Below are 112,466 nucleotides of genomic sequence, written 5' to 3' on the forward strand. Positions count from 1 at the left end.
CCACTCCGGATTAGCCTGCGGGATAACATCCTGCACGCGAATAATCGCTTCCACGATATCGTCAATGTAGGTGAAGTCGCGCTTCATCTTGCCGTAGTTATAGACATCAATACTCTTGCCTTCCAGCATGGCTTTCGTAAATTTGAACAGCGCCATATCCGGACGGCCCCACGGGCCGTAGACGGTGAAGAATCTCAGTCCGGTGGTTGGAATGCCATAAAGATGTGAGTAGGTATGCGCCATCAGTTCATTCGCTTTTTTGGTGGCGGCATACAGCGAAACCGGATGATCAACCGAATCCTCCGTAGAGAACGGCATTTTACGGTTCAGGCCATAGACCGAACTGGATGAGGCATAGAGTAAATGCTCAACATTATTGTGTCTGCAGCCTTCAAGAATGTTCAGATAACCGATCAGGTTAGCGTCAGCATAAGCGAACGGGTTTTCCAGGGAGTAGCGAACTCCTGCCTGCGCGGCAAGATGAATGACCCGTGCAAATTTTTCTTCCGCAAAAAGCCGGGCAATAGCTTCCCTGTCTGCCAAATCTATTTTGTGAAAAATGAAATTCGGGGCTTCTAATTTTTTCAGACGGGATACTTTTAAATTCACATCATAATAATCATTAATATTATCGATCCCAACGACCTGATGCCCATCGTTCAGCAGCCGTTTACTTACATGAAACCCAATAAAACCTGCCGCACCGGTAACCAAATATTTCATACCGTCAACTCCTAATAAAAACTCAATTATTGCCTATAATATCCTTCACCATCCAACATAACCACCCAGAATAGCAAAGCAATTTTACAAATACACTAAACACAGCTTCATCAAAGCCAATCAATATAGCTCAATCGTATAAACATAATATAAATTTGGCTGAAAAAATATACAGCCAAATTATAAAATATTAATCGTTACCAAACAGATCTCGGGTATAAACTTTTCCTTCTACATCTGCCAGTTCCTCATCCATTCGGTTCGAGACAATCACGTCTGCTTCCTGCTTGAAAGCATCGAGGTCACGAACCACGCGGGAATTAAAGAACTCATCTTCCTGCATAACCGGTTCGTAGATAATGACCGGAATACCTTTGGCTTTGATACGCTTCATGATGCCCTGAATTGAGGAAGCGCGGAAGTTATCGGAGCCACTCTTCATGATCAGGCGATAGATACCAACGACTTTAGGCTTGCGCGCCAGGATAGAGTCAGCGACAAAATCTTTACGTGTGCGGTTAGCATCGACGATGGCACCGATGATGTTATTCGGCACAGATTCGTAGTTTGCCAGCAGCTGCTTGGTATCTTTCGGCAGGCAGTAGCCGCCATAGCCAAAGGATGGATTGTTATAGTGATTACCGATTCGCGGATCGAGACACACGCCTTCGATGATCTGTTTACTGTTCAGACCCTGGCTTTCAGCATAGCTGTCCAGTTCATTAAAGTAGGCTACGCGCAGCGCCAGGTAGGTATTGGCGAATAACTTAATCGCCTCAGCTTCGGTAGAGTCAGTAAACAGCGTCGGGATATCCTGCTTAATCGCACCTTCTTTCAGCAGATTAGCAAAACGCTCCGCGCGTTCTGAACGTTCGCCAATGACGATACGAGACGGGTGCAGGTTGTCGTAAAGCGCGCGGCCTTCACGCAGAAACTCAGGAGAGAAAATGACGTTATCAATGCCCAGGCGCTCTTTAATATCACGCGTAAAGCCAACGGGAATGGTGGATTTAATAATCATTACCGCGTCTGGATTAATCTCGGTGACATCACGAATAACGGCTTCAACGGTCGAAGTATTGAAGTAGTTCGTTTTCGGATCGTAGTCAGTGGGCGTAGCGATAATGACATAATCTGCATCACGATAGGCATCATGCTTGTCAGTTGTCGCGCGAAAATTCAACGGTTTTTCCGCCAGATATTCCTGGATCTCCTTATCGACAATCGGAGAAATCTTTTGGTTAATCATATCAACTTTGGATTGAATGATATCCAGCGCTACCACTTCGTGGTTTTGCGCAATCAGGATGCCATTCGATAAACCAACATAACCGGTACCGGAAATAGTAATTTTCATTCGATCACACTTTAATCAGTTAACTGGACGGCGGCGGATGGCCGCAAATTAAGCAAAACTGTTGATGTTTCTACTCTCAGGAACAATGTAAGTCAAGCAAGACACCAAAGGTCTCTGAAATACTGTATAGGCCTATAAAGGGCCTATACAGTAAATGAAGCTATATTTTATGCTTATTTATATACTTCAGCTGTCTTTAAGGTATGAGCCTGCAAATCCTTATCAGATAAAGAGAGCGTACAGTCTGCAATCTCCGGCCACTGAATATTAATCTCCGGATCGTTCCAGATAATGCTCCGCTCAGACTGCGGCGCATAATAGTTCGTGGCCTTGTACACAAACTGCACCGTTTCGCTCAACGCCATGAAGCCATGGGCAAACCCTTCCGGAATCCACAGCTGACGCTTGTTTTCCGCGCTCAGTACCGCCCCCACCCATTTACCAAACGTTGGCGATGAACGGCGGATATCGACCGCCACATCAAACACCTCGCCTTCAATGCAGCGAACCAGTTTGCCCTGGGCATGCGGGTCAAGCTGATAGTGCAATCCGCGCAGCACGCCTTTCTGCGACTGAGAGTGGTTATCCTGAACAAACTCCACTTTCCGCCCTACTGCTTCATCAAATACTTTACTGCTGAAGCTCTCAAAGAAAAAACCGCGCGCATCGCCGAAAACACGAGGCTCAAAAATCAGCACTTCAGGGATATCTGTCTTAATAATATTCATAATATTTCTGCCCGTTTACTTGCCCAGAACTTCTGTTACCACGCGCGCCACGCCCTGGCGCCAGTCCGGCAGCGTCACGCCAAATACACGCTGGAATTTCTCATTCGACAGCCGTGAGTTCAGCGGACGTTTTGCCGGCGTTGGGTAGGCCGTGGTGGGGATACCGCTTACTGCTTTGATTGCCAGCTCTGCGCCGTGCGACCGCGCCACCTCAAAAACAAATTCCGCGTACTCCGCCCAGCTGGTTTCCCCGCTGGCCACCAGATGATAGGTCCCGGCTACAGCACGGTTGCGCTGTTCTTCACGAATGGCGATTGCCGTACAGTCCGCCAGCAGCTCTGCGCCGGTTGGCGCACCGTGCTGATCGTTAATAATCGACAGCGCCTCTTTCTCACCTGCCAGACGCAGCATCGTTTTAGCGAAGTTTGCCCCGCGGGTGGCATATACCCAACTGGTACGGAAAATAAGATGGCGCGGATTCGCCTGCTCCAGCGCGATTTCCCCGGCTCGTTTGGTTTCGCCGTACACGTTCAGCGGCCCGGTCGCCTCATCTTCCAGACGATAGTGGCTTCCCTGACCGTCAAACACATAGTCCGTTGAGTAGTGCACCATCAGCGCCCCCAGCTTCGCTGACTCTTCTGCCAGCACCGCCACGCCCCGATCGTTCAGCAGATCGGAAAGCTCGCGCTCGCTTTCCGCTTTGTCCACCGCAGTATGGGCAGCCGCGTTCACCACTACATCCGGTTTTACCGTACGGACCGTCTGCGCGATCCCTTCCAGGTTGGTAAGATCACCGCACAGCGTTTTATCAAAAAAGTCCACGGCAACCACTTCGCCCAGCGTGGACAACGCACGCTGCAGCTCCCAGCCCACCTGGCCATTTTTGCCAATCAGTAAAATTTTCATACGTTAATATCCCAATGATGACCGGCAGCCATTAATGCTCATTCAGCAGACGTTTCAGGTAAGCACCATACTCGGTTTTCTTCAACCGTTCGGCCTGTACCGCCACCCCTTCCACGCTCAGCCACTGCTTGCGATAAGCAATTTCTTCCAGGCAGGCTACTTTCATCCCCTGACGCTTCTCGATGGTATGGATAAACTGAGAGGCCTCAATCAGGCTGTCGTGGGTTCCCGTATCCAGCCAGGCAAAACCACGGCCCAGCAGTTCAACCTGCAGGTCACCCCGATCCAGATACATCTGGTTCAGCGTGGTAATCTCAAGCTCCCCGCGCGCGGAGGGTTTAACTTCCTTCGCCATTGCCACCACATCGGTGTCATAAAAATAGAGTCCGGTCACCGCCCAGTCAGATTTCGGCTTCAGCGGCTTCTCTTCAATCGACAGCGCTTTAAAGTTCTCATCAAACTCCACCACACCGAAACGTTCCGGATCGAGAACCTGGTAGCCGAATACCGTAGCTCCGGATGTTTTGCTGGCCGCCGCATCCAGTTTCCGGCCAAAGCTCTGACCAAAATAGATGTTATCGCCCAGGACTAATGCACAGGCATCATTACCGATAAACTTCTCGCCGATGATAAAGGCCTGCGCCAGACCGTCCGGCGACGGCTGAATCGCATAGCTGAAATTCACCCCAAACTGAGAACCGTCACCCAGCAGACGCTGAAATGCGGGCATATCCTCCGGCGTGGTGATAATCAGGATATCCTTGATTCCCGCCAGCATCAGAACAGAAACCGGGTAGTAAATCATCGGTTTGTCATAAATGGGCAGTAGCTGCTTGGAAACACCCTGGGTGATCGGATATAAACGCGTGCCGGAGCCGCCGGCCAGTACAATACCTTTCATGCTTCTTTCCTTTTTAGTTGTTCAGGCCAAGACGTTCACCGGCATAGGAGCCATCCAGCACGCGCTGCCACCAAGTCGTGTTGTTCAGGTACCAGTGGACCGTTTTTTCAATTCCGCTTTCAAATGTCTCTTCGGGCACCCAGCCCAGATCGCGCTGAATTTTCGCCGCATCAATGGCATAACGCAGATCATGACCCGGACGGTCTTTCACAAACGTAATCAGATCGGCAAACTGGCTGATATTGCCCGGCTTGTGTTCAACCACTTTATCGAGAATGGCGCAAATGGTGCGCACGACATCAATATTTTTACGCTCGTTATGACCGCCGATGTTGTACGTTTCACCACTGCGGCCTTCCGTCGCCACTTTGTATAGCGCCCGGGCGTGATCTTCCACGTACAGCCAGTCGCGGATCTGTTCTCCATTGCCGTAGACCGGCAGCGGTTTGCCGGCGAGGGCATTGAGGATGGTCAGCGGAATAAGTTTTTCCGGGAAGTGATACGGGCCGTAGTTGTTGGAGCAGTTGGTCACCACCACCGGCAGGCCATAGGTGCGGTTCCAGGCGCGGACAAGATGGTCGCTGCCGGCCTTGGAGGCAGAGTACGGGCTGCTTGGCGCGTACGGAGTCTCTTCGGTGAACAGATCATCGGTACCGTGCAGGTCGCCGTAGACTTCATCGGTCGAAATATGGTGGAAGCGGAAAGCCTGCTTCTGGGCCGTATCGAGAGCTGACCAGTACTGGCGGGCAGCTTCCAGCAGGGTGAAAGTTCCAATCAGGTTGGTCTGAATAAAAGCAGCAGGCCCATCGATAGAGCGGTCCACGTGACTCTCTGCGGCCAGGTGCATCACAATATCCGGACGGAAATCGCTGAACTGCTCTGCCACAGATTTGGCATCAGTGATATCTGTCTGAGAAAACGAGTAGCGTTCATTACCAGCAACCGGCGCCAGGGACTCAAGATTACCGGCGTAGGTGAGACAATCTATTACGCGTACTTCGTCGGAGGTGTTTTCAATGATATGACGAACGACTGCAGAACCAATAAAACCTGCACCGCCAGTGACAAGGATCTTCATATTTAACTTACCTTTTATTACCAGAACCTAAAAAAATTCGAAATATATCCATCAGGATATCAATATCATATTAAATGATTTCCTTTAGAAAAATATTTGCAAATTACGTTTTTAAAAAATTAGGATAAGTGAGTACTAATTACAGGAGAGAAATTCTATTTGTGGAAAATTTATGCCCGGGTTAATACCCCGGGCAAATGACACTACAAACTTTACTCCATCCACTCAGTGTGGAACACACCTTCTTTATCGGTACGCTTATAGGTATGCGCACCAAAATAGTCACGCTGCGCCTGAATCAGATTAGCAGGCAAGACTGCAGAACGATAGCTATCGTAGTATGCGATGGCTGCAGAGAACGTCGGAACCGGAATACCATTCTGCACTGCATATGCAACTACATCGCGCAACGCTTGCTGATAATCATCGGCGATCTGCTTGAAGTAAGGCGCCAGCAGCAGGTTGGCAATGCCAGCATTCTGCTCATAGGCATCAGTAATCTTTTGCAGGAACTGAGCACGAATGATACAGCCGGCGCGGAAGATTTTCGCGATCTCACCGTAGTTCAGATCCCAGTGGTATTCATCAGAAGCCGCGCGCAGCTGGGAGAAGCCTTGAGCGTAAGAGACGATTTTGCCCAGATACAGAGCGCGGCGAACTTTCTCGACGAACTCCGCTTTATCGCCTGCACTCTTCGCCTGCGGTCCGGTTAGAACTTTCGAAGCTGCCACACGCTGATCTTTCAGAGAAGAGATATAGCGAGCGAATACAGATTCAGTGATAAGTGACAGCGGTTCACCGAGGTCAAGAGAGCTCTGGCTGGTCCATTTACCGGTACCTTTGTTTGCCGCCTCATCGAGGATCACGTCGACCAGGTATTTGCCCTCTTCATCTTTTTTGGTGAAGATGTCTTTAGTGATGTCAATGAGATAGCTGCTAAGCTCACCTTCATTCCATTCGGTAAAGGTTTGGGCCAGCTCTTCATTAGAAAGCGCGAGACCGCCTTTCAGTAAGGCGTAGGCTTCTGCAATAAGCTGCATATCGCCGTATTCAATACCATTGTGAACCATTTTGACATAATGACCAGCGCCATCGGCGCCGATATACGTTACGCACGGCTCACCGTCTTCAGCGACAGCAGCAATCTGCTTAAGAATTGGAGCGACCAGTTCATAAGCTTCCTTCTGACCGCCAGGCATGATTGAGGGGCCTTTAAGCGCGCCTTCTTCACCGCCGGACACGCCGGTTCCGATGAAGTTAAAACCTTCAGCAGAAAGCTCACGATTACGACGAATCGTATCCTGGAAGAAGGTATTACCACCATCGATGATGATGTCACCCTTGTCCAGGTAAGGCTTCAGAGAGTCGATGGCATTATCAGTGCCTGCGCCCGCCTTCACCATTAACAGGATACGGCGTGGAGTTTCGAGCGACTCAACAAACTCTTGCACTGTATAATGTGGGACCAGCTTCTTGCCGGGATTCTCGGCAATCACTTCTTCGGTCTTTTCACGGGAGCGGTTGAAAACGGAGACGGTATAACCGCGGCTTTCGATGTTGAGCGCAAGGTTACGCCCCATCACTGCCATACCGACAACCCCGATCTGTTGCTTGGACATTACATACTCCTGTCAGGTGTGGTCACTGCGACCTTTCGCAGTTGATTGTTACAGATATGCTAACGTAAACTAGCTTATACTTATAGTTTTATATTTTAAATACAGGGACACCTTTCAAAATTAAATATAATGTTACATATTATTTTTGGAGTGTAGCAAGAAACCACTAAAATAACAATTTTGCACTCAACATCTAAAGGTTAACATGAAGCGACGTACTTTATTTAAATATTTAGGAATTGCGACATTAAGCGGTTTTATTAATCAAAATGAAGCTATTGCAAATATAAGAAAAAAAAACCCTGAAAATTTAAATGCAATACCTATCCTTAGTCTAATAAAAAATTTAAATCTTTCTAAAAATGAAGAATTAAATATTTACATTGGAGGAAAGGGAACGGATTCTTTTATAAAAGAAAATCAAATAATATATTACACTAGCAGTTTCAGTACAGATAACATTCAACCATTAAAAATAAACAGCAATAACATTAAAAATGTCCACATATCAGTTGAAGCCAAGGAAATTTCAATTGCAATTGCTAATAGTAAAAATGAAGTACTTTATCTATCTAGGTGTCTGGAATTAGAGAACATCACTCCAGAAGCAAATAAAGAATTAAAAACTTGTGACTCCTTAGGTGATTTAAGAAACACCACACCTATTTATAATAATCAAAAAATAAAAGTTAGAGCGCATTCGCCACATCTTGACAGTGGTGGCGGAGTTTTCTTTTTTGATAAATTCGATACTCAGAGTTTGGATAATGATGGAACTATAGTCGTCACTGCCTCAGGAGATAGATGGAAGAGAGTCATCGATAATTCCATTCCTCAACTGGAAGCTACATGGTTTGGAGCTTCTATAGACTTGAATTTAGACTCATCCAATGCACTTCAGAAAACTATAAATGAAGCAGAAAGATTAGTCAAAAATAAGAAAGCTAAACGAGTTTCTATAAAACTCCCTGCTAAAATAAATACGGCAAGTCCCATATACCTAAATCCTTCTTATGCCTTTCTGGAACCAAGTGCGGGAATAACAGAATGGCAAATAGATAGCTCATCTGAATTATTCGATAACAAATACGCCATATACATATCCGGAAACGTCAACAATAGAGGTAGCGAGGGAGATATCCCTTATGTTAACACCACAGTTTACATATTATCACACATATATATACATGAAAAAAATAATTCTAATAATATAAATTGTATCAAGCATTATGCAACACTAAACCATGATAAAGGAGTCTCAGAAACAGTTTCTCAGCTAGGTATACTAAAATGTCGCTTTACAGGTTTTAATGATATTTACAGTAATGGTGATAATGGTTGGGGCATTTGTTTTTGGGAATGCGGTTTCGACAGTTACAAACGTGCCGTTGTATTATATTCAGGAATTAATAATTCAGAGCGAATTAGTTTTCGAGAATGTGTATTCCAAAATGGCAAATTAGCATTCGACATTGATGGATGGACAGGCGGTTTGCTGATAGATAATTGCTCATTGAATTATAACTCTAGCGGTGAAATAAGAAATAAAGGTGGCCATATTATCGTTAGAGGTGGACACATAGAAAACAAAAAAAGAACAAGACCTGTTTGCATAAATAGTGACACTCCAAACTCAATTGGAAAGGCAAAATTCCAAGACGTTACCTTTGTTAATTTTGGAATAGATGGCAATGAAATATATTTATTTACATCTACTCGAAAACATAACTTAATACTTGAAGACAATAGATTTAGCTGGGCTGAAAATGAAGTTAAAGGCCTGGTTGCGACTAGAAACGCTAAAATAACGAACTCTACCGGTTGCATATTCGTAAGGAATTGGCATATGAGCGGAATTGAAGGAAGAGCACCTTTTGTATCCGAGGGTTTAATACAAACACCTTTACCAAAATTTCTAACAACAAAGACCACAGGAAAAATAAAAATAGAAAAAAACATTCAAAGTGACGATTTAACCATTAAACTTTTAGCACAAAATAAAAAAGCAAAACAATGTAAAATCCATACTTACTGCCCAATCACAAACTCATTTCAACATAGATTTTTAACATGGATGATTATATTTGAAAAAATAAAGATAAAGAACCCCATCCTTATCTCTGTTTATGGTTTATATGAAAATGGTGAAATATCGAACAGACTTGGTGAAACCATTGCATTCGCCGGCGACACTAATCAATTAAGCCCTATGAACTATGAAAATTATATCAACGAAAATTTCCAAAGCATTATGTTTGAATTTGATATGTCAAATGCAATGGAAGGAGATCTGCTATCTATATCTAATCTAGGTGCAATCCTGTACAATTAAGTTAAGAAAAAGCATCATGTTTGATGATATCTTCATGATGCTATTTTATTAAAACTTAAGCGACTAAAAGCAATTAGTATATTCACTTACTTAAATCTTTTTGTAAGAAAATATTTAACGCCATCACACTGACTTTTGACCCAGTACTTTATATAATGATTTTTTTGTTTTGAAGCCAGAGTAATTAAAAGTTGGTGAATATTATTTGTAATAAACTCTCGACATTTCATCAAAAATGGGACGTGCTTCATACCAAAAAGATAATACATATTTCTCATCCTATAATAACGGCGTAGTGCAGAGTGAACAGGTAATTTCCACACTAGAAATTTTATATTATTATCACCAATTGTATGTTTCATACATACATTAGTATCAGCATAAATTTCATAACCATGCCCTAATGCTCTTAAGCACCATTCCGTATCTACATAATCTATAAAAAAATCTTCATTCATTGTACCAATATCATCTAATACTGATACTGATGTGAACATGCCTGATGATATTATAAAGGATAATAATAATGGGCCTGAACCGTATTTAGGTGTTATTCTTTCACGAACCCCAAATTTATTTAATTTAATTTGCGGATACATAAAACCAAAACGGCTGTCTTCAAATATCGGCCCAATTGCTGCGATTTTTTTATCACGGCTTAACTTGGAATAGGAAGAATATAAGCCTGTTACAAAATCTGTCCCTATCGTACTATCTTGATCGAAGAAAATGAAATATTCTGCTTTCATCTCTTTTCCATGAACAATTCCTATATTTTGGGCTTTGGCAATACCAACGTTCTCCTCTAGTTTGAGATAGGTTACATTAGGACTGGAAAAAAAATATTTTGAGATATCAGTAGAACTTCCATTATCAATTATCCAAGTATGAGCAACTTGTTGATTTAATGTTGAAGAAAGTAACAGAACATTATCCTTATCAGGATTAAAAGTAATAATTATTGCATGAATAACAGGCATTGTAACACCACTGTTCAATAGGATAAGAAAACACCGACAATACTAGAATAAAATTGTCTTGCAGCGTAAAGCATCACTAAGAGATAACCAAACCAACGAGGTTTGAAGCAATCAATTACAGCTGGAAATAATAATGGAACCGTAATAAAACCAATTAGCGTATAAAATCTATTTGATATTTCCGAATTAAAGGAAAGAATAAGACCAATAAAAAGCTGGAAGGATAATATCTTAAGTAGAATTATGTTTAGCTTTACCGTTAAATCGCCTTTCCACAGAAGAAGTAGTAAGAAGCAAAAGGAGATTACTCCTCCAACGTTCATTATAATTAAATTGTTTTCTCTATACACCCCCTGAGATTGCAGGTCAATGTATGTTGTTCCTTTTCCCTCAAGGAATGAGGGTAAGTATACCAGAAGAGACTGAATGTCACCAAGGCCGGTATTTGATACAATATATATAACAAGCCCCAAAATAGGCAATATTGCATAAAATCTCTTATTTATACCCTCACCTGAAAAAAAATAAAATAATATTGAAACAATAGCTGAATAATGAAAAAAAGTAGCCAAAGCTATCTTTGATATGAATCCGATTTTATTACGATTAAGTATATCTTCAAGAGACCATAAAATTAAAACACATGCTAACCCAATTCTTATCTGGGTCATATCATGCAGAAAATAGTAAGTTGAAATGTATAGAAAAAGAGTAACTAGGGGGTATCGCGATAACCTATAGAACAATATAAGTTTAAAAGAAATTGAAAGAGTTGCATAAAATAAAAAAAATGAAGTTATATTATTACCAAAAATGAAGTTATTAATGTATAGGATTAACCAAAAACCAGGTTCTTTATCCATAAAGTCAATCGATGACCAACCGATAAAATATCGGACAAAATCAGCATACATATGGGAATCTGGATCAATTCCGATGGGCCTTAGCCCAGAACAAAGAATTAAAACGATCCCAAAAAACATAAAAAATATAATATGCATGATGTTTTTATGATTATTTGCACTCATTTTACCTATGCCCATTTTTTATTTTTCTAAGGAGTGTGATTAGTACATAACCAATTTTAAAGCCGATATTTTTATGCTTTTTCATATCAATCAATACAAATATTCGTTTTAGAAATGGCATTTTTTTGTAGTTAGAATGGAGCTCAATGTCAAAAAAATCGTTAGAAATTCTAGAGCTTTCTTTTAAAATCTGCGGCGAAAAACTATTACTCCAGAATACATAGCATAAACTTAACTGATCTCTTTTGGACCAGTTATTCAACTGCTCCCACCATGACTCCATTACTTTTCTAATAATCTCATCATTATGCTTTCTAAGTAAAATGTTATTCTCATACAAACCATTTTTTTCGGGATAACTCTGTTTATGGTAGAATGCCATTTGGCTTCTTATTATTTCCTCTCTGTCTTTTTTTTGTAAAATACATATATCCGCCTCATCATAAATACAATTCCTGTCTAAATGTTTTGGTAAGCACATTAAAAAATCTGATGTACAGTACTTCTCAAAAAAGGGGAGGATGTTATTTTTTAAAATAATATTTCCATCTATATAAAGGCTGAACTCATATTCTTTCAGAAATAGATGAGGTAAAACTTTAACCTTTCGATTGAGCATATGATCGGAAATAATTTCATCACTAATTAATCTTATATTCCATTTATGTGATGTAAGATTAGGATTATTAGTGAAGCATATAAGATCTACATTCTCATCTTGATCAATCTCAGGGTCAAGCAGGTAATCATAGTTGCCAAAAATACCGGTGTATACAGCAAATTTTTTCTTCATATTATAACTTCCGTTTAGTAATGCCTAATTTACCACGAATGCCGTCATAAACAGCCAAGAGTATTAATGACAATCTATCTGTTTTTTTCAATGCAATAGCTTTTATCGATAGTTTTAAAAGCAAAACAAACATGTTAAAAAAATATAAGGGCTTATTATTAACTCTATAAAAATATTCAAAAAAGGATCTATTACGAAATGTATAATAAATTCTAAAGCTTTCCCCTTCTTCTAACACAGGGGATGATAATTTTTTTTTGTGATTTTCTGCCTTACTTCCCCAAGACTGATCAATGTCTAGAATCTTACTATCTGGTACTATGAAAATATTCCCACCACCTGAAGTAATACGATATGAAAACTCAATATCGTCAATATAAAGAAACATATCCTCAAGCGGAAGCCCTATCTTATCAAGTAAACACCTAGGGATTAATAGTCCCCCATATGGTGCTATCGGTGTTTTAATTCTCGTAGATTCTATAATCTTTACACTCTGTATTCTTTGGCGACTAAAAAAATCATAATGCATGAAGCTATTGGATGTTCCTAATAAAACATCATCATTCTGTTCTTTTGTGAAACGAACATAATATTCCCGGTCCTCCCTTAATGCAAGTAAAGCAGAATTCATTCGCTCTTCGGGAGACAACTCTTCATTCCAATATTGTAATAGTGATAAATAAGAATTTTTCTCCATTAAATTATCATCATCTAAAAGCAGAAAATGATTAAATTCAGTACACGCTTTAGCTCTCTGCAATCCAATAGAGTAACCACCTGCAGAACCTAAATTATGATCATTTCTTATAAGCTGGATATAGTCATTATTGTTTAGTGCAAAATCATATAATTTTAATCTATTTTTCTCAGGCGAACCATTATCAACTACAAATATCGTTTGAACACCATTTTCAATGCAAGCATTAGCAACTTTTTCAATTAAACTAAATCTATTACCATAAGTTACTATAATAGCACAAACATTCATTTTAATTACCTTACACTTTTATTTTTCGCAGTCGATTGACTATCAATATTAATAAAAAAAGCTCGCTCATCACAGAAACAATTGAAGCCCCAATGTCATTGAATAATATTGAAAAAATAATCATCGATACAATACTTACTAACCCAGTTATTAACACATATTTTGAAAAATCCTTTTTATAATTTAGCGCCACAAGCCCTAATATTCCATAATAATAATTCAGGCCACCAAAGAAGATAACCAATGACATAATTCTTATATTTATGGCCACTTGGTTAAATTCTGCGCCGACGAAAATTTTGGCTCCAAAGTCGGAAAAAATAAATACCCCTAAAGCCATGCAGCCATAAGAAATAAGAACTAGCCATTTATATTTTCTTGAGAATTTATCATAAGAAAATTTATCCTCATGGAAAGATTTAACTAAATGAGGATATAGTGCATCCCCAATTACGTTTTGTAAGGTCTGTAAACTACGAATTATTTTTTCAGCTACAGAATAATATCCAGTAATTTGAGATGTAGTAAAAATACCTAATATCAAAACTGCGGAATTCTTATATAACGAGGAAAATACTCGTGACGTAAAAATATGCCAACCGTCTTTAAAATAAATCTTTATAGTTTCCATTTTTACTAATTTTAAAGAAACTTTAAAACTAAAATGTACTACGAGCATTGCAATAAAACCAGAAAGCAACATCGAAATAGAAGTTAAGGCCGGAATATAAATATAATCATTCTGAGCATTGATTACTGTAAATATCGATATCGTAAATATTAACTTTATACCAACGTTAATAAATGTTATATATCTCATTCTTTCCATTCCTTGGAAGAACCAGACAGGGAATAAAGATTGTCCAAAAACACCAAGATAAGTTAAGGCAAATATAATTTTATGTTCTTTAAATTGTGGAACTAATTCAACTAAGCCAAGTAACACTATCAAGCATAATACACACAAGGATAGTTTAATATAAATGACACAACTGTAAATCTCACTTAGCTTATTGTTATCATATCTATTTATAGATACTTGCCGGGTAGCACTGAGATTAAAACCAAAATCAGTAATTATTTGTAAATATGTGCATACCGCAGTAGCAAAAGCCAATAATCCAACATTTTCAATTCCGATGACTCTTACAAGATACGGAACAGTTAAAAGTGGAAGAACATAATTTGCTATTTGTAAAAGAAAGAGAAAAATAAAATTCGATAAAATTATTCTTTTTTCTCCATCAGTAGTGATCTTTTTAATAAATCGCCGCACGTCAAGACACCTTGTTGTTGATAGCATTTAGATAGTAAGTTTTTTTTTCTTCGTCAGAATATTTTTTTGTGTCAAACGATTTTTCTTTACAACTTAAATAATATTCGTCTAAATCTTTAATTTTACGTGCAGGGACACCCGCATAAACGGCATTTGCTTCTAAATTTTTAGTAATAACTGAATTAGCCCCTACAACCACATTATTTTCAATAACAACTCCAGGGAGGATCAAACATCCAAACCCAAGATAGACATTATCACCAATCGTAATTTTATTTATAATATCCCAGTCTGGATGTTTATCCCTAAAAACCCATAGTCCACCATCATGTGTTTCAAAATGTACTTTAGTTGCTGAAACATGATTACCTATACTCACAAGATAAGGTTCTGAGCTAAAGGAAACATCAATTAACCTACAGTCATTCCCAACAGAAACTCCTATTTTCCTTGCCCATTTCACTTGGTCATTTTTACGTAAATATCTTATGTAAATTTTCTCAATAATTTTTTTTAGTAACATAATATCGAGCCTATTCATAAGTGGAAAGTATGCAACCTAATACATACTTTCCGAATAACAAAATTTAGTTTACAATTTTGTGATTATTTTCTATAAAGCACTATTCCAATCAGAAAGACAATCAAGAACTATCACCTCGTCTTTAGTGTCATTAATAATATGACACACCACAGCAGTTCCAATAAACCCGTCAGCACCAGTGACAATAATTTTCATGTTGTCCTTTAATCTATCTTAATGTTTTCACAAATGAAATGTCCAAATCGCTTATATAACTAATTAACAATATTAATTAAAATCCCAATACCTTTTATGCATACTAAGTTTTCTAACCAACTTAGCAGGTAACTTTTGATACTGTTGACCTAATTTATAGCCGACTATTTTCATAAAATTATTTATAAATGCCAAAGGCACCCATAAAGGCGCATTTTTAAGTAAAAATTGCAACTCTGACATAATGAATTTTTTTCCTTCACCCTCTGCACCTCCGAAATCACGTCTAATCCATGGCTCATTTCTATGAAATACACCAATATCAAAATATCTTTTGAACTCTTCAACAGGTGTATAGTTATGGGAATGTTGCACCATCGCACTTGATACATATGCAACCTTATAACCAGATTGAATTGCCTTTGCGGTATAGTACATATCTTCACATAATATTGTATTCGAGGGAAAACCATCTAGCTTACTAAAAACAGATAACCTATAGGCAGAAAATGAATTCGACATAAAAACTGTTTTCAAACCCATTTTAGGTATATTTTCCAATCCGCATACATAATTTTTTTCTGGGTAATTAAAATATCGTGCATGTGTTGCTAAAGGATTAGCATTTGAATGTGGCAGTTGTCGACCATATGCGCATGCAACCTGTTCATCTTCAAAAACCTCAATTATTTTTTCAATAAAACCAGACTGAGGTATCGAATCTTGGGTTAGAAAAATCACAATATCATATTCGTTAATAAAATTATTTACTGCTAAATTCCTTGTTCCACCATGATTAAAATTACTACTAGGAATCGTAACCACATCAAATAAAGCTTTATTTGCTATTTCAGCTGTATTATCTTTGCTACTTGAGTCGATAACATGAACAAAGATATCATCAGGTGCATATTTTTTAATATTATCTACAACTGACTGCCAAATTTCCCCACCATTATAAGTTGGTATTGCGACATAGTATCTCATATAAAACTCATTATTTAAAATAACATTTAATAGGCGCCATCTTTTTTTAGTACTACACCAACCGTCTTAAACAGAATAGCGATATCATTCCACATAGACCAATTTTTAACATACCAAGCATCAAGATAGACCCGAGTTTCATAATCGACATCGCTACGACCACTAACCTGCCATAATCCAGTCATGCCTGGCTTACTTAAAAGGTAATAATCGACCTCTTCATTATATCTTTCTAACTCTGCTGTAATGATTGGACGCGGCCCCACTAAACTCATTTCACCTTTCAGCACATTAAACAATTGAGGTAACTCATCCAAACTGGTTCGGCGAAGAAATGCACCAATTTTAGTAATTCGAGGGTCTTTTTTTAATTTAAATGTTGCATTCCACTCTACTCTGGCAGAGGGATCGTTCTCTAATAATTCTGCAAGTACTTCTTTTGAATTAATAACCATAGAACGGAACTTAAGGCATTTAAATGATTGCCCTCCTTTACCAATACGTTCATGCCCATAAATAGCTGGGCCGCCATCTTTTTTTACTTTTTGGCTTATATATAACAAAAGTGGTGATAATAAAATGATTATAGCTATAGACCCTACAATATCAAATAACCGCTTTAAAATACGCGATGACCACTTTGCCAGATTTTGCTGTACCCGAAAAATCATTACTTCATGACTAAATATAAATGACATATCTGTACTATCTAGAGGCATTCCACGTAATGTAGGTATAACAGAAATATAACGGTAGCCTTTGATCATAAAATTTCTCAGCCAAGTATTACGCATTTCACTCTGATTAGATTCTACCGCAACAATGAACTGCGTTTTTTTGTCTTTAGTCGCTAACCACCGTATATCATCAGGTAAGACATCTATATTTTCAATGCTCTTACCTGCAGATATACCACCTTCGCTAGCAATAAAGCCGACGATTTTTAACCCCAAGTTACGCTCACTGCTTATAGCTTTATAGGCTTCATAAGCATTTTCTCCACTTCCAATAATCCAAGTATCACGGTGCCAATAGCCGAAAGCGTTTAAAATACGCTTTGTTACCATACGAGATATCGGTACAAGAATCAGGATAAGAAGCCAAGTGAGTCCCCATAAATACCGCGAAAATGACCAATCAGTAAAAGCAATAACGGCAATTTCGATAATTGCAAAAATAACCAATGTTCTAAGTATTTCTTTTAATTCAAACCAAAAAGTTTTTCTATAAAAATAATGACGTAAACGCATTGAATACCAGCCTACGCAGCAAAAAGCTAATAACCAATGCAGAGCCACCCAGCCATTTATTTGAGCGAGAGATAAAATTTTATGATTCTGTTCAAGAGAAATCGATAATAACCCCATAGCTAGATATATAGATATAATAAAGCTAATAAAGTCGGATATAGCAAGTGTAACACTGACTATGAAACTTCTGCCGAGAAGTGTCATTCTAACCTCTCAATATTTATTATTTATTGTATATTATTTAATAGTTAACAGCTAACTTATGGATGATTTAATTCTAATATAGAGTAAGGAACGGAATATAAGAGCTCCGCCCCTTACTCATTTAATTATTTCTCTTTGTAGGAATAACCATAGTGTGTATAACCGTAACCATAATAGCTACTCGCTTTTTTCACTATCCCATTTAATATACAACCTTTAACTTGCACACCACTTTGTTCAAAACGTTTAAAACTAACCTCAAGCTCTTTAACTGTATTTTGCTCAAAACGAGCGACAAGCAGCGTTGTACCTACATAATGTCCAATAATTGCAGCATCCGTCACAGCTAAGATAGGTGGCGTATCAAGAATAACTATATCATAATTTTGACTGGCCCACGTCATTAACTCATTAAATCGTCTGTGCATTAATAATTCGGCTGGATTAGGGGGAGCTATACCTCGAGAGATATAATCAAATCCTGCAGCAGGCACAGTTTGAATTGCCCTAGAAATATCTATCTTTCCCGAGAGAATATCGGATAAACCATTTTCATTACTACGCTCAAATAATTTATGTGTATATCCTTTACGCATATCGGTATCAATAAATAAGACCCTACTCCCCGTCTGAGAAATTATAGCTGCGAGATTGGTACTGACAAAAGTTTTACCCGCATTAGGACTAGCACCGGAGATCATTAATACATTATTCCGCGCTTCAATCATAGCGAAGTGCAGACTAGTACGTAGCCCGCGAATCGCCTCAATAGCTAAATCGGCCGGATTTTCCAAAGCAAGGAAACTTTGGTATTCTGGCACATTTTTTTTGCGTAAGCCCGGTGCCTTGCTAGCTTTTTTGGCAAAGGTCTCGGACACTGGAATACTTGCATAGACATTAATGCCTATCTCTTCCAGTTGCTCAGGGTTTTCAATACCACGTCGCAAAAATACACGCAGTAAAACTAGGCCTACTGAGACTATTCCACCTAAAACAATCCCAACTAATATTATTATTATTTTTTTGGGTTTAACAGGTTTAGGTTGGGATATTGCATTATCGATAATTCTTACATTGCCTATAGCACTAGACTTAGCAATATTAAGCTCTTGTTGACGATTCAAAAGTTGCATATACACCGCCTGTCCTGAATCAACATCACGGCTTAACTGCAATATATCTTGCTGCGTTTTTGGCATTCCTGAAACACGTTGATTTAGCTTTGCCTTCTCCTCCTGCAAAGTCTTACGCTTCTCCATTAGTGCCTTGTAGGTAGGGTGCTCTTTCGTGTATAACTGCGAAATCTCCGATTCTCTAAATGTCAGCTCATTTAACTGATTATCAACATTGACTATCTGTTCCAGAACTGACTTTGCCTCTAAAGACAAATCGACTGAGTCTTTTTGTCTACGATACTGGTTAAGCTTATCTTCAGCAATGTCTAAATCATTACGCACTTTTGGTAATTGCTCGTTAAGGAACTCCAGACTCTTAGCGTCTTGTGCTGCCTGCCTAGCGACATTTTGTGCAAGATAATTGTTACTGATACTATTCAGAATATTCTCTAGTAAAATTGGGTCTGGACCAGTTAATGATAAGCTTAACATCCCCGTATCTTTACCTTGATCGGCAACTGAAAGTACCTCTTGTAAATCTGTAATTGCTTTCAACTTACTTACATAAGATATGCCAAATACTGAACCTGATTCCGCCTCGATATTATCAACTTTAAGAGAGATACCATTAGAGTCAAGCAAAACACCGACCTCACCTATCATCTCTATATCATTAAAAACAACGCTGTAGTGATTTTTATCCTTTACAGTTAGCTTCAACTTGGGAATATCCGAATCACTGTCTGATGGCAAATAAAGTCTACTTACAGTCAATTTACCCGGCTTATCACCTGTTAAACGTGCCCACCCTTTGCCCAATAATGGAAAATGGCTTTGCTCTATTCTTGCCTGCAGATTGAGATCATCAACTGTTTTCCCTAAGATCATGCGAGACTGTAATAGAGCTATTTCTGGTGCAGACTGGGGTTGGCTATCAGGTAACATCTGGCTTAAGCTATTTAAAATTGCATTTCCTTGTTTTTGCTCAACCTGTAAAAGCGCATCGGCCTGATAAATAGGGGTTGCAAATAATGCATAAAGAAGAGCAATTAGCGTAAAAAGAGATGTAACGGATATAATTAGCTTTCTATGATCAATAAGTTCTCCGACTAACCGACCTAAATCTATTTCATCCGTCTCTTTCTCGACAGTTCTGTTTTTAACTGATGACATGCAATGATTCCTGATAATTATGCGCCCAACTTCTCGACCCAACGTAATCCAGCCTGCTCTATCAACTGATATACTGAAGCAAATGCTTCATCACTTTTTCGATAAGGATCAGGGATTTCTTTGTGATTTAACCATTGACCGAATAACATAGTTTTCCCTCTAACTTCAGGAGCGATCCGTCCGATTTGTTCAAGATGAGATTTCTCCATAACTAAGATCAGATCATATTGCCTTCCAAGCGAAGAGGTAAATTGCCGACCTTTATGCCCTGATAATGAAATCCCGTGTTTTTCTGCAATTCGAATAGCGCTATCATCCGCACTATGTTCAACTAATGCACTGGTACCCGCTGAATCAATTTTCTTATTAGGTAATGCTCGCCGCAAAAAACGTTCGCCAAGTGGTGAACGACAAATGTTTCCCGTACAAACAACAAGAATAGAATCAAACATTATTGCATATCCTTGATAAATTTTACGGTTTCAGTCATATCGTGCACTCCACTAATAGTCGGAACTAACTGCGAAATGACACGGTTCCAACGGACCAGAGGTGCAGTAGTTACATAGACAATATCATAGGGTTGTAACTGAAATTCTGTTCCTAACACCATTGCGGATGCATCTTGAGCGTTCAATTGATAGATATTAGCAATCTTACCCTGTTTATCTCCCTGCAATTGGCGAATCACAAACACACCTGTAGCATCGCTGAAGGCTTGTGACATCCCTTCCGCATTGCCTAGTGCTTCAGCCAACGTCATACCACTGCGATCCATCTTCATGGTACTCTGTTTACCCACTTCCCCCATGACAAATACTTTCAGATCGTCATTACGTGGCACAAATAAAATATCGCCAGGATAAAGCATATAGTTCTGAGTTAGATCACCTTTCTGCATCAACGCATATAAAGAGATTTTAGTATCTTTACCATTATGCGTAAGCACCACATTACGCCAATCTGCATCGGCTTCTAACCCACCAGCTGCATTTATGGCATCCATAACGGTTAGCGGTATATTCGTAATTGGTTGCTGGCCTGACTTAGCAACTTCACCAGTGACATAAGCTTTCTGCGATCGAAACGCAGCAATACTAACATCAACTTGCGGACTTTCAATATAGGTAGTGAGACGATTCGCAATCTCTTGTCTCACTTGCGTTAGCGTTTTACCCGCGACCTGAACTTTACCAATATACGGATAGAAAATTGTCCCATCTGAGTTTACCCAGTTACCTGTATCACTCGCGCTACGATATTGACCAGCAGGTGTTGTTAACTCAGGGTGATCCCAAACAGTAACCATCAACACGTCGCCAACACCAATGCGATACTCATAGCTTTTTAGCAGGCTATCTAATTGTGGATTCGAACGGGCAATGACCGGCTCGGGACGGAGTTTATCTATCAGGCCGGGCGTCATGGGATAAACATTGACCAGCTTATCCAAATCATAATCACTATCAGGTAGTTCAACTACATTCTTACGAAGGCTATTCAGACCCTGGCCCGGCAGGATTGTACAGCCCGATAAAAACCCTATCGCTAATGCCAATGCAGAAAATCTAACAATTTTTTTCTTCATAATGTCACATCATCAGTAAACTAAAAGTGGCTCATTCCCAAACTACCGCGCGTTTCTATCTCTTCACAGACAGCTGAAGCCAGCACTAACGTATAGTCATCCGGCTTCCTGAATTCGCTATAGCCAGGCTATAAATTAAATGGTATTTCAATCCCGGCACTGGCACCGACGTCGTCGCTATCACTGTTATCAGCATCGGTGTACCAGAGGGAAGTATTCAAACGCACTGATTTATACACATCCCCGCTCCAGCCCAACTGAACTCCTTTCAGAGTATCCGATTGCGGGAAGGCTTTATTAATCGACTGACTTCTTGGATTGACCTTGGCATAGGCCAGGCGAGCGCTCCAACGTTGATTATCTTCTGTCACCAATTCAACCTTACCGGCATACAATTGACCATCTCCCCCCATTGCGTCACCCAGCGGATAACCCTGCTGGTAATACCCGTCGGTATAAATATGGTGGTTATAGCTGTAGTTCAGGCGGTCCATGTTGGATCGGGTGTCATGTGCTTCCACATACCAGTTGACGGCATCTTTCCCCCAACCGTGGTGCCCCTCAACTCCTCCCAGGAACATATTTGCAGAGGGAAGATATCCGGCCTCGTCTTCACCAATAAGTTGACCATAGAAACTAATCGGCCAACCAAGCGTAGGCTCTAGCTTAAATTTAAAATCAAAACCGGCTAGCTGGTTACCCGGTTCATTCGCTGTACCGGTGTTATCTTTACCCGTAAAACCATCCCAGAAGCTGCTAAACGACTCCGGTCTCCCCTCCCCGCCCCACTGCATAATGCGCGATGCGCCCAGTTCAAGGGACTGGAAAGGAGCAAACGTCAGACGCCCGCCGATAATTTTGGTATGCGGTACGGCGGTATATTGATTCATCTGGCTAGCGGAAATCTGATACTGCCATGGGCCAATCCAGCGCAGCCACCAGGTTTCCGGTGCGGCCTGTTCAGCACGCTGCATTAAAACGCCGGTCATTGGCCGCATCGCATCACCGCGGATCAGGCTGCCTTCATAACCCGGCCCCCACCACTGCGGCATCTGACCAAATGAGAGCCACTGGTTCCAGAACTTAACCGCACCATAGGCGCCGTTAGCATTAAAACGTGAACCGTTGCTGATGCGCTCGTCACCTTCAACGTTACCCTGCAGGTGCACATCCCACCATTCGCCGCTGTTATTAAAGGCTAATGATAAAGAGCTATCCGCAGGCTGGTTCTGACCAAAGCCCTGCGGCGTTCCGGGCTTATCCGTTGAGGTATAGCCGCTCACCCGAAAATCCGCTTTTAAAGAGTCGAGGCGCTGGTTGATTCGCGCCAGAACAACCTGTTCGGAAGAGTAAGAGGGTTTTGCCTTCTTAAGGGCCCGGTTAATCTCTTCCTGGCTCAGCGGCCAGGTCGACAGGCTGAGATGAATAACGCCTCGATCGGAGAGCCACGCCAGATCGTTGCGCAGTTCGTTGTCATTCATCACTAACCCGGAGGCATAGGCAAGTGAGCTGGCAGAAGTAAGCAGCCCTAATGCGAGTGCGATTCGCGCAATTTTTATCATTGTACAAGATCCATTTAAAGCCCCGTTTTCGCAAGCTGGCGCGACAAGGGGAACACTGATAGATGCAGCGCCCTCTGACGCCAACCTTTGCTATGTTTGGTCTACAGGTATTGGCCCGAGAAAACGAAAGCATGCCGATCGGAACGCCGTGCTAAAGCTCGTTTTCTACTCGCAGGCTACCTGCAGTACACAATGTATGCGAAATTGTTATTGAAGGCTATTCCATCGCACCTCATACCCGCAGTTTATCTGCCCGCCTCAAGACGAATACGTCCTGATTTGATGACAACTCGCTAGTATATACAGGTTGCGAGGAGAATCACCTGCATGGAGTCCACTTTAGGAATTTCTGTCGCATAAAATGAGATGTGATATAGAGAAAAGGCCTGGTCGCAGGTACGCTACCGCCCTTGGCTTAACAGCTACCAATGCACTGTACTTCTTTCCCTGTAAATTCGATCGTAGATTCCGATAAATCGGCGATTAATCCATCAAAGCAAACAATTTCGCGGCCATAAGTTTACGAGATTCTACCCTCAATTGGGAGCGTAATCTCACATTATCAGTTACGTTGCCAGCGCCACGAACCAATTGCCGATAACGCTATTGTTTTCTGCTCTTCACGTAAAAATGGAACCAGTACAAAGCAACTGAATAATCTCAACTTTATGATTTTATTGCTTTTTTCACCACAAAAAGTGTGTTGACTTAGCTTCAAGTTAATTATAGTTAGTCAACTACAAAAATTGATAGTAAAAAGAAGTATGCCACGCTGTTGTTATCATTAATAAATTCGATATTTAGCCAGAAAACTTATTTAGGAAACATCCTGGCTGATTATCATTGCGCTAATTATTGCGCAGAATGACCCATCACAAATTTATTTCATGGATATGAAATATCGCCGCTACTGACACTTTCATCATAAATTTCATATTGCATACAATGTGAACACGACATGATTCTTTCTGAATCCTTCATCTTTTCCACGTTTGTCTGAATCAGTAAAATCGCTTATGCAGATCGGCTCGGGTAAAAGGTTTTTCCAGTGGGCCAATCTTCACCGCAATCTCGTTCAGCAAAGATTGGGTTGGCGCCTTCGCCCCCGTATTCAGCAGAAGCGCCGGGATAATCACCATGCTCGCCAGACTGCCAAAGGATAACCGCGCTGTATGAGTGGCGCGAACGCGTGACTGTAGCAGCAGAAAAATTGCGCTGCCTGCGGCTCCCAGCAGTAAGCCGGCAATGACTTCAGAAGTTGAATGTGCGTGGACCATCAGTCGGGAGTAGCCAACCAGTCCGGCCAGAGCATAACCCACTATGACAGCAGTAAAACGAAGAGCTGGTGTAGCACGCGCGCACAGCAGCCATAAGAGGATTGGCCAGAAAGCTGAAGATAATGCGGTGTGCCCGCTAAAGCCAGTGAAGTCCAGCTCGCGAATCCCAATACCCCAACCCATAAATGCCAGTTTTGATGCGCAGACAATTGCGCCGGTTATGCCAAACAGCAGCGCCCAGTGCCAGGCCAGCTGCTTTGAATCTTTTCGCAGAAAAAGCACGATAAACAATACTGCCGCACTGGGTAACAGTACGGTGCTATCGCCAAAAAAAGTGACAACCTGCCAGTTCATTTATCTTTCATCCTTTGACGATCTCTCCAGTTCGCAACGCCTTTCCCGCGACATTTGTGTGGGCATATGCAATCGTTAAGTTCACATTAATATGCACACGCTACCGTTGTTTAATGCGCAAACATGATCTCAGTCAAGTTTTATTTTCATGTTACACCTTGACTAAGGGCTGCTTACTTAAGAAAAATCTTAGTAAGTAATTATCAGCAAAGAGTAAATTTTGCTTGTCTGACCATTTCATCATGCTACGTCTTATTCGACTACCAGAAGTCTCCGAACATTTGCTGCGTTCAAAAGCGATACACTATAACAATAAAATCAGCTAACTCATTGTATTTATAGGGCTATTAACCAGTTCTACGCGCAGTATCTGATATTGTGAATTTGACGTTGTGAACGGCCTCGAATCCTCTTTTCGTCATCAGATAATTCGAACCGTTCACTCTCACGCGCTAATAAGCACTGACGCGAAAACTACGCCAGCAGCTTCTTAATACTCTCGCGGAATTTTGCCCCTTCTTTATGGTTACGCAGCCCGTAGCTTACAAAAGCCTGCATATAGCCCATTTTTTTACCGCAGTCATAGCTGTCGCCAGTCATTAACATCGCATCGACCGACTGTTTTTTCGCCAGCTCGGCGATGGCATCCGTTAACTGGATACGTCCCCAGGCGCCCGGCTCGGTACGCTCCAGTTCAGCCCATACATCGGCAGAGAGGACATAGCGCCCTACCGCCATCAGGTCGGAATCCAGGGTTTGCGGTTCATCAGGTTTTTCGATGAACTCCACGATACGGGCAACCTGCCCCGCCGATTCAAGAGCGTCCTTAGTCTGGATAACGGAATACTCGGAGAGATCGCCTTCCATCCGTTTGGCCAGTACCTGGCTACGACCCGTTTCATTGAAACGCGCCACCATCGCGGCAAGGTTATAGCGCAGAGGGTCGGCGCTGGCGTCGTCCAGAATGATATCCGGGAGCACCACCACAAACGGGTTATCGCCAATCAGCGGGCGCGCGCACAAAATGGAGTGACCTAAGCCCAGCTGCTGTCCCTGACGCACGTTCATGATCGTTACGCCAGGAGGACAGATAGCCTGCACCTCCGCCAGAAGCTGACGTTTTACGCGTTGTTCAAGCAATGCTTCCAGTTCGTAGGAGGTGTCGAAATGGTTTTCTACGGCATTCTTGGATGAATGCGTCACCAGCACGATTTCCTTGATACCCGCAGCTACAATTTCATCAACAATGTACTGCACCATTGGCTTGTCGACGATCGGCAACATCTCTTTCGGAATGGCCTTGGTGGCGGGCAACATATGCATCCCTAATCCTGCTACCGGTATAACTGCTTTCAAACTCACCATTTTCATATCCACCCGTATGGTTATAAACCTTTTGATCCTGTCAGTTTGTATGTATCACTGGCATTTATCAGTGATGATACACGCTTGATACCTGCCATTCTGTCCGTCAAATTCTGAAATTACACGCTGAATTTAAGAATACACGCAAAGTCTACATACCAATAGACAGTTTTAAGAAAATTCTTATACGCATACTTTCTAAAGAATTTCCATTTAATTACAATGAGTTACTCACCAGCAGCACCTTATTTTATTCATAAGGTAGCGTAATGACGCTCATCGCTTCTCCATCATTTTTCTTTTAATACCTTGTAATCTTTCATCATGAATTGACACAGAACAAGTGACTGCAAAAAAATAAAAATCCAGCCCAAATAATCAATTATATTGATAATAAAATTATTTAACGTACAAAAGCGCCTGAATTGCAGCCAATTACCCGTCACGCTTGACTTCACGGTCAGCAATGATATTGCTGAAAAAAACGACGGGCAGCCCGCTGACTTAAACCCTCTTCGCTGCTGTTTTTACCGCTCGCCATCACATATAACGCTCATTACATCGTCCTGCAAAAATTGATCTACGGCAAGCCACGACATTAAGTAGTATAAAAATCCAAATTCAAGAAAATCGTTGATATATACATCAAATCTATTGATTGACTCTTGCGTTATCTAAGTAACGTATCCGCCTTCTGCTGCAGAGCAGCATGGTCCTTCACCGCTCGGGTGACATCTGTCTTAACAATCGAGCGTACCGCCTCCGCCCGTATCGCTGAAATTTCGCGCGTTAATTAATAAGTACCATCCCATAAGCGCATTGTGGAAAGGTTATATCCTGCACAACTGACTCTTTTATTTGCTGGTTTATTGGGAAGCGGGTTCGGGGCTGAGCTAATTAACAGCAGAAAATATTGCATTTTATCTATAGCTTATCCATGATCGATTCATGGCACTCTTAGGTTGTAAAGGTTTTAACTGAATATGGAATGGATTGCCGACCCCTCGATTTGGGCCGGGCTCATTACGCTTGTCGTTATTGAGCTGGTACTCGGTATTGATAATCTGGTTTTTATTGCCATTCTCGCGGAAAAACTTCCCCCCGCGCAGCGAGACCGGGCCCGCGTCACCGGTCTGCTACTCGCAATGGTGATGCGCCTGCTGCTGCTGGCTTCGATCTCCTGGCTGGTCACGCTAACCAAACCGCTCATGACCTGGCACGATCTGAGCTTTAGCGCCCGCGATCTGATTATGCTGTTTGGCGGATTATTCCTCCTCTTCAAAGCCACCGTTGAACTTAACGAACGGCTGGAAGGGAAAGATAGCGATAACCCGACCCAGCGCAAAGGCGCCAGGTTCTGGGGGGTGGTAGCGCAAATCGTGGTGCTTGATGCCATCTTCTCTCTCGACTCGGTGATAACCGCGGTCGGCATGGTTGACCACCTGGCGGTCATGATGGCTGCGGTGATTATTGCCATTAGCCTGATGCTGATGGCCAGTAAAGCCCTCACCCGCTTTGTTAACAGCCATCCGACCATCGTTATTCTCTGTCTGAGCTTCCTGCTGATGATCGGCTTTAGCCTGATTGCCGAAGGCTTTGGTTTCCCTATTCCTAAAGGCTACCTGTACGCGGCTATCGGCTTCTCGGTCATGATTGAATCCTTCAACCAGCTGGCGATTTTTAACCGCCATCGCTTTCTCTCGGCCAACCTGACCCTACGCCAGCGAACCACCGAAGCGGTGATGAATCTGTTGAGCGGGCGCAAAGACAGTAGCGAACTGGATAGCGAGACCGCCTCGCTGGTTGCCGATCGCGACGATAACCCACTCTTCAATCCGCAAGAGCGGCGGATGATTGAGCGGGTACTGAATCTCAATCAGCGTACCGTCAGCAGCATCATGACCTCGCGTCATGACATTGAACATATTGATCTCAGCGCGCCGGAAGAGGAGATTCGCGCCTTACTCGACAAAAATCAGCATACCCGCCTCGTGGTTACCGGCGGCGATGATGACGAGGATATGCTTGGCGTCGTGCACGTGATCGATCTTCTGCAGCAATCATTACGTCATGAACCGCTCAATCTGCAGGTTCTGATTCGTCAGCCGCTGGTGTTCCCGGAAACGCTGCCGCTGCTTCCTGCGCTGGAGCAGTTCCGCAGAGCCAGAACCCACTTCGCCTTTGTGGTCGATGAATTTGGCTCCGTAGAGGGGATTGTGACGCTCAGCGACGTCATGGAGACCATCGCCGGAAATCTGCCTAATGAAGCAGAAGAGATCGATGCCCGTCACGATATTCACAAAAACGGCGACGGGAGCTGGACGGTCAACGGGCATATGCCGCTGGAAGACCTGGTCCAGTCCGTTCCTCTGCCGCTGGATGAGAAACGTGAATACCATACGGTTGCCGGTCTGCTGATGGAGTACCTGCAGCATGTGCCGCAGGAAGGTGAAGAAGTGAAACTTGACGGCTACGTGCTGCGCACGCTGCAGGTGGACAGCCATCGGGTACAAAAAGTACTGATAGTGCCGCCGGCGCAGTATGAAGATGAACTGGACTATGAAGTGTGATGCTCTCTTCGATGAAGCATCAAAAGCCGGACGCAGGCGGGTTAATCGATTTTTAAGGGTCTGCTAATCTTTCTGCCGGGTAGTGGCTATCGCCTTACCCGGCCGACAAAACCTAAATTCTCAACACATCCCTCGTTAGCCGTAGGCCCGCGCAGGCGAAGCGCCGCCGGCAATTCCAGAGGAATGCGCATTGCCGGCAATCTTAGCACGATGCGCTTCTTCTGCTTTTCCTGGCTAACTTATAGTTTGTCGAGCAGCTTCTTCACATCCTTGCCGTCCTGGGTGTTTTTATTGCGTTCAGCCCATTCGCTAAGCCGTTTCCTGGCTTCATCCTGCAGCTGCTTGCGGAGTATCTGGTCAACCTGCAGGCTGTAGCTCAGCGTCTGCCAGTTACCATAAATTCGCAAAGGGATCGCCGTCTGCTTGAGCCTGTCGATGAGCTTACTTTCGCCCTTCCAGCCGCCCAGTACCCGGACGTTGAAGAGCATATCACAATCTTCTTTCAGCAGGTTGAGCTCACCCTGACCGGTCAGCGCCATCATGTCAGATTGGCCCTGCATATGCGTCAAGGTGACCAGCCCATTATTCAGCGCAAACTCGGTGCTGACAGAATCCAGTCGGGTCGCATTGTCGTAATTTTCCTGCGCCTGAACGTTAGTGCTGCGCTCGACGGCCTGCTGTACCAGCTGCTGGAAGTTGAGCCCTTCAGTGCGCGTATCAGTGAGCTGCGTTACCGCCTGCCCCTGCCAGCTGCGGCGGAACTCGTCGGCATCAATCTTGCCGCCGGAGAACTCGCCGGTCAGCGAGAGCTTGCCGGTGAGGTTTATCGAATAATTAAACGCTTTCAGAATCGAGCCGATCTCGACGTTGTCGAGTTGCGGCTGGAAAGAGGCATGCGGCGTTGCGCCCCGCGCGTCGAGCGAGCCGGGGAGCGAGAGTCGTCCACCGTCCAGGCTCCCCTGCATCTGATGAATCGTCAGCAGCCCCTGCTGGTTGCTGATTTCACTTTTCACCTGGGTAAAGTGCATTCCCCGCCACTGCAGCTGGTCAGCCGTCAGGTTCAGCCGGGCGTTAAAACCGCGCAGGGCGTTGTAATCCTGCTGAATATCGTTATCCGCAATAACCGGGCGTAGCTGTCTGTTCTGGCTTTGCCCCTGCTGGTTAACGCTATTATCGCCAGAGGCGGAGGCATGAGAAAGCAGGCTATCGAGGTTGAGCGTGCCCGCCTGAAGGTTCAGCGTCCAGTCAGGTTGGTCGCCCAGCACAACGCTGCCGTTGCCGGCAATGGTGCTGCCGTTAGCCGTTAAGTTCAGCCCATCGAAGCTGAGCTTTTTCGCATCCTCGACCCAACTGGCCTGCATGCTGGCCTGGCCGCTAATCCCTTCGGGGGGAAGCTCCGCGCCGCGAAGCTGCCAGTTCAGTTGTGAAATATCCGCCTTCAGAGAATGAGGATAATCACCGCCCTGCACCTGGGCGGAGAAGGAAAGCGCCAGATCGCGCTGATCGCGGTTCACCCGGCCAGAGAAATCGACCGTGGCGCGATGGCTGCTGTCCTGCTCCATCTGCAAACGGATATCGCGCACCGTAACCTGCTCGCCATCTTCATGCTGAAAAAAGAGCACGCTATCGGCAATCTGTAGCTTCTGGACATCATACGACCAGCCGCGATCCTCCGGCACCTGAGGCAGCGTGTTGTCGTGCGGGACGACCGGAGCCCCCTTGCTACGCACGGCTTCGGTTTTGGAGGTCAGCTGGATCACCGCGCCCTTTAACATCACCTGCTTGACCTGCAGCTGATGGGAGATCAGCGGCAGCAGCCCGACGTCAAGGCGCATATTATCCGCGCGAATAACGGGTTCTTCAGCACCCGGCGCGGTCAGGGTCATGCGGCCTGAGAGAATGCTGAGCTGCGGCCAGACGTGCCAGCGCAGCGGCCCATTGAGCTCGAGCTGATAGCCGCTACGATCCGCCACCTCTTTAACCATATAGGCGCGAAAATCGTTGGGGTTGACCAGCAATACCAGCGCGGTAAGACCGGCGACAACTACCGCCAGTAAGATCATCAGCGTGGTCAGAATTCGTCTCATGGCATCCTCAGCAAACCGCTAAAATTATCAATCCTTGTCGATTCGACTCGCTACCGCGCCCTGCTGGTCGCGATATTTCGCATCTTCGCGGCGATTATAAGGCCGCATCGCCGGCCCGGATAACGGCTCAAAACTTAACGCGCCGATCAGCATCCCCGGACGCAGCGCCAGCGGCAGCTTACCCGAATTATAGAATTCCAGTACGATGCAGCCGGACCAGCCCGGATCGATGCGGTGCGCGGTGACGTGCACCATCAGGCCCAGACGCGCCAGCGAAGAGCGGCCATCCAGCCAGCCGACGAGATCCGGCGGCAGGGTGACCGATTCAAAGGTCACCGCCAGCGCCAGCTCGCCCGGATGCAGGAAGAACGCTTCACCATCCGGCAGAACAATCTCTTCGCTCATCACGCGATCCAGCGCCGCGCTGACTTCCGCTTTAGGCCCGCTCAGGTCAATAAAGCCCGCCGTGTGCCCGCGGAAAGTCCGAAACTTATTTCCCAGCCGAACATCGACCGTCGCGCCGTTAATGCGCTCAACGGGCGGGCGCGGATTAATGGCCAGACGCCCCTCATCCAACCAGGCTTCTATATCTCGGTCGCACAGACGCATGAACGTTCTCCTTTAAGGCATTGCGCCCCTACGCCTTCCGGGGATAAGGGCAAATTGGCTTCTCTTTGCACGTTACACAATTCGTTCGTGTTATTCAAAGAACTGACTGATTTTGGCCTTCAATATATCGATGGCGATACGGTTCTTACCGCCGCGAGGCACGATAATATCGGCATACTGTTTGGAAGGGTCGATAAACTGCAGGAACATCGGGCGCACCGTTTTCTGGTACTGCGCCATTACCGAATCCATCGAACGCCCACGCTCGTTAACGTCTCGCTTGATGCGCCGCATCAGGCAGATATCCAGCGGGGTGTCGACAAAAATGGAGAAGCTGAGTTCGTTGCGCAGGCGGGCGTCGGTCAGCAGCAGAATCCCTTCGAGAATGATGACTTTCTTCGGTTCAATATGAATGGTTTCCGGCATACGGGTATGCTCAACGTAGCTATACACCGGCAACTCTATCGGCTGGCCGCTTCTCAGCATCTGCAAATGCTGAAACAGCAGACTATGATCCATGGAGCTTGGGTGGTCATAGTTGGTTTTTACACGCTCTTCCATCGACAGATGACCTTGATCCTTGTAATAGCTGTCTTCCGGAATAACGCCGATATGTTCATCGCCGACCTGTTCACGTAATTCACGATATAGCGTACTGGCGATAAGGCTTTTGCCCGAAGCCGATGCGCCGGCGATGCCTATAATGACGCACTGATGAGACGTATCAGTCATAAATTTTTGCGACCTGATTAACCTGGGAATGTAGGAAGGGTGGCGGTTGACCGCCAAACGCCGCAATTATAGGGATTTCAGCGCGTCGATACCAGTGCTAAGCGCCTCCCGGGTCTATTCCTCCTCCGGCGACCAGCCTTGCGTATACCAGATATGCAGTAAAGCGTAGGAGCGCCAGGGGTGCCAGCGGCTGGCATAGCGCGCAATCCGCGCCGGCGTCATGCCGGGAAAACGCTGTTTAATCAGATAATCATCCGCCAGGAAGATATCCGGCGCCTGCCAGCCGCGCAGCGCGAAATAGTTCGCCGTCCAGCGGCCTATCCCGGGCAGCGTCTGCAGCTGCTTTATTCCGGCGTCGATATTCTCCGGCGCGAAGAGGGGGAGATCGCCGCGGATAGCCGCCTGCGCCAGGTGGATCAGCGCCTCCGCGCGCCGCAGGGGCATGCCCAGCGCCTTTAGCGCCAGCGGATCGGCCTGCGCCAGCCGCTGCGCGCTCGGGAAGAGATAAAAGCCCGGCGCGTCGGTCAACGGTTCCCCGAAGGCGGCCACCACTTTCCCGGTGAGCTTTGCCGCCATGGCCACGCTCACCAGCTGGCCGAGCACCGCACGTACCGCTTGTTCAAACGCATCCAGGGAGCCCGGCAGACGAAGCCCCGGCCTTGGCAGCGCAAGGCTTCCCAGCGTCAGGGCAATCTGCTGCGGGTCGCAGGACAAATCAAATAAACGCGCAACCCGCGCCAGGCACGCCTCCGCGACCGGCTGCAGCCCGGCGGAAAGCGTCACCCGCATGCCCTGCGCGGCGTCATCCGGCGTCACCGTGATGAGTCCAGCGTGGCCATTCAGGGCGAAGCTGCGGCAATAGCTGTCGCCGACAAAAGTTTCAATTCCCTGCACCGTACGCGCGCCAAGAAAATGAAACATCCATTGCCAGTCGTAGAGGGAATGCCAGGGTAGCAGCGTCATCATTTCTCCTTTTTTAGCGCTTCAATCATAGCGGCTCCGCGCCGCCTGCGCCTTGCTTTTAAATTCCAGTTGTCGCAGTGCCGTCAATCCGCTAAAGTCGCCCCCCTTCTTCACCGGCATGGGGATTTTGCAGGCTATGTTTATTGGTTTTGACTACGGTACCGCTAACTGTTCAGTGGCGGTGATGCGCGACAATACGCCGCAGCTGCTGACGCTGGAAAACGGCAGTTCACTACTGCCATCAATGCTTTGCGCGCCGACCCGCGAAGCGGTCAGCGAGTGGCTCTATCGCCACCACGACGTCCCGCCCAACGGTGATGAAAACCAGGCGCTGCTGCGTCGCGCGATAAGCTTCAACCGCGATGAAGATATCGACGTACTCGGCAACAGCGTGCAGTTTGGTCTCGCTTCGCTGCATCAGTACGTTGAAGATCCGCAAGAAGTCTACTTTGTAAAGTCGCCGAAATCGTTTCTCGGCGCCAGCGGGCTTAAGCCGCAGCAGGTAGCGCTGTTTGAAGACTTAGTATGCGCCATGATGCTGCATATCAAACTCCAGGCGCAAACGCAGCTGCCGGAAACCATCGATCAGGCGGTTATCGGCCGCCCGATTAACTTCCAGGGACTGGGCGGCGATGATGCCAACGCCCAGGCGCAGGGCATTCTCGAACGTGCGGCAAAGCGCGCGGGCTTTCGCGACGTCGTGTTTCAGTTTGAGCCGGTCGCCGCCGGTCTGGATTTCGAAGCGACGCTGAGCGAAGAAAAACGCGTGCTGGTCGTTGATATCGGCGGCGGTACCACCGACTGTTCGCTGCTGTTGATGGGGCCACAGTGGCGAGAAAAAGCCGATCGCCAGCAAAGCCTCCTCGGCCACAGCGGCTGCCGCGTCGGCGGTAACGACCTGGATATCGCCCTGGCCTTTAAATGCCTGATGCCGCTGCTGGGGATGGGCGGCGATACCGAAAAAGGCATCGCGCTGCCGATTCTGCCGTGGTGGAATGCGGTGGCAATTAACGACGTGCCGGCGCAGACCGACTTTTACAGCGCCGCCAACGGTCGCCTGCTTAACGATTTGCTACGCAGCGCCCGAGACAGCGAAAAAGTCGCGCTGCTGCTGAAGGTCTGGCGTCAGCGTCTGAGCTATCGCCTGGTGCGCAGCGCGGAAGAGAGCAAAATCGCCCTTTCCGCGCAGCCGAGCGTCACCGCGGGGCTACCGTTTATTAGCGACGAGCTGGCGACAGCCATCAGCCAGCAGGGTCTGGAAGCTGCGCTGGATCAGCCGCTGGCCCGGATCATGGAGCAGGTTCAGCTGGCGCTGGATAACAGTAATGAAAAACCGGACGTGATTTACCTGACCGGCGGCAGCGCTCGCTCGCCGTTGATTAAAAAAGCGCTGGCGGCGCACCTGCCGGGTATTCCGGTTGCCGGAGGCGATGATTTTGGCTCGGTTACCGCCGGGCTGGCCCGCTGGGCGCAGGTGATGTTTCGTTAAACATCCGCTGCGTTCCCGCACCACAGAACGCAGTGAATTTGTAGCCCGGCGCAGCGCAGCGCGAGCCGGGCTAAATCTTCCCGATTGCCCCCTGTTGTCACCCTTCACGCCGCGAAACGTAATCCCGCCGCTTTTCGCCGGTATAAATCTGCCGGGGACGATAAATATTCAGCGGCGCTTCGTGCATTTCGTTCCAGTGCGCCACCCAGCCAAGCGTTCTGCCTACGGCGGTAATCGCCACAAACATCGATGAAGGCAGCCCCATCGCTTTAAGGATCACCGCGGTGTAGAAATCCACGCTCGGCGACAGGCCATTTTCAACAAAGTAGGGGTCGGTCAGCGCTACCTCTTCAAGGGCCATCGCCACCTGTAGCGGCATATCGGACATCCCCAGTTCCTTCAGCACCCGGTGACAGGTTTCGCGCAAAATAGCGGCGCGCGGATCAAGATGACGGTAGCGAGAGTTACCGAATCCCAGACGACGAAACGCCTGCGGATCGCGTTTCGCTTTGCTCAGGAACGCCGGAATTTGGTCGACGGTGTTGATCTCCTCCAGCATCCGCATACTGGCTTCGTTCGCCCCGCCGTGGGCCGGTCCCCATAAAGAAGCGAGCCCGGCGGCAATGCAGGCAAAAAGATTCGCCCCGGAGGAGCCCGCCGCCCGGACGGTGGTCGTCGATGCGCACTGGCCGTGGTCGGCGTGCAGCACCAGGATCTGGTTCATCGCCTGCTCAATCACCGGATTCAGCTGATACGGCTCCGCGGGGATAGCAAACAGCATATGCAGGAAATTCCCCGCGTAGGAAAGATCGTTGCGCGGATACTGCGCCGGTTGCTCAATAGAAAACTTATAGCTCATCGCCGCCAGCGTCGGCATTTTCGACAGCAGGCGGGTGGCGGCCAGCGCGCGGTGCTCGGGATTTTCAACGTCCAGCACATCGTGATAGAACGCCGCCAGCGTGCCCACCAGAGCGCACATTAAGGCCATCGGATGCGAGTCGCGCCGAAAGCTGCTGCACATGCGGCCAATCTGCTCGTGTACCAGGCTATGGCGGGTAATCGTGTTTTTGAACGCCTGATAGCTGGCTTCATCAGGCGCATCGCCCCGCAGCAGAATCCAGGCTACCTCAAGGAAGTCGCACTGGCGAGCCAGCTGATCGACCGGATAGCCGCGGTGCAGCAAAACGCTGTTTTCGGTATCAATCCAGGAAATGGCCGACGTACAGCCAGCGGTGTTAGCAAAACCGGGGTCGAAACTGCATATACCTGCGGACGCCAGCGGACGAATATCCATGCCGGGATAGCCCTGCGTCCCTGAGACCGTACTCAACGGAATGGACTGTTGTTCATCCAAAGACAGCGTTAGCGATTTCGTCGTCATCCTGTCAGGTCTCCTTGCACAACGAGTGAATGATTTACCTGGTCATTTCTCCAGGCGGAATAACCAACATAACCACAGTCGTCCGCGGATTCTTTGATGTAAATAACCAAAACATTGATAAAGGACCGCTATTACGGGTGGGGAAGAAACAGAAAATCGCCCTTTCAACCGCATAAAATACGCTTACCCCGAAATTACCCTCATCTAAATTCTACTATCACCCCTTAGAATACTGATTTTATTTCATCGCAGGTCAATATATAACCATTTTATTTTTTTACCCGCATAAATCCGCTACTCGCACGCGGTGCCATGGACTGCCGGTGTCAGTTTTTTATCACACGCTCGTCGGCGGTCTTTTATGAGGGTCTGTGCGACCGGTCATCCCATCAGCCGCGGTGGATTCATCGCCAAATGCGCCTCACTCGCCGCAGATATTGTCCGTTATCGTTATTTCAGCGTAAATTAAACTTGAATATAACCCGCTGCTTTTATATGCGCTGATTAAATAATCTAATGCCAATTTTATATAGCTGTCGCGTCAATTTATGGCATAACATCATAAACTCGTATGCTGCGCCTGAACTTTCAGGTTGCTTATTATGCACCTCCCCCCTACGTTAACGTTGATTGAGAATCTTCTTACAGCAGGTCTGGCCAGTTACCCGGCGTGCAGATAACGCTGGAATAATATCTTCGGCACCAGCAGAATGCTGCGTTGCCCGGCCCTGGACGTTTATTTCCCGAATGCGGAGGGGTACCTGTGCCTGCGGCAGCGTTCCTCTGCGTTTATACCGTCTGATTGATTAATCCATGCCACAAGGGGGCGTGATTGAATCGTTTGTGCGCTTTTTATGATCTTATTCGCAGGAGCCGCAGCGCGCATTTCTGGGCATGGTGCGGCGTCATTATCGCTCTGCAGATAGGGGCGCCAGCCCGCGCGGAGGTCCGCCAGCTGGGTATTGATATTCCGGTCTACTGGTACGCCGACGCCAGCGACACGCTGACCCTCAACGCCTTTCTTTCACTCCCTGAAGAGGTGCTAAAAACGGCGCCGCTTATCCCGTCGTTCGGCTACTCGACAAAGGCCTACTGGCTACGTACTTCGCTCCCGGCGGCCTTATTTGCTGGCGAACAGCGCTGGCTGCAGCTCGGTCCGTCGTTTGTCGATCGTTTGACCGTGTTTTATCGCCCCTACGGCAGCGATAGTCCATGGCGACAGAAAGAGTTTGGCGACCATGCGTCTGCCCGGGATAACGATCTCGACTACCGTGAAAGCGTACTGATTTTGCCGCCCCCGCCGACGGCGGCTGGCTACGAGATGGTATTCCGTCTCCAGAGCAGCAGCACCCTGATTCTGCTGGCGACGCTCTCCTCGCCGCAGGAGTTCGTGCGTTCGGCCACGCTTGATACCGCTTTCTGGAGCTTCTATTTTGGCCTGGCGGTAATTGCCAGCGGCATCGCCCTGTGGCTTGCCATCGCGCTGCGTCGGCGCCTGCTGTGGGGGATCTGCCTGTTCTCGCTAAACTATCCGCTCGTCGCGGCCCTGCATGGCTACCCGGAGTGGTTATTTGGCAGCGCCCTGCTGCCGGTTCAGGATTATATGATCAGCTGCCTGTCGCTGGTGAGCTACGCCACCGCGCTGTGGCTGCATAGCGAAGTTTTCGATCTCAAGAAAAATATGCCGCGGCTGCATCAACTGCTGCTGGCGGCGATCGGTTTAAACATCGTTCTGCAAATCAGTATTCCGCTGGGCTTTTACGGCCTGGCGATGCAGATAGAGGCCGGGATATTTTTTATCGCCGCCCCTATTCTGTTGATCACGTCATGGATGCTGTGGCGGCGCAAAGCGATTGATATCAATACGCTGCTACTGGGGCTGCTGCCGCCGATATACGTCGTCTCCGCCGGGCTGGCGCTGCTCTCTATCCACGGCGTCATTCCGTTTCATAATGGGGTCTATTCCACCTGGCAGTACGCGCTGATTATTCATATCGTCACCGTCCTGATCATCGCCGTACTGCGGGTGCGGGCGGAAAACCGGACTCTGGTGCGCAAGCAGCAGCTGGCGCGAGAGCTACAGATTGAACGCGAGGCCAGCTTCCACCAGCGCCAGTTTATGGGAATGGTGGCGCATGAGTTCAGAACGCCGCTGGCGATCCTCCAGGCCGCGCTGGAAAACCTGCGCCTGTGCCCCGCAACGGTGACGCAGAGCTCGCGCCTCGACCGCATGCAGCGGGCGACAACCCGTCTGGTACAGCTTACCGATAATTGCCTGGCCGACGCCCGGCTCTCCTCGAGGGACCTGCACGCCGACAGGCAGGATGCAGCGCTGCTGCCGGTGATCTATATGGCCGCGACGGTCGTGGATCTTTCGCTTAACCATTATCTGGATGTCACCCTTGAGGGGCAAACTGTGGGTCCGGACTCCCCTTCACCGGTGCTGTTTATTGATAGCGGGCTACTGTGTATCGCCATCGCCAACCTGCTCGACAACTCGGTGAAATATGCCGCCTCCGGGGAGATAAGCATCGAGATTTATCCGCAGGAAAAACACGTGGAATTACGCATTGGCGATCGCGGTCCCGGCATTCCGCCTGAACAGGTCGAGCATATTTTCGAGCGCTATCGGCGCGGCGAAACGGATACCGCAACGCCGGCCGGGACCGGGCTTGGCCTGTATGTCGCCCGACAAATCATCCAGGCTCACGGCGGGGACCTGTGGCTGGCAGAGAACACGTCGGCCGGATGCAAATTTGCGCTCACGCTCCCGGCTAACGGACAGCAGAAGGACACATCATGACATTACGCGTCGCAATCATCGAAGATAGCGCTGATTTACTCGACGAGCTGCTGGCTTTTCTGCGCCATCGCGGCTTCGATGCCTGGGGCGTGCGCAGCGCCGAAGCCTTCTGGCGGCAGCTGCATCGCGATCCGGTTGATATTGTGCTTATCGATATTGGCTTGCCGGGTGAGGACGGCTTTAGCGTGCTGGACTATTTGCACGAAATTGGCCAGTTCGGCCTGGTGGTGGTGACCGCCAGAGGGCATGAGCAGGATCGGCTCCAGGCCTTAAACGCCGGCGCCGATCTCTACCTCATCAAGCCGGTCAACTTTTCCGACCTCGCGGAGAGTATTCAGGCGCTTGGCTCCCGGCTTCGCCAGCAAAAACCGACGGAACGCGTCAACCCGCCGCCATCAGCAGAGCGGCCAGCGCCGTCTCACTGGGTGCTCCAGAACGAGCACCTTGTGGCGCCGTCTGGGCTGGCCCTGCCGCTCACGCAGCAAGAGTACCGGCTGCTGGAAGTGTTAATGCGTAACCGCAATGAGGTCTGCAGCAAGGTTGACCTGCACACCTCTCTGTTTACCGATGAAGGCGAACCGGAACTGCACCGAATCGACGTCGTGATCAGCCGCCTGCGCCACAAGGCCCGCCTTCACGGTATCACCCTGCCGATTCGCGCGATTTTTGGCAAAGGGCTAGCGTTTCTCTCCTGACCTTTCCCCGGCCGGCAGCAGCAGCGCTGCCGGTCAGTATTCCGCCATCCGCGCGGCGTCATTGCGAAGTTGTTTTCAGTTTTGCTCCTCTTGTTAATTTTTTTCAGTTTTTGAGAGGAATGAGAGAAATGAGACTGACAGCACATTAAGAATTTTCTTACATTGACATGGTGTCGTGAGCACACCGGCCCAAAGCGTCCCTGAGCGAACCGACTATTGCTGATCCAGCGATAGCTGAATTCAGGACGCTTGCCGCGCGCTTTTCGGCCGCGTATCGCGAACACGGTTTAAAGAAGAGTATAAAAATATTCCCGTGCCGGCGAGGTACATTTTTAACACCTAAAATTAAGTTAAAGGATATCTATCATGGCCATGCAAACATGGTTAGCCTTATTGCTGTGCATATTTTGCCTTTGCGTGTCTGTTTACAGCCTTGTTTCCTATATCAGAGACAGGAGAAAACAAAAATTTCCGTTTTCAGCTAAGAATTCTTCGCGCAGAAAATAACTAAAGCCCCGCGAATAATAACCAAATCTGTCCAGCAGCAGCCACCGCATACGCCCGGAGGATTGATCACAACATGGCGTTATGTTGATTTATCAGGGAAATAACGCCATGAAAAAAATAAACATCGCTATCAACACCAGGAATACTTTTCTCCGAGAATCGTTGGTTGCCATAGTCAATGAGCTCATCAGCCGCAGCGGTAATCTTAAAGCCGCTTTTTCTTATAAGCATAATGATTTTTTAGATAAGGATATCATCATCGCTGAAGTTCTTCCCGGCGAGATCTACCTGTGCAATACCAGTATAAAGAATCGTAAAAAAAACAGTTCGGTGATTATATTGCACAGCTATGACAAACTTCCGGAAAAGGAGCTGATCGTCAACTGCCTTAAGGGCGTTATCTTTGTCTCAATCAAAGCCGTTAATATCGATAAGATGTTTGAAATTATTGCCCACGAGCTGAAAAGAAGTGAACTGCTTCCTCTGACGCAGAGGATCGACTCGCCGCTAATTTGCACAAACTGCCCGCATAAGATGTTGTCCAAATCGCAGGTAGCCGTCGCCACCGGCATTATTCATGGCTTTGATATCGGTAAAATTTCTGCTCTCAACAAAGTCACCCCCAAAACCATCACCTGGCACAAAAGCAAAATTATGGAAAAATACAGCCTTAATAACAATTATGACTTTTTCCAGTTTATTAACTTATTAAAAGAGCGCTGGTAAACGCGCGCACGCGCCATCGACGCTCGCATTATGTACCGTAAAATTAAGAATTTGCTGGCTTGCGAAGAACGAGATTCCGAAAAAGATCGGTAAAATGAAAAACATCTACTCAGGCGTTACGGGCAGCGGGTAACATGACCCGGTTCCCTGGTATGAAAATACCGGAGCGTATTTTTATACAATAAAAAATGCCTCTACCAGGGAATCTGTTACTTCGTCACATTGCCCCTGGCGTGCCTGTCAGGGGCCTCTTTTTCTGCGCAAAAAGCGACCCCGTCAGAGAGGCCGCCCGACGATCAGGCTTGCGCCTGCTGAGGCGCGACTTCGGCCTCAGGTACCTCATTCTGCGACAGACCTTCATTTTTTGACAGCATCGCCGTCGCAATCCCGTTACCCAGCACGTTAATCGCTGAACGCCCCATATCGAGGAAATGGTCAATCCCCATCAGCAGCAAAATACCCGCCACCGGAATATTGAAGCTCGGGATGGTCGCCGCCAGCACCACCAGCGCCGAACGCGGTACCCCGGCAATCCCTTTCGAAGCCAGCATCAGCGTCAGCATCATTACGGTAATCTCGCTAAAGCTCAGCTGAATATTGTAAGCCTGGGCGATAAACATGGCGGCAAAAGAGCAGTACACCATTGAACCGACCAGATTAAAGGAGTAGCCAATTGGCAGCACAAACGACGCGATATTACGCGAGCAGCCAAATTCCACCAGACGCTCCAGGGTCTTCGGATAGGCCGCCTCGGAGCTGCTGGTCGTGAACGCCACCAGCACCGGATCTTTGAGCATGTTCAGCAGGCGAAAAACCTCTTTTTTGAGCACCATATACCCCACCGCCAGCAGCACCGCGCTGGTCAGCAGAATCGCGACATAGTATCCGCCGATAAACGAGGCGTAATTAAGCAGGATCCCCAGCCCCTGCGAGGCGATAACCGAAGAGATCGCGGCGAAAATCGCCAGCGGCGCGACGTACATCACGTACCCGGTCACCTTCAGCATAATATGGGAAACCACGTTCAGCGCCGCCACCAGCGGGGCGTTGAATTTCTCCCCCAGCGATGCCCCGGCAATACCGAAGAACATCGAGAACACCACGATTTGCAGAATCTCGTTGTTGGACATCGCCTCGGTAATGCTGGTGGGGATGGTATGGGTCAGAAAGCCTTTCAGGCTCATCCCGCTCACCGCCAGCCCGGTATCCACGGACTCTTTCGGGATCGCCAGGTTCAAACCGGCGCCGGGATGCTCGAGGGTAACAATCACCAGCCCGACCAGAATGGAGAGAATGGACGAGGTAATAAACCATACCATGGCTTTACCGCCGACCCGCCCAATGGTCGCCGTTTCGCCCAGCCGCATAATGCCCACCGTCAGGGTACTGAACACCAACGGCGCAATGACCATCTTAATCAGGCGCAGAAACACGTCGGTAAGTAGCGTAATGTTTTCCGACCATGCGGTAATGGTCGTTTGCCCGGCGTAAGCGTGGATGGCCGCGCCGGAGAGGATCCCCAACAGCATGAAGATGACGATGAACAGCGTGAGTTTGTTTGCACTTGCCACAAAAATTAACCCCTGTTTTATTTAACGTGTTGTTTTTTAATGTATATATGTTTTATTTATTGGAATACATTAAACATTCACCACATAAATTGAATAAAAGCAGGCGGGGTTACAACTCTTTTTTAGTTTTTATAGTAAAAGTTAATGTGCTCGTTGATGTGCATCAAACCGTGTCGCGCCGCCGGTAAGATGAAAAAGGCGCCGGCGTCAGAGGACAACCGGCGCAAAGAGGCATTAGTGTTTTACGGTATCCTCCAGGAAGAAACGTCCCAGCGGATTCTGATAAAAACCGTCGATATTTTTGCGGCTGACGTTGCGGTACGGGCTGTAATACAGATCGACCCAGTTCACGTCGGCCTTGGCCATTTTTTGCAGGTCGATATACATCTGCTCGCGCTTTTTACTGTCCATTTCAACGCGCGCGGCGGCCACCAGCGCTTTAACCTGGTCGTTATGATAGCGGGTCATATAGTTCATATTGGCATCGTGACCCAGCACGAAGGTAGTTTTCTGATCGGGGTCGAGAATATCGTTGGTCCAGTACATCACCGATATATCGTACTCCCCGGCCACCAGCATATCCCAGCTCTGGCTCGGGTCGACTTTTTGCAAATTCACCGTCACCCCGGCTTTTGCCAGCTGCTGTTGTAGCAAAATGGCAATTTGCTCATCGACTTCATCCCCGGCATTGACCACATAGTTCAGCTTCAGGTCGGCAGCGCCCGCCGCTTTCAGCATCGCTTTGGCCTTTTGCGGATCGTATGGCCGGCGAAGATTATCCTGATAGTGGTAAAGCGCTCCGGCGGGAATATAGGAATTGGCCACCTGACCGTAGCCAAAGGTCACGGTTTTCACAATCGCGTCTTTATCAATCGCGAAGTCCAGCGCCTGACGGACTTCCACCTTGCCCAGCGCGCCGTGAGAATGATTGATCAGCAGATGGTCCTCGCGAGTAGAAGGATCCAGCTCCACCTTCAGATTGGCATCCTTTTGTAACGATGCAATGCGCGAGAAAGGCACGGTCAGCGCGGCGTCAAGTTCACCGGCCTGCACTTTCAGCATGCGGGTATTGTCGTCCGGAATGGTTAACCACTCCACGCCATCCAGGCTGACGTTTTTCGCCTGCCAGAAGTTCGGGTTCTTCACCAGCACGATCTTTTCTCCGCGCAGCCACTCTTTCACGCTAAACGCGCCGGAGCCCACGGGCTTTTCGGCAAACGCCTCTTCGCCTTCCGCCTTCATCGCCTGCTGGGAAATCACCGAAGCGTTCGGCAGCGCCAGCTGCGATAAGAACGGCGCTGAAGGCGATTTCAGCGTCACCACCAGCGTGCGCGGGTCCGTGGCTTCCGCTTTGGCAATAATGCTATAGGAATCCCGCCACAGCGAGCCTTCATCATCGCGGATACGGATCAGGCTAAACGCCGCATCGCTGGCGGTCAGCGGCGTACCGTCCGAGAACCGGGTTTCGCGAATTTTGAAGGTATAGACTTTGCCATCCGGGGAAATCGTCCAGCTCTCGGCCACGCCCGGCTCCAGCTTCGTCCCGCTTTTATCCACCCGCACCAGCGGGTCAAAGACGTTGGAAAAGACCCAGTTATCCGCATTTTGCGCCGATTTTATCGGGTCAAACGTGGTGCTGTCCTCCCGGCGGCCAATGGTCAATACGCCGGCCGCCTGAGCTATTTCACTCACCACGCTGAGCGCCAGAAAAACGCTCGCCGCCAGTAACTTAATCTGCCTGTGCTTCATCAAAAGATCCCCCAGTTAACGGAAAAACGGTCTCATCGCCCGCGAGGTTGAGCACGCAGGCATAAGCGCGATCGGCAATCTGCCGGGTTGGTGGTGGTGCGCCGGTGCGGCACTGCACCTGCGCATAAGGGCAGCGCGGATGAAATGCACAGCCTTGTGGAACGGCTACGGGACTGGGCGGCTCGCCCCCCAGCAAATTTTTCGGCAGCGGTTTATCCGGGTCGATTTCCGGGATCGCCGAGACCAGCGCGGCGGTATAGGGATGCAGCGGTCGAGTGAAGACCGCTTCTGCCGGCCCCTCTTCCACAATTCTCCCGAGATACATCACCGCAACGCGATCGCAGAGCCGCCGCACAATCGCCAGATCGTGGGCGATAAACAGAATCGCCAGCCCCATCTTTTCCCGCAGATCCATCAGCAGATTGACGATCTGTCCCTGAATAGAGACGTCCAGCGCCGCGACGCACTCATCGGCCACGATCAGCCGCGGCTCCATGGCCAGCGCTCTGGCAATACCGACGCGCTGGCACTGGCCGCCGCTTAGCTGAGACGGTTTCGCGCTGGCCTGCTGCGGACGCAGGCCGACCAGGGTGAGCAGTTCCGCAACCCGCAGCGCTTCCTGCCCGCGCGGGACTTTCTGATGCACGCGCAGCACCTCGGAGATGCTTTCTCCTACGGTCTGCCGGGGATTCAACGAGGCATAGGGATCCTGGAAAATCATCGCGCTTTGCTGGCGCAGACGGGCAATATCGCTGGTTAAGCCATGGGTAATGCGCTGTCCGGCGAACCGCACCTCGCCATCGGCAACCCGTTCAAGCTGTAACAGCGCTCGGCCAAGCGTGCTCTTACCGCTGCCGGATTCGCCGACAAGGCCCAGCGTCTCGCCAGGAAAGATCTGCATCGTGACCCGGTTTACCGCGTGTACGACCCGCTTCGGCCGCCAAAAGCCGCCGGAAACCGGGAAGGTGACGCAAAGATTATCGGCCTCAAGCAGCGGCCAGCGAGCGTTAACCATTATCCCTCCTGCCGTGCTGGCAAAATGTGATGGCAGGCCACCGCGTGGCTATGGCAATCCTGCCCGTAACGCAGCAATGGCTGGCTCTGACACGCCTCATCGGCGCGGCGGCAGCGCGGGTGAAAGCGACACCCTGATGGGAAGTGGTCGGCGCTGGGCGGCTGGCCGTCGATGATCGTCAACCTCCCCTGCCCGCCTTCGCTGGCCGGCTGACAATCAATGAGCCCGCGGGTATAGGGATGCAGGGGCCCGCCAAGCACTTCGCGTTTGCCGCCCACTTCACACAGCCTGCCGCCGTACATCACCGCAATCCGGTCGCAGGTTTGCGCCACCACCCCGAGATCGTGGGTGATCATAATGACCGCCAGCCCCAGCTCGGCGCGCAGATCGCTGAGCAGGCGCAGAATCTGCATCTGCACGGTGACATCCAGCGCGGTGGTCGGTTCGTCGGCAATCAGCAGCCGCGGTTCCGGCGCGAGGGCAACGGCGATCATCGCCCGCTGGCGCATGCCGCCGGAAAATTCGTGCGGATAGCTATTGAGCCGATTCTGCGGGTCCGGGATACCGACCTGGCGCAGCAAGGCCAGCGCATCCTCCCGCGCCTGACGGCGGTTTGCCGCAAAGTGAAGGCGGCGACTTTCTGCAATCTGTTCTCCAATGGTCATCACCGGATTGAGATGGCTGGTCGGGTTCTGGAAAATCATACCGATTTCCCGGCCGCGCACCGCCGACATTTGCCCTTCGCTGAGGGACAAGATATCCCGGCCGTCCAGCAGAACCTCACCGCCGGTAATCCGCAGTCCGGCCCCCGGCAGCAGGCGCATCAGCGCCCGGCAGGTCACGGTTTTTCCCGACCCGCTTTCGCCAACCAGCCCAAGCATCTCCCCGGCTTCAAGCGTTAACGAGACGTTATCCACCAGCGCGACATCCTCGCCGCGCATGACCGTCAGCTGATTTACCTTCAGCAAGCTCATACGCGTTCCCCTAGCTTATCGCCCAGCCCATCGGCCAGCAGGCTGAAGCCCATCGCCAGCAGCACGATGGCAAGCCCCGGAAAGGTGGTTATCCACCATGCGGTAGTGATAAAGCTCTGCCCTTCGGCCACCATAATCCCCCATTCGGCGGTAGGAGGCTGCACGCCGAGCCCGAGATAGCTCACCGAGGCCCCGTTCAGCAGCACCAGAACGCAGTCGGACATCGAAAAAATGATGGCTCCGGTTAGCGCATTGGGCAGCAGATGGCGGAACAAAATCCGCAGATGGCCGTAGCCCAGACTGCGGGCCGCCAGAATAAAATCGCGCTGTTTCAGCGTCAGTACCTGAGCGCGTACCAGCCGGGCGTAGGAGACCCAGCCCACCATCGCCATCGCCATATAAAAGCTGCTCAGCCCCGGCCCGAGGATGGCGATAATCGCCAGCATCAGCACCAGAAACGGAAAGGCCAGCACGATATCAATAACCCGCATCACCAGCGCATCGGCCACGCCGCCGATATAGCCCGCCAGCGCCCCCAGGGTGGTGCCGAGCATAAAGGGGAACAGGACCCCCAGCAGGCAGATTTGCAGATCGACCCGCGCCCCCCACAGCACGCGGGAAAAAACGTCGCGGCCAAAGTTGTCGGTACCGAAGAGATGCGCGCCGCCCGGCGGCAGCAGGCTGGAAGAGGCGTCCTGGGCAATCGGATCGAACGGCGCTATCCACGGCGCCAGACAGGCGACCAGTAGCCATAGTCCGACTATCGCCAGCCCGGCGAAGAGCGCCTGCTGACGCGGGATCGCCCGCTGACGCAGGCGGGAAAAGGTCGCTATCGCCTTCATAGTTTTATCCTTGGGTCGAGGGCCACGGTCAGGATATCCGCCAGCAGGCTGACCGCCACGGTGGCAAGGGCAAAGACCATCACCACGCCCTGCACCACCATGTAGTCGCGGCTAAAAATCGCCTTAACCAGCAGCTGTCCGAGGCCGGGGATGGCAAACACGCTTTCAATCACCACCGTACTGCCTATAAGCCAGCCAATATTCACCGCCAGCAGATTGATGGTCGGCACCAGCGAGTTCGGCAGCACGTGCCGCCAGAAGATACGTCTTTCCTGCTGCCCGCGCGCCCGGGCCGCCACCACATAGTCGCTATTCATCTCCATCAGCAGGCTGGCGCGCAGGTTGCGAATCAATACCGCCGACAGCGCCAGCGCCACGGTCAGGCACGGCAGAACCATATGGTGCAGCTGGTCTAAAAAATCGCTGCCGTAGCCGGAGACCGGAAACCAGCCAAGCACGATACTGAACAGCAGAATCAGCATGATGCCGAGCCAGAATGCCGGGAATCCGAGCCCGGCGGTCGTAAACAGACGAATCAACCGATCGGCGAGACGCCCGCGCTGGCGTGCGGCTATCGCCGCCAGCGGCACCGTCAACGCTACCGCCAGCAGAACGCTGCCGAGCACCAGCCACAGCGTCGGTTCCAGCCGCGAGGCAATCAGCTTCAGGGTATCCACCCGGTATACAATCGACTTCCCCAGCTCGCCCTGCAGCAGGTTGCGCAGAAAATAGCCGTACTGAACCCACAGCGGTTCATCAAGGGCAAACTGCGCGCGAATGCGGGCCAGCGCCGCCGGCGTGCTGCGCACCCCCAGCAGAATACGCGCCGGATCGCCGGGGATCGCGCGCACCATCATGAAGGTGATCAGGCTGATACCCAGCAGAACCGGCAGCAGCTGTAGCGGGCGAAAAAGCAGAAAGCGGTAACGATGCATTAACAGCCTCCCGCGTCGCGCTGGCGCGCCAGAAAATCGAGCAGCACCGGGTAGTAAGCCTGCGGCTCTTCGTAAAACGGCATATGGCTGCTGTTGGCAAAAATGGCTATTTCAGCGTTCGCCAGCCCCTGCTTCATTTTCAGGGCGCAGGCGGGCGTCAGTTCATCGTGCTGGCCGCTGGTGATCAAACAGGGCACACGGATTGACGCCAGCTCAGCGCTGCGGTTCCAGTTTTTTAAATTACCGGTATAGAGGAATTCGTTCGGCCCCTGCATGGTGATATACGGGCCCATATTCCAGTCCCCAAGCGAGCGGATAACCGGCTCTGGCCAGACGTCAAGGCGGCACACGTGACGGTAATTCAGCAGCGTAATCGCCGCCTGATAGGCCGGATGGTCTAGCCAGCCGAGCGCTTCGTAGCGCTGCATCATCGCGACGGTTTCTGGCCCCAGCGCCCCGCGCAGACGGTTCAGCTCCTGCACCAGATGCGGCATATCGGCGACGGTGTTTTCCAGAATCAGCGAGCGAATTGCGCCAGGATGGTGCAATGCCACTTCAATCGCCAGCCATCCGCCCCACGAGTGACCAAGCAGATGCACCTGACCAAGGCCCAAAGTCCGGCGGACGGTCTCCACTTCACGCACATAGCGCGCCATCGTCCACAGGCTGGCGTCATCCGGCCGGTCGGACTTTCCGGTCCCCAACTGGTCAAAGGCGATCACCCGATAGCCGTGCTGTTTCAGACAAGCGTGGGCTTCACGCAGATAGTCGCAGGGCAGCCCCGGTCCGCCGTTGAGGCAGAGAATGGTCTCATCGCCGTCGCCAAACTGATAGGCCACGACGTTATAGCCTTCCACCGCAATGTTATGGCACCGGTCGGGCGCTATTTCGCTCCACATGGTCTATTCCTCATCGTCGATGGTAAGAGGGTTGGGGTCTGTCTTAACGCTAACGGCAACCCCGGACGCTGAACAGTTAGCAAAAATACTAGTTTTGCGCCGCGCCGAAACGGCACCGGAATTGCATATCTTTGGGCCAGCTACTGACGGATTTGCACAAATCGTGCCCGTCGCAGGTCTCGTTTTAGGTGAAGGGGGTTATATGCGACTGGAGTTTGACCACCCCGGCAGCGCGCGGGCGGCCAGCCTGGATGACGCATTCAGCGGGCTTTTTCAGCACACCCGGAGGTTGGGATTTGAGGCGGTGATTTACGATTACACGCCGGTTCCGCGTTCTCTGGAAGGAGAACTGATTACGCCCTCGCTGCTGAAAACGTTCAACGTGCCGGAAGATATGCGCCAGCTATGGTGCGAGCGCGGATATTACCAGGTGGATCCGGTACAGCACTGCGCGCTCGAGAGCTGCGCGCCTTTTGTCTGGTCCTATCAACGGCCGGACAGCAGCATGCTGCGCGGGAGGCTGGACAATCATCCCACCGCGGTCACCGACTATATGCGCGAACACAATATGCCCTGCGGCGCGACGGTTCCCCTGCATCTCCCCAACGGAGGGTTCGTGACCCTCACCGGCATCCATACCGGCCAGCGTCAGGAGCGGGAAATCAGCGCCACCCTGGCGCAGCTGATGCTGCTTGCCTGGCAGTTTCAGGAGTCCGCCTTCCCGCTGTTCGACAGCACTATGCTCACCTGCCGTCACGTCAAGCTGAGCAACCGCGAGCGCGAATGCCTGGCGTGGTCCGCCGAGGGGCTTACCGCCAAAGAGATCGCCCGCAAGCTGCACCGCTCGGTGGCGACGGTGACGCTGCATCTCAATACCGCGGCCAAAAAGCTGGGCGCCAGCAACCGCGTGCAGGCGGTGGTCCGCGCCCTGCACTACCGTCTGCTCGACAGCTAAGAACTAGCATTTTTGCTAGTGTTCAGCCGCGGTTGCCAGCCTTTACCCTGAAAGCCGGTCCACTTAGCAGGGTAAAGATGATTCATGTATACCATCCGCGAAGGTTACGCCCCGTTTCGGCACTATCAAACCTGGTTTCGCGTTTGCGGCGATATCGATAGCGGACTCACGCCGCTGGTCGTCGCCCACGGCGGGCCGGGGTGCACGCATGATTACGTCGATGCGTTCCGCGATATCGCCCTCAGCGGGCGAGCGGTGATCCACTACGATCAGTTAGGCAACGGGCGTTCAACCCATTTACCGCAGCAGCCCGCCGACTTCTGGCAACCGGCGCTGTTTCTTGACGAACTGGCTAACCTGCTGCTGCATCTCAATATTGCCGATAATTACGCCCTGCTCGGCCAATCTTGGGGAGGTATGCTCGGCGCGGAGCACGCCGTGACGCAGCCAAAGGGGTTAAAGGCGCTGATTATCGCCAACTCCCCGGCATCGATGGCGCTATGGCTGCAGGGTGCGGCAAAGCTGCGGGCGCAGCTGCCCGCCGACGTTCAGCAGACGTTGCTGGACCATGAGGCGGCAGGAACGCTGGACAGCGCGGAATATAAGGCGGCAAGCGCAGTATTTTATCAACGCCACGTCTGTCGGCTCGATCCCTGGCCGGCGGAAGTGCGGCGCACCTTCGATGCCATGGATGCCGACCCGACGGTTTATCACGCCATGAATGGCCCCACCGAATTCCACGTTATCGGCAGCATGAAAGCGTGGACGATTATCGACCGCCTCGCGCGCATTACGGTTCCGGTTCTGCTGATTTCCGGGCGCTACGATGAAGCCACGCCGGAAGTGGTACAACCCTTTATGGACCATATCTCCGGCGCCGAGTGGGTCATTTTCGAAGCTTCGAGCCATATGCCGCACGTCGAAGAGCGCGAGCTGTGCATGAAGACGGTAAACGACTTTTTAGGCCGAGCGATATCATAAAAGCCGCTTACAGCGCCAGTCCGCCTCCGCCGCTGAAGGGCCGCTCGCCGGCGATTTTCATCACTTCAGCCCCTAAAGTGACAAACGGCGCCCGACGGCTGGCATAAATCAGGCCGCCCGATGTCGGCCGCACCGCTTTGACCATATCGGTCAGCGGATCGATGATTTCCGCGACGACATCGTCGGCGCTGACCCACTCGCCGGGATGTTTTAGCAGCACCAGGATGCCGGTCGCCGGCGCGGTGACAATCTCCCCGGCGGCAAACGGCAGCATCACCGTTTCCTGCTGCGGAACCTCGGGCCTGGCGCCGGCCAGCACGCCGCGGTACTGCAGGTAACGGTAAATACGTTCGGCGTCGTCGCAGGCGGTGGCGTGATTCACCTCCTGCTGGCCGCGCAGCTCGACGGTCACCGCCATGCAGCCGGGCTGCTGCTGGCGCCACGACGGATTCCTCGCGCAAAGACGCTGCCACGGCAGGCCGCAGGCTTCATCAAACGAGTTGCCCCCGCTCTCCTGCGACAGCAGCACGGCGCCAATACCGAGGAAAGCCGCCAGAACTTTCGCCTCGCGTTGCCAGGCCGGGTCGGCGTAAAGGTGCAAAATCGCCTGGTCATCGCAGTGCAGATCGAGCACCAGATCGGCATCGCAGGCGAGGCTCAGCAGATGGTGGCGCAGGGCCTGCGCCTCGCTCACGGCGGGAAGCGCCGCCAGCGCCTCCCGCATCGCCGCGCGCACCCGCTGCAGATACTCGGGTCGCGTACCGGGCAAATCCGCCGGTAAACCGGCCTGCGCCAGCGCCGCCAGATCGGGAAAATCGCGGTTAAAATTGCGCCCGCTCGCCAGATCGAAACGGCCAATACCGCTGCTGAGCAGCACCTGGGCCAGCCCCGGCGGGTTGGCTACCGGCACAAGAATGATTTCGCCGCGCAGTTCGCCGCGCCGTTCCGCCTGGCTAAGTAATCTTTTAAGATAGTGCAGAACCAGCATGCCCGGGATTTCATCGGCGTGCAGCCCCGCCTGCAGATAGACCTTCTCTCCCGTGCCGGGCGCGCCGAAATGAAAATGGCTTAATTGCCGCTGCCCACCGAGTGCATGTTCAGGTAATGTATAGTGTTTAATTTTCATTGGACGTCCTGGTTGTGGAAAAGAAAGCCCGGCTTGACCGTATCGATCATAAGATCCTTGAAATTCTGCGCCGGGATGGCCGCATTTCTTATCAGAAGCTCTCGGAGCAGGTAAACCTCACCGCCCGTCCGTGCCTGGAACGGGTGCGCGGCCTCGAGCGCGACGGCATTATTCGCGGCTACAGCGCCATTGTAGAACTGCCCGATCCGGAGCACGCGTTTGTGGTACAGGCGCAAATCGCGCTGGCCGACCACGGGCGCTCGCAGCCGATGTTTGAACAGGAGATGCGCCAGACGCCCGAAGTGCTGGACTGCTGGCTGGTCAGCGGCAGCTTCGACTTTCTGGTACGCATCGGCTGCCGCAGCATGGCGCACTACTGCCAGCTGGCGGATAGCTGGCTGACCAGTAAAAAGTTTCACGTCGATAAAATCGTCACCCTGACCGAACTGCAGGCCATTAAGCGCTCCTGACTAGCCGCGCCGGATAAACGCCAGCCAGCGCCGCTCGGCGCGGGAAAAGGCGAAAATCAGCATAAAGGTGCAGAGCAGATACAGCGCCGCGGCCATCAGAAACGGAATAAACGGCGAATAGGTCATGGCGTAGAACGCGCGGGCCACGCCGGTAATATCCAGCAGGGTGACGGTGCTGGCCAGCGACGTGGCGTGCAGTAAAAAGACCATTTCATTATTCAGCGCCGGGATCCCGCGTCTGAGCGTCGCGGGCAGCACCAGACGACGAATAATCTGCCATTTCCCCATCCCGTAGGCCTCCCCGGCGACCCACTCCTGGCGCGGAAAGGTCACCATCATCCCCGCCAGCAGCTCCGCGACGTACGCGGCAGTGTTGAGGACCAGCGCCAGCGTGGCGCAGAAGGTCGCATCGCGGAACAGCAGCCAGAACGGCTGGTCGTTCATCCAGCCCGTCTGCACGATATCGAACTGCGACAGGCCGTAGTAAATCAGCATCAGCTGGAGATAGAGCGGCGTGCTGCGGAAAAAATACGTAAAACCACGGATGGGCAGCGCCAGCGCGCGCGGTCCATACACCTGCCCCACCGCCATCGCTATCGCCAGCGCCATCCCGGGAACGATGGAGAGCAAAAACAGCTCCGCCGTGACCGCCAGCCCGCTGGCGGCGCCGTTACCGTCGCTCCACAAAAAGCTCGGGATCGCATCGAGAAAGGTTTGCAGATTCATAAGGCCGTCCCCGCCGTGGAAGAGCGCAGCGCGTAACGCTTCGCCAGGCGGCTGAACAGCCAGCTGGAGAGCGCGGTAATCACCATGTAAATCAGCGAGACCAGAAAATAGAAGAGGAACGGCTTTTGCGTGGCGCGCCCGGCCTGTTCGGCCAGCCATACCATATCCTCAAGACCCAGGATCGACACCAGCGCCGATGCTTTCATCAGCCCCAGCCAGTTGTTGTTGATGCCCGGGATCGCGAAGCTCAGCATCTGCGGCAGCATCACCCGGCGGAACACCGTCCACGGCCGCATCCCGTAGGCCTGCGCGGCTTCGGTTTGCCCGCGATCGACGGTCAGAAAGGCGCCGCGAAAGGTCTCGGTGTAATAGGCGCCGAAAACAAAGCCGATCGCCAGCACGCCGGAGATAAAGGTATTGAAGCGCACCGGCCCGAGCCCCACCAGACCCAGCAGCAGGTTCACCAGCATCTCGCCGCCGAAAAACAGCAGCAGCATAATCACCAGCTCCGGGATACCGCGTACCAGCGTAGTGTAAGCGGTGGAAAACAGGCGCAGCCACGGCGGGCCAAAGAGCTTAATCAGCGAGTTAATCAGCCCCAGCAGCAGAGCGACCAGTAATGAAGAGAGCATCACGCACAGCGAAAGCGCCGCGCCGCGTAACAACAGGGGTAAATAGTCTGCGACCATATTCAGCCTTCCGCGGAGGTCGTAAAGGGGCGCAGGCCATCGCCCGCGCCCGCATCTTCACGACTTATTTGCCATAAATATCAAAGCTAAAGTATTTTTTCTGGATCGCGTCGTAGGTGCCGTCGGCGCGGATTGCCTTTATGGCGCCGTTCAGCGCATCGCGCAGCGCCGGGTTGTCTTTATTCACCGCAATCCCCACGTCGGAGGAGATGCCGCCGTCCTGGATAACCGGACCGGCAAAGGCGAATTTCTGCCCGCGCGGAGTATCAATAAAGCCGGTCGCCGCCTGGATATTATCCTGCAACGCGGCGTCGATGCGCCCGGAGAGCAGGTCGAGGTAGACGTTATCCTGGTTAGCGTAACCGACAATTTTCACGCCATGATTGGCCCAGTTGGCCTTCGCAAACGCTTCATGGGTGGAGCCGGTCTGGACGCCGACGGTTTTGCCTTTCAGGCTGGCGACGTCAGGCAGCAGCGGGCTGCCTTTGCGCGCCACCAGCTGCGCCGCGCTGCGGTAGTAGCGGTCGGTGAAATCCACTTCCTTTTTACGCTCATCGGTAATATTGAGCGAAGCGATAATGGCATCGAACTTATGCGCGTTGAGGGCGGCAATCATGCTTTCGAACGGCTGCTTCACGAAAACGCATTTGGCTTTTAGCTGGGTGCACAGCGCATTGGCGATATCAATATCAAAGCCGGTAATTTCACCGCTGGGCGCCAGCACGTCAAACGGCGGATAGCCGCCATCGACGCCAAAGCTGATGGTGTCAAACTGCTGGGCGGCCAGCGGCGCGCTGAGCGCCATGCAGGCCAGTAGTGCGGCAAGGCGTATTTTCATTTCGATCTCCCCGGTGTTGGCGCGGTGATTAAAAACGCAGTGAGAGGCAGGTCAGGCCGCCATCCATTTTCTTAAATTCGCTGGTGTCGAGCTGCACGATAGGCATTCCCAGCTTGCTGATTTCGCCCAGGGTATAGGGGTAGCCCTGCGGCGTAATTAAGGTATCGTTGATCCACAGCGTATTTCCGGCGTAGGCCTCCTCTTCCGGGATCACGATGCTGTTGAAGCCGCTAAACGCCGGATGGTTAACGTAGCCTTCCGTCAGCAGCAGCGTATTGCGGCCCACATAGTTGACGATCGATTTCAGATGCAGACCGGCGCTCACTTCAATCGCCGCGACCTGATAGCCGTGCGGCTCAACGGCGGCGGCAAACTCGCGGATCCCCTGCTCATCGGTGCGCGCCGTCAGGCCGATAAAAAACTGCTTATCCACTAACAGCACGTCGCCGCCGTCCATATGCCCGCGCTCGCTCATCCGCGCCAGCGGACGGAACCCCGCCAGCACCGGCGCAATGGTATCGACCTCGCCCTGACGGCTCGGCGCGCCCGGATGGGTGATCACCGCCAGTTCCGGCATCACCACCGCGGTATCTTCAACAAAGTGCGCATCAGGATAATCCGCCGCCGCGGGCAGTACGGTGACCTTCAGGCCAAGCTGCAGCAGGGTTTCTACATAGGCGAGAAACTGGCGGGTGGTGGTGGCGATATCCGGCGCGCCCAGCCGGGCGGTAGTTTGTCCTGCGCCGCAGGTGGCGGCCGGAAGACGGGCGATAGCTTGGGTAAAATGCATAAAGAACCCTCTGGTAGTGGTCGCATTGCTTAAGGCAAAATCGTGAGTGAATTTGATTATCAAACAGATGCCGCCGCCAATCAGGCTGAATCACTTTCCGGGGCCGCTTATTCACGCTGTATATCAGTTCAGATTCGACGTATTCCGCTGTGACCCTTAAGAAACAGCGGATGACGGGCAATAACTAACCGGATTCATCGCCCGGCTAAGCAAAATCATTAAGCGAATTTTACGCCTAACTATTCACCGTAACCGGCTCTGCGAAAAGCGTTTTTTACAGACATATCTGGACAGTCTTTTCATAATTCCTCCATTTTTAAGCAGCGTTCGCTGGCTAAACTAGTATCATTCCGTGAAACGTTTCAGGATGAGATAGCAAATTAATGAAAGGTAGCAATAAAAGCCGTTGGGCTGCGGTGCTGGTGGTCGCGATCGTCGCGGGCGCCGCGTACTGGTTCTGGCAGGGTCGCGAAGCGGCAAACAGCGGCGCGCCGACGGCATCAGGCGCGCGTCAGCAGGGCCCCGGAGGCGGACGCCCCGGTCGTTTTGGCGCCGCCCTCGCGCCGGTACAGGCGGCCACCGCCACCAGCGAAGCGGTACCCCGCTACCTTTCCGGCCTCGGCACCGTGACGGCGGCGAATACCGTCACCGTCCGCAGCCGCGTCGACGGCCAGCTGCTGGCCATCCACTTTACCGAAGGCCAGCAGGTCAAAGCGGGCGATCTGCTCGCGGAAATCGACCCCAGCCAGTTTAAAGTCGCCCTCGCCCAGGCCGAAGGCCAGCTGGCCAAAGATCGTGCGACCCTCGCCAACGCCCGTCGCGATCTGGCGCGCTACCAGCAGCTGGTCAAAACCAATCTGGTTTCCCGGCAGGAACTGGACACCCAGCAGTCGCTGGTCAGCGAAACCCAGGGTACGATCAAAGCGGACGAAGCCGCCGTCGCCAGCGCCCAGCTGCAGCTGGACTGGAGCCGCATCACCGCGCCAATCGACGGCCGGGTCGGCTTAAAACAGGTGGATATCGGCAACCAGATCGCCAGCGGCGACACCACCGGGATTGTGGTGCTGACGCAAACCCACCCGATCGACGTGGTCTTTACGCTGCCGGAAAACCAAATCGCCACGGTGGTACAGGCGCAGAAGGCGGGGAAAAAGCTGGCTGTCGAAGCCTGGGACCGCACCAATAAACAGAAAATCAGCGAAGGCTCACTGCTGAGCCTCGATAACCAGATTGACGCCACCACCGGCACCATCAAGCTGAAAGCGCGCTTTACTAACCTGGACGATGCCCTGTTCCCGAATCAGTTCGTCAACGCCCGTATGCTGGTCGATACCGAGCAGAACGCGGTGGTGATCCCAACCGCCGCGCTGCAAATGGGTAACGAAGGCCATTTCGTCTGGGTACTGAACGATGAGAACAAGGTCAGCAAGCATACCGTCACGCCGGGTATTCAGGACAGCCTGAAAGTGGTGATCAACGCCGGGCTTTCCGCCGGCGATCGCGTCGTAACCGACGGTATCGACCGTCTGACCGAAGGCGCAAAAGTTGAGGTCGTCGAAGCCCACGATGCGGCAACCGCCGCCGAGCCGGAAAAAGCCACCAGCCGCGAGTACGGTAAAAAAGGAGCGCGCTCCTGATGCAAGTGTTACCGCCGAGCAGCACGGGTGGCCCTTCCCGTCTGTTTATCATGCGCCCGGTCGCCACGACGCTGTTAATGGTGGCCATTATGCTGGCCGGGATTATCGGCTATCGTTTCCTGCCGGTTTCGGCGCTGCCGGAAGTGGACTACCCGACGATTCAGGTGGTAACCCTCTATCCCGGCGCCAGCCCGGACGTGATGACCTCGTCGGTGACCGCCCCGCTGGAGCGCCAGTTTGGCCAGATGTCCGGCCTCAAGCAGATGTCTTCCCAGAGCTCCGGCGGCGCGTCGGTGGTCACGCTCCAGTTCCAGCTCACGCTGCCGCTGGACGTCGCGGAACAGGAAGTACAGGCAGCCATCAACGCTGCCACCAACCTGCTGCCTTCTGACCTGCCTAACCCTCCGGTCTACAGCAAAGTTAACCCCGCCGATCCGCCGATTATGACCCTTGCGGTCACCTCTTCCGCCGTGCCGATGACCCAGGTCGAGGATATGGTGGAGACCCGCGTGGCGCAGAAAATCTCCCAGGTTTCCGGCGTCGGGCTGGTCACCCTCGCGGGCGGCCAGCGCCCGGCGGTACGCGTCAAGCTCAACGCCCAGGCCATCGCCGCCCTCGGGCTGACCAGCGAAACGGTGCGCACCGCGATAACCAGCGCCAACGTCAACTCGGCGAAGGGTAGCCTCGACGGCCCATCGCGGGCGGTGACCCTCTCCGCCAACGATCAGATGCAGTCGGCGGAAGATTACCGCCGGCTGATTATCGCTTATCAGAACGGCGCGCCGATTCGCCTTGGCGACGTCGCCACCGTGGAACAGGGCGCGGAAAACAGCTGGCTTGGGGCATGGGCGAACAATCAGCGGGCGATCGTCATGAACGTTCAGCGCCAGCCGGGGGCCAACATTATCTCGACCGCCGACAGCATCCGCCAGATGCTGCCGCAGCTCACCGAAAGCCTGCCGAAATCGGTTAAAGTTCAGGTGCTTTCCGACCGCACCACCAATATCCGCGCCTCGGTCAGCGACACCCAGTTCGAGCTGATGCTGGCCATCGCCCTGGTGGTGATGATTATCTACGTCTTTCTGCGCAACGTCCCGGCGACGATTATTCCCGGCATCGCCGTACCGCTATCGCTGGTCGGCACCTTTGCGGTGATGGTGTTTCTCGATTTTTCGATTAACAACCTGACGCTGATGGCCCTGACCATCGCCACCGGCTTTGTGGTCGATGACGCCATCGTGGTGATTGAAAACATCTCGCGCTATATCGAGAAAGGCGAAAAGCCGCTGGCCGCCGCCCTGAAAGGGGCCGGAGAGATTGGCTTTACCATTATCTCGCTGACCTTCTCGCTGATTGCGGTGCTGATCCCGCTGCTGTTTATGGGCGATATCGTGGGCCGTCTGTTCCGCGAGTTCGCCATTACCCTGGCGGTGGCGATCCTGATTTCCGCGGTGGTGTCACTGACCCTGACGCCGATGATGTGCGCCCGCATGCTGAGCCACGAGTCGCTGCGCAAGCAGAACCGCTTCTCGCGCGCCAGCGAGCGTTTCTTTGAGCGGGTGATCGCCGTCTATGGCCGCTGGCTGAGCCGGGTGCTGAATCATCCGTGGCTGACCCTGAGCGTGGCCCTCGGTACCCTGGTGCTGTCGATTATGCTGTGGGTGTTTATTCCGAAGGGCTTTTTCCCGATTCAGGACAACGGCATTATTCAGGGTACGCTGCAGGCGCCGCAGTCGGCGTCGTTCGCCAACATGGCCGAGCGCCAGCAGCAGGTGTCGGCGGCGATACTCAACGATCCGGCGGTGGAAAGCCTGACCTCCTACGTCGGCGTCGACGGTAACAACCCGGCGCTCAACAGCGCCCGCCTGCAAATCAACCTTAAGCCGCTGGACGAGCGCGACGATCGCGTGCAGACGGTGATCGGCCGCCTGCAGAACGCGGTGAGCGGCATTCCCGGCATTGAGCTTTACCTCCAGCCGACGCAGGATCTGACCATTGACACCACCGTCAGCCGCACCCAGTACCAGTTCACCCTGCAGGCCAACTCGCTGGACGCGCTCAGCAACTGGGTCCCGCAGCTGCTGGCCCGGCTGCAGGCGCTGCCGCAGCTCTCCGACGTCAGCAGCGACTGGCAGGATAAGGGCCTGGCGGCGTATATCAACGTTGATCGCGATAGCGCCAGCCGTCTCGGCATCAGCATGGCGGACGTGGATAACGCGCTGTATAACGCCTTCGGTCAGCGCTTAATCTCCACCATTTATACCCAGGCGAATCAGTACCGCGTGGTGCTGGAGCATGATACCCAGGCCACGCCGGGGCTGGCGGCGCTGGATAATATTCGTCTGACCAGCAGCGACGGCGGGATTGTGCCGCTGAAATCCATCGCCAGCGTCGAGGAGCGCTTTGCCCCGCTATCCATAAACCATCTCGATCAGTTCCCGGTTACCACCATCTCGTTTAACGTGCCGGACAACTATTCGCTGGGCGATGCGGTTGAAGCGATTCTTGGCGCCGAACAGGCGCTGGCGTTCCCGAGCGATATCCGTACCCAGTTCCAGGGCAGCTCGCTGGCCTTCCAGTCGGCGCTTGGCAGCACCGTCTGGCTGGTGGTTGCTGCGGTGGTGGCGATGTATATCGTCCTCGGGGTACTGTATGAAAGCTTTATTCATCCGATAACGATTCTCTCCACCCTGCCGACGGCGGGCGTCGGAGCGCTGCTGGCGCTATGGCTGGCGGGGAGCGAACTGGACGTTATCGCGATTATCGGCATCATTCTGCTGATCGGCATCGTCAAGAAAAACGCCATCATGATGATCGACTTCGCGCTGGCCGCCGAACGCGAGCAGGGCATGCCGCCGCGCGAGGCGATCTACCAGGCCTGCCTGCTGCGCTTCCGCCCGATCCTGATGACCACCCTCGCCGCCCTGCTGGGCGCGCTGCCGCTGATGCTCAGTACCGGCGTCGGCGCGGAGCTGCGGCGTCCGCTGGGGATTGGCATGGTCGGCGGTCTGATGCTCAGCCAGGTGCTGACGCTGTTCACGACTCCGGTTATCTATCTGCTGTTCGACCGGCTGTCGCTGTATATGAAGAGCCGGTTCCCGCGGCGTGAGGAGGAGGCGTAGGTGAAGTTTTTCGCCCTCTTCATTTACCGTCCGGTGGCGACGATTCTGATTTCGCTCGCCATTACCCTGTGCGGCATCCTCGGTTTCCGCCTGCTGCCGGTGGCGCCGCTGCCGCAGGTGGATTTCCCGGTCATCATGATCAGCGCCTCGCTGCCCGGCGCGTCGCCGGAGACCATGGCCTCTTCGGTGGCGACGCCGCTGGAGCGCTCTTTGGGGCGGATTGCCGGGGTCAATGAGATGACCTCCTCCAGCTCGCTCGGCAGTACGCGCATCATTCTTGAGTTCAACTTTGACCGCGATATCAACGGCGCGGCCCGCGACGTGCAGGCGGCGATTAACGCCGCGCAAAGCCTGCTGCCGAGCGGCATGCCGAGCCGTCCGACCTACCGCAAAGCCAACCCGTCAGACGCGCCGATCATGATCCTCACCCTCACCTCGGATACCTGGTCCCAGGGTGAACTGTACGACTTCGCCTCTACCCAGCTGGCGCAGACCATTGCCCAGATTGACGGCGTCGGCGACGTGGACGTCGGCGGCAGTTCGCTGCCCGCGGTGCGCGTCGACCTCAACCCGCAGGCGCTGTTTAACCAGGGCGTATCGCTGGACGCGGTGCGCACCGCCATCAGCAACGCCAACGTACGTAAACCGCAGGGGGCGCTGGAAGATGCCACCCACCGCTGGCAGGTGGCGACCAACGACGAGCTGAAGACCGCCGCCGAATACCAGCCGCTGATTGTGCACTATAACAACGGCGCGGCGGTGCGCCTCGGCGACGTCGCCAACGTCACCGATTCGGTGCAGGACGTGCGCAATGCCGGGATGACTAACGCCAAACCGGCGATTTTGCTGATGATCCGCAAGCTGCCGGAAGCCAATATCATCGAGACGGTGGACAGCATTCGCGCCCGCCTGCCGGAGCTGCAGCGCACCATCCCGGCCTCTGTCGATCTGCAAATCGCCCAGGACCGCTCGCCGACCATCCGCGCCTCGCTGGAGGAAGTGGAGCAAACGCTGGTCATCTCGGTGGCGCTGGTGATCCTCGTGGTCTTCCTCTTCCTCCGCTCGGGGCGCGCGACGCTGATCCCGGCGGTGGCGGTTCCGGTTTCGCTGATCGGCACCTTTGCCGCCATGTACCTGTGCGGCTTCAGCCTTAACAACCTGTCGCTGATGGCGCTGACTATCGCTACCGGCTTCGTGGTCGATGACGCCATCGTGGTGCTGGAAAATATTTCCCGCCATCTGGAAGCCGGCATGAAGCCGCTGCAGGCGGCGCTGCAGGGGAGCCGGGAAGTCGGTTTTACCGTGCTGTCGATGAGCCTGTCGCTGGTGGCAGTGTTCCTGCCGCTGCTGCTGATGGGCGGCCTGCCGGGAAGGCTGCTGCGCGAATTCGCCGTTACCCTGTCGGTGGCGATTGGCATTTCGCTGGCGGTCTCTCTGACCCTGACGCCGATGATGTGCGGCTGGCTGCTGAAAAGCGGCAAGCCCCACGAGCCGACGCGCAAGCGCGGGGTTGGCCGCCTGCTGGTGGCGATTCAGGGCGGATACGGCAAATCGCTGAAGTGGGTGCTGAAGCACAGCCGCTTAACCGGCCTGGTGCTGCTTGGCACCATCGCGCTGAGCGTCTGGCTCTATATCTCAATTCCCAAAACCTTCTTCCCGGAGCAGGACACCGGGGTGCTGATGGGCGGTATCCAGGCGGACCAGAGCATCTCGTTCCAGGCGATGCGCGGCAAGCTGGAGGACTTTATGAAGATCATTCGTGAAGATCCGGCGGTGGACAACGTCACCGGTTTTACCGGCGGCTCGCGGGTCAACAGCGGAATGATGTTTATCACCCTCAAGTCGCGCGATGAGCGCCATGAAACGGCGCAGCAGATTATCGATCGGCTGCGGAAGAAGCTGGCCAAAGAGCCGGGGGCCAACCTGTTCCTGATGGCGGTACAGGATATCCGCGTCGGCGGCCGTCAGGCCAACGCCAGCTACCAGTATACGCTGCTGTCGGACGACCTTGCGGCGCTGCGGGAATGGGAGCCGAAAATCCGCAAAACGCTGGCGGCGCTGCCGGAGCTGGCGGACGTCAACTCCGACAGCCAGAATAACGGCGCGGAGATGGATCTGATCTACGATCGCGATACCATGTCGCGGCTCGGCATCAGCGTGCAGGACGCCAACAATCTGCTGAACAACGCCTTCGGTCAGCGGCAGATCTCAACCATCTACCAGCCGCTGAACCAGTATAAAGTGGTGATGCAGGTCGACCCGGTCTACACCCAGGACGTCAGCGCCCTCGATAAGATGTTTGTGATCAACAGCGAAGACAAGCCGATTCCGCTCTCCTATTTCGCCAAATGGCAGCCGGCTAACGCGCCGCTGTCGGTGAACCACCAGGGGCTGTCGGCGGCGTCGACCATCTCCTTTAACCTGCCTACCGGCAAGTCGTTGTCGGAAGCCAGCGACGCCATCAACCGGGCGATGACCCAGATTGGCGTGCCGTCCAGCGTCCGCGGGTCGTTCGCCGGGACCGCGCAGGTGTTCCAGGAGACCATGAACTCGCAGGTGATCCTGATTCTGGCGGCCATCGCCACGGTCTACATCGTGCTGGGGATCCTCTATGAGAGCTACGTTCATCCGCTGACCATTCTGTCGACCATTCCGTCCGCCGGCGTCGGCGCGCTGCTGGCGCTGGAGCTTTTCGATGCCCCGTTCAGCCTAATCGCGCTTATCGGGATTATGCTATTAATTGGCATCGTGAAGAAAAACGCCATCATGATGGTCGATTTCGCCCTTGAGGCGCAGCGCAACGGCAACCTGCCGCCGGAAGAGGCGATCTTCCAGGCCTGTCTGCTGCGCTTCCGGCCGATAATGATGACCACCCTGGCGGCGCTGTTCGGCGCGCTGCCGCTGGTTATCTCCGGCGGCGATGGCTCCGAGCTGCGCCAGCCGCTGGGGATTACCATTGTCGGCGGCCTGGTGATGAGTCAGCTGTTGACCCTGTACACCACGCCGGTGGTCTATCTGTTCTTCGACCGTCTGCGGCTGCGTTTTTCGCGAAAAGTCCCTCAACCGGTAAGCGAATAACATGACAGATCTTCCCTCCAGCGTGCGCTGGCAGCTGTGGATAGTGGCCTTCGGCTTTTTTATGCAGGCGCTGGATACCACTATCGTTAACACCGCCCTCCCCTCCATGGCGCAGAGCCTCGGGGAGAGCCCGCTGCATATGCATATGGTTATTGTCTCCTATGTGCTGACGGTGGCGGTGATGCTGCCCGCCAGCGGCTGGCTGGCGGATCGGGTCGGGGTGCGGAATATCTTTTTTAGCGCCATCGTGCTGTTTACCGCCGGCTCCCTGTTCTGCGCGCAGGCCGCCACGCTCGATCAGCTGATACTCGCCCGCGTGCTGCAGGGCGTCGGCGGCGCGATGATGGTGCCGGTTGGCCGCCTGACGGTGATGAAAATCGTCCCGCGCAGTCAATATATGGCGGCGATGACCTTCGTCACCCTGCCCGGCCAGGTGGGTCCGCTGCTCGGCCCGGCGCTCGGCGGGATGCTGGTGGAGTACGCCTCCTGGCACTGGATCTTCCTGATCAACATTCCGGTCGGCATCGTCGGCGCCATCGCCACGCTGTGCCTGATGCCCAACTACACCCTGCAAACCCGGCGCTTTGATATCTTCGGCTTTATTCTGCTGGCCGCCGGCATGGCGACGCTGACCCTGGCGCTCGACGGTAAAAAAGGGCTCGGGCTCTCCCCCCTGTGGCTGACGGCGCTGGTGGCCATCGGCGCGGCGTCAATGCTGTGCTATCTGTGGCACGCGCGCGGCAACCGCAACGCGCTGTTTAGCCTGAAGCTGTTTACCAACCGCACCTTTTCTCTCGGCCTTGGCGGCAGCTTCGCCGGGCGTATCGGCAGCGGCATGCTGCCGTTTATGACGCCGGTGTTTTTACAGATCGGCCTCGGCTTTACGCCGTTCCACGCCGGGCTGATGATGATCCCGATGGTGCTCGGCAGCATGGGGATGAAGCGCATTGTGGTCCAGGTGGTCAACCGCTTCGGCTATCGCCGGGTACTGGTGACCTCGACGATTGGCCTCGCGCTGGTCAGCCTGCTGTTTATGGCCGTTGCGCTCGCCGGCTGGTACTGGCTGCTGCCGGTGGTGCTGTTCCTGCAGGGGATGATTAACTCCAGCCGCTTTTCTTCAATGAATACGCTGACCCTGAAAGACCTGCCCGACGATCTGGCCAGCAGCGGCAACAGCTTGCTGTCGATGGTCATGCAGCTGTCGATGAGTATCGGCGTCACTATCGCCGGGATGCTGCTCGGTCTCTACGGCCAGCAGCATATCAGCGCCGATGCGGCGATCGCTCATCAGGTCTTTCTCTATACCTACTTAAGCATGGCGGTGATTATCGCGCTGCCGGCGCTGCTTTTTTCCCGCGTACCGGATGACACCACGACCAATACCGTGATTCGTCGCCGTAAAAGGAGTGAGTCTTGAAGTTCTGGCGTCCCGGCATTACCGGCAAGCTGTTTATCGCGATCCTCGCCACCTGCATCGTGCTGCTGATCAGTATGCACTGGGCGGTGCGTATCAGCTTTGAACGCGGCTTTATTGACTATATCAAGCGCGGCAACGAACAGCGCCTGACCATGCTCGGCGATGCCCTGAGCGAGCAGTATGCCCAGCACGGCAGCTGGACGTTCCTGCGCAACAACGACCGCTTTATTTTCCAGCTGCTGAAAACCTTTGAGCGCGACAACGATGATCGCTCGCCGCCGGGCCGCGGTATGGGCCACGGTCCGATGGATGAGCCGCACGGTGGCCCCGGCCCGGAAGAGATGCCGCCGGACGCCGCGCCGGACCGGCCGCTCGACGGTCCACGCGGCGATCGTGGCGACCGCGGTCCCGGCCCCGATATGCCTCCGCACGGTTGGCGCACCATGTTCTGGGTGGTCGATCAAAAAGGACGCGTACTGGTGGGCCCGCGCGAACGCGTGCCGAAGGACGGTACCCGGCGCAGTATTATGGTCGACGGCGTTGAGGTTGGCGCGGTCATTGCCTCGCCGGTTGAACGCCTGACGCGCAACACCGATATCAACTTTGACCGCCAGCAGAAACGTACCAGCTGGCTGATTGTCGCCCTCGCCACGCTGCTGGCGGCGCTGGCCACCTTCCCGCTGGCGCGCGGCCTGCTCGCGCCGGTTAAACGCCTGGTTGAGGGGACGCACCGTCTGGCGGCCGGCGATTTCTCCACCCGCGTCGCCGCCACCAGCAGCGATGAGCTGGGGCGTCTGGCCAAAGATTTTAACCAGCTGGCCAGCACTCTGGAACGCAACCAGCAGATGCGCCGGGACCTGATGGCCGATATTTCCCACGAGCTGCGCACGCCGCTGGCGGTGCTGCGCGGCGAGCTGGAGGCGATTCAGGATGGGATCCGCAAATTTACCCCGGACTCCATCGCCTCCCTGCAGGCGGAAGTCGCCACTCTCACCAAACTGGTCGATGACTTACACCAGCTGTCGATGTCCGATGAAGGCGCCCTCTCCTACCAGAAAACCTCGGTGGATATCATCAATCTGCTGGAGGTCGCCGCCGGCGCGTTTCGCGAGCGCTTCGCCAGCCGCGGGCTGTCGATCGGCGTTTCGCTGCCGGAAAGCGCGACGATTTTCGGCGACCGGGATCGCCTGATGCAGCTGTTTAATAACCTGCTGGAAAACAGCCTGCGCTATACCGATAGCGGCGGCGGCCTGCAGATTAGCGCCAGCCAGAGCGGGGATATGCTGGTTCTCGATTTTGCCGATAGCGCCCCCGGCGTCACCGATGAACAGCTGGAGCGGTTGGTTGAGCGTTTTTATCGTACTGAGGGGTCGCGCAATCGTGCCAGCGGCGGCTCTGGTTTAGGGCTGGCGATTTGCCTTAACATTGTCGCGGCCCACGGTGGCACTTTGCGTGCCGGCCATTCGCCTTTGGGCGGGGTTAGCATTAAAGTAGAACTACCTCTGGAACGTAATTTATCGAGAGACGTATGACTGAATTACCTGTTGATGAAAACACGCCACGCATTCTTATCGTGGAAGATGAGCCCAAGCTGGGTCAGCTGCTGATCGATTATCTTCAGGCGGCGGGCTATGCGCCGACGCTGATTAATCACGGCGATCGGGTTCTCCCGTACGTTCGCCAGACGCCGCCGCATCTGATCCTGCTGGATCTGATGCTGCCCGGCACCGACGGTCTGACCCTGTGTCGGGAAATCCGCCGTTTCTCTGAGGTACCGGTGGTGATGGTCACCGCCAAAATCGAGGAGATCGACCGCCTGCTGGGGTTAGAAATCGGCGCCGATGACTATATCTGTAAGCCCTACAGCCCGCGCGAGGTGGTGGCCCGCGTGAAGACCATTCTTCGCCGCTGCAAACCGCAGCGCGATCTGCAGGCGCTGGATGCGGAAAGCCCGCTGATTGTCGACGAAGGTCGTTTTCAGGCTTCCTGGCGCGACAAGCTGCTGGACCTCACGCCCGCCGAGTTCCGCCTGCTGAAAACCCTCTCCCAGGAACCGGGTAAAGTCTTCTCGCGCGAACAGCTGCTGAATCATCTATACGATGATTACCGCGTGGTGACCGACCGAACGATCGATAGCCATATCAAAAACCTGCGGCGTAAGCTGGAGTCGCTGGACGCCGAGCAGTCGTTTATCCGCGCCGTTTACGGCGTAGGGTACCGCTGGGAAGCCGACGCCTGCCGGCTGGCATAATTAGCCCCTGCCCGACTTTTCCCCGGCTCGCGCTGCGCTTAGCCGGGCTACTGGCTCACCGCCGTCTGCGGGCCGGGTCGCCCGGGCAGGCGCGTCAAGCGCCGCCTCCGGGGAAAAAGCAGCGGCTGAAACCGGCAGATAGCGGCCGCTTGATGCCTACCCGGAACTGATTTGCCGTCCGCTTATCGCCAAAGATACCCGACTGATATTTACTCCCCTCCCCCACGGCGCTACAATGCCCGCCCTTAATGTGGGGGCACTCCCCAACTCGCCGTACCGGGTGCGGCGAATCTGACCTGTCATCAGAACGAGAAAATCATGTTTAAACCGGAACTCCTTTCCCCGGCGGGAACGCTGAAAAATATGCGTTACGCTTTCGCTTATGGCGCAGATGCCGTTTACGCGGGCCAACCGCGCTACTCCCTGCGCGTGCGTAATAACGAATTCAATCACGAAAATCTGCAGCTCGGCATCAACGAAGCCCACGCGCTGGGTAAAAAATTCTATGTGGTGGTCAACATTGCCCCGCATAACGCCAAGCTAAAAACGTTTATTCGCGATCTGAAGCCGGTGGTGGAAATGGGGCCGGACGCGCTGATCATGTCCGACCCGGGGTTGATCATGCTGGTGCGCGAAAATTTCCCGCATATGGATATTCACCTGTCGGTACAGGCCAACGCCGTCAACTGGGCGACGGTCAAGTTCTGGCAGCAAATGGGACTCACCCGCGTTATTCTCTCCCGCGAGCTGTCGCTGGATGAAATCGCCGAAATTCGCAGCCAGGTGCCGGAAATGGAGATCGAAATTTTCGTCCACGGCGCGCTGTGCATGGCCTACTCCGGCCGCTGCCTGCTCTCTGGCTATATCAACAAACGCGACCCAAACCAGGGGACCTGTACCAACGCCTGCCGCTGGGAGTATAACGTGCAGGAAGGTAAAGAAGACGACGTCGGTAATATCGTGCATAAGCACGAACCGATCCCGGTGCAGAACGTCGAGCCGACGCTGGGCATCGGCGCGCCGACTGACCAGGTGTTTATGATTGAAGAGGCCAAACGTCCGGGCGAATACATGACCGCGTTTGAAGACGAACACGGCACCTACATCATGAACTCGAAAGATCTGCGCGCGATTGCCCACGTTGAGCGCCTGACCCAGATGGGCGTCCACTCGCTGAAAATCGAAGGCCGCACCAAATCACATTACTATTGCGCCCGTACCGCTCAGGTCTACCGCAAGGCCATTGACGATGCTGCCGCTGGCAAACCGTTCGACACCTCCCTGCTGGATACCCTGGAAAACCTCGCGCACCGTGGCTATACCGAAGGCTTCCTGCGTCGCCACACGCACGATGACTACCAGAACTACGAGCACGGCTACTCCGTTTCCGAACGCCAGCAGTTTGTCGGCGAATTTACCGGCGAGCGCAACGGCCAGCTGGCGGCGGTGGCGGTGAAAAACAAATTTTCCGTCGGCGACAGCCTTGAGCTAATGACCCCGCAGGGCAACGTTAACTTTACCCTCGAGCATATGGAAAACGGCAAAGGCGAACGCATGCCGGTGGCGCCGGGCGATGGCCACACAGTATGGTTGCCTGTTCCGGAAGATATGGCGCTGCAGTATGCGCTGCTGATGCGTAATTTTACTGGTCAGACGACCCGAAACCCGCACAGTAACTAGTTAATTTGGGTTATTTTTTCACGATGTAAAGATATTAGAAACGGATCACATACCGGTTCGTTCAAAGCAGATATCATCCATTTCGCTGAAAAACATAACCCATAAATGCTAGCTGTACCAGGAACCACCTCCTTAGCCTGCGTAATCTCCCTTACGCGGGCTTATTTTTTTATCACTCTCCCGGCCTTCCCTTTCCGCATGCGGTACACTTTATGCATCATTGAGCAACAAAGGTCCCCTGATAATGTCCACGTTTCCAGCCAGCTTACTGATTCTGAATGGTAAAGGCGCCAATGAACCGTCCCTGCGAGAGGCGGTTAAACTGTTACGCGACGAAGGTATCGATATTCACGTCCGCGTCACCTGGGAAAAGGGCGATGCCGTTCGGTTTATCGATGAAGCCCTGACGCTGAATGTCGAAACGGTGATTGCCGGCGGCGGCGATGGCACCATCAATGAGGTGGCGACGGCGCTGGTGGAGCGCGAAGGCAATCTGGCGCTGGGGATTTTACCGCTGGGCACGGCGAACGACTTCGCCACCAGCGTAGGCATCCCCCAGGATCTGGCTAGCGCCCTGAAGCTGGCCATCGTTGGCCGCGATGTGGCGATAGATGTTGCACGGGTTAACGATAAGACCGGTTTTATTAATATGGCCACCGGCGGTTTCGGCACCCGAATCACGACCGAAACCCCGGAGAAGCTCAAGGCCGCGCTGGGCGGCGTCTCTTATTTAATCCACGGCCTGATGCGCATGGATACGCTTAAGCCGGACCGCTGCGAAATCCGCGGCGAGAACTTTCACTGGCATGGCGACGCGCTGGTCATCGGCATCGGCAACGGGCGCCAGGCCGGCGGCGGCCAGCAGCTGTGCCCGGAAGCGTTAATCAACGACGGCCTGCTGCATCTGCGCATTTTCACCGGCGAAGAGCTAATCCCCGCATTGTTCAGCACCCTGGCCAATCCGGAAACCTCGCCGAATATTATCGACGGCGTCTCATCGTGGTTCGAGATCACCGCACCCCACGAGATGACGTTTAATCTCGATGGTGAACCGCTAACCGGCAAAACCTTCCGTATGGAGCTGTTACCGGCCGCGCTTCGCTGCCGACTGCCGCCGGACTGCCCGCTGCTACGTTAATCAGGTTTCGCAAAGCAAAGACGGCGCCCGGCTGGTATACAGCAGCCGGGTACGTTCGTTGAGCCGCTGGATGTTAAGGTAAAACGGCACCTGCGGCTGGAGGAAAAACGCTGGCAGGATACGCTTTACATGCTCTTCCTGCTCGGTCTCGCCGATGCTGGCTGAGACGGTTTCCGAACGCAGGAAGTAGTGCTGGCCGTCGCGGGTAAAGCTAAACCAGATGTTCTGATTAATGGTAAACGCAGCGCCCTGCGGCGGCGTAATTTCCCCCCGGACCATCGCCAGCCCGCGGCTGCTATCAAATACGTAGCGTAAGGAAATATCGCCCTGGTAGCCTGCGTTAATTAGCCGCATCTCGCCGCTGCACTGGAAATGATTGCGCTGCCAGTATTGCCAGGATTTTATCATTATTCCGCTAAGCACCCCGATAAATACGATAGCGATTAACCATTTAATTTCACGCGGGCGCATTGGCTACCTCCTTAATGTAATATTTGGTGAGGCATTGATTATCACGCCATTGACTAAATGGCTGACGGCAGCGAATCACCGACACCCGCGCTTGCCCGGGATAAAGCGTCAAATAAATCCACGAGTATTCTTCACATTCAAATTTGCTGCGCTTGATAAAATTGACATGACGAACGTGATCAACCACATCATTATTGGCAAAGAAATGACATTGTTGCGAAAGTTTAGCAATTATGGGCGAATAAGTTTGCAAATAAGAGTCGAATTCTGTTTGCCACGCAACAAAACCGCCGACCAGACAGCTCAGCAGCGCCGCAAGCCCCCATAACAGAGAGCATCGCGGCCTTAACCGCTTTTTTTCAGGCACACTCGCAGCCGCGACCTCCTCGTGCACGGGCCCATCTACGGGCACCTGTGGCTCCGGTGCCTTCTCCATCTCGCACGGCTGAGACTCCGTCACCGATATTGTCGCATCCAGCCTGACGCCAACCCTCGGCAGCGTAATAATAATATCGCCCTCCATGCCCAGCTCTTTAAATGCCCGGCGCAGCAGAGAAATATTCTGGTAGAAACCGTTGCTGGTTACCTGGGAGCCATGCTTTATCCACACTTCCTCGAAAAAGGTTTCGCGGGCAACGGTTTTGCCATCCTGCTGAATAAGCAGCAATAAACAACGGCTGGCCGGCATATTTAATGAAACCGTTTTCGTCTCGTCAGCAATGAGTATTAGAGCACCACGTTGAGGAATAAATGTAATTATTCCATTAATCGTATATGTTTTTTCCATCCTGTTCCCTGAGAATAGTAATCAAGTGGATAAGCGACATGGGTACCCTACTCTAAATACGGTAATCCTTTATGACGCAGCTGATAACTTAAGATTATTCGCAGGCGAGTTTACTCTATTACTCAGCGGATCTGGAGGCGTAATGCGCAGTTTTTCCTTGCAATTAACAAGGTTTAAATGAATTTACAGCATGGAATATTTTGAGATTTGAAGCAAATCTGGTTATTTATTTCAAAGTGAATAATAAACACAAGTTATGATTCCATATATTTTCATTCATACAACAGATACTTTCATTTTAGATCTAAACACCACTTTTACATTAATAGACGATATTTATAACTATTAATACATATCATTTCAAAGTTTTATCCAAAAACAGGGCGCATTGCCCGCGAGACAATGCGCCATATCGCTTAGTATGCCGCCACCTCGCGCGCCATTTCGCGCGTATATTGCCGGCTGGCGTTTACCAGCATCTGCGTATAGGCCGTTTGCGCCTCGCCGTTGACCAGCGCATCGACCGTCAGGGTTTCAAGGATTTTCCCGTACTGCATTACCGCCACCTTCTGGCATAAATGGGCAATGACGCCCAAATCGTGGGTCACCATCAGGTAAGTGAGTTTAGCCTCCTGCTGCAATTCTGCCAGCAGGTTGAGGATCTCGGCCTGCACCGACACATCCAGCGCCGACGTCGGCTCATCCAGCAGCAGCACCTGCGGCTCAAGGATCAGCGCTCTGGCAATCGCCACGCGCTGCCGCTGGCCACCGGAAAGCTGATGCGGATAGCGTTCGCGAAACGCACGATTGAGGCCCACTTTGTCCAGCAGCGCATGAATCCGCCGGTCGCGATCGTGAATGCGATGAATCTGCAGCGGCTCTTCAAGGATATCGCCAATGGTGTGACGGGGATGCAGCGATCCGTACGGGTCCTGAAATACCATCTGCACCTGACGGCAGCGCTCGCGGCTAATCTCATGCCCTAAGCGCTGCCCGTCTATGGTTAACTCCCCCTGCCAGTGGGTAAACAGCCCCGCCAGGCACTTCAGCACCGTGGTTTTGCCGGAGCCGGACTCCCCCACCAGACCGTAGATCTCGCCGGGCTTAACGTGGAAATTAACGTCGTACAGCACCTGGTTACGCTTCTCCCCTTCGCCAAACGCGAGGTTGAGACGTTGAACTTCAATCATCATCCACTCCTTATTCCGTTAACCAGCTGGCCTGGCGCTGCAGCACCGGCAGTATCGGGCGACGATGCTGCATATCCGGCAGCGAGTTAATCAGCCCCTGAGTATAGGGATGGCGGGCGTTATCGAGATCGCAGGCGGCAATAGACTCCACCACCCGTCCGGCGTACATCACCAGCACGCGGTCGCAAAAGCTGCGCACCAGGTTGATGTCGTGGCTAATAAAAATCAGCCCCAGCCCGCGCGACTGAACCAGATCATCCAGCAGGCCCAGTACCTGCAGGCGCACCGACACGTCCAGCGCGGAGGTCGGCTCATCGGCAATCACCAGCTCCGGGTCGGTAATCAGCATCATGGCAATCATGATGCGCTGCCCCTGTCCGCCGGATATCTCATGCGGATAAAGCTGATAAACGCGCTCCGGCTGGCGAATACGCACCACCTCCAGCATCTCCAGCGCCTTTGCCTTCGCCTCATCTTTGCGTCCCGGATGATGGGTCAGCCAGGCCTCGGCGATTTGCTTACCGACGCAGACCACCGGATTAAGCGAATATTTCGGGTCCTGCATAATCATGGAGATACGTTTGCCGCGCACGCCGCGCATCTGCACTTCAGTAAGATGCAGCAGATCGAGGTTGGCAAACTGCATCCGGCTGGCGCTGACGCGGGCCTTTTTCGGATGCAGCTGCAGCAGGGCGCGCCCAACGGTGGATTTACCTGAACCGGACTCGCCGACAATGGCCAGCTTTTCGCGCCCCAGCTGGAAGGAGACGCCGCGCACGGCATGGGTCACCGCGCTGCCGTTAACAAAGTCGACGCACAGATCGCGCACATCGAGCAGCGGAGCATTATTCGCTGCGGGGATCGAGGATGTCACGTAGGCCATCTCCTAAGAAGTTAAACGCTAAGCTGTTGATCAGAATCGCCAGCCCCGGAATCGTAACCACCCACCAGCACTCCATCATGTAAGTGCGCCCGCTGGAGATCATCGCCCCCCACTCCGGCTCCGGCGGCTGCGCGCCGAGCCCGAGAAAGCCCAGACCGGCCGCGGTCAGAATGATCCCGGCCATATTCATGGTGATACGGATAATGACCGAGGGCAGACACAGCGGCACGATATGGCGCCAGAGGACGCGGGCCGATGATGCGCCCTGCAGACGTACGGCGGAGATAAAATCGGCCTGGCGCAGAGAGAGCGTTTCGGCGCGCGCCAGGCGGGCTATCGGCGGCCAGGCGGTGAGCGTGATGGCGATAACCACGTGCTCCAGCCCCGGACCTAAGGCGGCGACAAACGCCAGCGCCAGGACCAGACTCGGGAAGGAGATGAAAATATCGGTGACGCGCATCAGCACCATATCGACCTTACCGCCAAAATAGCCGGCGCTGACGCCGAGCAGCAGCCCGAGCGGACCGACGGTCACCGAGACCAGCAGCACGATATAGAGCGTGATGCGCGAGCCGTACACCAGGCGGCTAAAGATATCCCGGCCAAACTCATCGGTGCCGAACCAGTGCTGCGCGTTCGGCGCGACCAGCGCGCTGTTGAGGTCCTGCACCAGCGGGTTATACGGCGCAATCAGCGGCGCGAAAATCGCCACCACCAGCAGCAGAAAGATAATTCCGCCGCCGATGGCCGTTAGCGGGTTGCTCGCCATTTTGCCGATAAACCCGACGGCCCGCGCCGCCGCGCGTTGCAACCGCTGACGGCCTTCGCCCGTGCCGCCCGAAAGCGGCGAATCCAGAGAAACGGTCATGATTTTGTCCTCGGGTCAAAGAATTGATACAGCATGTCGGAGAGCAGGTTGAGCATCACGAAGATCGCCCCCACCAGCAGCACGCAGCCCATTACCGCATTCATATCGCCCAGCAGCAGGCTACCGGTGAGGTAGGAGCCGAAACCCGGCCACGAGAAGACGGTTTCAATCAGCACCGCGCCTTCCAGCAGCGCGCCGTAGGCCAGCGCCACCACCGTCAGCAGCTGTACGAGGATATTGCGAAACGCATGGTTCCAGATGACCTGTCGCTCGGTCAGCCCCTTCACCCGCGCGGTAATAATGAACTCCTGCGACAGCTGGGCCAGCATAAAGCTGCGGGTCATGCGGCTGATGTAGGCCAGCGAGTGAAAGCCGAGCAGCGAGGCGGGCAGAATCAGGTGATTAATAGCGTTCCAGAAGACCTGACCGTTGCCCGCCAGCAGCGCATCAACGGTCATCAGCCCCGTGCGGCGCGGCACCATACCGTCCAGGCCAAGGTCCACCCGTCCGGCGCCGCCCACCCAGCCGAGCCAGGCGTAGAAGACTAAAAGCCCCATCATCCCGACCCAGAAAATCGGCGTCGAGTAGCCCGCCAGGCTGATAATGCGCACGACATAATCGGAGACGCTATTGCGCCGCGCCGCCGCCAGCACGCCCAGCGGAATACCGAGGCCCGCGCCGACGAGAATCGCCATCGTCGCCAGCTCCATGGTGGCCGGGAAGACGCGGATAATGTCGTCCACCACCGGTTTCCCGGTCAGCAGCGCGTTGCCCAGATCGCCGTGCAGCAGGTTGACGAAATAGATGCCAAACTGGGTGGTCAGCGATTTATCAAACCCCAGCTGATGGTAAACCTGCTGGTAGGTACTCTGGTCAGCGTCCGGGCCAACAATCGCCAGCACCGGGTCGATGGGCATGACGCGGCCAATAGTGAAGGTCAACAGCAGCAGGCCGAACAGCGTAATCACCACCTGCAGCAGTCGTTTTGATAAGCGCCGGCCGCGTGAGCCGGGCGCAAGGATTGCGATACTCATCCTTTCTCTCCTTCGCGGACTTTATCGACGTCACGCAGAAAAGTGGTGGCAGAGGGGTGCGGCTGATACTGCCGTACCTCATTGCGCACCACCACGGAATCGACCATCTGCGAAAGCGGAATGAGGGCCGGGACCAGCTGGTCGTAGCGCGTCTGGATGGCCTGGTAGTCGGCCACCTGTTTTTGCACATCGCGTTCCAGCAGGGCGCGGTCAATCATCGCGTTGAGCTGCGGGTCGTAAAAGCCGGTGCGCCAGCCCTGGAAGTTGGTCAGGCGCGCCTCATCGCTGTTATCCGGGTTATAGACCAGCGCGCGCAGGCTGGAGTGCGGGTGCGGCTCCATTCCGCTGCCGCCGCGTCCTACCAGCAGGTCAAATTTACGCTCGCGCATCGCGCCGTAGATCTGGTTACCGGTGCCGGTGATAATTTTGGCGTTAATCCCCGCCTGCATCAGCGTCGACTGCACGGCGATAGCAATGTTCAGGAACGGCTGATCCGAGAGGACCCGCAGCGTGGTATCAAAGCCGTTGGGATAGCCTGCTTCCGCCAGCAGCTTTTTCGCCCGCGCCACGTCCAGCTTATAGCCCGGGTCGGGCAGCGTTGACGGCATGCCCGCCTTAATCGGCCGCTGGTGCAGCACCCCGTAGCCCGGCATCAGCGCTTTATTGATGCCATGGTAGTCAATCAGATAGCGCACTGCTTCGCGCACTTTCGGATGGGCGAAGTGCGCCTCTTTCATGCTCATCGCCACGTAGTACATGGTGCCGCGCTGCACCGCGTCGACGGTCAACTGGGGGTCGCTGCGCAGGGCGTTGATGTCGGAAACCGCCATATTGTTGGCAATATCGAGGTCGCCTTTTTCGATCATCAGGCGCAGGGTTTGCGACTCCTGGAAATGGCGCAGCACCACGCGGCTCATTTTCGCCTCACCGCGCCAGTAGTCAGGATTGCGCTTCATGCGCAGCACATCTTTCGCCTGCCAGGTTTCCAGCGTGAACGGCCCGGAACCGGCTTCATGGGTGGTCAGCCAGCGGTTACCCCAGTCGTTATCCTGCTGATGGCTTTGCACCGTTTTGCTGTCGAGCACTCCGAGGTTGCCCAGCGCCGCCAGCGAGTAGATCACCAGCTGCGGGTCGTTATCTTTAGGCAACACGATCTGCACCGTGAAGCTGTCCGGCGCGCTGACCTGGCCGTCGATGTTTTTCTGACTGAAGCCGTAGGATTTCCATACCGAGGCCTGCGCCAGGTTGAGGTGCAGGATGCGCCGCATCGACCACACCACGTCGGCGGCGGTCAGCGGATTGCCGGAGTGAAATTTCACGTCGTCGCGCAGATGAAAGGTCAGGGTTTTGCCGTCGGGGCTGATATCCCAGGATTTCGCCAGCGCGGGCTTAACGTTGGTGAGCTGCTCAGGGTCAAGCTCCACCAGCGAGTCGTAGAGGTTGACCACGATCCCCACCACTTCATTACCGGTCATCGCCGCCGGGTCCAGGGTGAGCAGGTTATTCATATTCATACCGATGATGAGCTGGTCGGGCGGCGTTTTCGCCATCGCCGCCCCGCTCCCCATCGACACGGCGAGCGCGAGCAAGCACGCTGCCAGTCGGGAGGTTTTTTTCATATCTCTGTTTGCCTGTACTGTAGGGTACATGTTGCCGGATGACGGCATTTTCGCCTTATCCGGTCTACCGGGCCGCAGACCCGATAAGCGCAGCGCCATCGGGCATTTATTTTTTTGAATCAGTCGTGGCTAACGGTATTGGCTCCGATATACGCAAAATTAATGTCTTCGCCGAGGCCCGGACGTTGTGACAGATGCACAAAGCCCTGGTCATCCATCGGGTCAACAATGCTATTGAGATAAGCCGCCGGTTCATCGTAGTCGAGGAACGGATGCAGCAGGCCGCGCTCGTACCAGCGGCAGTTGCGGATCGCCCCGACCACCGCCAGGCTTGCCGCGCCGTTGCCGTGGACTTCGCAATCCATGCCGAAAGATTCCGCCAGCGCCGCGACCTTCATGGTCGGGGTAATACCGCCCACGCCGTTAGCGCCGGCGCGCAGAATGTCGCAGGCTCCGGCTTTCACCCATTCGGCACGCATGCGGTGCTTGCCGCCGAAGCTCTCCGGCCCGACGATGGGGATCGACAGGTTTTCCGCCAGCCACGCGTAGGAGGACATCGAATCCTCCTCCATCGGCTCTTCAAACCAGGCGAAGTTGAGTTTTTCCAGCTCTTTGCCGATCCACAGCGCCTCGGCGCGGCTGTACCAGTGATAGCCGTCAATCATCAGGTCAATATCCGGCCCCACCGCTTCGCGTACCGCCGCGCAGGCTTTAATATCCATTTTGGGATTGGGTGCAAAAGAGATTGGCGGCATCCAGGTGTGCAGCTTGATGGCCTTGTAGCCGCGGGCGACCAGCTTTTCGGCAAAGGCGGCATACTCTTCCGGGGTCGACAGACCGCCCGGCAGATCGTCGCCGCACATCGTGCTGCCGTAGGCCGGGACGGTGTCGCGATAGCCGCCGAGCAGCTTGTAAACCGGCATCTTGAGGCTGCGGCCTATCAGGTCCCACAGCGCCTGTTCAACAAACGACAGCGCGCGCTCGGTCAGCTGGTGAGCGCTGCCGCGCTGCCAGTGGTTAAGATCCTGCCAGATACGCTCGCGGTTAAACGGGTCCTGCCCCACCAGCACCTTGCGGAAAAAGGTATTCACCACGAACGGGCGCACCACTTCCGGAGGCGCAAACGAAAAGCCCTGCGCGCCATCATCGGCGGTGATGGTCAGCATCGCCATTTTGGCCATGCTTTCAGCCCCCGGATGGGAGTGCCCGGCGCTGTCGGAAACCCGACGGGTGGGATACTGGAAAACGGTGACATTTACAGATTCAATTTTCATGCTCGGTCCTTATCACGGCCAAATCCGATCTATAGAGTTAAATCGGTAAAGTGGTTTTACATTATTGAAAATGCGTTTCAATATCTAATCTAAGCACAATTACGCAGCAGTGCCTCGGACAAACACCGCTAAGCAAGGCAATAAATTTGGGCATTGGCACAACAAGGCGTGACTGTTTTCACAAAAGATAAGCGAAATGTGAGGCGGATCGGCATGGTGAAAAAGGGGGCGTGAGCGCAGAAAAGAGAGTAACCGACCGTGTACATCCCGGGATTTTCTGCGCTCACGAAAGGGTGAGTTATTCGACCGCCTCTGGCTCGGCGGTGAGGGTTTCCAGCAGTTCAGGCAGCGCCCGATAGCGCCCAGCGGCGCCCTGAAAACGCGCGTGCTGGCTATCTTCGGCAATCACTATCGTGGCAATCCCCGCCGCCCGGGCGGCGCTAAAGCCGTTGAAGCTGTCTTCAATCACCAGGCACCGGCTGGCGTCGAGATTCAGCTTATCCAACGTCGTCAGATACACCGCCGGATGCGGTTTGCCCTGCGCTTCATCATCCGCGCTGCAAATCACATCAAAATAGTGCCAGAGCGAGAGCTTGTTCAGCACGGCGGCGATAACCTGCCGGGACGAGGAGGTGGCGAGGGCAATTTTATAACCGGTATGGCGAAAATAGCGTAACGCCTCATGCACGCCGCGCATCGGCTCGCCTTCGGCGGCGATCAGGCCGGTAATACGCTGCAATATCGCGGCCTCAAGCCGCTGCGGGGCAAGCTCAAGCTGGCAATAGCGGCACCAGGTGCGGGCAATATCGTCGAGGCGTTTGCCTTTGGTCAGGGTTTCGCACTCCTCGACGCTCGCCGTTGCCCCCCACTGCGCGAGGGCGTCGATTTGCGCCTGCCGCCACAGGGCTTCGGAATCAATAATTACGCCATCCATGTCAAAAATCACTGCCTGAATACTCATCATCCACCTCATTAAGGCCGGCATGCCTGGCATGCCGGCCGCATCACCTTAAGAGAACTCCACCTGCTCGCTGGCCGGCGCTTCCTTGTGGGAAAAACCCGGCTGCTCCACGCGGATAAACGCACAGAGGAAAAAAGCCGCCACGTACAGCGCGGTATAGGCGATCACCACCCCGATGGTGCTGAAGAACGGTAGCAAAATCACCGCAATGGCCGGCGCGAGAAAGTTCGACATCCCCGCCGACAGGTTATATACCGAAATGGCCGCGCCTTTGTGCTTCGGCTCCAGCGCCGGGAAAACCGCCGCCAGCGGTACGAACGCGGCGACAAAGATCCCCAGGGCGATAGCCGGAAGCAGCGCCATCGCGAAGTTATGTCCGAAGTGCTGCGGAATGTAATAAAACGCCAGGCTGGAGAGCGCCATGCCGATGCAGCCGAACCAGCGCACCACCTTCATCCAGCCCAGTTTTTCGCCCAGAATGCCCCACAGCACGTTCGAAAAAATGGTGGTGAAGAAGAAGACCGCCCACACCTGCAGCCATTCCGAGGTGGTAAAGCCCAGCTCATCGACGAACATCATCGGCATAATTACCGCAAAGCCGAACAGCGACAGGGTGTTGATAATTCTCACCATGCTCGACAGCAGAATATTGCGGTTGGTATAGAGCAGCGTCGCCGCGCGGCCCAGTTCGGCAAACTTCTCGCGGGTGGTCAGGTTCTGCATATGGTGCGGCGTTTTAATATGGCGCAGGGAAGCCAGCGCAATGATGCCGCCGGTGACGCAGAAAGCCAGCGCCAGCCACAAGGTCCCCAGCTCGCCGATATGCGGGATGGTAAAGCTCGGAATATAGCTGCCGAACACGCCGATGCCGATCGAGTAAACCGCCCAGAACCAGCCGATCGCCGAGCTGGCGTTATCGCTTTTCACGTTGTGGATAATGGCGACGATAAACGAGTAAAGGAACAGCGGATACGCGAAGCCGCGGATGCCGTAGAAAACCAGGATCAGGGCATAGTTCGCGTGACCGAGGCCGAAAACGAGGAACAGCACGTGGAACACGCACCACAGCACGAAGCCAATCATCATGGTCTTCAGCGGCGTGATGATTTCCGCCACCACGCCGGAGATCCACGCCGACAGCGCGGCGGCCAGGCCGTAGAGGGTAAAGGCGAACGATGCCTGCGCCGGGGAGAACCCGAGCTCTTTGATGTAGTGCGACAGGAATGCCAGTTCAAAACCGTCGCCGGTCATGAATACGGCAATGGCGATGTATCCCCAGAGCAGGTTCAGGGGTAAACCGAGCCACTGTTTATTATTGATGGACATAATGACCTCGTTTTTAGGGTACAGGAGGCCGCTCCGGTCAGTTCACCGGAGCGGTTATGGTGATAAAAATTAATGCTGCCGATAGTTCAGATCGTTTAAATACAGGGCCTTAAACTGCGCATAGCGCCGCATCAGGGTTTGATGGCGTACCGGGTCCGCGCGCCAGGTCTGCCAGATCTCCGGTTTTTCACAGACTTTGGTGATCGGTTTGCCCGCCGCCAGGCAGGCCAGCCGCGCCGCGCCCAGCGCGCCGCCGGTCTCACCGCCTTTGTGGGTCACCACCGGCATATCGAGGATATCGGCCAACAGCTGCGCCCAGAACGGGCTGCGGGCGCCGCCGCCAACCAGCGAACATTGTTCGATCTGCGTACCGCTCTCTTTCAGTACCTGCAGACCGTCGCTGATGCCGAAGCTCACCCCTTCCAGCACCGCGTAGCCGAGCTGGGCGCGCAGGCTGGAGTGGGTCATGCCCCAGAACATGCCGCGCGCGTCAGGATCGTTGTGCGGCGTACGTTCGCCGGAGAGATAGGGTAAGAAGAACGGCGCGTGGGACTTCTCCTCTTCGCTAAGTTCGGCAATCTCCTCCAGCAGCGCCACTTCCGTGGTGCCGGTCAGGCGGCAGAACCACTGCAAACAGCTGGCGGCGCTGAGCATCACGCTCATCTGATGCCACAGATTCGGCAGCACGTGACAAAACGCATGGACCGCCGACTGCGGAGCCGGACGATAGGCGTCGGTCACCACAAACAGCACCCCGGAGGTACCAAGCGAAATGAACGCATCCCCGGGCGAAACCGCGCCGACGCCTATGGCGCTGACCGCGTTATCGCCGCCGCCTCCGGCTACCGCTACCGAGGCGTTCAGCCCCCAGCGTTCGGCCACCTGCGGGTCAAGGGTAGAGGAGACCTCGCAGCCTTCAACCAGGGTCGGCATCTGGCTGCGCGCCAGGCCGCATTTATCCAGCAGAGCGTCGGACCAGTCGCGCTTCGCCACGTCCAGCCACAGCGTCCCGGCGGCGTCGGACATATCGGAGACTTTTTTACCGGTCATCCGGTAGCGCAGATAATCCTTCGGCAGCAGCACCGTGGCGGTGCGCTGAAAGTTTTCCGGCTCATGGCGACGCACCCACAGCAGCTTCGGCGCGGTAAAGCCGGGCATCGCCAGGTTTCCCGCCACCTGATGCAGCTCCGGCGCCATCTCTTCCAGCTCCGCGCACTCCGCGGCGCAGCGGGTGTCGTTCCACAGGATTGCCGGGCGAATCACCTCCCCGTCGGCATCCAGCAGAACCGCGCCGTGCATCTGCCCGGAAAGGCCAATGGCCTTAATGGCCGGCCAGTGCTGGGCGCATTTTTCCCGCAGCGTGGTCATCAGATACTCCGTCGCCTCCCACCATGACTGCGGCGACTGTTCTGACCAGTGCGGATGGGGCCGCTGAATGCTCAGCGGCGCGCTATGGCTGGCGATAACCTCATTGTTCTCATCAATGACCAGCGCTTTGACTTCCGATGTGCCGAGATCGATACCCAGATACATAGCCACCTCTTAGTTAATCAGCGTATAAACGGCCGCCACTTTTTCGCGCATCAGCGCGAGGAAATCGGCGTTTTCGGCCAGTTCGCCAAACAGCGCTTTATCGCGGGCGTACAGGGCCAGCGGATCGTTGGCTTCAAACATCTGATGTACCCCCTCGGCGTCGAGGATGCCGTCCTGGTACTCATACGGCAGGGTGCCCTTGTGCCACTGCTCCATAAAGACGAAGAACAGCGCGGGCAGCATGGCGGTGGCTTGCGGGCGAACGCCGCGCTGGTAGCACTCCTGCAGGGTTGGGGCGATCATCGCCGGAATTTTCGAGAAGCCATCGGCGGCGACGCGCTGGTTGGTGTCCTGGATATATGGGTTGGTAAAGCGTTTGAGCACCACGTCGCGATAGGCCGGCAGGTCAATGCCGTTATCGCCGAGGCATGGGATCACATCTTCCGTAACGTAGCGGTCGGCAATGGCGTAGATGAAATCTGTTAGCGTGCTTTCATGAATGTACTGCTGGCCAATTAACGTTCCCGCCCACGCAATGCAGCTGTGCGACGAGTTCAGAATGCGAATTTTCGCCTCTTCGTAAGGAATCACCGACGCCACCATCTCAACCCCGACCGCTTCCAGGTTCGGGCGTTCATCGCGGAAGTTGTTTTCCACCACCCACTGGATAAAGGTCTCGCCCATCACCGGCGCTTTATCGTCAATGCCGGTCTGCGCTTTGATGCGCGCGGGCAGGTCCGCCGCCGGGCGCGGGGTGATGCGGTCGACCATGGTGTTCGGACAGGTGGTGTTGGCGGCCATCCAGTCAATCACCGCCTGCTTGCCGGTTAGCTGCAGGAACTCAACCATACCGTCGTGGAAGCGTTCGCCGTTATGGCGCACGTTATCGCAGTTCAGCAGAGTCAGCGGCCCGGCGTTGTCCGCCATACGCTTTTCCAGAATCCGCGCGATAGTGCCGTAAATCGTTTTGCACTCCCCTGCCAGATCGGCCTGCAAATCAGGGTTGCTGGTTTCCAGCTTATGGCGGGTATTCAGGTAGTAGCCACCTTCCGTCACGGTGAAGGCGATGACTTTGGTCTGCGGGTTTGCCCCTTCGTTAATCAGCGGCTGCAGCCCGGCCTGCCACGGCAGCAGTTTCTGAATGGAGGTGATCTCTTCATATTCACGTTCCCCTTCCGGGCTGACGGTTTCCAGCACGTAGCGCCCGCCCTGCGCCGCCAGCGCCTGAACCACCTGTTCGGCGTCGTTGCGGATATTCCCCGCCGCGATGTGCCAGCGTTTATCTCCGGAAGCGATCAGACGATGCAGATACCACGCCTGATGCGCGCGATGAAAAGAACCCAGACCAATGTGAAGCCATGTGAATTGATTGTTCATGTTCCGCTCTCCTTGAGTTGATGGCCTCACTGTAAATGATCAATTGACCAAAATAAGAGCCACGGATCACAAAAGAACAATTACCCAATAAAATTACAAATGACCATAAGAGAGCAAAAGCTTGCCAGTTTTCCCGACCACGGCGAGAATGCGGGTATTCGCCGGGCGAAATTATCGCCGCGGCCCGACACTTAGGGCAGGAAAGCATGAGCAAAGAAGATGATATCCGGCTGGATCAAAAGGTCCGCGCCGCGTGGATGTACTACATCGCCGGGCAGAATCAGAGCGAGATCGCCAGCCAGCTTGGCACGTCGCGGCCGGTGGTACAGCGGCTGATCGCCGCCGCGAAAGAAGAAGGGATTGTGTCGATTAGCCTGCACCACCCGGTAGCGAACTGCCTCGACTATGCGCAGCTGCTGCAGGAGAAGTACCGGCTTATCGAGTGCAATATCGTCCCCACCTTTAACGAAGAAAGCACCCTGGATAGCGTCTCCTTCGGCTGCTATCAGCTGATGGCCCGCTATCTGCAGGATGATAAAGAGAAAATCATCGGCCTGGGTTCCGGCCTGACCCTGAAAAAAGCGCTGCAGCGCATCGACTTCGACAGTCTGAACACCCGCTGCGTCGCCCTGATCAGCGCCATGGACGCCGACGGTCAATGTAACTATTACGATGACGTCCCGCTGCTGCTGACCAGCAAAATTAAGGCCAAGTACTATCAGTGGCCCGCGCCGCGCTACGCGCAGACCCAGGACGAGTACGACATGTGGTGTACCAGCCGGCTGTTTCGCAGCGTTTCCGCCGTCGCCCGCCGGGCGGACGTTATTTTTGTCGGCATTGGGCCATTAGGTACCCAAAGCCCCATCTTCAAAGATGGCTTTATCAATCAGGCGCAGATGGATGAGCTGACCGCACGCGGCGGCATCGGCGAGATCATGGGACGCTTTATCGATGCCGAAGGTGGCGTGGTGGAGAGCGAAATCAACAGAATGATCACCAGCTACGATATCCGCCAGAACCAGTGCCCGCGCATCGCGGTGGCGTGCGGCGAGTACAAACGCCCGGCGATTCTGGCGGCGCTTAAAGGCGGCTGGATCAACGGCCTGGTGACCGACGAGCACACCGCCCGCTGGCTGCTGACGCGCTAACGGCGGCAGCCGGATCAGCGGCTGCTCATCAACAGCGGCGGGATTTCAATCCGCTGCTGCCCGGCCTCGCCGGCGTCAATAATCGTGAACACCGCTTCCAGCATCGCCGGCACGTCCTGCTGCACCATGTCGATATCGTGCCCCAGCAGATAGACGAACGGGTCCCAGTCGAAGCAGCCCATCGGCGGCTGCTCGCTGCCGGTAAGTCCCGCCTGCGACAGCCAACGCACCACCCCTTCCAGCGATATTGTCGAGTTGACAAATAGCCCCGGCAAAGGGGTCTTCGCGGTAGCAAACCGCTCCTGCAGGCAGGCCTCAACTTTGCCTTTTGAATAGCCGGGCGCCAGGATATTTTCCTGCGGCACGACCAGCCCCTGCTCCCGATGCGCATCGTGGAAGCCGCGTAAACGCTCGCGGGTGTTATGGTCGCTGCTGCGCCCGCCGATAAAGGTCAGCGGCGCCAGCGCTCCCCGGCGGCGAGCGCTGTTGGCGAGGATTTTGTGGGTCAGCGCCTTCGCGCCGCCGTAGTTATCCGATATCACCGACGGGGCGACAGAGCCCGGCAGGTCGAGATTGACCGTGGGCACGCCTGCCTGCTGGCACAGGGCGGTAATTTTGTCCGGATTGGTTGCCCCGGTGGCCACCACCCAGTCAACCTGCCAGGAGAGCATCGCTTTTACCGCTTCGATCTCCAGCTCCGGCCTCCGGCGCGTACAGGTGATAATCGGCAGCAGGCCGCGCTCGCGGGCCATCTCCTCAAAGCGCTCCGCCACCGAACCGAAATAGCGGTTATCGTATTTGGGGATAATCATACCGATGACGCGCGATTTTTTGCTGCGCAGCATGCTGGCCTGGCGGTTAATCGCATAGCCCTGCTCCTCGGCAATCCGCGTCACCTTTTCGGCAAGCTTCGCGCTGATGCGGCGCTTTTTCCAGTTGCCGTTGAGGATAGCGCTCACCGCGCTCGCCGAAACGCCGGACAGTTCCGCCAGGTCGTAAATCGTGATTTTCTTCATTTTCCCAACTTGCGTCACAAAATCATTTCGCTGTTAATTTCCCCACTTGCTCAATCGATGAAGCTAGCGCAACATGAGCTTCATCGATTGAGCTTCCATTTTACTTCCCGAAGTATTAACGCATTCAGCGTGAATACGCCAGCGAACATCAAAAAAATGACGCTCATATTCAATACCTTAACAAGTTTTCGTCTCCAGCGTCGAACGCGATGCCCTCGCGTTCGATAGTTCCAACCAGACTCTGTAAAGGATTATAAAATGAACCACTCTGTCTCCTCTATGAATACTTCCCTTAGCGGTAAAGTCGCCGCCATTACCGGCGCGGCGTCCGGTATCGGCCTCGAATGCGCCAGAACCCTGCTGGGCGCTGGCGCAAAAGTGGTGCTTATCGACCGTGAAGGCGAGAAGCTCAACAAACTTGTCGCCGAACTCGGCGAAAACGCCTTCGCCCTGCAGGTTGACCTGATGCAGGCGGATCAGGTCGATAATATTCTGCAGGGTATTTTGCAGCTTACCGGGCGTCTCGATATTTTCCACGCCAACGCCGGAGCTTACATCGGCGGGCCGGTGGCCGAGGGCGATCCGGACGTGTGGGACCGCGTGCTGCACCTCAACACCAACGCCGCCTTCCGCTGCGTGCGCAGCGTGCTGCCGCATCTTATCGCGCAAAAGTCCGGGGACATTATCTTCACCAGCTCTATCGCGGGGGTGGTGCCGGTGATCTGGGAGCCTATCTATACCGCGTCGAAATTTGCCGTCCAGGCGTTTGTTCATACTACCCGCCGCCAGGTTTCGCAGTACGGCGTGCGCGTCGGCGCCGTGCTGCCGGGCCCGGTGGTCACCGCCCTGCTGGACGACTGGCCGAAAGCCAAAATGGACGAAGCGCTGGCCAACGGCAGCCTGATGCAGCCGATTGAGGTGGCCGAGTCGGTGCTGTTTATGGTGACGCGCTCGAAAAACGTCACCGTGCGCGACATTGTGATCCTGCCGAACAGCGTGGATCTCTGACCGTTCAACCAGACTCTGTGAGAGGATGTTATGCAAATCGATACGCAACATATTATTGGCGTCGATGTCGGTTCGGGCAGCGTTCGCGCCGGGGTGTTCAATCTGCGGGGCGAGCTTCTCGCCCACGCGACCCGGGAAATTACCCTGTTTCGCAGCGCCGGAAGCGTGGTCGAACAGTCGAGTCGCGAGATCTGGCAGGCGGTGTGCTACTGCATTAAAACGGCGGTGGCCAGCGCCGGGGTCGCGCCGTCATCGATTGCCGGGATCGGCTTCGATGCCACCTGCTCGCTGGTGGTGATTGGCGATAACGACGCCCCGCTGGCGGTCGGGCCTTCGGAAGATGCGGAGCGCAACATTATCGTCTGGATGGATCACCGCGCCACCGGGCAGGCGGAAAAGATCAACGCCACGGGCCACGCGGTGCTGCAGTACGTCGGCGGTAAAATCTCGCCGGAGATGGAAACGCCGAAAATTCTCTGGCTGAAGGAGAACCGCCCGCACATTTATCAGCAGGCGCGCCACTTCTTCGACCTCGCCGATTATCTCACCTGGCGCTCAACCGGCGATTTAGCCCGCTCGGTCTGTACCGTGACCTGTAAATGGACCTACCTGGCGCATGAACAACGCTGGGATGCCAGCTACTTCCGCCAGATTGGCCTCGAAGAGCTGGCGGATGAAGATTTTGTCCGCATCGGCCAGCGGATTGTCGATCCGGGAACCCCCTGCGGCGACGGCCTTTGCGCCACGGCGGCAGAGGAGATGGGCCTGCCGGTCGGTACTCCGGTGGCGGTCGGGATGATCGATGCCCACGCGGGCGGTATCGGCACCGTCGGCGTGCTTAACGGCGCGGTCAACAATATGGCCTACGTCTTCGGCACCTCCTCCTGCACCATGACCACCACTCAGGAAGCGGTGTTCGTGCCCGGCGTCTGGGGGCCATATTACTCGGCGATGGTGCCGGGGTTCTGGCTGAGCGAAGGCGGGCAGAGCGCGGCCGGAGCGGCCATCGACCAGCTGCTGAGCTTCCATCCCGCCGCCGCCGAGGCTAAGGCGCTGGCCAGGGCGCGCGGCGTCCCGCTGCCGGTTTATCTTGCCGATAGCGTGCTGGCGAAAGTGGAACGTCCTTCTGCCGCGGTCAAACTCGCCGCCGGGCTGCACGTGGTGCCTGAATTTTTAGGTAATCGGGCGCCGCTGGCCGACCCGCACGCGAAAGCGATTATCGCCGGGCTGGGGATGGAGCGGGATCTGGACAACCTGATGGCGCTCTACGTCGCCGGATTGTGCGGTATCGGCTACGGCCTGCGGCAGATTATTGACGCCCAGAAAGCGTGCGGCATCCACAGCGAGCATATCGTCATCAGCGGCGGAGCCGGGCAGCATCCGCTGGTGCGCCAGCTGCTGGCGGACGCCTGCGGAGTGAGCGTGGTGAGTACCGAATCCAGCGAACCGGTGCTGTTAGGTTCGGCGATTCTCGGCGCGGTGGCCGGCCAGATCGCCCCGTCCCTGCCGGAAGCGATGAAGCAGTTTACCCGGGTGGATAAAACCTACCGCTGCGTTGCGCAGTATAGCGCCGATCATCAGCGGCGCTATGAAGCGTATAAAACGCTACAGCACACGGCGCGGCTGATTCGCGAGTAAGCAAGATCCCGGGCTGCGGCGTAAACGCCTTACCCGGGCTACCAGACCGCACGAAACCGTAGCCCGGCCAGGCGTAGCGCCGCCACGCGAATGCTTAGGCGATGGTGACTTTGCCGTCCAGATAGACATCCTGCACGGCATTGATCAGCTTCACGCCGTCGGCCATCGATTTTTTAAACGCCTTACGGCCCAGAATCAGCCCCATGCCGCCCGCGCGCTTATTGATAACCGCGGTGCGCACGGCGTCGGAGAGATCGGTTTCCCCGCCTGCGGCGCCGCCGGAGTTAATCAGCCCGGCGCGGCCCATATAGCAGTTCGCCAGCTGGTAACGCACCAGGTCGATCGGATTATCGCTGGTGAGCTTGCTGTAAACCCGGTCATCGGTATAGCCGAAGTTCACCGCTTTATAGCCGCCGTTATTTTCCGCCATTTTCTGCTTCACGATATCCGCGCCGATGGTCGCCGCCAGATGGTTGGCCTGGCCGGTTAAGTCAGCGGAAACGTGGTAGTCGACGCCATCTTTCTTAAACGCCGAATTACGCAGATAGGCCCACAGCACGGTCACCAGGCCCAGTTCGTGCGCGCGCTCAAACGCAGCGGAGATTTCTTCGATTTGACGACGAGACTGTTCGGAACCGAAATAGATCGTCGCCCCGACCGCCACGGCCCCCATATTGAACGCCTGCTCAACGCTGGCGTACAGCGTCTGATCGTATTCGGTCGGATAGCTCAGCGTTTCGTTATGGTTCAGCTTGACCAGGAAGGGGATGCGGTGCGCATAGCGGCGCGACACCGAGGCCAGCACGCCATAGGTGGAGGCCACGCAGTTACAACCGGCCTCAATGGCCAGTTCGACGATATTTTTCGGATCAAAGTACAGCGGGTTGGCGGCAAAAGAGGCGCCAGCAGAATGCTCTACGCCCTGGTCGACCGGCAGGATCGACAGATAGCCGGTTCCCGCCAGGCGGCCGGTGTTATACAGGGTTTGCATATTACGCAGCACCGCCGGCGGACGGTTGTTATCAACCATCACCCGATCGACGTAATCCGACCCCGGCAAATAGAGCTGGTCGGCTGGAATCGTCATACAGCGGTGCTGTAAAAGCGTGTCGGCATCTTTGCCAAGCAACTGCGTAATATCAGTCATAGCGATCTCCCGTAAGTGCCGGTCGAAACCGGCATGCGTTTTCCCAACCCAATTATTTTGGGCAGGTTAAGCCTGGTATCGAAAGTGGGATTTTTCCATTGCAGAGGGATTTTTAAATGTCATCCGCTGACATCATCCATAACCGGGAAAATGTTATATCGGTCAAAGTTCCACCCCAAAGGTATTTAAAAGGTATTATATAATGGTATTGTTATTACGTACCTTACCTATCATGAAGGATTTAAAGATGAAAACTACAGTAAAGCTGTCATTCATGATGTTCATTGAGTGGTTTATCTGGGGCGCGTGGTTTGTCCCTTTATGGTTATGGCTGAATAAAAGCGGATTTACCGCTGGTGAAATTGGCTGGTCCTATGCCTGTACCGCCATTGCGGCGATCCTTTCGCCGATCCTCGTAGGTTCATTGACCGATCGCTTTTTCTCAGCGCAGAAAGTGCTGGCCGTACTGATGTTTGTCGGCGCGGTATTAATGTATTTCGCCGCGCAGCAAACCACCTTCAGCGGCTTCTTCCCGTTGTTGCTGGCCTACTCCCTCACGTATATGCCGACCATTGCACTGACCAACAGCATCGCTTTTGCCAACGTGCCGGATGTCGAACGTGACTTTCCCCGCATTCGCGTGATGGGCACCATTGGCTGGATTGTCTCTGGCCTGGTCTGCGGCTTTCTGCCACAAATGATGGGCTATAGCGATATTTCTCCGACCAATATCCCTTTGTTGATCGCTGCTGGCAGCTCGGTGCTGCTGGGTATTTTTGCCTTTATGCTGCCCGATACGCCGCCGAAGAGTACCGGCAAGCTGGATTTAAAAGTGATGCTGGGGTTGGACGCGCTCATCCTGTTACGTGATAAAAACTTTCTTGTGTTTTTCTTCTGCTCATTCCTGTTCGCTATGCCGCTGGCTTTCTACTACATCTTCGCCAACGGCTACCTCACGGAAGTCGGAATGCAAAACGCGACAGGATGGATGACGCTCGGCCAGTTCTCTGAAATTTTCTTCATGCTGGCACTACCGTTCTTCACCACACGCTTTGGCATTAAAAAGGTATTATTACTTGGTCTTATCACCGCGGCGATTCGTTACGGATTTTTCGTCTACGGCGGTGCAGATCAATACTTCACCTATGCCCTGCTGTTTCTTGGAATTTTGCTTCACGGCGTAAGCTACGATTTCTATTACGTTACTGCCTATATCTACGTTGATAAAAAAGCACCGGTACGCATGCGTACGGCGGCGCAAGGGCTAATCACGCTCTGCTGCCAGGGGTTTGGCAGTTTACTCGGCTATCGTCTGGGCGGCGTAATGATGGAGAAAATGTTTGCTTATCAAGAGCCGGTAAATGGGTTGACCTTCAACTGGGCAGGAATGTGGGGCTTCGGCGCCGCTATGATCGCCGTTATCGCCGTGTTGTTTATGATTTTCTTTCGCGAATCGGATACAGAGATCACCGCTATTAAGGTGCAAAACGACGATTGCGATGCTGCACTGAAACAAGAGGAAGTTAAATGAAAACGGAACGTATTCTCGGCGCGCTCTACGGGCAGGCATTAGGCGATGCGATGGGCATGCCGTCTGAACTCTGGCCTCGCTCACGCGTTAAAGCTCACTTTGGGTGGATTGACCGTTTCCTGCCGGGGCCGGCTGAAAACAATGCAGCCTGTTACTTTAATCGTGCCGAATTTACGGATGATACATCGATGGCGCTCTGCCTCGCGGATGCCATCATTGAATGTCATGGCAAAATCTCACCAGAAGTTATCGGGCGCAATATCCTTGCCTGGGCTGAAGGGTTCGATGCGTTCAATAAAAACGTGCTGGGTCCGACTTCTAAAATTGCGCTCAATGCCATTCGCGACGCAGTACCGATCGATGAACTGGAGAACAACGGCGTCACGAATGGGGCGGCGATGCGCGTCTCACCGCTAGGCTGCCTGCTCGCACCAACACAGCTAGACAGCTTTATTGATGAGGTGGCGCTGGCTTCCAGCCCCACGCATAAATCCGACCTCGCGATTGCGGGTGCCGTCGTGGTGGCGTGGGCAATCTCTCGGGCTATCGAAGGAGATAGCTGGCAGGCTATTGTCGACTCGCTGCCTGCTGTGGCACGCCAGGCGCAGGAAAAGCGGATCACCACTTTTAGTGCCTCGCTGGCTGCCCGGCTGGAGTTGGCTTTGTGCGTGGTACGTCAGGCAGATGGTATTGAATCAGCCTGTGAGGGGCTCTATCAGCGCGTTGGCGCAGGCACCAGTACCCTTGAATCCGTTCCCTGCGCAATTGCGATGGTTGAGCTGACTGGAGGCGACCCTAACCGCTGCGCCATTCTGTGCGCAAATCTCGGTGGCGATACCGACACCATCGGCGCAATGGCAACTGCAATTTGCGGTGCACTGAGGGGGATTTCTGCTATCGACGCCACCCTGAAGCAACAGCTTGATGAAGTGAACCAACTCGACTTTACCCGCTACGCCACGGCGCTTGCACACTACCGAGAGCAACGGGAGGCATCATGAATCTGATGCAACGATTACCCACCTTAGGCAACAAGCGTCCCGTCACCATCGTCGGCGCGGCGGTCATTGATGTGATTGCTGACGCTTACGCCCTCCCCTGGCGAGGCTGTGATATTGAACTGCAACAGCAAAGCGTCAATATTGGCGGCTGTGCCCTGAATATTGCGGTTGCCCTGAAACGTCTGGGAATGGAGGCCGATAACGCCCTACCCGTTGGACAAGGCGTATGGGCTGATATCATCCGTAATAACATGGCCCGGGAAGGGCTTTCCAGCCGCATCGACGGCGTCACGGGTGACAACGGCTGGTGTCTTGCGCTGGTTGAGCCGGACGGCGAACGCACGTTTATGTCGTTTAGCGGTGTTGAAAACCAGTGGAATCCCGCCTGGCTGGCGCAACTAACTGTTCCGCCGCTAAGCCTGGTGTCACTTTCTGGTTATCAACTGGCATCGCCCTGTGGGGAGGTGCTGGTGCACTGGCTGGAATCCCTGCGTGATATTACACCGTATATTGATTTCGGCCCGCGCATCGCTGATATTCCCGAGACACTAATGCAGAGGATCATGGCCTGTAAGCCTGTTATTTCTCTGAATCGCCAGGAGGCGGAGATCGCCGCAGAGCGCTTTAGATTACCCGTGGCAACCGAAGCGTTTGGTCAGGCCTGGCTAAAGAAATTCACAATGCCGTTGATTGTTCGTCATGACGAAGAGGGTGCGTGGTACTTCAGCGCGGAAGAACAGGGACTGGCAGCGCCGTTCCCTGTGGCGGTAATCGATACAATCGGTGCAGGTGACAGCCACGCCGGAGGGACGCTAGCCGGACTCGCCTCGGGATGGACGCTGGGCGAGTCGGTACTGCTTGGTAATGCGGTTGCGTCCTGGGTGGTAGGACATCGCGGCGGTGATTGTAGCCCAACGCGCGAAGCATTACTCCTCGCACACAAAGACGTATAGATCGCTACGACAGCGGTTGATGCTGTATTCAATCGGCCGCTGTTGTTGATCGAGTGCAACCTGATTGATAACCAGCACCGGTATTTTTTCATCCATATGAATGTGCGACTGAAATTCGGCATCCGGCATACGTGCACTGACGCGCGAGCGCGTACGCTGCGGGAAGATATGCTGACTGCGAAAATAGTCATACAGCGACACGCCGATAGCATCAACATCATGAATCAGTTGGGCAGGAACCCAGGACTCTTCTATGGACACGGCCTCATCATCCACATAGCGAATTCGCTTGAGCAAAAATACATCACTTTGCGGGGCAATCGCCAATTGTGTCGCCACCTCATCCGGGCAGCTCACTATCCGTTTGTTGACCCACAGAGTGTCAGGTTTTTTTCCTCTGAGCACCACCTGCTGCGAAAAACCGCGCGCCTCTTTCAATGAATACTCAAAGATATTATTGATTTGCGTACCGTAGCCGCGGGCTCGGGTCACCACCCCTTCGTCTTCCAGCGTCCGCATCGCTTTGCGAACGGTAATGCGCGACACCCCCGTCAACTGGCTTAGGTCGCGCTCGCCGGGGAGAATATTACCGTGCTCCAGCGCACCACTGCGTACAGCATTTTTAACCGTTTCAGCAAACTTCAGGTACAGCGGCGTGTTATCCGGCGCTGCAATACGCTCGTTCAGTTGTGCTATCAACAGGGTATGCGCTTGTTCCATCGTGTTTTTTCCTGGCGAAAGTCAGGAAACAGTATACTTTTCGCCAAGCATGAAGACTACCACCATGCGTGAAAATGGTGTACCGGGCCGATGCCGTGCCCCACTTCCAGCGAATCCGCCTGCGCCAGCGCCGCAGAAAGCCAGCCTTTGGCTTCCGCCACGGTCTGCCCCCAATCATCGTAACGCGGACGTAACGCCGCCAGCGCAGCAGAGAGCGTACAACCCGTACCGTGAGTATTTTTGGTCTGCACTCTTGGCGCGGTAAAGCGCAGCTCCCCGTCGCGGGTAAAGAGCCAGTCCGGGCTTTCAGCGTCATCCAGATGGCCGCCTTTCATTAATACCGCTCCGCAGCCCATTCCCAGCAGCGCTCTGCCCTGCTCCAGCATCTCCTGTTCCGTTCTGGCATGCGGCGCATCCAGCAGCGCCGCCGCTTCCGGCAGGTTCGGGGTGATCAGCGAGACCTGCGGCAGCAGGAGCTGGCGCAGCGTCTCTACCGCCGAGGCTGAGAGCAGCGGATCGCCGCTTTTCGCCAGCATGACGGTATCGAGCACCACATTTTTAATCTGATAACGCGCCAGCCGTTCCGCCACCGCCTCGACGATATCGGTTTCCGCCAGCATCCCGATTTTGGTGGTATCAATGCGCACATCGCTGAAAACGGAATCGAGCTGCGCGGCGACAAAATCAGGCTCTATCCGGTACACCGACTGGACGCCGCGGGTATTTTGCGCCACCAGCGCGGTGATGACCGAGCAGCCGTAGGCGCCCAGCGCCGAGAAGGTTTTGAGATCCGCCTGGATCCCCGCGCCGCCGCTCGGGTCGGTGCCGGCGATGGTTAGCGCATTAATTCGTTTCACAGATCGCCTCCCGCATAGAGCGCATCGAGGAAGGCGGGAGTAAAGCTGCCGGGGCCGCCCTGCAGCGCCGCTTTCCCCCCCGCGATCTTCATCAGACCGCAGGCCGCGGCCACGTTCTCCAGCCGATCGCCGGGCATCGCCGCAGCGGCGGCAACCACCGCCGATAGCGCGCAGCCGGTGCCGACTACCCGGGTCATCAGCGGATCGCCGCCGGTGACCGCGCGCATGCGCTGGCCATCGGTCACGTAATCGACCTCGCCGGTTACCGCGACAACGGTATTCAGCTGGCGGGCCAGCGCCTGGGCCGCGGGCAGCGCTGCGGCGGCGGTATCGGTCGTATCGACGCCGCGCCCGCCGCCGCTCATTCCGGCCAGGGCCATAATTTCCGACGCATTACCGCGAACGGCGGCAGGCTGCAGCGCCAGCAGCTCCCGGCAAAATTCTGTCCGTAAGGTCAGCGCGCCGACCGCCACCGGGTCCAGCGCCCACGGTTTACCCGCCTGCTGCGCGCTGCGCGCCGCTACACGCATCGCCGCCGCGCGTTCGACGGTCAGCGTACCGACATTAATCAGCAGCGCATCGGCAATGGCGGCAAACTGGCTGGCTTCGTCCGGGTCGATAACCATCGCCGGGGATGCGCCAATCGCTAACAGGACGTTGGCGGTAAAGGTCTGCACCACGTCGTTGGTCATGCAGTGAACAAGAGGAGAATGGCGGTGAAAAAGGTGCCGCAGATGGGCAATATGCGCGGGGTTCAGCAGGTCAGACATCGTTTGCTCCCGCCAGGCGATGAAGAAGCGACGACCCTGCGGTCTCTGACTTCCCTACGCTGGCATTATCCAGATCAGGTGGTACGGGTTTTTCTCAGCCTTCACAAAGAAGGGCACCCCGAGTCATTGAGAGATAAAAACGTTCTCAGTGGGCAGGTTACGGTAAGTCGCGGGACAACGCAAGCCGGCCCGGCGTAGGTATACAAGCGCAAGGCAACTCAAAATTAACAATAAGCATTCAAATAATTAACAAAATAAACACTTTTGCAGATACGTGTTTATAGTTTAGGAGGCGTTACAGGATGTAACCCGACGTCATATCGAAATTAACGAGTGAATCAGCGTAAAACCATGAGGATTCCGATGAAATTAACACCGATTATGAAAAGTCTGGCTCTGGCAGGAATTATCTCGACTCTCCCTGTGACCAGCTGGGCCGAAACGTCGCCGAAAGAAGCCGCTGCGGCGACCAAACAGGCAAACGACGCGCTGTATAAACAGCTCCCCTTCTCCGACAACACCGACTTTACCAACGCGCATAAAGGTTTTATTGCCGCGCTTCCTACGGAAGTGATTAAAGGTGAACAGGGCAACGTTATCTGGAACCCGCAGCAGTACGCCTTTATCAAAGAGGGGGAAAAGGCGCCGGATACGGTCAACCCCAGCCTCTGGCGTCAATCCCAGCTCATCAATATCAGCGGCCTGTTTGAAGTGACCGAAGGCGTGTACCAGATCCGCAACCTCGATCTCTCCAATATGACCATCATTGAAGGTAAAGAGGGCATCACGGTTGTAGATCCGCTGGTATCAGCGGAGACCGCAAAGGTCGGAATGGATCTGTATTACAAAAATCGCGGCAATAAGCCGGTCGTTGCGGTGATCTACACCCACAGCCACGTTGACCATTACGGCGGCGTGCGCGGCGTGGTCGATGAAGCCGATGTCAAATCCGGCAAAGTCAAAATCTACGCGCCTTCCGGTTTTATGGAAGCCGCCGTTGCTGAAAATATTATGGCCGGTAACGTGATGAGCCGTCGCGCCAGCTATATGTACGGCAACCTGCTCAAACCGGATGCCACCGGCCAGGTTGGCGCAGGTCTCGGCACCACGACCTCTGCCGGCACCGTCACGCTGATTGCTCCCACCAATATCATCGAGAAAGATGGCCAGAAAGAGATTATCGACGGCCTGACCTACGATTTTATGCTGGCGCCGGGCTCGGAAGCACCGTCGGAAATGCTGTGGTATATCGAAGAGAAGAAGCTCATTGAATCCGCCGAAGATGTCACCCATACCCTGCATAACACCTACTCGCTGCGCGGGGCGAAAATTCGTGAACCGCTACCGTGGTCGAAATATATCAACGCCGCCATTGTGCGCTGGGGCGACAAGGCTGAAATCATTATGGCCCAGCACCACTGGCCGACCTGGGGTAATGAGAACGTGGTTAACCTGCTGAAGAGCCAGCGCGACCTGTATCGGTACATTAATGACCAGACTCTGCGCATGGCCAACGAGGGCCTGACCCGCGATGAGATCGCCGCCAAATTCAAGCTGCCGGACAGCCTGGCCAATACCTGGGCCAACCGCGGCTACTACGGCTCCGTCAGCCATGACGTGAAGGCTACCTACGTCCTCTATCTCGGCTGGTTCGACGGCAACCCGGCTACGCTGGACGAGCTGCCGCCGGAAGAAGCGGCGAAGAAGTTCGTTGATTATATGGGCGGCGCCGATGCTATCCTCAAGAAAGCCAAAGAAGATTACAACCAGGGCAACTATCGCTGGGTAGCTCAGGTAGTCAGCAAAATTGTCTTCGCCGATCCCGGTAATCTGGAGGCGCGCAATCTGGAAGCCGATGCCCTGGAGCAGCTGGGCTATCAGGCGGAATCAGGACCGTGGCGTAATTTCTACCTGACCGGCGCGCAGGAGCTACGCAACGGCGTCGTGAAAGGCCCGACGCCGAATACCGCCAGCCCGGATACCGTGCGGGCCATGACCCCGGAAATGTTTTTCGACTATCTTGCGGTCCATATCAACGGCGAAAAAGCCGGAACCGCCAAAGCGGTGTTCAATATCGACCTTGGTAACGATGGCGGTAAATATAAGCTAGAGCTGGAAAACGGCGTGCTCAACCACACCGCCGATGCCGAAGCCAAAGACGCCGACGCTACCATCGCGCTGGATCGCGCCACGCTGAACAAAATCATCCTGAAAGAGGAAACGCTAAAACAGGCGGAGGATAAGGGTGAAGTCAAAGTGACCGGCGACGGCGCGAAGCTGGACGAGATGCTGGGCTATATGGATAAATTTGAGTTCTGGTTCAATATCGTGACGCCGTAAATAAGCTCCCGCGGCGGCCAGCTGCGGGACTTAATCCGTCCGGAGTTTCATTTGCTTTCCCCTCGCCGCAGGCACAAAATTATCAACAGGTATCACCCTGCGTCGAGGTATCGTTATGTCCGTTTATCACCATGCTCTGGTGCTGATCAACAGCAGCCTTGACGGCGTTCCGCTGCTGGCGCACGCCGCGAAAATGGCGGAAGAAAACGCTATGCGTATTACCATCGCCCATATCAGCACCGACTACCGGTCGCTTAATTATGTCTCCGACAGCCTGCTGGATGATGACGTTTCCCGGGAGGTGATTCAGGCCAAAGCGCTGCTCAATGAACTGGCCACCACGGTCGCCCTACCGGTGCAGACGCTATCGCTGGTGACCACGCGTCGTTTTGCCGATGTCGAAGCGTGCGTGCGGCAGCGGAATGTTGATTTGATCATTGCCGGTCACCACAACCGGCTGCTGGGCGTTCTCGCTTCACACTCCCTGGAGTACATTAATCATCTCACCGTCGACGTGCTGATTAAGCATCTTCCCTGACAACCTCTCCCGCAGGCGGCGCACTGCGTTCGTCGGGCTCCCCTCCCCGCGCCGGTCAGCGCAGCGAACTTAGTAATAATGCGAAACATTCCTCAATCAGCGGCAGCAAAGGCTGCGGCCCGCGCATCAGCGCCACGGTTCGCGTCAGCGCGGGCTGCTGAAGCTGCGCCACCTTTAACGCCGGATCCTGAAGGTGGATAGTATAAAGCTCAGGCAGAATCGCCACCGCCAGCCGGGAACGCACCAGGCCGTAAAGCGTTTCAATATAGTCAACCTGATAACGCGTATTCAGCGTGAGGCGATGGCTCTCCGCCAGCGCGCCGACCAGACGCTGAATATTGCCCTTTGAGAACACCGCGATATCGCGCCCCGCGAGCAGCTTCCACGGCAGATGCGGCTGCCCGGCCAGCGGATCGTCGCAGTGCAGCACCGCCACAAACGGATCGTCGCGCAGAGGATAAACCTGCAGCTCAGGCGGTAACGAACTGTCTATTGCGCCAACGGCAAAATCTATCTTTCCCGACTGCAGCTCGCAAAACAGGGCGTCGTTGGTCTGATCGTGAAACTCCACCCTCAGGCGCGGAAACGCCTGGGCCAGCGTTTGCGGCAGCAGCGGAAACAGCAGCGAGCTCACCGAGGGCACCAGCCCGATACGCACCGTACCGTCGCCGCCGGCCTCGACTATCTGCTGCATATCCTGAAACGCCAGCTGCGCCACGCTCAGCACCCGTCGGGCGTGGGGCAAAATCGCCGCCCCCAGCTCGGTTAAGGTCACCGCCGAGGCGGTACGGTTGACCAGCTTGCCGCCGAGCACCGTCTCGATTTGCCGCAGCGCGCTGCTTAGCGCCGGCTGGCTGATAGCCAGCCGGTTAGCGGTGTCGGTGAAGTGGCGTAGCTGGGCCAGGGTCACAAAGTACTGGATCTGCTTAAGGGAGAGCGCGGGCAGACGCTGCCAGGGTTCAGTCATCATGTTTTCATCAATGGTGAGCATGCAGAATAACCCGAGGTTATCGGGCGATAAATTTATTCATCTGGGCAAACGTTTGCTCTGCCCCTAGAGTATCCCCATTATCCTTGTGCCGGAGTTGTTATGTCCAGCAGTGCTGAAACCCGCCGCCGCGCCGTGCAGGCCGCACGCGGCGAATCCCCGTTCGATCTCTTATTAACCGACGCGCAGATTGTCGATATGGCCACCGGAGAGATCCGCGAGGCCGACGTCGGGATCGTCGGCGAAACCATCGCCAGCGTGCACCCGCGCGGCAGCCGCTCCGATGCCCACGAACGCCGCTCGCTGGCGGGATATTTCCTGTCGCCGGGGCTGATGGACACGCACGTCCACCTTGAAAGCTCCCACCTGCCGCCTGAACGCTATGCCGAAATCGTCCTGGCTCAGGGCACCACGGCGGTATTCTGGGACCCGCACGAGCTGGCCAACGTGCTGGGCGTCGAAGGCGTGCGCTACGCCGTCGCCGCCAGCCGCCATCTGCCGCTGCAGGTGATGGTCGCGGCGCCGTCCAGCGTGCCGTCGACGCCGGGACTGGAGATGTCCGGCGCCGATTTTGCCGGCGCGGAGATGGAAACCATGCTGGCCTGGCCGGAAGTTTGCGGCGTCGCCGAAGTGATGGATATGCACGGCGTGCTGCACGGCAGCGAGCGGATGCAGGAGATTATCCAGGCCGGTCTCAACAGCGGCAAGCTGATCGAAGGCCACGCCCGCGGTTTGCGCGGCGCGGATCTGCAGGCCTACCTTGCAGCCGGGGTCACCTCCGATCACGAGCTCACCTCGGCGGACGATGCGCTGGAAAAACTGCGCGCCGGGCTGACTATCGAAATTCGCGGCTCGCACCCTTACCTGCTGCCGGATATCGTTACCGCGCTGAAAACGCTGCCGCATCTCTCCTCGCAAATCACCGTCTGCACCGACGATGTGCCGCCGGATATGCTGCTGGAAAAAGGCGGCATTATCGCCCTGCTCAACCTGCTGATTGAGCACGGACTGCCGGCCACCGACGTCCTGCGCTTCGCCACCTTAAACGCGGCGATCCGTCTGCAGCGTAACGATCTGGGGCTGATTGCCGCCGGACGCCGCGCCGATCTGGTGGTTTTTGATTCATTAGAAAAGCTCGACGCGCGGGAGGTGTACGTCGCCGGGAAGCTGATTGCCCGCGAGGGCGCACTGCTTGAGTCGATTCCGCCGGCGGCGGGTATTACCCCGCCGCGCGATACCCTGCAGATGCCGCCGCTCAGCCCTGACGATTTTATCCTCCGCGTCGGCGCGATTCGCCACGGCGTCGCCCGCCTGCGGCATATTCGCGGCGCGCGCTTTACCCAGTGGGGAGAGGTTGAGGTGCAGGTCCGCGATGGCCGGGTGCAAATCCCGGACGGGTTTAGCCTGATTTGGGTTAAGCACCGCCACGGTCGTCACCAGGCGACGCCGCAAATTGCGCTGCTGGAAGGCTGGGGCGAGCTGCGCGGCGCCATCGCCACCAGCTACTCCCACGATTCCCACAACCTGGTGGTGCTCGGCCGCGATGCCGACGAGATGGCGCTGGCGGCAAACCGCCTGATCGCCTCCGGCGGCGGTATGGCGCTGTCTCAGCAGGGAAAAATCCTTGCCCACGTGGCGATGCCGATTGCCGGAATGCTTTCCGACTTGCCCGCTCCGGAGCTGGCCAGACAGTTCCGCCAGCTTCGCGACCTGAGCGCGGAGGTCGCCGACTGGGAGCCGCCCTATCGCGTATTTAAGGCTATCGAAGGCACCTGCCTTGCCTGTAACGCCGGACCGCATTTGACCGATTTAGGTTTGACCGACGGCAGCACCCGCCAGATCGTCGAGCCGCTGATAGACTGCCGGGAAATCCCGGAACACACAGAACACAACAATAATCATCAGGGAGCCTGAGCATGGCCGACAATACCCTTCATTCATCCACGCAAGGAAGCTGGCTGGAGCGCCGTTTTGCCTTGTATTCCCGCGGCAGCACGCTGCGCACCGAATGCCTCGCGGGCATCACCGGCTTTCTCGCCGCCGCCTACCTGCTGGTGGTTATCCCCGGCCTGCTGGCGGTTGGCGGGATGGATAAAGGCGCGGCAACCACCGGCACGATTCTGGTGTTCGTCGGCGGCACGCTGCTGATGGCGTTTTATGCCAACCTGCCGTTTATCGTCGGGCCGGGCATCGGCGGCTCGGTGCTGGTCGGCGTCACGCTGGCAGGCAGCGAAGGCATTGGCTGGCAGATTGGTCTTGGGATCGCCTGCTGGTCGGGGATTCTGTTTTTCCTGCTAACCAGGTTCGGCCTGCGTGAAGTGGTGACCCGTTCGGTGCCGCAATCGATCAAGCTCGGCCTGACGGCCTCCATTGGGCTGTTTGTCGCGGTGCTGGGTTTCCGTAACGCCGGGCTGGTGCTGGCTAACGCCAAAACCAACGCCCTGATGCTCGGCGATTTTCTCTCACCGGGGGCGCTGGTGGCGCTCTGCGGGCTGTTTCTGGCCATTGCCCTTCAGGCGAGAAAAATCCCCGGCTCAATTCTGTGGGCGATTCTCTTTGCCACCCTGGTCGGCATTCCGATGGGCGTCACCAGACTCCCGGGCAGCTTTATCGATATGCCGCATTCGCTGACGCCGGTGCTGGGGCAAATCGATATGCTGGGCGCGCTGAATATCGCCTTCCTGCCGTTCCTGTTCGTCTTTTTCGCCTCAGAGTTCTTTTCCACGATGGGCACCACGCTGGCGGTAGGCGGCGAAGCGGGTCTGCTGGATGAGGAAGGCAATATGCCGCATATCAATCGCCCGTTTATGGTTGACTCGATCGCCGCGGCCGTTGGCCCCTGGCTGGGCATTCCGGCGGCGACCGCGCTGATTGAATCCTCAGCGGCAGCGGAAGCCGGCGGCAAAACCGGGTTAACCGCGCTGTCGGCGGCGGTGATGTTCCTCCTGATGCTGCTGTTTACCCCGGTGGCGCTGATGATTCCGAAAGAGGCGACCGCGCCTGCGCTGATCCTCATTGGCCTGAATATGTTCAGCGGCCTACGCAAAGTGGACCTGGCAAACTTCACCGACGGCCTGCCGGTGCTGATGATGGTGATGATTACGCTGATTGCCAATAGCTTCGGGACCGGGATTGCCGGCGGGCTGCTGTTTTATGTGGTGATTAAAACGATTGCCGGCAAATGGCGGGAAATCCCCATCGGGCTGTGGATCCTTGCGATTCCGCTGGTCTACTACTTTGCCACGCTGGTGAAGCATTAAGCTTCGCACCGATCGTTCTCCCGGAGGCGGCGCTGGCGCACCTGTCCGGGCTACCAATCCGTAGCCCGGCTAAGCGCAGCGCGAGCCGGGAAAAAGCCGCGCCGATGCATCACCCCGGCACCGTCCCGGAGGCGGCGCTGGCGCACCTGTCCGGGCTACCAATCCGTAGCCCGGCTAAGCGCAGCGCGAGTCGGGAACAAGCCACGCCGATGCATCACCCCGGCACCATTCCCGAGTCGGCGCTAGCGGCCCGCAGAGGGCGCGCGGGAATGAACCGCTTCGCACGCCTCTTTCACCGCCTCATACAGCAACCGTACCGCAGGCGAAAGCTGCTTGCGGTGCGGGCAAATCATATTCAGCGGCACCACGTCGCCCTGATACTCCGGCAACAGCACCTGGAGCCGTCCTTCACGGATATCATCCCCGACGTCGAGTTCAGATTTGAACGCGATCCCCTCCCCGGCAACCGCCAGGCGGCGAATCACCTCCGCATCATCGCTCACGATAGTGCCGGCAACCTGCACGTAATGGACCTTCCCGTCCAGGCTCAGCGGCCAGCGATCGAACGCCCTGCCGCGCAGCACGTAGGTCAGCGCATTGTGCCGGGCCAAATCTTCCAGCGTCTTCGGTTCGCCGTGTTCGGCTATCCAGCCGGGCGAGGCCACCAGCATCCGGCGGTTCTCCGGCGCGACGGGTAGGGAAATAAACGAGGCATCGTCGTTATCGCCGTAGCGAAACGCCACGTCTACCGGATCTTTAAATACGTCGGTCCGATGATCGGAAAACAGTATCCGCAGGCGCAGCGCGGGATGGCGCTGGCGAAAAGCGCGAAACACGCGCAGAAGCAAGTTGCGCCCCAGGTCGGACGGCACGGCAATTTGTAACGTACCGCGTACTTCGTCATCCGGCGTGCTGATTTTTTGCAGCCCCGCGTGCAGCGTATCAAGCATCTGCGTGGCATAGGGCAGCCAGGTTTCGCCTTCCGGCGTCAGGCGTAAACTCCGCGTAGAACGGGCAAAAAGACGAATATTCAGCGTCGTTTCCAGACGCTTGATCGCCGCGCTCACCTGCGCGGGCTGCAGCCCGGCCTCTCGCGCCGCATCGCTGAAGCTGCTTAACGCCGCAGCGCGGACAAACAATGCCAGATCTTCCAGCCGGAACATACACACTCCTCACCCCGGATTATTCTCAAAACAGGCGCGCGCCGATGAAAAACGGCGCTGCATCACCGTTTGCTTACACTTTTACCCAAACCAACGCTTGCCAATCCCTTGACGTATCAGGAATCATACGAGGCTGCGATTTTGTGTCCAGGATAATAATGGGGAAATTATGCGTAAAACAAAAATGATGCTTCTGGGCGTACTGTTGGCCTGCGCCAGCGGCGCGTGGGCGGCGACCGGCGAAGGTATACAGAAATATGAGCTGGATGGGGTCACCGCGGACTTCAAACAATTTCACATCGGCGATACTGTCCCGCCGCTGTACCTCACGCCAGAATACAACATCAAGCAGTGGCAGCAGCGCAATTTGCCTGCGCCGGATGCCGGGACCCGCTGGACCTATATGGGCGGAAGCTACGTGCTGATTAACGAAACCGAGGGGAAAATCCTCAAAATTTATGATGGCGAGATTTTTTACCATCGCTAAAAGCTGAACGCCAGCGCGCTCTCCCTGCCGCTGGCGTTTTTTTGTGGCAAAGCGCTATTCGTTAAAGCGGTTCTGTTTGTGCATAAATTCCTCGACGGCAATATATGAAGCAACCTGCTCATAGAGCATTAAAATACTTAATATCAGATCGCCGCCGCTACGCAGTAAATCATCCGGGGCCGTACGACTCTTGTCATCCGATAAAAAAACAATCTGTTCAAAAATATCACTGTACTCACCATAAGCGCCAATCGGAATCTCAGCTATCGGGAGATGCTCCTGGCAATAACGCAACGCGTCTGCTGCTTTCTCCGGCAGCGAGCGCGTATGCATAAAAATAACCAGTAGTTCTCGTAACTTAACGATTAGAGCAATATTATTCATCATGCACTCCGGAAATGTGTACGGCTATACTTTCCTTCCATCGTTTTTATATACGTATTACTGATAACATCCACGTTTCGCCAAATAAAAAGCCAAAATTAAATCTCATCACGGCGAATTAAAATCGTTACTTCTTTGCTATTAAAGCTCGCACAACCGCCAGAGGAAAACAATGTTAGCAATATGTTTTATTGATTAATCTCAATATCGCTAAATGTGAATAAAAATAAATAATATTTAACAGCAATATTATTCGCGCGGTGATTATCTCCTCGGTAGAAAACCGGGACGGAAAAATAAAAAACCGCACGGCGAAAAGCGCCGGGCGGCTCAGGATAGTGAGGAGATTAGACCGCGCGGAAGGCTATCTCTCCGGGGATGACTTCCCCCTGCCAGTACAGCTGCGCCGCGACGCGGTCGGCCAGCTGGCGGTAGGTCTCGGTAAACTCGCTTTCCGGACGCGCAACCACCGTCGGCGTCCCTTTGTCGAGGTCTTCGCGCAGAGTGATATGCAGCGGCAGCTGGCCCAGCAGCTGGGTATGATATTTCTCCGCCAGCTTCTGTGCGCCGCCGGTACCGAAAATCGGCTCGTGGTGTCCGCAGTTGCTGCAGATATGCATGCTCATGTTTTCCACGATACCCAGCACCGGTACCTCGACTTTTTCAAACATCACGATGCCTTTTTTGGCGTCGATCAGGGCAATATCCTGCGGCGTGGTGACGACGACCGCGCCGGTGACCGGAATGTTTTGCGCCAGCGTCAGTTGAATATCACCGGTGCCCGGCGGCATATCCAGTACCAGATAATCGAGATCCGGCCACAGCGTTTCCTGCAGCATCTGCATCAGCGCCTTGCTGGCCATCGGGCCGCGCCACACCATGGCGTTGTCGTCGGTCACCAGATAACCGATGGAGTTGGTAGCGAGACCGAATTTCATAATCGGCGCCATATGGGTGCCGTCCGGCGAAGTCGGACGCTGATCTTCCGCGCCGAGCATGGTCGGAATCGACGGCCCGTAAATATCGGCATCCAGAATGCCGACTTTCGCCCCTTCCGCCGCCAGCGCCAGCGCGAGGTTGACCGCCGTCGACGATTTACCCACCCCGCCCTTGCCGGAGCTGATGGCGATAATGTTTTTCACGCCGTTGATGCCCGGCTGATTTTTTACCCGCTGAAGCGTAGCGATGCTGTGCGTCAGCTTCCAGTCAATGGCTTTGGCGCCGGTAATGCGCAGCAGCTCGGCGCTGCACTGCTCCTTCAGCGCTTCAAACGCGCTGTTCCAGACGAACGGCAGCTGAATTTCAATGTGCACGGTCTCGTCCAGCCAGGCGACGTGATGCAGCGCCTTCAGCGTAGTGAGGTTATGTTTCAGGGTTGGGTGCTGGAAATTAGCCAGGGTCCCGGCGACCATCGCGCGCAGACGCTCGGGGGATTTGGCCTGGGATTGCGAACTCATCCCGACTCCTTTGTTATTGTGAGTTGAATCTTGTGCATTAAGTTTACCTTAAAGGGAATAATTCCCCCACCATAAGCTTTGGGCTTACCAAATTATTGCCTTTGCGGTAACATCAAAACCCCTTTTTACAATAGAAGATGTAATGCCCACTATGACTCAAGTCGCGAAGAAAATTCTGGTAACGTGCGCGCTGCCGTACGCAAACGGCTCAATCCACCTCGGCCACATGCTGGAGCACATCCAGGCTGATGTCTGGGTCCGTTACCAGCGAATGCGCGGCCACGAAGTCAACTTCATCTGCGCCGACGACGCCCACGGCACCCCGATCATGCTGAAAGCGCAGCAGCTCGGAATTACTCCGGAGCAGATGATTGGCGAAATGAGTCAGGAGCATCAGACCGATTTTGCTGGCTTCGACATCAGCTACGACAACTACCACTCCACGCACAGCGATGAAAACCGCGAGCTGTCGGAGCTCATCTACACGCGCCTGAAAGAGAACGGTTTTATCAAAAACCGTACCATCTCTCAGCTTTACGATCCGGAAAAAGGCATGTTCCTGCCGGACCGCTTTGTGAAAGGCACCTGTCCGAAGTGTAAATCACCGGATCAGTACGGCGATAACTGCGAAGTGTGCGGCGCGACCTACAGCCCGACCGAGCTTATCGAGCCGAAATCGGTGGTATCCGGCGCGACGCCGGTGATGCGCGAGTCCGAGCACTTCTTCTTCGACCTGCCGTCGTTCAGCGAAATGCTGCAGGCGTGGACCCGCAGCGGCGCGCTGCAGGAGCAGGTGGCGAATAAAATGCAGGAGTGGTTCGAGTCCGGCCTGCAGCAGTGGGATATCTCCCGCGATGCCCCGTACTTCGGCTTCGAAATCCCGAACGCGCCGGGTAAATACTTCTACGTCTGGCTGGATGCGCCGATCGGCTACATGGGCTCCTTTAAGAACCTGTGCGACAAGCGCGGCGACGCCACCAGCTTCGAAGAGTACTGGAAGAAAGACTCTACCGCCGAGCTGTACCACTTTATCGGCAAAGACATCGTTTACTTCCACAGCCTGTTCTGGCCGGCGATGCTGGAAGGCAGCAGCTTCCGCAAACCGACCAACCTGTTCGTTCACGGCTACGTGACGGTCAACGGCGCCAAGATGTCCAAGTCGCGCGGTACCTTTATCAAGGCCAGCACCTGGCTGAATCATTTTGACGCCGACAGCCTGCGCTACTACTACACCGCCAAGCTCTCGTCACGTATCGATGATATCGACCTGAATCTGGAAGACTTCGTGCAGCGCGTCAACGCCGATATCGTCAACAAGGTGGTTAACCTTGCCTCGCGTAACGCCGGTTTCATCAACAAGCGTTTCGACGGCATGCTGTCCGCCGAGCTGGCCGATCCTCAGCTGTATAAAACCTTCACCGATGCGGCAGCAAGCATTGGCGATGCGTGGGACAGCCGCGAGTTCGGGAAAGCCATCCGCGAAATCATGGCGCTGGCCGACGTGGCAAACCGCTACGTTGACGAGCAGGCGCCGTGGGTGGTCGCCAAACAGGAAGGCCGCGACGCCGATCTGCAGGCCATCTGCACCATGGGCCTGAATATGTTCCGCGTACTGATGACCTGGCTGAAGCCGGTTCTGCCGCAGCTGGCCGCCCGCGCCGAAGCGTTCCTCAACGGCGAACTGAGCTGGGATGCTATCCAGCAGCCGCTGCTCGGTCACAAGGTTAACGCCTTTAAAGCGCTGTATAACCGCATCGAAATGAAGCAGGTTGAGGCGCTGGTCGAAGCGTCGAAAGAAGAAGTGAAGGCGCTGTCAGCGCCGGTCACCGGTCCGCTGGCGGACGATCCGATTCAGGAAACTATCACCTTTGACGATTTCGCCAAAGTGGATATGCGCATCGCGCTGATTGAAAACGCCGAGTTCGTCGACGGTTCCGATAAGCTGCTGCGCCTGACGCTGGATCTCGGCGGCGAGAAGCGTAACGTCTTCTCCGGCATCCGCTCCGCCTACCCTGATCCGCAGGCGCTGATTGGCCGCCTGACGGTGATGGTCGCTAACCTGGCGCCGCGCAAAATGCGCTTCGGCATCTCTGAAGGCATGGTGATGGCCGCAGGTCCTGGCGGGAAAGATATCTTCCTGCTCAGCCCGGACAGCGGGGCTCAGCCGGGCCAGCAGGTCAAGTAAGGCTGTATAAAGCGCTGCTCCGGCAGCGCTTTTTTTTGAGCGCCACGATATTGTCGACGACATCGCCCGCCGGGTGCTGGCGCAGAAAGAAGAAAACGCTGGCATAAGCGCGAAACGGCAACTTCCGAGGATACGCCCGGCACCATCGCCCAATGCTGTATACAATTAGAGATGATGATTGATTAACAAGGAATGATAATGAAATTTAACCGCAGGATGACCGCCGCTCTGGGCGCCACGCTATTGATGGCCGCGCTTGTCGGCTGCGATAACAACAAAGATGAGGTCAAAACGTTTAACAACACGATCAACGGCGTTGATCTGACCTACATCTATCACTACAAAGGCGATGTCGTCACCCGCCAGGACGCTGAGAATACTATCCCCTATCAATCACTCGGGGTAAGTAACGAAGAGCAGGCGCGCAAGGTCATCGACCCTATCGGCGCGGCCTACAGCAAAATCAAAGGCGTTACCCACAGCGTCGACTATAAAGAGAACGTCGCGCAGGAACACCTCTCCATCGACTTTAATCAGGCTAAAATCAGCGAGCTGTGTCACTTGCCGGGGGCCAGTTTTTCCGACTGTTCACAAAAGTTCATTTCGCTGAGCGAGTCGGAGAAATTGCTGAAATCGCAGGGTTTTAAAGAAGTGAAACAGCCCTGACTGGTGCGGACTACTCCCGGCTTGCGCTGCGCTGAGCCGGGCTACGGAGCCGTGCATTTAGTAGCCCGGCTCAGGCGTTTACGCCGCAAGCCGGGGAGGCATATCAGGATTTCGCGTGTTCGCGCTCGGTCAGTCCGCGCAAAAAGTAGCGCAGGAACTGGTCGCCGCATTCGCGGAAGTTTTTATGATCCGGGGCGCGCATCATGGCGGTGATTTCCGGCATGGAGACGCGGAATTTCTGCTGGGTGAGGATAGCGAGAATATCATCCGTCTTCAGGGAGAAGGCAATACGCAGCTTTTTCAGCACGATGTTATTATTCACCCGGCGTTCGACCGCCAGCGGCGGCGCGGACGCATCTTTACCGCGTTTGTCGTAAATCAGGCCGTTGAGGAAATTCGACAGCACGATATCCGGGCAGCGCGCAAACCCCTCTTCGTCTTCTTTTTTCAGCCAGGGAACCAGCTGTTCCGCGCTGACCGGCGCATCCGCCAGGGCAAAAATACGAACCAGGCCGCTGTTATTGGTTTTCAGGGTGTAGCGCAGGCTACGGAGAATATCGTTACTGATCATATTGCCTTCATGATGAAAAAATCTGCCGCTAAGTCTATCACGATTCCGCCGTTTTACAGCCCAATCGCCTCTTTCAGGCTCTTCAGGTAGCGGCGGCTGACCGGCACCGTTTGCCCGGCGCGCATCAGCAGCTCCGCCTGGCCGTTCTCCTCAAAGCGGATCTCCTTGAGATGGGACATGTTGACCAGGTACTGACGATGGCAGCGCAGCAGCGGCGTTCGGCTCTCGAGCGTGCGCAGGGTGAGCTCGGTAAAGCCCTCTTTCCCTTCGCGGTCGGTCACGTAAATCCCGCTCATCCGGCTGCTGACGAAGGCCACGTCTTCCATCTGCAGTAGCCAGATCCGGCTGTGTCCGGTGCAGGGAATATACTTCAGCGCCTGCTGGGTATCGTCGAGTACGGTCATATCCTGCAGGCTACGCTCCTGGCGCAGGCGAAACAGCGTTTTTTCCAGCCGGGCGGACTCAATCGGCTTCAGTAAATAATCAAACGCATGCTCTTCAAAGGCCTTCACCGCGTACTCGTCAAACGCGGTAAGGAAGACGATATAGGGCCGATGCTGCGGATCGAGCATGCCGACCATCTCCAGACCGCTGATGCGCGGCATCTGGATATCCAGAAACAGCACGTCCGGGCGCAGCTTATGTACCGCGCCAATCGCCTCGACGGCATTCCCGCATTCGCCAACGATCTCAATATCAGGCTGGGTCTCCAGCAAAATACGCAGGTTTTCACGCGCCAGCGGCTCGTCGTCGACAATTAATACTTTTAACATGCGCTTTCCTCCAGAGGCAGTCTCAGCGTGACGCGGGTAAAACATTCCGGCTCGCAGGTTACGGTGATCCCGCAGTCGGTGCCAAAGCGCGCCCGCAGTCTGCGGTCGACCAGGTTCATGCCCAGCCCGCTGGCGCTGGGTTTGTCCTGATACAGCCCGGCATTATCTTCAATATCCAGCTGCAGCCAGCGCTCTTGCTGACTGGCGCGGATGGTGATTTCGCCCACCCCAAGGTGCTGCGAAGTCCCGTGTTTAATCGCGTTTTCGACGATTGGCTGCAGGGTAAACGCCGGTAGCTGATGCTGCCCCAGCGCCTCGGGCACCAGCATATGAATCTGCAAATTGGTCTGAAAACGCGCTTTCTCAATCTGCAAATAGGCGTTCACATGTTCAATCTCATCGGCCAGGGTCACGATCTCCGCTGGCCGCTTCAGATTTTTGCGGAAAAAGGTCGACAGATACTGCACCAGCTGCCCGGCCTGGTCGCTATCGCGGCGAATCACCGCTTTTAGCGTATTCAGCGCGTTGAACAGGAAGTGCGGGTTCACCTGGGCGTGCAGCAGCTTGATTTCCGACTGCGTCAGCAGCGCCTTTTGCCGCTCATACTGTCCGGCCAGGATCTGCGCCGACAGCAGTTGCGCAATTCCCTCCCCCAGCGTGCGGTTGATGGAGCTAAACAGGCGGTTTTTCGCTTCATAGAGTTTAATGGTACCGATGACCCGCTGATTTTCGCCGCGCAGCGGGATAACCAGCGTCGAGCCCAGCTTGCAGTTCGGATGAATCGAGCAGCGGTAAGGCACCTCGTTGCCGTCGGCGTAAACAACTTCGCCGGTATCTATCGCCTTTTGGGTATAGAGCGAAGAGATGGGTTTGCCCGGGAGGTGGTGATCGTCGCCGATCCCGGTAAACGCCAGCAGCTTGTCGCGATCGGTTATCGCCACCGCGCCGATATCCAGCTCCTGGATCAGCACCTGCGCGACCTTCATGCTGTTCTCTTCGTTGAACCCCTGGCGCAGGATCCCCTCCGTCGAAGCGGCGACCTTCAGCGCCGTAGCCGAAAAGGCCGAGGTGTATTTTTCAAACATCGCTCGCTTATCCAGCAGGATGCGCATAAATAGCGCCGCCCCGACGGTGTTGGTGACCATCATGGGCGCGGCGATGCTTTGTACCAGATGCAGGGCATCTTCGAACGGGCGAGCGATAAGCAGAATAATCAGCATCTGCACCATCTCGGCGAAAAAGGTGATCGCGCCGGCGGTGAGCGGGCTGAAGACTTTGTCCGGCCGCCCGCGTTTGACCAGAATACTGTGTACCAGCCCTCCGAGTAGCCCTTCTACGATGGTGGATACCATACAGCTCAGCGCGGTCATGCCGCCCAGCGAGTAGCGGTGAAGCCCGCCGGTCAGCCCCACCAGGCCGCCAACCACCGGCCCGCCCAGCAGCCCCCCCATCACCGCGCCGATGGCGCGCGTATTGGCGATCGAGTCTTCGATATGCAGCCCGAAGTAGGTACCGAGGATGCAGAAAATGGAGAAGGTTACGTAGCACAGGAGCTTATGCGGCAGCCGGACGGTGACCTGCATTAACGGGATGAACAGCCGCGTTTTGCTCATCAGCCACGCAATGACCAAAAACACGCACATCTGCTGAAGCAGCAGCAACACCAGATCAAACTCGTACATACCCGCAGACCACACTTCATTTGAAAGCGCGTAACATACACTGCTTGCTTATAACTTTCTTTGAAGCAATACATGAAAATGATAATTCATGTTCAGGATCACATTTCTTCGCGTCTCGCCGGCTCAAATCTGTACAAAAAACAGACAAAAATTCCCGCTTCGGCAAACAGCTTCTACAGTTAATGGAGGAGAACACAGCGGGAGGAGAAAATGGCGCTTTATACAATCGGCGAAGTGGCCCAGCTTTGCGATATCAATCCCGTGACGTTACGCGCCTGGCAGCGGCGCTACGGATTACTGAAACCCCAGCGTACCGACGGCGGCCACCGCCTGTTCAACGAATATGAGATAGACCGGATTCGCGAAATTAAACGCTGGATTGACTCCGGCGTGCAGGTGGGGAAAGTGAAAACGCTGCTGATGGATAATGAGCAGGAGGTGGCCGACGGCTGGCGCAAGCAGCAGGAAATTTTGCTCGGTTATCTGCAAAACGGTAGCTATCATCGCCTGCGTATGTGGCTTAAGGAGCGCAACCACAGCGAGTCAGCGCAAATTCTGGTGAAGAATCTGATTAATCCATTACGCCAGCGCCTGCTTAGCCCGCAGCCCACGCTGCTGGCGCTGCGGGGCATCCTTGATGGTATTCTGATTAATCATATCGCCCGCACTCTTTCATCCACGGCAAAATATCCCGGCAGCCATGCGCTGATTATCGGCTGGAATGTGAATGATATCACCCGGCTATGGCTGGAGGGCTGGATAGCCAGCGAACAGGGCTGGCGGGTGGACATTCTCGCCCATTCGCTGAACCAGCTCCGACCGGAGCTTTTCCCGGAGAGTACGCTGATGGTCTGGTGTGGAGAAGCGCCCTGTAGCGCCCAGGTCAATCAAATGCGCCTCTGGGAGCAGCAGGGCCAGATTATCTGGCTGAAACACGCCACCGCCACGTCTCCCGGAGGCGGCGCCTGACGCGCCTGTCCGGGCTACGGGTTATCTGCAATCTGTGGCCGGGTAGAAACCGCAGCAATGCCACATCGCGGCACATTCCCCGGGTTGCGGCGTAAACGCCTTACCCGGGCTACCGGCCCG

General features: G+C 54.3%; 95 protein-coding genes and 1 riboswitch (1 of these 96 only partly in view). Of the genes, 32 read left to right on the forward strand and 63 right to left on the reverse strand.

The window, feature by feature from the left end; genetic code table 11:
- The 7 genes from ABLU96_RS16755 to gndA all read right to left on the reverse strand — a co-directional run.
- A protein-coding gene (locus ABLU96_RS16755) for an NAD-dependent epimerase (protein ID WP_064404567.1) crosses the window boundary here: on the reverse strand, positions 1–723 show its 5' portion. The gene continues 285 nt to the left of window position 1, outside the view; 723 of the gene's 1,008 nt are visible here — the first part of the coding sequence; its start codon is at positions 721–723; its stop codon lies off the left edge, out of view.
- Positions 724–913: 190 nt separating this feature from the next.
- A complete protein-coding gene (ugd, locus tag ABLU96_RS16760; RefSeq protein ID WP_064407099.1) occupies positions 914–2,080 on the reverse strand; it encodes a UDP-glucose 6-dehydrogenase in 1,167 nt (388 codons plus the stop codon).
- A 173-nt stretch (positions 2,081–2,253) separates the two neighbouring features.
- The gene (gene rfbC, locus ABLU96_RS16765) at positions 2,254–2,808 is read right to left on the reverse strand and encodes a dTDP-4-dehydrorhamnose 3,5-epimerase (protein ID WP_014230057.1); all 555 of its coding nucleotides are present in this window, start codon (positions 2,806–2,808) and stop codon (positions 2,254–2,256) included.
- A gap of 15 nt (positions 2,809–2,823) precedes the next feature.
- Positions 2,824–3,714, reverse strand: a complete 891-nt coding sequence (rfbD, locus tag ABLU96_RS16770) for a dTDP-4-dehydrorhamnose reductase (protein ID WP_014230058.1) — start codon at positions 3,712–3,714, stop codon at positions 2,824–2,826.
- Between the two features lie 31 nt (positions 3,715–3,745).
- A complete protein-coding gene (rfbA, locus tag ABLU96_RS16775; protein WP_064404563.1) occupies positions 3,746–4,615 on the reverse strand; it encodes a glucose-1-phosphate thymidylyltransferase RfbA in 870 nt (289 codons plus the stop codon).
- Positions 4,616–4,628: 13 nt separating this feature from the next.
- On the reverse strand, positions 4,629–5,693 hold the full coding sequence (rfbB, locus tag ABLU96_RS16780; protein ID WP_064404562.1) for a dTDP-glucose 4,6-dehydratase: 1,065 nt from the start codon (positions 5,691–5,693) through the stop codon (positions 4,629–4,631).
- A 212-nt stretch (positions 5,694–5,905) separates the two neighbouring features.
- Complete coding sequence (gene gndA / locus ABLU96_RS16785; RefSeq protein WP_064404560.1) at positions 5,906–7,312, reverse strand: NADP-dependent phosphogluconate dehydrogenase; 1,407 nt, start codon at positions 7,310–7,312, stop codon at positions 5,906–5,908.
- Between the two features lie 205 nt (positions 7,313–7,517).
- Between gndA and ABLU96_RS16790 the strand changes: the two genes are divergently transcribed.
- Positions 7,518–9,644 (forward strand): hypothetical protein, encoded by a 2,127-nt coding sequence (locus ABLU96_RS16790; RefSeq protein WP_139155554.1) that lies wholly within the window; start codon positions 7,518–7,520, stop codon positions 9,642–9,644.
- A gap of 86 nt (positions 9,645–9,730) precedes the next feature.
- Here the strand turns inward: ABLU96_RS16790 and ABLU96_RS16795 are convergent, their stop codons facing one another.
- The 15 genes from ABLU96_RS16795 to galF form a co-directional block, all read right to left on the reverse strand.
- Positions 9,731–10,624: a glycosyltransferase family 2 protein gene (locus ABLU96_RS16795; protein ID WP_074189053.1), complete on the reverse strand. Its 894-nt coding sequence runs from the start codon at positions 10,622–10,624 to the stop codon at positions 9,731–9,733.
- A gap of 14 nt (positions 10,625–10,638) precedes the next feature.
- Complete coding sequence (locus ABLU96_RS16800) at positions 10,639–11,667, reverse strand: EpsG family protein (protein ID WP_064407101.1); 1,029 nt, start codon at positions 11,665–11,667, stop codon at positions 10,639–10,641.
- The gene (locus ABLU96_RS16805; RefSeq protein WP_064404551.1) at positions 11,654–12,445 is read right to left on the reverse strand and encodes a glycosyltransferase domain-containing protein; all 792 of its coding nucleotides are present in this window, start codon (positions 12,443–12,445) and stop codon (positions 11,654–11,656) included. The genes ABLU96_RS16800 and ABLU96_RS16805 overlap by 14 nt, the downstream gene beginning before the upstream one ends.
- A gap of 1 nt (position 12,446) precedes the next feature.
- Entirely contained in the window at positions 12,447–13,436 is a 990-nt protein-coding gene (locus ABLU96_RS16810; protein ID WP_064404549.1) for a glycosyltransferase, read from the reverse strand.
- Positions 13,437–13,446: 10 nt separating this feature from the next.
- Positions 13,447–14,712, reverse strand: a complete 1,266-nt coding sequence (locus ABLU96_RS16815; RefSeq protein ID WP_163520791.1) for an oligosaccharide flippase family protein — start codon at positions 14,710–14,712, stop codon at positions 13,447–13,449.
- Position 14,713: 1 nt separating this feature from the next.
- Positions 14,714–15,235, reverse strand: a complete 522-nt coding sequence (locus ABLU96_RS16820; RefSeq protein WP_064404617.1) for an acyltransferase — start codon at positions 15,233–15,235, stop codon at positions 14,714–14,716.
- 90 nt (positions 15,236–15,325) lie between these two features.
- Positions 15,326–15,451, reverse strand: coding sequence for a hypothetical protein (locus ABLU96_RS16825; protein WP_256565268.1), 126 nt, complete (start codon positions 15,449–15,451; stop codon positions 15,326–15,328).
- 72 nt (positions 15,452–15,523) lie between these two features.
- Positions 15,524–16,438, reverse strand: a complete 915-nt coding sequence (locus ABLU96_RS16830; RefSeq protein ID WP_064404545.1) for a glycosyltransferase family 2 protein — start codon at positions 16,436–16,438, stop codon at positions 15,524–15,526.
- 26 nt (positions 16,439–16,464) lie between these two features.
- Positions 16,465–17,892: an undecaprenyl-phosphate galactose phosphotransferase WbaP gene (gene wbaP / locus ABLU96_RS16835; RefSeq protein WP_064404543.1), complete on the reverse strand. Its 1,428-nt coding sequence runs from the start codon at positions 17,890–17,892 to the stop codon at positions 16,465–16,467.
- Positions 17,893–18,017: 125 nt separating this feature from the next.
- A complete protein-coding gene (locus tag ABLU96_RS16840; RefSeq protein WP_064404541.1) occupies positions 18,018–20,180 on the reverse strand; it encodes a polysaccharide biosynthesis tyrosine autokinase in 2,163 nt (720 codons plus the stop codon).
- Between the two features lie 17 nt (positions 20,181–20,197).
- Entirely contained in the window at positions 20,198–20,632 is a 435-nt protein-coding gene (locus ABLU96_RS16845; RefSeq protein WP_064404540.1) for a protein tyrosine phosphatase, read from the reverse strand.
- Positions 20,632–21,768: a polysaccharide export protein gene (locus ABLU96_RS16850; RefSeq protein WP_064404538.1), complete on the reverse strand. Its 1,137-nt coding sequence runs from the start codon at positions 21,766–21,768 to the stop codon at positions 20,632–20,634. Before ABLU96_RS16850 ends, ABLU96_RS16845 begins: the two co-directional genes overlap by 1 nt.
- A gap of 128 nt (positions 21,769–21,896) precedes the next feature.
- Complete coding sequence (locus ABLU96_RS16855) at positions 21,897–23,330, reverse strand: capsule assembly Wzi family protein (RefSeq protein WP_064404536.1); 1,434 nt, start codon at positions 23,328–23,330, stop codon at positions 21,897–21,899.
- Positions 23,331–24,331: 1,001 nt separating this feature from the next.
- A complete protein-coding gene (locus ABLU96_RS16860) occupies positions 24,332–24,961 on the reverse strand; it encodes a phosphatase PAP2 family protein (RefSeq protein WP_016946204.1) in 630 nt (209 codons plus the stop codon).
- A 474-nt stretch (positions 24,962–25,435) separates the two neighbouring features.
- Positions 25,436–26,332, reverse strand: a complete 897-nt coding sequence (gene galF, locus ABLU96_RS16865; protein ID WP_016946203.1) for a UTP--glucose-1-phosphate uridylyltransferase GalF — start codon at positions 26,330–26,332, stop codon at positions 25,436–25,438.
- A 977-nt stretch (positions 26,333–27,309) separates the two neighbouring features.
- Between galF and ABLU96_RS16870 the strand changes: the two genes are divergently transcribed.
- On the forward strand, positions 27,310–28,896 hold the full coding sequence (locus ABLU96_RS16870) for a TerC family protein (RefSeq protein ID WP_064404534.1): 1,587 nt from the start codon (positions 27,310–27,312) through the stop codon (positions 28,894–28,896).
- A gap of 239 nt (positions 28,897–29,135) precedes the next feature.
- Here ABLU96_RS16870 and asmA read toward each other — a convergent pair whose 3' ends face one another.
- The 4 genes from asmA to alkA form a co-directional block, all read right to left on the reverse strand.
- A complete protein-coding gene (gene asmA / locus ABLU96_RS16875; RefSeq protein WP_014230076.1) occupies positions 29,136–30,983 on the reverse strand; it encodes an outer membrane assembly protein AsmA in 1,848 nt (615 codons plus the stop codon).
- Between the two features lie 27 nt (positions 30,984–31,010).
- Positions 31,011–31,592, reverse strand: coding sequence for a dCTP deaminase (gene dcd, locus ABLU96_RS16880; protein ID WP_004852489.1), 582 nt, complete (start codon positions 31,590–31,592; stop codon positions 31,011–31,013).
- A gap of 90 nt (positions 31,593–31,682) precedes the next feature.
- The gene (udk, locus tag ABLU96_RS16885) at positions 31,683–32,324 is read right to left on the reverse strand and encodes a uridine kinase (RefSeq protein ID WP_004122537.1); all 642 of its coding nucleotides are present in this window, start codon (positions 32,322–32,324) and stop codon (positions 31,683–31,685) included.
- A gap of 114 nt (positions 32,325–32,438) precedes the next feature.
- The gene (gene alkA, locus ABLU96_RS16890) at positions 32,439–33,287 is read right to left on the reverse strand and encodes a DNA-3-methyladenine glycosylase 2 (protein WP_064404532.1); all 849 of its coding nucleotides are present in this window, start codon (positions 33,285–33,287) and stop codon (positions 32,439–32,441) included.
- Positions 33,288–33,423: 136 nt separating this feature from the next.
- On the opposite strand from alkA, the gene yegD reads away from it, so the two are divergent.
- Positions 33,424–34,776: a molecular chaperone gene (yegD, locus tag ABLU96_RS16895; protein ID WP_064404530.1), complete on the forward strand. Its 1,353-nt coding sequence runs from the start codon at positions 33,424–33,426 to the stop codon at positions 34,774–34,776.
- A gap of 97 nt (positions 34,777–34,873) precedes the next feature.
- On the opposite strand, the gene ABLU96_RS16900 is transcribed toward yegD, so the two are convergent.
- A complete protein-coding gene (locus tag ABLU96_RS16900) occupies positions 34,874–36,157 on the reverse strand; it encodes a citrate synthase (RefSeq protein ID WP_025107768.1) in 1,284 nt (427 codons plus the stop codon).
- An 841-nt stretch (positions 36,158–36,998) separates the two neighbouring features.
- Here ABLU96_RS16900 and ABLU96_RS16905 point away from each other — a divergent pair.
- The 4 genes from ABLU96_RS16905 (at position 36,999) to ABLU96_RS16920 (ending at position 40,888) form a co-directional block, all read left to right on the forward strand.
- The gene (locus ABLU96_RS16905; RefSeq protein ID WP_224244014.1) at positions 36,999–38,960 is read left to right on the forward strand and encodes a sensor histidine kinase; all 1,962 of its coding nucleotides are present in this window, start codon (positions 36,999–37,001) and stop codon (positions 38,958–38,960) included.
- A complete protein-coding gene (locus ABLU96_RS16910) occupies positions 38,957–39,655 on the forward strand; it encodes a response regulator transcription factor (protein ID WP_014230081.1) in 699 nt (232 codons plus the stop codon). Before ABLU96_RS16905 ends, ABLU96_RS16910 begins: the two co-directional genes overlap by 4 nt.
- A gap of 366 nt (positions 39,656–40,021) precedes the next feature.
- The gene (locus tag ABLU96_RS16915) at positions 40,022–40,162 is read left to right on the forward strand and encodes a small membrane protein (protein WP_032451537.1); all 141 of its coding nucleotides are present in this window, start codon (positions 40,022–40,024) and stop codon (positions 40,160–40,162) included.
- Positions 40,163–40,270: 108 nt separating this feature from the next.
- Positions 40,271–40,888 carry a transcriptional regulator gene (locus ABLU96_RS16920; protein WP_032751889.1) on the forward strand — a complete coding sequence of 206 codons (618 nt, stop codon included), beginning with the start codon at positions 40,271–40,273 and terminating at the stop codon, positions 40,886–40,888.
- Between the two features lie 296 nt (positions 40,889–41,184).
- On the opposite strand, the gene ABLU96_RS16925 is transcribed toward ABLU96_RS16920, so the two are convergent.
- The 7 genes from ABLU96_RS16925 to ABLU96_RS16955 form a co-directional block, all read right to left on the reverse strand.
- The gene (locus ABLU96_RS16925; protein ID WP_004852509.1) at positions 41,185–42,459 is read right to left on the reverse strand and encodes a dicarboxylate/amino acid:cation symporter; all 1,275 of its coding nucleotides are present in this window, start codon (positions 42,457–42,459) and stop codon (positions 41,185–41,187) included.
- A 234-nt stretch (positions 42,460–42,693) separates the two neighbouring features.
- Positions 42,694–44,208 (reverse strand): ABC transporter substrate-binding protein, encoded by a 1,515-nt coding sequence (locus ABLU96_RS16930; protein ID WP_025107772.1) that lies wholly within the window; start codon positions 44,206–44,208, stop codon positions 42,694–42,696.
- Positions 44,189–45,223, reverse strand: coding sequence for an ABC transporter ATP-binding protein (locus ABLU96_RS16935; protein WP_233932954.1), 1,035 nt, complete (start codon positions 45,221–45,223; stop codon positions 44,189–44,191). Before ABLU96_RS16935 ends, ABLU96_RS16930 begins: the two co-directional genes overlap by 20 nt.
- Complete coding sequence (locus ABLU96_RS16940; RefSeq protein ID WP_014230085.1) at positions 45,223–46,197, reverse strand: ABC transporter ATP-binding protein; 975 nt, start codon at positions 46,195–46,197, stop codon at positions 45,223–45,225. The genes ABLU96_RS16935 and ABLU96_RS16940 overlap by 1 nt, the downstream gene beginning before the upstream one ends.
- Positions 46,194–47,039: an ABC transporter permease gene (locus ABLU96_RS16945; protein WP_047723290.1), complete on the reverse strand. Its 846-nt coding sequence runs from the start codon at positions 47,037–47,039 to the stop codon at positions 46,194–46,196. Before ABLU96_RS16945 ends, ABLU96_RS16940 begins: the two co-directional genes overlap by 4 nt.
- A complete protein-coding gene (locus ABLU96_RS16950; RefSeq protein ID WP_004852520.1) occupies positions 47,036–47,974 on the reverse strand; it encodes an ABC transporter permease in 939 nt (312 codons plus the stop codon). The genes ABLU96_RS16945 and ABLU96_RS16950 overlap by 4 nt, the downstream gene beginning before the upstream one ends.
- A complete protein-coding gene (locus tag ABLU96_RS16955) occupies positions 47,974–48,873 on the reverse strand; it encodes a proline iminopeptidase-family hydrolase (RefSeq protein WP_014838968.1) in 900 nt (299 codons plus the stop codon). Before ABLU96_RS16955 ends, ABLU96_RS16950 begins: the two co-directional genes overlap by 1 nt.
- A gap of 202 nt (positions 48,874–49,075) precedes the next feature.
- Between ABLU96_RS16955 and ABLU96_RS16960 the strand changes: the two genes are divergently transcribed.
- Together ABLU96_RS16960 and ABLU96_RS16965 are read left to right on the forward strand one after the other, a co-directional pair.
- Positions 49,076–49,828: a LuxR family transcriptional regulator gene (locus ABLU96_RS16960; RefSeq protein ID WP_032719850.1), complete on the forward strand. Its 753-nt coding sequence runs from the start codon at positions 49,076–49,078 to the stop codon at positions 49,826–49,828.
- A gap of 84 nt (positions 49,829–49,912) precedes the next feature.
- Positions 49,913–50,809, forward strand: coding sequence for a proline iminopeptidase-family hydrolase (locus tag ABLU96_RS16965; RefSeq protein WP_057173273.1), 897 nt, complete (start codon positions 49,913–49,915; stop codon positions 50,807–50,809).
- Between the two features lie 7 nt (positions 50,810–50,816).
- Here the strand turns inward: ABLU96_RS16965 and ABLU96_RS16970 are convergent, their stop codons facing one another.
- A complete protein-coding gene (locus ABLU96_RS16970) occupies positions 50,817–51,935 on the reverse strand; it encodes a succinylglutamate desuccinylase/aspartoacylase family protein (RefSeq protein ID WP_049082629.1) in 1,119 nt (372 codons plus the stop codon).
- Between the two features lie 14 nt (positions 51,936–51,949).
- Here ABLU96_RS16970 and ABLU96_RS16975 point away from each other — a divergent pair, with 14 nt between their 5' ends.
- Positions 51,950–52,405, forward strand: a complete 456-nt coding sequence (locus tag ABLU96_RS16975; protein ID WP_029505532.1) for an Lrp/AsnC family transcriptional regulator — start codon at positions 51,950–51,952, stop codon at positions 52,403–52,405.
- Here ABLU96_RS16975 and ABLU96_RS16980 read toward each other — a convergent pair whose 3' ends face one another.
- From ABLU96_RS16980 to ABLU96_RS16995, 4 genes are all read right to left on the reverse strand, one after another.
- Entirely contained in the window at positions 52,406–53,131 is a 726-nt protein-coding gene (locus ABLU96_RS16980) for an ABC transporter permease subunit (protein WP_014230092.1), read from the reverse strand.
- Complete coding sequence (locus ABLU96_RS16985) at positions 53,128–53,820, reverse strand: ABC transporter permease subunit (RefSeq protein WP_016946939.1); 693 nt, start codon at positions 53,818–53,820, stop codon at positions 53,128–53,130. The genes ABLU96_RS16980 and ABLU96_RS16985 overlap by 4 nt, the downstream gene beginning before the upstream one ends.
- A gap of 64 nt (positions 53,821–53,884) precedes the next feature.
- Positions 53,885–54,658: an ABC transporter substrate-binding protein gene (locus ABLU96_RS16990; protein WP_014838973.1), complete on the reverse strand. Its 774-nt coding sequence runs from the start codon at positions 54,656–54,658 to the stop codon at positions 53,885–53,887.
- A 28-nt stretch (positions 54,659–54,686) separates the two neighbouring features.
- Positions 54,687–55,448: an arginine deiminase family protein gene (locus tag ABLU96_RS16995; protein WP_046877531.1), complete on the reverse strand. Its 762-nt coding sequence runs from the start codon at positions 55,446–55,448 to the stop codon at positions 54,687–54,689.
- 383 nt (positions 55,449–55,831) lie between these two features.
- Between ABLU96_RS16995 and ABLU96_RS17000 the strand changes: the two genes are divergently transcribed.
- The 8 genes from ABLU96_RS17000 to yegS all read left to right on the forward strand — a co-directional run bounded on the left by ABLU96_RS17000 (position 55,832) and on the right by yegS (position 69,771).
- A complete protein-coding gene (locus ABLU96_RS17000) occupies positions 55,832–57,085 on the forward strand; it encodes an MdtA/MuxA family multidrug efflux RND transporter periplasmic adaptor subunit (RefSeq protein WP_014230096.1) in 1,254 nt (417 codons plus the stop codon).
- A complete protein-coding gene (locus tag ABLU96_RS17005; protein ID WP_064404528.1) occupies positions 57,085–60,207 on the forward strand; it encodes an MdtB/MuxB family multidrug efflux RND transporter permease subunit in 3,123 nt (1,040 codons plus the stop codon). Before ABLU96_RS17000 ends, ABLU96_RS17005 begins: the two co-directional genes overlap by 1 nt.
- A complete protein-coding gene (gene mdtC / locus ABLU96_RS17010) occupies positions 60,208–63,285 on the forward strand; it encodes a multidrug efflux RND transporter permease subunit MdtC (protein ID WP_016946935.1) in 3,078 nt (1,025 codons plus the stop codon).
- A gap of 1 nt (position 63,286) precedes the next feature.
- Positions 63,287–64,702: an MFS transporter gene (locus ABLU96_RS17015; protein WP_014230099.1), complete on the forward strand. Its 1,416-nt coding sequence runs from the start codon at positions 63,287–63,289 to the stop codon at positions 64,700–64,702.
- Positions 64,699–66,234 (forward strand): two-component system sensor histidine kinase BaeS, encoded by a 1,536-nt coding sequence (baeS, locus tag ABLU96_RS17020; protein WP_016946933.1) that lies wholly within the window; start codon positions 64,699–64,701, stop codon positions 66,232–66,234. Before ABLU96_RS17015 ends, baeS begins: the two co-directional genes overlap by 4 nt.
- On the forward strand, positions 66,231–66,953 hold the full coding sequence (gene baeR / locus ABLU96_RS17025; RefSeq protein WP_014230101.1) for a two-component system response regulator BaeR: 723 nt from the start codon (positions 66,231–66,233) through the stop codon (positions 66,951–66,953). Before baeS ends, baeR begins: the two co-directional genes overlap by 4 nt.
- A 318-nt stretch (positions 66,954–67,271) precedes the next feature.
- Complete coding sequence (yegQ, locus tag ABLU96_RS17030; protein ID WP_025107782.1) at positions 67,272–68,633, forward strand: tRNA 5-hydroxyuridine modification protein YegQ; 1,362 nt, start codon at positions 67,272–67,274, stop codon at positions 68,631–68,633.
- A 244-nt stretch (positions 68,634–68,877) separates the two neighbouring features.
- Positions 68,878–69,771 (forward strand): lipid kinase YegS, encoded by an 894-nt coding sequence (gene yegS, locus ABLU96_RS17035; protein ID WP_047723272.1) that lies wholly within the window; start codon positions 68,878–68,880, stop codon positions 69,769–69,771.
- Here the strand turns inward: yegS and ABLU96_RS17040 are convergent, their stop codons facing one another.
- The 12 genes from ABLU96_RS17040 to dalD all read right to left on the reverse strand — a co-directional run bounded on the left by ABLU96_RS17040 (position 69,772) and on the right by dalD (position 83,094).
- Positions 69,772–70,242, reverse strand: coding sequence for a hypothetical protein (locus tag ABLU96_RS17040; RefSeq protein WP_014230103.1), 471 nt, complete (start codon positions 70,240–70,242; stop codon positions 69,772–69,774).
- Positions 70,229–71,029, reverse strand: coding sequence for a winged helix-turn-helix domain-containing protein (locus ABLU96_RS17045; RefSeq protein WP_032719859.1), 801 nt, complete (start codon positions 71,027–71,029; stop codon positions 70,229–70,231). The genes ABLU96_RS17040 and ABLU96_RS17045 overlap by 14 nt, the downstream gene beginning before the upstream one ends.
- A 416-nt stretch (positions 71,030–71,445) precedes the next feature.
- Positions 71,446–72,219, reverse strand: a complete 774-nt coding sequence (locus tag ABLU96_RS17050; RefSeq protein WP_014230105.1) for an ABC transporter ATP-binding protein — start codon at positions 72,217–72,219, stop codon at positions 71,446–71,448.
- 10 nt (positions 72,220–72,229) lie between these two features.
- The gene (locus ABLU96_RS17055) at positions 72,230–73,093 is read right to left on the reverse strand and encodes an ABC transporter ATP-binding protein (protein ID WP_049102831.1); all 864 of its coding nucleotides are present in this window, start codon (positions 73,091–73,093) and stop codon (positions 72,230–72,232) included.
- The gene (locus tag ABLU96_RS17060; protein WP_064404523.1) at positions 73,065–73,970 is read right to left on the reverse strand and encodes an ABC transporter permease; all 906 of its coding nucleotides are present in this window, start codon (positions 73,968–73,970) and stop codon (positions 73,065–73,067) included. Before ABLU96_RS17060 ends, ABLU96_RS17055 begins: the two co-directional genes overlap by 29 nt.
- On the reverse strand, positions 73,967–75,004 hold the full coding sequence (locus ABLU96_RS17065; protein WP_032719862.1) for an ABC transporter permease: 1,038 nt from the start codon (positions 75,002–75,004) through the stop codon (positions 73,967–73,969). Before ABLU96_RS17065 ends, ABLU96_RS17060 begins: the two co-directional genes overlap by 4 nt.
- Complete coding sequence (locus tag ABLU96_RS17070; protein ID WP_064404521.1) at positions 75,001–76,623, reverse strand: ABC transporter substrate-binding protein; 1,623 nt, start codon at positions 76,621–76,623, stop codon at positions 75,001–75,003. Before ABLU96_RS17070 ends, ABLU96_RS17065 begins: the two co-directional genes overlap by 4 nt.
- Before the next feature lie 119 nt (positions 76,624–76,742).
- Positions 76,743–77,897: a mandelate racemase family protein gene (locus tag ABLU96_RS17075; RefSeq protein WP_064404519.1), complete on the reverse strand. Its 1,155-nt coding sequence runs from the start codon at positions 77,895–77,897 to the stop codon at positions 76,743–76,745.
- Positions 77,898–78,195: 298 nt separating this feature from the next.
- The gene (locus tag ABLU96_RS17080) at positions 78,196–78,858 is read right to left on the reverse strand and encodes an HAD-IA family hydrolase (RefSeq protein WP_064404517.1); all 663 of its coding nucleotides are present in this window, start codon (positions 78,856–78,858) and stop codon (positions 78,196–78,198) included.
- A 48-nt stretch (positions 78,859–78,906) separates the two neighbouring features.
- A complete protein-coding gene (gene dalT / locus ABLU96_RS17085) occupies positions 78,907–80,184 on the reverse strand; it encodes a D-arabinitol transporter (protein ID WP_032693711.1) in 1,278 nt (425 codons plus the stop codon).
- A 69-nt stretch (positions 80,185–80,253) separates the two neighbouring features.
- Complete coding sequence (gene xylB / locus ABLU96_RS17090) at positions 80,254–81,717, reverse strand: xylulokinase (protein WP_064404514.1); 1,464 nt, start codon at positions 81,715–81,717, stop codon at positions 80,254–80,256.
- Between the two features lie 9 nt (positions 81,718–81,726).
- Positions 81,727–83,094 (reverse strand): D-arabinitol 4-dehydrogenase, encoded by a 1,368-nt coding sequence (dalD, locus tag ABLU96_RS17095; protein ID WP_032693709.1) that lies wholly within the window; start codon positions 83,092–83,094, stop codon positions 81,727–81,729.
- Between the two features lie 206 nt (positions 83,095–83,300).
- Here dalD and ABLU96_RS17100 point away from each other — a divergent pair, with 206 nt between their 5' ends.
- Positions 83,301–84,242: a sugar-binding domain-containing protein gene (locus ABLU96_RS17100; RefSeq protein WP_064404512.1), complete on the forward strand. Its 942-nt coding sequence runs from the start codon at positions 83,301–83,303 to the stop codon at positions 84,240–84,242.
- Between the two features lie 14 nt (positions 84,243–84,256).
- On the opposite strand, the gene ABLU96_RS17105 is transcribed toward ABLU96_RS17100, so the two are convergent.
- The gene (locus tag ABLU96_RS17105) at positions 84,257–85,258 is read right to left on the reverse strand and encodes a LacI family DNA-binding transcriptional regulator (protein WP_025107794.1); all 1,002 of its coding nucleotides are present in this window, start codon (positions 85,256–85,258) and stop codon (positions 84,257–84,259) included.
- Between the two features lie 258 nt (positions 85,259–85,516).
- On the opposite strand from ABLU96_RS17105, the gene ABLU96_RS17110 reads away from it, so the two are divergent.
- Positions 85,517–86,266, forward strand: a complete 750-nt coding sequence (locus tag ABLU96_RS17110) for an SDR family oxidoreductase (protein ID WP_004852583.1) — start codon at positions 85,517–85,519, stop codon at positions 86,264–86,266.
- Between the two features lie 30 nt (positions 86,267–86,296).
- Positions 86,297–87,904 (forward strand): FGGY-family carbohydrate kinase, encoded by a 1,608-nt coding sequence (locus tag ABLU96_RS17115; protein WP_046877539.1) that lies wholly within the window; start codon positions 86,297–86,299, stop codon positions 87,902–87,904.
- Between the two features lie 94 nt (positions 87,905–87,998).
- On the opposite strand, the gene fbaB is transcribed toward ABLU96_RS17115, so the two are convergent.
- Positions 87,999–89,051, reverse strand: coding sequence for a class I fructose-bisphosphate aldolase (gene fbaB / locus ABLU96_RS17120; RefSeq protein ID WP_004852587.1), 1,053 nt, complete (start codon positions 89,049–89,051; stop codon positions 87,999–88,001).
- Between the two features lie 247 nt (positions 89,052–89,298).
- On the opposite strand from fbaB, the gene ABLU96_RS17125 reads away from it, so the two are divergent.
- From ABLU96_RS17125 to ABLU96_RS17135, 3 genes are read left to right on the forward strand one after another with little or no spacing between them, the layout of a single operon-like run.
- Positions 89,299–90,582 (forward strand): nucleoside permease, encoded by a 1,284-nt coding sequence (locus tag ABLU96_RS17125; protein ID WP_064404509.1) that lies wholly within the window; start codon positions 89,299–89,301, stop codon positions 90,580–90,582.
- Positions 90,579–91,583 (forward strand): ADP-ribosylglycohydrolase family protein, encoded by a 1,005-nt coding sequence (locus ABLU96_RS17130; RefSeq protein ID WP_064374825.1) that lies wholly within the window; start codon positions 90,579–90,581, stop codon positions 91,581–91,583. The genes ABLU96_RS17125 and ABLU96_RS17130 overlap by 4 nt, the downstream gene beginning before the upstream one ends.
- Positions 91,580–92,536 carry a PfkB family carbohydrate kinase gene (locus ABLU96_RS17135; protein ID WP_064374824.1) on the forward strand — a complete coding sequence of 319 codons (957 nt, stop codon included), beginning with the start codon at positions 91,580–91,582 and terminating at the stop codon, positions 92,534–92,536. Before ABLU96_RS17130 ends, ABLU96_RS17135 begins: the two co-directional genes overlap by 4 nt.
- On the opposite strand, the gene ABLU96_RS17140 is transcribed toward ABLU96_RS17135, so the two are convergent.
- From ABLU96_RS17140 to thiM, 3 genes are read right to left on the reverse strand one after another with little or no spacing between them, the layout of a single operon-like run.
- Entirely contained in the window at positions 92,510–93,256 is a 747-nt protein-coding gene (locus tag ABLU96_RS17140; protein WP_004122693.1) for a GntR family transcriptional regulator, read from the reverse strand. The two genes, ABLU96_RS17135 and ABLU96_RS17140, sit on opposite strands and share 27 nt — an antisense overlap.
- Positions 93,257–93,312: 56 nt before the next feature.
- A complete protein-coding gene (gene thiD, locus ABLU96_RS17145; protein ID WP_064374823.1) occupies positions 93,313–94,113 on the reverse strand; it encodes a bifunctional hydroxymethylpyrimidine kinase/phosphomethylpyrimidine kinase in 801 nt (266 codons plus the stop codon).
- Positions 94,110–94,883, reverse strand: a complete 774-nt coding sequence (gene thiM, locus ABLU96_RS17150; protein ID WP_064404507.1) for a hydroxyethylthiazole kinase — start codon at positions 94,881–94,883, stop codon at positions 94,110–94,112. Before thiM ends, thiD begins: the two co-directional genes overlap by 4 nt.
- A 34-nt stretch (positions 94,884–94,917) precedes the next feature.
- A riboswitch (TPP riboswitch) is annotated at positions 94,918–95,014 on the reverse strand.
- A gap of 232 nt (positions 95,015–95,246) precedes the next feature.
- Between thiM and ABLU96_RS17155 the strand changes: the two genes are divergently transcribed.
- Both ABLU96_RS17155 and ABLU96_RS17160 read left to right on the forward strand, forming a co-directional pair.
- Entirely contained in the window at positions 95,247–97,223 is a 1,977-nt protein-coding gene (locus ABLU96_RS17155) for an alkyl sulfatase dimerization domain-containing protein (protein WP_064404506.1), read from the forward strand.
- 115 nt (positions 97,224–97,338) lie between these two features.
- Positions 97,339–97,761 carry a universal stress protein gene (locus ABLU96_RS17160; protein ID WP_064404504.1) on the forward strand — a complete coding sequence of 141 codons (423 nt, stop codon included), beginning with the start codon at positions 97,339–97,341 and terminating at the stop codon, positions 97,759–97,761.
- 55 nt (positions 97,762–97,816) lie between these two features.
- On the opposite strand, the gene ABLU96_RS17165 is transcribed toward ABLU96_RS17160, so the two are convergent.
- Positions 97,817–98,731: a LysR family transcriptional regulator gene (locus ABLU96_RS17165; protein ID WP_348862654.1), complete on the reverse strand. Its 915-nt coding sequence runs from the start codon at positions 98,729–98,731 to the stop codon at positions 97,817–97,819.
- A gap of 120 nt (positions 98,732–98,851) precedes the next feature.
- Here ABLU96_RS17165 and ABLU96_RS17170 point away from each other — a divergent pair, with 120 nt between their 5' ends.
- Positions 98,852–100,663 (forward strand): adenine deaminase C-terminal domain-containing protein, encoded by a 1,812-nt coding sequence (locus ABLU96_RS17170; protein WP_014839035.1) that lies wholly within the window; start codon positions 98,852–98,854, stop codon positions 100,661–100,663.
- A gap of 2 nt (positions 100,664–100,665) precedes the next feature.
- Positions 100,666–102,009, forward strand: coding sequence for an NCS2 family permease (locus tag ABLU96_RS17175; protein ID WP_047723259.1), 1,344 nt, complete (start codon positions 100,666–100,668; stop codon positions 102,007–102,009).
- Positions 102,010–102,251: 242 nt separating this feature from the next.
- Here the strand turns inward: ABLU96_RS17175 and ABLU96_RS17180 are convergent, their stop codons facing one another.
- Positions 102,252–103,172: a LysR family transcriptional regulator gene (locus tag ABLU96_RS17180; RefSeq protein WP_014230127.1), complete on the reverse strand. Its 921-nt coding sequence runs from the start codon at positions 103,170–103,172 to the stop codon at positions 102,252–102,254.
- Positions 103,173–103,341: 169 nt separating this feature from the next.
- On the opposite strand from ABLU96_RS17180, the gene ABLU96_RS17185 reads away from it, so the two are divergent.
- Entirely contained in the window at positions 103,342–103,659 is a 318-nt protein-coding gene (locus ABLU96_RS17185; RefSeq protein WP_348862651.1) for an RcnB family protein, read from the forward strand.
- Between the two features lie 54 nt (positions 103,660–103,713).
- Here ABLU96_RS17185 and ABLU96_RS17190 read toward each other — a convergent pair whose 3' ends face one another.
- Both ABLU96_RS17190 and apbC read right to left on the reverse strand, forming a co-directional pair.
- Positions 103,714–104,043, reverse strand: coding sequence for a hypothetical protein (locus tag ABLU96_RS17190; protein ID WP_025107803.1), 330 nt, complete (start codon positions 104,041–104,043; stop codon positions 103,714–103,716).
- Positions 104,044–104,390: 347 nt separating this feature from the next.
- Positions 104,391–105,500 carry an iron-sulfur cluster carrier protein ApbC gene (apbC, locus tag ABLU96_RS17195; protein ID WP_064404502.1) on the reverse strand — a complete coding sequence of 370 codons (1,110 nt, stop codon included), beginning with the start codon at positions 105,498–105,500 and terminating at the stop codon, positions 104,391–104,393.
- 151 nt (positions 105,501–105,651) lie between these two features.
- Between apbC and metG the strand changes: the two genes are divergently transcribed.
- Complete coding sequence (gene metG / locus ABLU96_RS17200) at positions 105,652–107,685, forward strand: methionine--tRNA ligase (RefSeq protein ID WP_032693702.1); 2,034 nt, start codon at positions 105,652–105,654, stop codon at positions 107,683–107,685.
- A gap of 198 nt (positions 107,686–107,883) precedes the next feature.
- Positions 107,884–108,351 carry a YehR family lipoprotein gene (locus tag ABLU96_RS17205; protein WP_014230129.1) on the forward strand — a complete coding sequence of 156 codons (468 nt, stop codon included), beginning with the start codon at positions 107,884–107,886 and terminating at the stop codon, positions 108,349–108,351.
- A gap of 103 nt (positions 108,352–108,454) precedes the next feature.
- Here ABLU96_RS17205 and ABLU96_RS17210 read toward each other — a convergent pair whose 3' ends face one another.
- Genes ABLU96_RS17210 through ABLU96_RS17220 form a run of 3 tightly spaced genes read right to left on the reverse strand, consistent with a single transcriptional unit; the run spans position 108,455 to position 111,377 of the window.
- Positions 108,455–108,922 (reverse strand): DUF1456 family protein, encoded by a 468-nt coding sequence (locus ABLU96_RS17210; RefSeq protein ID WP_049082656.1) that lies wholly within the window; start codon positions 108,920–108,922, stop codon positions 108,455–108,457.
- Positions 108,923–108,975: 53 nt separating this feature from the next.
- A complete protein-coding gene (btsR, locus tag ABLU96_RS17215) occupies positions 108,976–109,695 on the reverse strand; it encodes a two-component system response regulator BtsR (RefSeq protein WP_004852613.1) in 720 nt (239 codons plus the stop codon).
- On the reverse strand, positions 109,689–111,377 hold the full coding sequence (locus tag ABLU96_RS17220; protein WP_004852614.1) for a sensor histidine kinase: 1,689 nt from the start codon (positions 111,375–111,377) through the stop codon (positions 109,689–109,691). Before ABLU96_RS17220 ends, btsR begins: the two co-directional genes overlap by 7 nt.
- A 210-nt stretch (positions 111,378–111,587) precedes the next feature.
- Here ABLU96_RS17220 and ABLU96_RS17225 point away from each other — a divergent pair, with 210 nt between their 5' ends.
- Positions 111,588–112,346, forward strand: coding sequence for a MerR family transcriptional regulator (locus ABLU96_RS17225; protein WP_064404498.1), 759 nt, complete (start codon positions 111,588–111,590; stop codon positions 112,344–112,346).
- Positions 112,347–112,466 lie beyond the last annotated feature (120 nt).

This window comes from Klebsiella sp. CN_Kp106 (assembly GCF_040064575.1).
GTDB lineage: Bacteria > Pseudomonadota > Gammaproteobacteria > Enterobacterales > Enterobacteriaceae > Klebsiella > Klebsiella michiganensis.

Bases quoted from the DNA above. Each gene is read 5' to 3' on its own strand.
- ABLU96_RS16965 (WP_057173273.1), top strand. From the start codon at position 49,913: ATGTATACCATCCGCGAAGGTTACGCCCCGTTTCGGCACTATCAAACC.
- ABLU96_RS17205 (WP_014230129.1), top strand. From the start codon at position 107,884: ATGAAATTTAACCGCAGGATGACCGCCGCTCTGGGCGCCACGCTATTG.
- ABLU96_RS17070 (WP_064404521.1), bottom strand. From the start codon at position 76,623: ATGAAAAAAACCTCCCGACTGGCAGCGTGCTTGCTCGCGCTCGCCGTG.
- ABLU96_RS17170 (WP_014839035.1), top strand. From the start codon at position 98,852: ATGTCCAGCAGTGCTGAAACCCGCCGCCGCGCCGTGCAGGCCGCACGC.
- ABLU96_RS16805 (WP_064404551.1), bottom strand. From the start codon at position 12,445: ATGAAGAAAAAATTTGCTGTATACACCGGTATTTTTGGCAACTATGAT.
- ABLU96_RS16945 (WP_047723290.1), bottom strand. From the start codon at position 47,039: ATGAAGGCGATAGCGACCTTTTCCCGCCTGCGTCAGCGGGCGATCCCG.
- metG (WP_032693702.1), top strand. From the start codon at position 105,652: ATGACTCAAGTCGCGAAGAAAATTCTGGTAACGTGCGCGCTGCCGTAC.
- rfbA (WP_064404563.1), bottom strand. From the start codon at position 4,615: ATGAAAGGTATTGTACTGGCCGGCGGCTCCGGCACGCGTTTATATCCG.
- fbaB (WP_004852587.1), bottom strand. From the start codon at position 89,051: ATGACTGATATTACGCAGTTGCTTGGCAAAGATGCCGACACGCTTTTA.
- yegD (WP_064404530.1), top strand. From the start codon at position 33,424: ATGTTTATTGGTTTTGACTACGGTACCGCTAACTGTTCAGTGGCGGTG.
- asmA (WP_014230076.1), bottom strand. From the start codon at position 30,983: ATGAGACGAATTCTGACCACGCTGATGATCTTACTGGCGGTAGTTGTC.
- ABLU96_RS17210 (WP_049082656.1), bottom strand. From the start codon at position 108,922: ATGATCAGTAACGATATTCTCCGTAGCCTGCGCTACACCCTGAAAACC.
- yegS (WP_047723272.1), top strand. From the start codon at position 68,878: ATGTCCACGTTTCCAGCCAGCTTACTGATTCTGAATGGTAAAGGCGCC.
- ABLU96_RS16990 (WP_014838973.1), bottom strand. From the start codon at position 54,658: ATGAAAATACGCCTTGCCGCACTACTGGCCTGCATGGCGCTCAGCGCG.
- ABLU96_RS16960 (WP_032719850.1), top strand. From the start codon at position 49,076: ATGCGACTGGAGTTTGACCACCCCGGCAGCGCGCGGGCGGCCAGCCTG.
- ABLU96_RS16915 (WP_032451537.1), top strand. From the start codon at position 40,022: ATGGCCATGCAAACATGGTTAGCCTTATTGCTGTGCATATTTTGCCTT.
- dcd (WP_004852489.1), bottom strand. From the start codon at position 31,592: ATGCGTCTGTGCGACCGAGATATAGAAGCCTGGTTGGATGAGGGGCGT.
- ABLU96_RS17050 (WP_014230105.1), bottom strand. From the start codon at position 72,219: ATGATTGAAGTTCAACGTCTCAACCTCGCGTTTGGCGAAGGGGAGAAG.
- ABLU96_RS16980 (WP_014230092.1), bottom strand. From the start codon at position 53,131: ATGAATCTGCAAACCTTTCTCGATGCGATCCCGAGCTTTTTGTGGAGC.
- ABLU96_RS16900 (WP_025107768.1), bottom strand. From the start codon at position 36,157: ATGACGACGAAATCGCTAACGCTGTCTTTGGATGAACAACAGTCCATT.
- ABLU96_RS17000 (WP_014230096.1), top strand. From the start codon at position 55,832: ATGAAAGGTAGCAATAAAAGCCGTTGGGCTGCGGTGCTGGTGGTCGCG.
- ABLU96_RS16790 (WP_139155554.1), top strand. From the start codon at position 7,518: ATGAAGCGACGTACTTTATTTAAATATTTAGGAATTGCGACATTAAGC.
- rfbC (WP_014230057.1), bottom strand. From the start codon at position 2,808: ATGAATATTATTAAGACAGATATCCCTGAAGTGCTGATTTTTGAGCCT.
- ABLU96_RS17080 (WP_064404517.1), bottom strand. From the start codon at position 78,858: ATGAGTATTCAGGCAGTGATTTTTGACATGGATGGCGTAATTATTGAT.
- ABLU96_RS17045 (WP_032719859.1), bottom strand. From the start codon at position 71,029: ATGGAAAAAACATATACGATTAATGGAATAATTACATTTATTCCTCAA.
- ABLU96_RS17225 (WP_064404498.1), top strand. From the start codon at position 111,588: ATGGCGCTTTATACAATCGGCGAAGTGGCCCAGCTTTGCGATATCAAT.
- ABLU96_RS16920 (WP_032751889.1), top strand. From the start codon at position 40,271: ATGAAAAAAATAAACATCGCTATCAACACCAGGAATACTTTTCTCCGA.
- ABLU96_RS16840 (WP_064404541.1), bottom strand. From the start codon at position 20,180: ATGTCATCAGTTAAAAACAGAACTGTCGAGAAAGAGACGGATGAAATA.
- ABLU96_RS17185 (WP_348862651.1), top strand. From the start codon at position 103,342: ATGCGTAAAACAAAAATGATGCTTCTGGGCGTACTGTTGGCCTGCGCC.
- rfbB (WP_064404562.1), bottom strand. From the start codon at position 5,693: ATGAAGATCCTTGTCACTGGCGGTGCAGGTTTTATTGGTTCTGCAGTC.
- ABLU96_RS17040 (WP_014230103.1), bottom strand. From the start codon at position 70,242: ATGCGCCCGCGTGAAATTAAATGGTTAATCGCTATCGTATTTATCGGG.
- ABLU96_RS17165 (WP_348862654.1), bottom strand. From the start codon at position 98,731: ATGATGACTGAACCCTGGCAGCGTCTGCCCGCGCTCTCCCTTAAGCAG.
- ABLU96_RS16940 (WP_014230085.1), bottom strand. From the start codon at position 46,197: ATGAGCTTGCTGAAGGTAAATCAGCTGACGGTCATGCGCGGCGAGGAT.
- ABLU96_RS17105 (WP_025107794.1), bottom strand. From the start codon at position 85,258: ATGAAGAAAATCACGATTTACGACCTGGCGGAACTGTCCGGCGTTTCG.
- apbC (WP_064404502.1), bottom strand. From the start codon at position 105,500: ATGAGTTCGCAATCCCAGGCCAAATCCCCCGAGCGTCTGCGCGCGATG.
- btsR (WP_004852613.1), bottom strand. From the start codon at position 109,695: ATGTTAAAAGTATTAATTGTCGACGACGAGCCGCTGGCGCGTGAAAAC.
- ABLU96_RS17190 (WP_025107803.1), bottom strand. From the start codon at position 104,043: ATGAATAATATTGCTCTAATCGTTAAGTTACGAGAACTACTGGTTATT.
- ABLU96_RS16810 (WP_064404549.1), bottom strand. From the start codon at position 13,436: ATGAATGTTTGTGCTATTATAGTAACTTATGGTAATAGATTTAGTTTA.
- ABLU96_RS16995 (WP_046877531.1), bottom strand. From the start codon at position 55,448: ATGCATTTTACCCAAGCTATCGCCCGTCTTCCGGCCGCCACCTGCGGC.
- ABLU96_RS17125 (WP_064404509.1), top strand. From the start codon at position 89,299: ATGAAAACTACAGTAAAGCTGTCATTCATGATGTTCATTGAGTGGTTT.
- ABLU96_RS17060 (WP_064404523.1), bottom strand. From the start codon at position 73,970: ATGACCGTTTCTCTGGATTCGCCGCTTTCGGGCGGCACGGGCGAAGGC.
- ABLU96_RS16850 (WP_064404538.1), bottom strand. From the start codon at position 21,768: ATGAAGAAAAAAATTGTTAGATTTTCTGCATTGGCATTAGCGATAGGG.
- ABLU96_RS17175 (WP_047723259.1), top strand. From the start codon at position 100,666: ATGGCCGACAATACCCTTCATTCATCCACGCAAGGAAGCTGGCTGGAG.
- ABLU96_RS17130 (WP_064374825.1), top strand. From the start codon at position 90,579: ATGAAAACGGAACGTATTCTCGGCGCGCTCTACGGGCAGGCATTAGGC.
- ABLU96_RS17135 (WP_064374824.1), top strand. From the start codon at position 91,580: ATGAATCTGATGCAACGATTACCCACCTTAGGCAACAAGCGTCCCGTC.
- thiM (WP_064404507.1), bottom strand. From the start codon at position 94,883: ATGTCTGACCTGCTGAACCCCGCGCATATTGCCCATCTGCGGCACCTT.
- dalT (WP_032693711.1), bottom strand. From the start codon at position 80,184: ATGTCCATCAATAATAAACAGTGGCTCGGTTTACCCCTGAACCTGCTC.
- baeR (WP_014230101.1), top strand. From the start codon at position 66,231: ATGACTGAATTACCTGTTGATGAAAACACGCCACGCATTCTTATCGTG.
- ABLU96_RS16955 (WP_014838968.1), bottom strand. From the start codon at position 48,873: ATGTGGAGCGAAATAGCGCCCGACCGGTGCCATAACATTGCGGTGGAA.
- ABLU96_RS16910 (WP_014230081.1), top strand. From the start codon at position 38,957: ATGACATTACGCGTCGCAATCATCGAAGATAGCGCTGATTTACTCGAC.
- dalD (WP_032693709.1), bottom strand. From the start codon at position 83,094: ATGAACAATCAATTCACATGGCTTCACATTGGTCTGGGTTCTTTTCAT.
- ABLU96_RS16860 (WP_016946204.1), bottom strand. From the start codon at position 24,961: ATGAACTGGCAGGTTGTCACTTTTTTTGGCGATAGCACCGTACTGTTA.
- ABLU96_RS17015 (WP_014230099.1), top strand. From the start codon at position 63,287: ATGACAGATCTTCCCTCCAGCGTGCGCTGGCAGCTGTGGATAGTGGCC.
- ABLU96_RS17065 (WP_032719862.1), bottom strand. From the start codon at position 75,004: ATGAGTATCGCAATCCTTGCGCCCGGCTCACGCGGCCGGCGCTTATCA.
- rfbD (WP_014230058.1), bottom strand. From the start codon at position 3,714: ATGAAAATTTTACTGATTGGCAAAAATGGCCAGGTGGGCTGGGAGCTG.
- ABLU96_RS16935 (WP_233932954.1), bottom strand. From the start codon at position 45,223: ATGGTTAACGCTCGCTGGCCGCTGCTTGAGGCCGATAATCTTTGCGTC.
- udk (WP_004122537.1), bottom strand. From the start codon at position 32,324: ATGACTGATACGTCTCATCAGTGCGTCATTATAGGCATCGCCGGCGCA.
- ugd (WP_064407099.1), bottom strand. From the start codon at position 2,080: ATGAAAATTACTATTTCCGGTACCGGTTATGTTGGTTTATCGAATGGC.
- yegQ (WP_025107782.1), top strand. From the start codon at position 67,272: ATGTTTAAACCGGAACTCCTTTCCCCGGCGGGAACGCTGAAAAATATG.
- alkA (WP_064404532.1), bottom strand. From the start codon at position 33,287: ATGACGCTGCTACCCTGGCATTCCCTCTACGACTGGCAATGGATGTTT.
- ABLU96_RS17180 (WP_014230127.1), bottom strand. From the start codon at position 103,172: ATGTTCCGGCTGGAAGATCTGGCATTGTTTGTCCGCGCTGCGGCGTTA.
- ABLU96_RS16830 (WP_064404545.1), bottom strand. From the start codon at position 16,438: ATGAGATACTATGTCGCAATACCAACTTATAATGGTGGGGAAATTTGG.
- ABLU96_RS16800 (WP_064407101.1), bottom strand. From the start codon at position 11,667: ATGGGCATAGGTAAAATGAGTGCAAATAATCATAAAAACATCATGCAT.
- ABLU96_RS16970 (WP_049082629.1), bottom strand. From the start codon at position 51,935: ATGAAAATTAAACACTATACATTACCTGAACATGCACTCGGTGGGCAG.
- ABLU96_RS17005 (WP_064404528.1), top strand. From the start codon at position 57,085: ATGCAAGTGTTACCGCCGAGCAGCACGGGTGGCCCTTCCCGTCTGTTT.
- galF (WP_016946203.1), bottom strand. From the start codon at position 26,332: ATGAAAATGGTGAGTTTGAAAGCAGTTATACCGGTAGCAGGATTAGGG.
- ABLU96_RS17100 (WP_064404512.1), top strand. From the start codon at position 83,301: ATGAGCAAAGAAGATGATATCCGGCTGGATCAAAAGGTCCGCGCCGCG.
- ABLU96_RS16825 (WP_256565268.1), bottom strand. From the start codon at position 15,451: ATGAAAATTATTGTCACTGGTGCTGACGGGTTTATTGGAACTGCTGTG.
- wbaP (WP_064404543.1), bottom strand. From the start codon at position 17,892: ATGACACTTCTCGGCAGAAGTTTCATAGTCAGTGTTACACTTGCTATA.
- xylB (WP_064404514.1), bottom strand. From the start codon at position 81,717: ATGTATCTGGGTATCGATCTCGGCACATCGGAAGTCAAAGCGCTGGTC.
- ABLU96_RS16950 (WP_004852520.1), bottom strand. From the start codon at position 47,974: ATGCATCGTTACCGCTTTCTGCTTTTTCGCCCGCTACAGCTGCTGCCG.
- ABLU96_RS17115 (WP_046877539.1), top strand. From the start codon at position 86,297: ATGCAAATCGATACGCAACATATTATTGGCGTCGATGTCGGTTCGGGC.
- ABLU96_RS16930 (WP_025107772.1), bottom strand. From the start codon at position 44,208: ATGAAGCACAGGCAGATTAAGTTACTGGCGGCGAGCGTTTTTCTGGCG.
- ABLU96_RS17110 (WP_004852583.1), top strand. From the start codon at position 85,517: ATGAACCACTCTGTCTCCTCTATGAATACTTCCCTTAGCGGTAAAGTC.
- ABLU96_RS17155 (WP_064404506.1), top strand. From the start codon at position 95,247: ATGAAATTAACACCGATTATGAAAAGTCTGGCTCTGGCAGGAATTATC.
- ABLU96_RS16870 (WP_064404534.1), top strand. From the start codon at position 27,310: ATGGAATGGATTGCCGACCCCTCGATTTGGGCCGGGCTCATTACGCTT.
- ABLU96_RS16845 (WP_064404540.1), bottom strand. From the start codon at position 20,632: ATGTTTGATTCTATTCTTGTTGTTTGTACGGGAAACATTTGTCGTTCA.
- ABLU96_RS16795 (WP_074189053.1), bottom strand. From the start codon at position 10,624: ATGCCTGTTATTCATGCAATAATTATTACTTTTAATCCTGATAAGGAT.
- ABLU96_RS16820 (WP_064404617.1), bottom strand. From the start codon at position 15,235: ATGTTACTAAAAAAAATTATTGAGAAAATTTACATAAGATATTTACGT.
- ABLU96_RS16855 (WP_064404536.1), bottom strand. From the start codon at position 23,330: ATGATAAAAATTGCGCGAATCGCACTCGCATTAGGGCTGCTTACTTCT.
- ABLU96_RS17140 (WP_004122693.1), bottom strand. From the start codon at position 93,256: ATGGAACAAGCGCATACCCTGTTGATAGCACAACTGAACGAGCGTATT.
- ABLU96_RS17160 (WP_064404504.1), top strand. From the start codon at position 97,339: ATGTCCGTTTATCACCATGCTCTGGTGCTGATCAACAGCAGCCTTGAC.
- ABLU96_RS17220 (WP_004852614.1), bottom strand. From the start codon at position 111,377: ATGTACGAGTTTGATCTGGTGTTGCTGCTGCTTCAGCAGATGTGCGTG.
- ABLU96_RS16985 (WP_016946939.1), bottom strand. From the start codon at position 53,820: ATGGTCGCAGACTATTTACCCCTGTTGTTACGCGGCGCGGCGCTTTCG.
- ABLU96_RS17075 (WP_064404519.1), bottom strand. From the start codon at position 77,897: ATGAAAATTGAATCTGTAAATGTCACCGTTTTCCAGTATCCCACCCGT.
- gndA (WP_064404560.1), bottom strand. From the start codon at position 7,312: ATGTCCAAGCAACAGATCGGGGTTGTCGGTATGGCAGTGATGGGGCGT.